The sequence below is a fragment of the Mycobacterium sp. NGS48 genome (assembly GCF_059812585.1).
The window spans coordinates 1-115,343 of record NZ_JCALCY010000005.1 but is presented as its reverse complement, the minus strand read 5'-3'; the positions used below and the strand labels follow the sequence as shown (position 1 = coordinate 115,343).

The following is a 115,343-nucleotide window of genomic DNA, read 5'->3' as shown; positions in this document are numbered from 1 at the left end:
CGGCAGCGCGGTCGGCCCGTCAGTTTGCAACTTGTCGATCAGTTGGTCGGCGACCTCGGCCAGCCGCCGCTCGTCGGCGTAGGCCAGTCGGGCGGGCAACTCGGGGATCGGCACCCACGCCACCTCGGCCACCTCGAGGTCCTCGTCGCACAGCTCTCCGCCCGAGCACCGCATCAGATAGTGGTGCACGGTCTTATGTACGCGTCGCCCGTCGGTGACAAACCAGTAGTCGATGCTGCCCAGCGCGGCCAGCACGCTGCCGCGAATTCCGGTCTCCTCGGCGACCTCCCGGATCGCGGTCTGCTCGGCGGTCTCGCCAAGTTCGATGTGGCCCTTGGGGAGCGACCACAGCATCCGGCCGCGGCGGTCCACTCGACCGATCAGCGCGGCCAGTTGCTCTTCGCGCGGCCCGTCGATCCCCTCGATGACCAGTCCACCGGCGGAGGTCTCGTGGACGGTGCGCAACCGCTCGGGTCCGCGCCCGGCGGAGCGTGAACGTCCCGAATTTGCCGGCCCGGCAGCCGGGGGTGCGCCGGCACCACCGATCTGACCGGTGTCGGTGCGCTTTTCGGCCGGACCGGCAGCGCGTCGCCCGCGGCGCCTACCCCGGCGCCGACGTGGTTGGGCATGTTCGCCGTCCGACACCCAAGCGATAGTAGCTGGCATGCCTGGGCCGCCCGGCCGCACTCGCCGGTAGTGCGGTGATGTGCTGCCGATCAGACTCTTTGCGGCCGTGCCACGATGCGGGCCGGGACGGCCTGAAACCAACCCGGACTACGCTCTCCACGTGCCAGAAACCGCCCAGGACGCCGATCTGCTGACCGCAGCCGCCGTCGCGTTGAACAGGTACGCCGAGCTGTTTCGAGAACTCGGCGCGATGTTCGCTGCGGCCGGCCACGAGTTGTATCTGGTCGGCGGGTCGGTGCGTGATGCACTGCTGCAACGGTTGAGCGCCGATCTGGATTTCACCACCGATGCACACCCGGAGCAGGTGCAAAAGATCGTGCGGCCCTGGGCCGATGCGCTGTGGGACACCGGAATTGAATTCGGCACCGTGGGCGTCAGCAAGGCCGACCAGCGGTTGGAGATCACGACCTTCCGTACCGACCGCTACGACCAGGTGTCGCGCAATCCGCAAGTCCGTTTCGGCGACCGCATCGAGGACGATCTGGTACGCCGCGATTTCACCGTGAACGCGATGGCGGTGCGCATCACAGCGCACGGAGCGGACGAATTCGTTGATCCGTTGGGCGGTTTGACGGCGCTCCGCGCCGCGGTACTGGACACGCCGGCAGCGCCGTCGGCGTCGTTCGGCGACGACCCGTTGCGGATGCTGCGCGCTGCGCGGTTCGTCTCGCAGCTGGGTTTCACCGTTGCTCCGCGGGTACGCGCGGCGATCGAGGAGATGGCAGCCGAACTGGGCCGGATCACTGCTGAGCGGGTCGCCGCCGAATTGGACAAGCTGCTGTTGGGCGACGATCCGGCCGCCGGGATCGACGTGATGGTGCAGACCGGGATGGGGGAGGTGGTGCTGCCCGAAATCGGCGGCATGCAGATGGCCATCGACGAGCACCACCAGCACAAGGACGTCTACCAGCATTCGCTGACCGTGCTGCGCCAAGCCATCGAACTCGAGGACGACGGACCCGATCTGGTGTTGCGGTGGGCGGCGCTGCTGCACGACATCGGCAAACCCGCCACCCGCCGACACGAGCCCGACGGCGGCGTGAGCTTTCACCATCACGAGGTGGTCGGCGCCAAGATGGCCCGCAAGCGGTTGCGGTCGCTGAAGTACTCCAAGCAGATGGTCGACGACATCTCACAGCTGGTGTATCTGCACTTGCGGTTCCACGGCTATGGCGGGGGGCGGTGGACCGATTCGGCAGTGCGCCGCTACGTCACCGACGCCGGCCCACTGTTGCCGCGGTTGCACAAGCTGGTGCGTGCCGACTGCACCACCCGAAACAAGCGGCGCGCGGCGAGGCTGCAAGCCAATTACGACAATTTGGAGGCGCGCATCGCCGAGTTGGCCGCCGCCGAAGACTTGCAGCGGGTGCGCCCGGACCTCGACGGCAACGAGATCATGGAGTTGTTGGCCATTCCGCCCGGGCCGCAGGTCGGTGAGGCGTGGCGGTACCTGAAGGAGCTGCGGCTGGATCGCGGACCGCTGTCTGGCGACGAGGCGAAGGCCGAGCTGCTGGCGTGGTGGCAGGCGCGGGGGAACCGGTAGCACTGGCGGCGCGTCGTACTTGGTATGGAGTACTGCTTGGGCGCAGCCGATGGCACGGCGACGATTTGGGACGGCCAACCCGACCTCGACGTCGACGGTGACGGTCGGCTGGATGCGGTCGGCTTAGATTTCGACGGCGACGGGTTGCGCGATGACGCGCTGGCGGATCTCGACGGTGACGGAATTGCCGACCATGCCGTGCTGGATCTCGACAACGACGGCACCGCGGAAAGCTACTTCACCGACGACGGGACCGGGACCTGGGCGGTTGCAGTCGACCGGGGCGGCGCACTGCGTTGGTTCGGGCTCGACGGTGTCGAACACACCGGCGGGCCGCTGGTCGACTTCGACGGTGACGGCCAAGCGAACGATCGACTGCTCGACAGCGACGGGGATGGGCTGGCCGATCGCGCGATGTGCGCCGGCGACCATGGCATGACCGGATACCTCGACACCGACGGTGACGGCCGGTGGGACCTTCGACTTACCGACGGCGACGGAGACGGCGCCGCCGACGGCGCAACGACGCTGTAGCTAGTGCGCCGAACTTCGAGAAGTTGTGCGCAAAACGCGGAAAAGCGCGCAACAACCCCACGTTCGACGAAATCTATCGCCCAGGGTGCAGTCGAAGGGCCCTGTCTCTCTTCGCGCGCGGTGCGCGCTCATCGCCCAGGGCCCGGCGGGCCGGCAAAGGCTTGTGCGATGCCCAGCCAGCGCTGCGCATCGTCGCCGTCCGCGGCGATATTCAGCGCGCTAAGCGGGCGTCGTTGCGTGACCAGGAAGCAGAAATCCTCGGCAGATCCGCTGACCCGCTGGGCAGCGTCGGCTGGGCCCCACGACCAGATGTCGCCGTCGGGTGCGCGCAACTCGACGAGAAACGGCTCGGTCGGCGGTGTCAAACCGTTGACCACGAAGGCGTAGTCGCGGGTCCGCACGCCGATATGCGCGATGGATCGCAGCCGCGCGGTGGGCCGTCGCTGGACGCCGAGCGCATCAGCGACGTCAAGGCCGTGGGCCCAGGTCTCCATCAACCGGGCAGTGGCCATCGACGCTGCGCTCATCGGTGGGCCGAACCACGGGAGTTTTCGGCCGTCGGGAACGGTCGACAGCTTGTCGTGCAACCGCATCCGGGTGCCGCGCCAGTCGGCAAGCAGTTCGGCGGGCGGCGTGGTCGCCAGGTCGTCGGCTCCCGCGTCGACGAAGCCGGTCGGGTCGGCGGCCCCAGCTTCGAGCACTGCGCCGAAGGCGGGCTCGTCGGTGACCGACGTCAGCGCGACCCGGTCGGTCCAGAGCAGGTGCGCGATCTGGTGTGCGATCGTCCAGCCCGGCGCGGGCGTGGATTCGGCCCAGCGGTCACCGGAGAGCGGCGCTACCAGCGCATCGAGTTCGTCGCTTTCGGCGCGCAAATCCGCCACGATCGAATCAAGGCCGGTCATCTGAATACCTTAACGAAGACTCATCGTCCGCCGATGGGGTTGGTGGGCAGGGGCTCTCTTCGCGCGGGCCGCGCATTGCCCGCCGACCGACGATGGCGTGAACGGCAAGCCCGGCAACGTAGATCGCGGTTCCGGCCAGCACCAACGCGGGAGCGCGCCCGTCGTCGGGGACGACAAAAGCCACCGCGGTGATCGCGGCGATGAACGAGACCCAGAACAGCGAATCCTGCACGGCGAACACATGGCCACGCAGGGCATCGTCGACGTCGACCTGCATCGCGGTATCTGCGCACAGCTTGACGACTTGGCCGGCCGTGCCGAGGAAGAACCCGCAGGTCACCATCACCGGCAGGTGCAGGGTGGCCGCGACGACCTGGATGGTGGCCGCGACCGCCAATGCGCCATTGGCGGTGGCGTAGCGGCCCCACCGGCGCACCGCCGGCGGGGTCAACGCGTTGGCCAGAAATGACCCGGTCCCCGTCGCTGCGACGAACAACACCGCGGTACCCAGACCAACGACGGAGGTGTCGCCGACGTGGCGCACCAACAACAACACCAGCAAGGTGTTGATGCCGAACGCCATTCGATGTGCGGCCAACCCGGCGAGGGTGGCCGCCACCGTTGGGCGGGCCAGTACCGTCCGGGCGCCGTGCACCCAACCGGTCACCACCAAGTAGGCCACTGGTCCATGGAGCGCACGCTTCGTGTCGTCCGGGCCCAGCGCGTGCGGCCTGAACCGCAACGACAGCAGCAGAGCGATCAACACCGGGACCACGACGAGGAAGATGATCGAGGCAGAGCCGTTGTCGCCGGCTCCGAATAGCCAGCGGGGCGCCAACATGAAGTTGGCGCCGAGGAAGGCCGCGACCGCACCTGTCGCGGCGGCCACCGAATTCATCGTGACTACCTGGTCGCGCGGCACGACATGAGGCAGCGCGGCCGATAGACCCGAGGAGACGAACCGGCCGAACCCGTTGACGATCAAGGCGCCGCATAACACCGCCTGGTCGCCGGCCCCGGCGGCCAGCAGGGTGCCCACCGCGATCACCGACAGCAGTCGCCCCAAGTTGGCGCCGACCAGCACGAGCCGCCGGTCCCAGTGATCCATCAGCGCACCCGCAAATGGCCCCAGGATCGAATACGGCAAAAACAGCACACTGAAGGCGGCGGCGATCGCCAGCGGATGGGCGGCCCGCTCAGGGTTGAACAGCAGCGCACCGGCGAGTCCCGCCTGAAACAGGCCGTCGCCGAATTGGCTGACAGCGCGCAATTCCAGCAGCCGCCAAAAGTCGGGCAGGCTGCGCACGGAGCGCCAGACAGCGGCGGGTGCGCGCATGTGGATCACAGAACCTACTTCCGCGGGCGGCCCGGCAATTAGGCCGCGACTCGAGGCCCAAACCAGCCTACAAATATTGGGCAGCGCGCCGCTTGTTCACCGCAGGGATCCGCGCGTGGATGCCATGATGGTGAGGTGGCTCAGCCCGAAGATCCCGAGGAGTTCGTCGCTCCCACCGCGCATCGAGTGCGGGCGGGAACTCTGCTCCTTGCCAACACCGACCTGTTGGAGCCGACGTTTCGTCGCAGCGTGATCTACATCGTCGAACACAACGACGGCGGCACGCTGGGGGTGGTCCTCAACCGGCCCAGCGAGACCGCCGTTTACAACGTGTTGCCGCAGTGGGCGAAGTTGGCCGCCAAACCCAAGACGATGTTCATCGGCGGCCCGGTGAAACGCGACGCGGCGCTGTGCCTGTCGGTGTTGCGGGTGGGCGCCGATCCGGAAGGTGTGCCGGGGCTGCGCCATGTGTCGGGCCGGTTGGTAATGGTCGATCTCGACGCCGACCCTGACTCCATCGCGCCGCTGGTGGAGGGGGTGCGGATCTTCGCGGGCTACTCCGGCTGGACGATTGGACAGCTGGAAGGTGAGATCGAACGCGACGACTGGATTGTGTTGTCGGCGTTGCCATCTGACGTTTTGGTACAGCCTCGAGTAGATCTGTGGAGCAGAGTGCTGCGACGGCAGCCGCTGCCACTTGCGCTGTTGGCCAGCCATCCCATCGACATCAGCCGCAACTAAGCCGGCTGGCGGTCACCGGCAGATGGCCGCCGAATCAGTGGCAAGGCCGCGCGGCAGTACTTAGGGTGCAGGTTGCGCAAACACCGCTGCAACCGTCCGGGACGGCTTCGCGGCGCAGCGCATAGCGCGCGCTCTGCCAGGACCCGGCAGCCACGGTGGCGAGCGCGCCGAGGATACAAATACCGACCACCGTCAGCACTGCGGCGTGCCGCGGGACGACCAAGGCCGCCAACCCGCCGACGGCCAGCATGACGGCGGCGGCCAGTTGTGGCGGCGCCACTGAACGCGCCAATTGCCGGGAGGCGCCGGACGCCGCCGGCCGCGACAACGCCCACAGTCCGAGTGCGGAGCAGACGGTCGCCGCGCACACGCAGAGCACCCCGGCGATGAGCATGGGGCCACAATACGAGGCCGCCGACGGGACTCAGCGGGTCGGGGCGGGCGACAATCCGGGCAGCGTCGGGAGGGTGGGCAGAGCCGGCAATGCGGCCTGCGCCGGTGGCGCGGGAGGAGCGGCGGGCGCAGTACCGGCGGGCGCGCTCACCCGGAATCCGTTGACGACGGCATCAGTAGCCGGTGCCTCGGTGACAGCCTGGGCGGCATCCGTGGTCACCGCCAGGGACACCAAGTAGCGGTCCGCTCCGGAGGTCGCGATGACGTGACGGCGCGAGGTGTTCAGCGTCATATCGTTCTGGCGATAGGTGCCCTCGATGATCGCCGACGGGAAAGCGCCGAAATTCCCCAGTGAGGCGTTGGTGGTCTGCCAGGTGGGCAGTTGCTGACTGTCGACGTAGCCGTGAGTGATGGCCTCTTGAGGATCGAAGTCGCCGACCAGCTTGTAGACCACCACCTGGGCGTTAGAGGTGTACAGGCTGTTGCTGGAGCGGTTGGCGATCACCGCGAAGGGATCGGGCACGTTGGGATCGGGCACCTGGGTCCAGCCCGGCGGCATCGGCAAGGTGATGTCGAGAGCCTTGAAGCCGCGGGGCTGCTGCGGTTCGAGCTGAACCCCCTTGCCGTGGAAATAATCACGCAGCGTCCCGGAACTGGCCGGCAGCAGCGACGGCTGCGCCGGTGCCGCGGCAGCCAGCGGCGGGGAGACCTGAGCCGGCGCGACGGGAAGCTGCGCCGGTTGCGCCGGCACTGCGGCGGGCAGCGGCGACGAGACCGGAGGCGGCGCCAGCGCCGGGGCGGTGCCTGGCATGCTGTTGCCGACCGAGCCGAGCGTGCCGAGGGTGTTCTGGGTGGCTACCGGCGGAGCGGGGACCGGCGCGGGATTGGGCCGCGGTGGATAGAGCGGGTCTGCCGACGCGGTCGCGCCCGCCAAGCCCATCACACCCACGGATCCGACGGCCAGACCCGCTATCAATAGCCGCCAGCCACGGGCGATCTGCATCATGAGCGTCGGTCCTTCCCGGTCACGCAGGGTTAGAGGCCGAATGTAACCAGTGCCACGCGGCTATCGCCAGGCTCGCAATACACCTGGGATGAAGCCCTGATCGCTCCGCAACGTAACCGAGACCGACCCGTGGCCGACGTGCCGGTCAGTGGGGGCCTTATACCCTGTTGGCGTGACCGAACCCCCGATCGTGGCCAGCGCCGGTGCGGGCGACGCGGACTCCGACGTGCCGCGGTATCGCTACACCGCGCAGCTGGCCGATCGCATCGAACGGACCTGGCAGGACAATTGGGCCCGGTGGGGAACCTTCAACGTGGCCAATCCGGTCGGCTCACTGGCGCCCACGGATGGTGGCCCGATGCCCGAGGACAAACTGTTCGTGCAGGACATGTTTCCGTACCCATCGGGGCAGGGACTGCATGTCGGCCACCCACTGGGCTTCATCGCCACCGACGTCTACGCGCGCTACTTCCGGATGAACGGCCGCAATGTCTTGCACGCCTTAGGGTTCGATTCCTTTGGCCTGCCTGCTGAGCAGTATGCGGTGGAGACAGGCACACATCCGCGTACGCGCACCGAGGCCAATATCGTCAACTTTCGGCGTCAATTGGGCCGACTGGGCTTTGGACACGACACTCGTCGCAGCTTCTCCACCACCGACGTCGACTACTACAAGTGGACACAGTGGATCTTCTTGCAGATCTACAACGCTTGGTTCGACGCCGCCGCAAACAAGGCGCGGCCCGTCACGGAACTGATCGCCGAACTCGATTCGGGCAAACGCACTTTGGACGACGGCAGAGACTGGCCGACCCTGTCCGCCGGTGAGCGATCCGACGTCGTCGACGGCTACCGGCTGGTCTACCGGTCGGATTCGATGGTGAACTGGTGTCCCGGGCTGGGCACCGTGCTGGCCAATGAAGAGGTGACCGCCGACGGACGCAGCGAACGGGGAAACTTTCCGGTGTTCCGGAAGCGGCTGCGGCAGTGGATGATGCGCATCACGGCGTACTCCGACCGGTTGATCGGGGATCTCGATCTGCTGGACTGGCCGGAGAAGGTCAAGACGATGCAGCGCAACTGGATCGGCCGCTCGGCCGGCGCGGCGGCGATGTTCGGCACCGACGACGGTGATATCGAGGTTTTCACCACCCGCCCCGACACGCTGTTCGGCGCTACCTATCTGGTGTTGGCGCCCGAGCACGACCGCGTCGACCGCTTGGTCGCTGCCGAGTGGCCAGACGGCGTGGACCCGCGTTGGACCTTCGGTGCCGCGACGCCGGCAGCGGCTGTCGCGTCCTACCGGAAGGAGATTGCCGCAAAGTCGGACCTGGAACGCCAAGAGAACAAAGCTAAAACCGGGGTGTTCCTGGGTAGTTACGCGACTAATCCGGCCAGCGGCCAGCGCGTGCCGATCTTCATCGCCGACTACGTGCTGGCCGGCTACGGCACCGGTGCGATCATGGCCGTCCCCGGCCACGACCAGCGCGACTGGGAATTCGCCCGCGAGCTCGGCCTGCCGATCGTCGAAGTTATTACCGGCGGCGACATTTCACATGCCGCCTACAACGGTGACGGGACGTTGGTGAACTCCGGCTATCTCGACGGCATGGACGTGTCGACAGCCAAGCAGGTCATCACCGATCGGTTGGAATCCGACGGCCGTGGCCGCGCCCGTATCGAATACAAACTGCGGGACTGGCTTTTCGCGCGACAACGTTATTGGGGCGAACCGTTTCCGATCGTCTACGACAACGATGGCCGCCCGCATGCGCTCGATGAGACCGCGCTGCCCGTCGAGTTGCCCGATGTGCCGGACTACTCGCCAGTGCTGTTCGACCCCGACGACGCCGACAGCGTGCCCTCTCCACCGCTGGCCAAGGCCCGCGAGTGGGTGCACGTCGAACTAGACTTCGGCGATGGGCTGAAGTCCTACACCCGCGACACCAATGTGATGCCGCAATGGGCCGCCAGTTCGTGGTACGAGCTGCGCTATACCGATCCGCACAACTCGGAGCGGTTCTGCGCCAAAGAGAATGAGGCCTATTGGATGGGGCCACGGCCGGCCGAGCACGGCCCCCGTGACCCCGGTGGCGTCGACCTGTATGTCGGCGGTGTCGAACACGCGGTGCTGCATCTGCTGTATTGCCGGTTCTGGCACAAGGTGCTTTACGACCTGGGCCAGGTGAGCTCCCGCGAGCCGTATCGTCGGCTGGTCAACCAGGGCTATATCCAGGCGTTCGCCTACACCGACGTCCGCGGGTCCTACGTACCGGCCGCCGACGTGATCGAACGCGACGGCAGATTTTACTACCCGGGCCCGGACGGCGAGATCGAGGTCTTTCAGGAGTTCGGCAAAATCGGTAAGAGCCTGAAGAATTCGGTGTCGCCCGACGAGATCTGCGAGGAATACGGCGCCGACACGCTGCGGCTCTACGAAATGTCGATGGGTCCGCTGGAGGCCTCACGCCCGTGGGCCACCAAGGACGTCGTCGGTGCCCACCGGTTTTTGCAGCGGGTGTGGCGGCTGGTGGTCGACGAGCAGACCGGCGAAACGCAGGTGGCCAACCATGCGGCTATCGCGGAGGACACCCTGCGGCTGCTGCACCGCACCATTGCCGGCGTATCGGAAGACTATGCGGCGCTGCGCAATAACACCGCGGCCGCCAAGCTGATCGAGTACACCAACCACCTCACCAAAACCCACCAGGAAGAGGTGCCGCGCGCGGCGGTCGAGCCGCTGATTCTGATGCTGGCGCCGCTGGCGCCACATGTTGGTGAGGAACTGTGGCAGAGGTTGGGGAACGCCACCTCGTTGGCGCACGGACCGTTTCCCGTCGCCGATCCCGCGTACCTGGTTGAAGACACCGTCGAATATCCAGTGCAGGTCAACGGCAAGGTGCGCGGCAAGGTGGTGGTGGCCGCCGACGCCGATGCCGCCACCCTGGAAGCGGCCGCGCTGGCCGACGAGAAGGTTCAGGCGTTTCTGAACGGCGCCGCCCCGAAGAAGGTGATCGTGGTGCCCGGCCGACTGGTCAACCTCGTCGTCTGATGTTTCAGCGTTGGCGGATCACTACTTCGTGCACATGACCGTCGGGCGGGGTGGCCACCACATTGGCGACCACCTCGGCGACGGTTTGTGGCCGCAAAAAGCGGCCGGCGTCATACTGGCCGCCCTCGAACGCGACCAAATCTCGTTGCATATCGGTGTCGACGCGGCCGGGGTAGACGGTGGTGACGCGCAAGGTGGGCTCATCGGCGCGCAGTGAATCGGCGAATGCGCGGAGCGCGAACTTGCTGGCCGAGTAGGAGGCCATCCCCGGTGACACGGTGCGGCCCGACCCGGAGTTGACGAACACCACCTGGCCGTGGGCGCGCCGCAGGGCGGGCAGCAGCGCCAACGTAACAGCCACCGCCCCAACGACATTGACTGTGAAAGTGGTGCGCCACTGGTCGACGGTGGTATCGCCGACATGACCGGGCATGGACACCCCAGCGTTGTGTACCAGCACGTCGAGTTCGGTGATTGACGCGGCGTCGGCGGCGATCGCGTCGGTGTCGGTCAGATCCAGCGGGAAAGGCGTGCCCCCGAGGCGATCGGCGACGGCGTCGAGTCGCGCCGACGGGCGCGCGGCCAGCAGCAGGTTGTGCGTCGGAGCCAGGGCTTCCGCAATTGCAGCACCGATACCGCGGCTGGCGCCGGTGATGAGTGCGGTCGGCATATCAGCGAAAGTGTTGTGGCTCTGCGGCTTTCAGGCCTGCTCGTGGGCGGGCGAGGTGTCGGCGGGACCGTCAGCCACGTCGCCAACGGCCAGGCGCTCCAGCGGCTGCAGCGCCTTGGTCAGCGTGTCCAGGTCGGATTCGCTGAGTTGACTGAGCATTCCGGCAAGCGCGGCAATGCGGTTGGACAGCGACTCGCGGTGGACCGCCAGGCCGCGAGGCGTGATGTCGACTAGCACCGCGCGCAGGTCAGAGGGGTCGCGGGACCGCTTCACCAGGCCGACCTTCTCCAATCGGCGGATCGCCACCGTAGTGGTCGGGGTGCGGACCCGTTCGTGTGCGGCCAGGTCGGTCATCCTGATCGGGCCCTGGTCGAGCAGCGTCACCAGGATCGACAACTGCGCCAGGGTGAGCTCGCCGGCCGTCGCGGCGCCCGCGGAGGGGTCACCGCGGCGCAGGATGGTGAAAAGTTTGGACAGTGTGCGGTGTAGACCCTCAGCCAGCTGTGTCACTTCGGGCACGGTGGCTTCACGTTCCGCCATAATTCGCCAGTCTAACCTGATGGGCCTCAGGCAGGCCGAAAATCAGTTGTACTGTCAAAGTACTTGGGAGAGGAACCGTTGCAACCGCTCGGTTGTGGCCGCCTCGAAGATTTGCTCGGGCGCCCCGGTTTCCACCACTGTGCCGTTATCCATGAACACCACGGAATCCGAGGTTGACCTGGCGAAACCCATTTCATGGGTCACGACCACCATGGTCATGCCCTCGTCGCCGAGGTCAGCGATCAGTGCCAGAATGCCTTTGACCAGCTCGGGGTCCAGCGCCGAGGTGGCTTCGTCGAACAACATAACCTGCGGGGCCATCGCCAACGCCCGGGCGATCGCGACCCGTTGCTGCTGCCCGCCCGACAGTGCGCCGGGACGGCGGTCGGCTTTGTGTTTCATGCCGACTCGGTCCAGTTGGGCCAGTGCCAGCTCGCGGGCGGCGTCGGCCGGCAGCCGTTTCAGCTTGCGCGGCGCCAACATGACGTTGTCCAGCACGCTGCGATGCGGGAACAGGTTGAAGTGCTGAAACACCATGCCGATGCGCTGACGCAGCCGGTTGGGGTCCTCGGCCAGCACCGAGCGACCATCGAGCAGGACGTCGCCACGGTCGGGCTCGTGTAACCGATTCAGGGTTCGCAGCAACGTCGACTTGCCGGAGCCCGACGGGCCGATCACCGCTACCGTGCTGCCCGCGGGCACCTCGATGTCCACGCCGCGCAGCACCGTGTTCGGACCGAAAGCCAAATGAATGTCTCTGCCCGCCAACGATACCGGCTGCGGGCGCTCGATAATTTCTGTCATGTCATCTCCTGCCCGGTTGTCGAGGCAATCCGGTCGAGGGGATCTTCTGGCTCTGCTGAGGCGCGGCCCTGGCGAAGCCGATTGTCGACGAAGTTCACCAGGTGGGTCAGCGGAACGGTCAGGATCAAGTAAAAGATCCCGGCCGCCACCAAGGGGGAGAGGCTGCCGGTCTGCGCGTTGAAATCCCGGCCGACCTGGAACAGCTCCCGTTGCCCGGCGATCAGCCCGAGGAAGTAGACCAACGCCGAGCCCTTCAGCAGCGCGATGAACTGGTTGACCAGCGCCGGCAGCACCCGCCGTATCCCCTGCGGAACCACCACCAGCCGCATCGACGACCGATAGCTGAGACCCAATGCGCGAGAGGCTTCCAGCTGCCCGGACTCCACGCTTTGGATTCCCGAGCGGAAGATCTCACCGACATACGCCGCGGCGGTCAACCCCAGCGCGGCAATACCCAGCGGGTAGGGGTTGTTGTTGGTCAGCCCGCCGACGATCGGCCCCACGCCCAGGCCGATCAGCAAGATGATCACCACTTCGGGCAGGCCGCGGAAGATATCGGTGTACATCCGTGCGGGCCACCGCAGCCAGCGGGTGCGGGAGATCCCGGCGACGGCCAGCACAATCCCGACGCCCAACCCGATGACGCTGGCGCTGATGGTCAATATCAGGGTGTTGGGCAGCCCAGTTTTGAGCAGCACCGGGATCGTCTGTTTGTAAAGGTTCCAGTCGAGGAAGGATTCCCGCAACTGGGCCAGCGTGGACGTCGGTGCGGGCGGTCCGGCCTTGGGTCGGTGATGACGCTCGGCGATCTTGGCGAAGTCCGGCAGGTGCGGTGTCAGCGCTTCCTTCGATCCGGGTTTCCAGTCCGGCGGTAGCGGGCGCGGCGCCCATTCCGAGTACAGACCCGACCAGGTGGCGTCGGCGATGACAGCGTCCAGTCCCGAGTTCAGCGCATCGAGCAGCGGCCGGTTGTCTTTCGCGACGGCGTAGGCCACGAAGTCGCCCTCGTTGAACGAGTTGGCGACGATCGCGGCGGGATCGCCGGGCCGCACCGCGTTCATCGCCTCCAGTCCACCCGCAACCCAGGCGTCGATCTGATGAGTCTTGAGGCTGCTGTAGGCAGTGATGATGTCGGGGAACTTGACCGGCTGCAGACCCAACGTCTCGGTGACGTAGGCGTCCTGCACGGTGCCCTGCACGACACCGATCCGCTGCCCGGCGGCGAGGTCGTCGAATCCGGTGATCGGCGAGCCCGGCTGGACGACCAGCGAGGCATAGCCGAAGTCATAGCCGTTGGTGAAGCTGACGATACGTCGCCGCGCTTCGCTGGCCATGATGGACGCCGAGCCGACGTCGAAACGCCGCGACGCCACCTGGGCGAGCAGTCCGGCGAAGTCGGTACCGGCGAAGCGGACCTGCAAGCCCAATTTTGCGGCGATGGCCCGCAGCACCTCATTGTCGAAACCGGTGAATTGCCCAGCGGCGTTGATGCAGGCATTCGGCGGTGACTCGGACATGGTGCCGACCGTCAACGTGCCCGGCGTGATGAGACCCAGCGCCGAGACGTCCACCGAAGACAGTGGCTCGACGCTGGCGGTCGTGTACTTGTCCTCGTGAGTGCGCTTCGCGGTGGCCAGTTTCGGGGGCAACTCGGTCGCGCTCTCCAGCCCGGGCGGGGTGCACCTGTCGGGATTCGCCGCAGCAGGTGCGGCCATTCCGAGGCTGCAGACCAGCAGTGTCGTGGCGATCAGCGCGAACAACTTTGCTGCGCAGCCGGCGTTGAAATCCATAACCGCAAGGTATCGGCCGACGATCGGTTCGGCCACGTTCAGCCGACTGGCTCAGAACGCGGCAGCGGGCTTCTGCGGCGGAGCGAGCACTCCACGACGCACGAGTTCGGTCACCATGATCTTGGCCATCAACGCGGCGCAGCCGCTGCACGCGGCCCGCGCGGCGTCGGGATCGCGGCCGTGGATCGCGGCGGTCTCCGCCTCGTAGAACGGCAACATCTCGGCGACGACGTTGGGGTAGCTGAGCAAGAACGCCCGCGGAATCAGGCTCGCCGACGCGCGGATCGCGGCGTGGAGTCGCGGACCGGCGTATTCGTCGTTGACGGCGCGCCGGTATTCACGCGCGGTCTGCTGGAAAGCGCGTGGTTCCTTCGCGCTGCGCAGTGAGCGGATCAGGGCGTCGAGCTGATCGAGGATCCGTGGAGTGGGGTTGGCGGCGGCCCGCGCCGACGCGATGCCGATCAGCACGCCGTGCAACTCGTGATGCTCGAAGATGGTGTCCTCGTCGAACCGCTCGACGAACGCGCCGCGGTGATACTGGGTGGACAGCACCCCGTCGTGTTCCAGCTGCACGACGGCTTCCTGGATCGGGACGCGGCTCATCCCCAGTTCCCGGGCGACTTCGTTGCGGTCGACGCGGTCGCCGGTGCGCAGCTTGCCGGTCAGGATTTGGTTGAGGATGTAGCCGACAACCTGGTCCTTTTCCTTCGCCCCGTATTTCTTGGGCATCGCTCAATTCCCGTCGACGAATCCGCGGGCCAGTTTCTCATGCGAGGCTGTGAGTGTCCTACCCGCGATCCCGCCACCGGCACAACGTTTCTGCGGCGGTCAGGTCGTAGTCCGGCCCGTTACAGCCGACGGTCAGCAGCGTGACACCGAGGCCGATCAGCGCCTCCGCCTCGGCGATCAGCTCATCCGGCCCGCCGCGGCCCGTCTCGCCGCCAACTGCCGTCGAGCGTTCGACCTCGTCTGCTGCCCGACCGACAGTGCTGCAGTGGTCGACCAGCACCGCCGACTTGGCCGGATAGCTCTCAGTATTGGCGAAGCTGTGCCAGATGTCGGCGTGCTCGGCGACCAGGCGCAGCGTCTTCTTCTCACCCTCACCGCCGATCAGTATCGGGATCTGGCGGGTGGGGGCCGGATTGAGCTTGGCCAGCCGCGCTTTGATGCGGGGCAACGCGAGGGCCAGGTCGTCGAGTCGGCTGCCGGCAGTGCCGAATTCGTAGCCGTACTCGTCGTAGTCTCTGCGCTTCCAGCCCGAGCCGATGCCCAGAATCAGCCGGCCGTCGGAAATGTGGTCGACGGTGCGAGCCATGTCCGCGAGCAGTTCCGGATTGCGGTAGGAATTGCAGCTGACCAGCGCACCCAGCTGGATACGCGACGTCTGCTCGGCCCAGGCGGCCAGCATCGTCCAGCACTCGAAGTGGGCGCCTTCGCGATCGCCGTAGAGCGGAAAGAAATGGTCCCAGTTGAAGGCGATGTCGACACCGATGTCTTCGCAGCGGCGGACCGCGTCACGGAGGTAGCTGTATTGCGGGGCGTGTTGCGGTTGCAGTTGCACGGCGATACGGACGGGGCGAGTCATGCCACCACCGTAGGACTCGAGCTCATCCGGTCGGCAGGCCGCTCGCAATTCGGCGGACCGTACAGTGTGTTCCGCTGTAAACGGTGGGCATGCATTTCATGCAGTGGATGCACAGCCCTTCGCGGGTGCTGCCCTCGCGGAAGCGATTGACCAGGTTCGGGTCTCGGAGCAGCGCGCGGGCCATGGCCACCAACTCGAACCCGTCGTCAAGCGCCTCTTCGACCGTATCGAACCGGTTGATCCCGCCGAGCAACATCAGCGGCATCGACAGCGCCGCCCGAAATTGGCGTGCGAGCGGTAAGAAGAACGCTTCCTCAAAAGGGTAGGCGCGGAACAGCCGTCGACCGATAACCCGTAGGCCCAATCCCACCAGCCGAGGCTGAGAGGCGATGAACTCGTCGAGGGGGACATCGCCGCGGAAGTAGTACATCGGATTGAGTAGCGAACTGCCGCCGGTCAGTTGCAGCGCATCGAGGTGTCCGTCGGATTCCAGGAGGCGCGCCGTGGGCAGGCTGTCGCTCAACCAGAAGCCGCCGCGTACCCCGTCGTCCATGTTGAACTTCGCGGTGACGGCGACAGATTGCCCGACGGTGAGCCGAACGCGCTCGGCTACGCGACGGGCCAGCTCGGCACGCCGCGCGGTGTCGCCGCCGTAGCGGTCGGAGCGTTTGTTCACATTCGGGCTGAAGAACGAGCTGAGCAGATAACCGTGGCCCATGTGGATTTCGATCGCGTCGAAGCCGGCTTCGACGGCGTTGGCGGCGGCTGCGGCGAAGTCGTGGACGACGTCGTCGAGTTGTTCGATGGTAGCGGCCCGCACCAGCCCCATGCCCGGTGCGCTGAGCCGGGTCGACGGCGCCAGCGTCGACGTCCGATTCGACAGTGTGTTGGCGACCAGTCCCGCATGGCCGATCTGCGCGCAGACCAGGGCGCCCTCGGCATGCACTGCGTCGGTGAGCCGGCGCAACTGCGATATGTGATCGCGGTCCAGCACGACGGTGTCGCGATGAACCCGGCCACCGGGTGAAATTGCACAGTAGGCGACGGTCGTCATGGCCGCGCCGCCGCGGGCGACTTCGGCGTGGAAATCGATCAGCGCGTCGCTGACCTGGCCGCGCGGCATCACGCCCTCAAACGTTGCCGCTTTGACGAACCTGTTCTTCAGGGTCAGCGGGCCCAGCCGCGTTGACGTGAAGGCTAGTTTCGATACCATTGGCATCGAAATATAGTACGGCGGAGAGTTCCGTCATGGCGAGGAGGCTGATCGGTGCGCATCGCGGTCACTGGTGGAACCGGCTATCTGGGGGCGCACACCGTGCGGGCGTTGCTGCAGGCCGGCCACGAGGTAAGTCTGTTGGTGGCACCGGATGACCCGGCGGCCGTCGTCGATCGGTTTCGCACGCTCGGCTCGGTGGCGGTCGTCGTCGGTGACGTTCGGGCGGCGTCGACGATCGAAGAACTGCTGGGCGGCGCTGATGCCGTGTTGCATGCGGCCGGCATTGTCGGCACCGATGAACGCCGAGCCCAGGCGATGTGGGACATCAACGCCTATGCAACCGAAATGATTCTCACCCGCGCCGTCGAACTTGGCCTTGATCCGGTGGTGTCGGTGAGCAGCTACAGCGCCCTGTTTCCGCCGCCGAACGGAATCATCTCGCCGGACTCGCCGACGGCAGCCGGCCGCAGCGCATACGCCAAGACCAAGGGCTACGCCGACCGGGTTGCCCGGCGACTCCAGGACACCGGCGCACCGGTCGTGGTCACCTATCCCTCGAGTGTGGTGGGCCCCGCGTTCGGCACACCCCCCGGGGTGACCGAACGAGGCTGGGCGCCGATCGTGCGCTGGGCGGTCGCGCCGAGCGTGCGGGGCGGCATGCAGATGGTCGACGTGCGTGACGTCGCCGACGTGCATTCGCGGATTATGGAAGCCGGCCGGGGGCCCCGCCGCTACGTCTGCGGTGGGCAGCTGCTCAGATTTGACGAGATGGTTGACGCGCTCGAAGAGGGTTTGGGGCGGCGCGTGCGACGTGTCCCGGTGTCGCCGAGCGTGTTTCGTGGCGTAGGCCGACTCGCCGACGTGGCCGGCCGCTACCTGACACTCGCCGACGGGCTGAGCTACGAGGCGGCGATGCTCTTGACCGCCGCCACCCCCACCGACGACAGCAAGACGCTGCGCGAGCTCGGGATCACCTGGCGCTGCCCGAAAGCCGCGATCATCGAGTCATTGCGTGCGGGACGCGGTGATAGCCGTAGTCAGCAATTGCGCGATCCGGTTTCGTAGCGCCGGGGAGTCGTCTTCGACCGCAATCGTCGTCACGAATAGCGCGGCGCCCGCCGCCATGGCCAGCGACGCCCGGGCGTCGAGGTCGGCGCGTCGTCGTTCGGGACGCGTCGTCGCGTTCACGTCGTCGGCGAACAGCCGAACCGCGGGGCCGCTGAACTCCGCCCACAAGGTCTTGCGGAGTTCGTCGTTTTCACTGAGCGCCAGCAGCAAGCCCGGCACCGCCGCCCGCACGTCGGCTCTGCTGAAAAGCTCGTGACTGCCGCGCACCACCCACTGCATCCAGCCGGTCACGTCAGTACCGGAAAACGGTGACAGATCGGGAGTTTCGCCCAATATCGCGTGCAGCACCAGCTCCGCTTTAGAGGCCCAGCGACGGTTCACGCTGGATCGGCCAACCCCGGCCCGCGCCGCAACCAAGCGCATGCTCAGGTCGTCCCAGCCGACTTCCGCCAGCAACTCCCGCGTTACCGATAGCACCCGCTCGTCGATCGACGTGTCGCGCGGCCGACCGACAGAGGTGCCGCGGTGATCGTCGTTGGTCATCTGGCTCAGCGCGCGTCGAGCACTGCCCGCAGAATCTCGACCAGTGCGCGAGGCTGGTCGCTTTGCACCGAGTGGCCCGAATTCTCGACGATGTGCGCGCCGCGAAAATGCTGTGCGCGACGGCTTAATTCAGCGACGTCATCGTCGCTGACGAATCCGGAGGCGCCGCCGCGAATTAAGGTGACGGGCGCGGGCAGGGCGTCGACGTCGGTCCACAGACTTGCGAAGTCGGGAAAGGTGCGGATGGTGTCGTAGCGCCACGTCCAGCGGCCGTCGTCGAGCCGCCGAGAGTTGTGGAACACGCCGCGGCGCAACGCCTTCGGGTCCCGGTGTGGCGCGGCGGCGGTAGTCAACTCCAGCATGGCTTCGAAGCTGGGGAACTCGCGCTCGCCGTGCATCAAGGCCACGGTGCCCTGCTGCTCCTTGGTCATTTCGGCGTGCCGCTGCAACGCCGACGGAGTGACGTCGATGAGCACGAGTTCATTGACGAGCTCTGGTGCCATCGCCGCCAACCGGATCGCGGTGAGCCCGCCGAGCGACATGCCGACAACAAGCTCGGCGGTCGGCGCCAGCGTGCGCAACACCGGCGCCAGGGCGTCGGCGTTGAGCTGCGGTGAGTAGTCGCCGTCGTCGCGCCACATCGAGTGGCCGTGGCCGGGCAGGTCCACCGCCAACGCCGGCTCGCCCACCCCGGCGATCACGGTGTCCCAGGTGTGCGCGTTCTGCCCGCCGCCGTGCAGGAAGACCACCCGCGGCGGGCGCTCATCCCAGCGCATCGCGCTGATGCCACCGGTATCGATCCGGTGCACGTCCGGCAGCCGGCGTGTCACTCCGGCCTGCTCGGCGTTTTCATGCAGCAGCGCGAACTCGGAGAGTCCGGCCAGTTCGTCGTCGGTCATATTTCGCACTGACTCTGCGTCTACCAGACAAAAGTGCGAGTAGCTTGTCTGGTCAGCGCAGAGTCAACATCGCGCTAACCGATGATGAACTGTTCGAGTTGGGCGCGCGCGACGTCGTCGGGCAGCTGTTTCGGCGGGCTCTTCATCAGGTAGGCCGACGCCGGCACGATCGGGCCGCCGACTCCACGGTCCTTGGCGATCTTGGCCGCCCGCACCGCGTCGATGATCACGCCCGCCGAGTTGGGCGAGTCCCACACCTCGAGCTTGTACTCCAGGTTCAACGGCACATCGCCGAAGGCGCGGCCTTCCAGCCGCACATAGGCCCACTTGCGGTCGTCGAGCCAGCCGACGTGGTCGGACGGGCCGATGTGCACGTCCTTGGTCTTGAACTCGCGCTGCAGGTTCGACGTCACGGCCCGCGTCTTCGAGATCTTCTTCGACTCCAGCCGCTCGCGTTCGAGCATGTTGAGGAAGTCCATGTTGCCACCCACGTTGAGCTGCATCGTGCGGTCAAGCTGCACGCCGCGGTCCTCGAACAGCTTGGCCATCACCCGGTGGGTGATCGTCGCGCCGACCTGGCTCTTGATGTCGTCGCCGACGATCGGCACTCCCGCGTCGACGAACTTCTTGGCCCACACCGGGTCGGAGGCAATGAACACCGGCAGCGCGTTGACGAACGCGACGCCTGCGTCGATCGCGCACTGGGCGTAGAACTTGTCGGCCTCTTCCGAGCCCACCGGCAGGTAGGAGACCAGCACGTCGACCTTGGCGTCGCGCAGCGCCTTCACCACGTCGACGGCGTCGACGTCGGACACCTCGATGGTGTCGGCGTAGTACTTGCCGATGCCATCCAGCGTCGGGCCCCGCTGCACCACCACGTCGGTGGGCGGCACGTCGGCGATCTTGATGGTGTTGTTCTCCGACGCGAAGATCGCCTCGGACAAATCGAAGCCGACCTTCTTGGCGTCCACATCAAACGCGGCGACGAACTTGACGTCGCGCACGTGGTACGGCCCGAAGCGCACGTGCATCAGGCCCGGCACCGAGGCCGCCTCGTCAGCGTTCTGGTAGTACTGGACGCCCTGTACCAGCGAGGACGCGCAGTTGCCGACGCCGACGATGGCGACCCGGATGTCTGTCGACGCCTCTGCCGCGGTTTGCTCAGTCATTAGGGCGTTCTCCTTACTTCTCCCTGTGTCGTGGGTATTTCGGTGTTGCTGGATTGTTCTAGGACTGCTCCGCGCGGTGTTGCGCCACGCGTTCAGCTGCGATCAGCTCGTTGAGCCAGTTGACTTCCCGTTCGCTCGACTCCAGCCCGAGCTGGTGCAGCTGGCGGGTGTAGCGGTCGAACGAGTTGCTGGCCCGCGTCACTGCTTCACGCAGGCCCTCACGGCGTTCCTCGACCTGGCGGCGCCGACCCTCCAGGATGCGCATCCGCGCTTCGGCCGGGGTGCGGTTGAAGAACGCCAAGTGCACCCCGAAGCCGTCGTCCGTGTAGTTGTGCGGCCCGGTGTCGGCCACCAGCTCAGAAAACCGTTGGCGGCCGGCGTCGGTCAGCTGATACACCCGACGGGCCCGTCGCACCGGTGTCCCGGCGGGGGCGGCGTCCTCGGCAATCAGCCCGTCGGCCTGCATGCGGCGCAGCGCCGGGTAGAGCGACCCGTAGGAAAACGCCCGAAACGCGCCGAGCAGACCGGTCAGCCGTTTGCGCAGCTCGTAGCCGTGCATGGGCGACTCGAGCAGAAGGCCGAGGATGGCAAGCTCCAGCATCGAGTCACCTCCTTTGCTCGGCCGTTACGACGGTTGGATATGTCGGGGTATAGCTTCGCGCAATAGTATCGCCCCGATATATTTGCCACCACACCAGCTGCCGTTCGCACTGCGTTCAGCTTTACGACGGCCTTACGACGGGTAGTTCACCCGTTTGACGGAGCCGTCACCGGCGAACTCGATGTATCCGCTGCCGTAGTCGCTGGAGACATACACCGACAATGACACTGCCTCCGGCGTGGTCGGGTCGCGCGAGGGCTGCACGATCAGATACGTGGACTTGACGTCGGCCGGCTTGATGCCCAGCGTTTCCGGGGCCCCCCGCAGGATGCCGACCGTCGCCTTCGGGTCGAACTGCCCCAAGTCGACAAGCGCAGCGTCACCGCTCTTGGCTGAGCTGGTCGGATCGCCCCACCCGCCGCGGTAGGTGTAGCTCAATTGCCGTCGCTGCTCGTTGGGGTCCGCGCGCTCCATCGACGCGTAGTCGGGGTAGATCACCAGGCGGTAGCCCATGGTGTCGCCGAACTTCTTGCGCGCCTGTTCCATCAGTCCGGTCAAGCCGCCCAGCGACTGCAGCTGCCGCGGCGGAGTCAGTACCACCGGCGCGATACCGTCGGGTTTTTCGCCGGGATCCGACGTGAAGCTCAGCGGTGAGCTGGTGTTGCCGTAGAGACCCCAGCCAATTCCGATACCGAGCAACACCGCGACGACCAGCGCCGCCGCGGCGATACCGCGGCTGCCGAGCGTCGGGGATTTGGCGAGTGTCGGCAGTTGCACCAGGGCGCTGGCGGTCTGCAGATCACCCACCAGCGTGTGCAGATCACCGAGTGTCACCGCACTGGTCGCGGCGCTGATCCGTTCCCGGTGCTCCGCCATGGACAGCTGTCCCTCGTTGAGCGCGCCGTCGAGAATCTTGCACGTGTCGTCCCGGTCGCTGTCTTTGGCCCGGGTCGCCGTCGTTTGCCGCGTCGCCACGGCGATGATCGTAGAGCCCACAGTGCGCCGCAACGCAGAAACGCGCAGCTCGAATTCGTTCGCCGGGTCGGTCACACATCGGTACTCGGTCACTCGTCGTACTCTGGTGGGCGTGCGATTGCAGCGACAGGTAGTGGACTATGCGCTTCGGCGTCGCTCACTGTTGGCAGAGGTCTATTCGGGGCGAACCGGTGTGTCCGAAGTGTGTGACGCCAACCCGTATCTGCTGCGCGCCGCGAAGTTCCACGGCAAGGCCAGTCCGGTGATGTGCCCGATCTGCCGCAAGGAGCAGCTCACGCTGGTGTCGTGGGTGTTCGGAGACCATCTGGGCGCGGTTTCCGGTTCGGCGCGCACTGCCGAGGAGCTGGTGGTGCTGGCGACCCGCTACGAGGAGTTCTCGGTACACGTCGTGGAGGTATGCCGGACCTGTAGCTGGAATCACCTGGTCAAGTCGTATGTGCTCGGCACCGCACGTCCCGCCAGCCCGCCCGGGGGATCGCGCAGCACGCGGACGGCGCGCAACGGCGCCCGCACGGCCAGTGAATAACGAAGGGCGCCAAGACCGGTCAGCCACTGACGGCCCCAGCGGGTCAGCGGCTGACGGTGAGTCCGAGCGCCGATCGGAGGGCGACAAGGGCCGCAGTGGTCATCGAACGCCCGGTCCGCGGCAGCGTCGGCCCGTCCCGCCGGACGACCGATTGACGACGGTTCTTCCCGCGGTCACTGATGACCGATCACAGCGACTGCGTGACCCGATCGAGGCGGTCAAGGCCGCATTGGACGCCGACTCGCCGTCGAGGAGTGCACGGGACGATCTCGGTCGCGAACGAGCGCCATCATTCGGGGAACGGCGTGGCGGCGGACAACCGCCCGGTGGCGGCCCGCCCGGTCCGCCGCCCCGCAGCCCGGCGCAACCGAACTGGGAGTGGTTCCGCCAGCTGGACTGGACCTGGCTGCGGCGGATCAACTGGATGTGGGTCCGGCGTGGGCTCTACGTGACGGCGGCGGTGGTGTTGCTGTTGCCGATCGTCACGTTCGCGATGGCCTACCTGATCGTCGATGTGCCCAATCCCGGCGACATTCGGACCAACCAGGTGTCGACGATCCTGGCCAGTGACGGCTCAGAACTCGCCAAAATCGTTCCGCCCGAAGGCAACCGGGTTGACGTCAACATCAACCAGGTGCCGGTGCACGTGCGCCAGGCGGTACTGGCCGCCGAAGACCGCAATTTCTATTCCAATCCGGGGTTCTCGCTCTCGGGTTTCGCGCGGGCGGTGAAGAACAACGTCTTCGGCGGTGATACTCAGGGCGGCTCGACGATCACCCAGCAATACGTCAAGAACGCACTGGTGGGCTCGCAGCGCGCCGGGGTCAGCGGATTGATCCGCAAGGCCAAAGAACTCGTCATCGCCACCAAGATGTCGGGGGAGTGGTCAAAAGACGATGTGCTGCAGGCCTACCTCAACATCATCTACTTCGGCCGCGGCGCATACGGGATTTCAGCAGCAGCCAAGGCCTACTTCGACAAACCCGTCGAGCAACTCGACGTCGCCGAAGGCGCCCTGCTGGCCGCGCTGATCCAACGCCCGTCGACGCTGGATCCCGCCGTCGATCCCGGCGGCGCCAGAATCCGGTGGAACTGGGTGCTCGACGGCATGGTCGAAACCGAGGCGTTGACGCCGAAGGATCGTGCTATCCAAGAGTTTCCGGCGACGGTGCCGCCGGACCAGGCCAGTGCGCAGAACCAAACCACCGGGCCTAACGGTCTGATCGAGCGGCAGGTGACCAAGGAGCTGCTCGACCTGTTCAACATCGACGAGCAGACCCTCAACACGCAGGGACTGCAGATCACCACCAGCATCGATCCGCAGGCCCAGAAGGCGGCGGAGAAGGCGGTGGCGAAGTACCTCGAGGGACAGGGTCCCGACATGCGGGCCGCGGTGGTTTCGATCGATCCGCATGACGGCGCGGTGAAGGCCTACTACGGCGGGACTGATGCCTACGGCTTCGACTTCGCCCAGGCCGGTCTGCAGACCGGGTCGTCGTTCAAGGTGTTCGCCCTGATCGCCGCGTTGGAACAAGGCATCGGTCTGGGATATCAGGTTGACAGCTCCCCGCTCACGGTCGACGGCATCAAGATCAGCAATGTCGAGGGCGAAAGCTGTGGAACCTGCAACATCGGCGAGGCGCTCAAGCGGTCGTTGAACACCTCGTATTACCGGCTGATGCTCAAACTCAAAAACGGCCCCGAGGACGTCGCTGAGGCCGCGCACCAAGCGGGCATAGCCACCAGCTTCCCAGGGGTGTCGCACACGCTGTCCGAAGACGGTGAGGGCGGGCCGCCGAACAACGGGATCGTGCTGGGCCAGTACCAAACCCGGGTGATGGACATGGCCTCCGCATACGCCACGCTGGCCGACTCCGGCGTCTACCACGCGCCGCATTTCGTGCAGAAGGTGGTCAACTCTGACGGCAAGGTGCTTTTCGACGCCAGCGCGTCGGACAACTCCGGCGAACAGCGCATCGACAAGGCCGTCGCCGACAACGTCACGTCGGCCATGCAACCGATCGCCGGGTATTCACGCGGGCACAACCTGGCCGGGGGCCGGCCGTCGGCGGCCAAGACCGGGACCACCCAATTGGGCGACACCGATGCCAACAAGGACGCCTGGATGGTCGGTTACACCCCGTCGTTGTCGACGGCGGTGTGGGTGGGCACCACTCAGGACAACGAGCCACTGGTCAACAAGTGGGGCTCGCCGGTCTACGGTTCGGGGCTGCCGTCCGACATCTGGAAGGCGACGATGGATGGTGCTCTGAAGGGCACCAACAACGAATCCTTCCCGAAGCCAACCGAAATCGGTGGGTACGCGGGTGTCCCGGCTGCGCCCCCACCGCCGCCACCGAAGCCGGAGGAACCGCCGCCCGGCACGGTTATCCAGCCCAGCATCGAAGTGGCTCCGGGCATCACCATCCCGATCGGACCACCCACGACCATCCCCGCCGCTCCCGTCGTCCCCGTCGGGCCGGCGCCCGGAGCACCCGAGGCGCCTGTTCCGCCGCCGCCGTGACGGACGCCTCACCAGGCCGTTCCGCCACGGTTTCGCCGGGGCCGTTGGCTGCTGATTTACGTACTGTCGACGACCGCGATTGTCCAAGCCGCACTGACTTTTTGGGCTCGGCACTGGCGGGCGTCATCGGTGGCCCGGTGGGCCGGCATGCGGTGATCGGCCGGACCAGATTGTGGACGCCGTTGCGGGTGATGTTCGTGTTTGCGCTGGTGTTCTTGGCGCTGGGATGGTCGACCAAGGCGCCGTGTTTGGTGACCACCGGGTCCGGACCGGGGGACCAGCGGGTGGCTAATTGGCAAAATCAGCGGGCCTATTACGAGCTGTGCTACTCCGACACGGTGCCGCTTTACGGCGCAGAGTTGTTGAGCCAGGGCAAGTTTCCCTACAAGTCGAGCTGGGTCGAAACCGACGCCGGCGGCAAACCGCAGGTGCGGTACGACGGTCAGCCCGCGGTGCGCTACATGGAGTATCCGGTGTTGACCGGGGTCTACCAGTACGTGTCGATGGCGCTGGCGAAGACCTATACCGCGTTGAGCAAGCTGATCCCGCTGCCGGTGATCGCCGAAGTGGTGGTGTTCTTCGACGTCGCTGCGCTGGGCTTGGCGTTGGCGTGGCTGGCTACCGTGTGGGCCACCTCGCGATTATCGGGCCGGCGGGTGTGGGATGCGGCACTGGTCGCCGCGTCACCGTTGATCATCTTTCAGATGTTCACCAATTTCGATGCGCTGGCAACAGCTTTCGCCATGGGCGGACTGCTGGCGTGGTCGCGCCGACGGCCGGTGTGGGCCGGTGTGCTCATCGGCCTCGGTGTTGCCGCCAAGCTCTACCCCTTGCTACTGCTGGGCCCGTTGCTGGTGCTGGGTATCAGGACCGGTCGCCTCGGTGAGTTGGCCCGCACCGCGGCCACGACGGTGGCGACGTGGTTGTTGGTGAATTTGCCTGTGATGGTGCTGTTTCCGCGCGGCTGGTCGGAGTTTTTCCGGCTCAACACCCGTCGCGGCGACGACATGGATTCGATGTACAACGTCGTCAAATCGTTTACCGGTTGGCGGGGTTTCGACCCCTCCCTGGGTTTCTGGCAGCCGCCGACGGTGCTGAACACCGTCGTGGCGGTGTCGTTCGCGTTGTGTTGCCTGGCAATCGGTTACGTCGCATTGACCGCCCCGCAGCGACCCCGGGTTGCGCAGTTGGCGTTTTTGGTGGTCGCGGCGTTCCTGTTGACCAACAAGGTATGGAGCCCGCAGTTTTCGCTGTGGCTGGTGCCGCTTGCGGTGTTGGCATTGCCGCACCGCCGGGTGCTGCTGGTGTGGATGACGCTGGATGCTTTGGTGTGGGTGCCGCGGATGTACTACCTGTACGGCGTGCCTAACCGTGGCCTGCCCGAGCAGTGGTTCACCGCGGCGGTGCTGGTGCGCGATGTCGCGGTGGTGGTGCTGTGCGCGATCGTAGTCCGTCAGATTTATCGCCCCGACGAAGACCTGGTCCGTTGGCGCGGGCGTATCGACGATCCAGCGGGCGGGGTGTTCGACCGGGCCGACGATGCACCGCCGCGCTGGCTGCCGGGTTGGCTGCGCCCGCGTCCCGGCGTCGCCGAGCCTGCGTCCAGAGCGCGAAAATCGCCGCCTGAGTCGCGACCTGACTGCAGTCTCGACACCGCCACCGCAGTCTCGACGCGGTAACCGCCGCGATTTCGCAGGCACGTGCACCGTCCGGTAGCCTGAGTCGGTTGCCGACGCAGGCGACCCTCCTGCCACGGAAAAGACCGTGGCCGCAGACGACCATAGGAGGTGATGAGGTTCCCATGCGTCCATACGAAATCATGGTCATCCTTGACCCCACTCTCGACGAGCGCACCGTAGCTCCGTCGTTGGAGACCTTTCTCAATGTCATCCGCAAGGACGGCGGCACGGTAGACAAGGTCGACATCTGGGGCAAGCGCCGGCTGGCGTACGAGATCGCGAAGCACCCTGAGGGCATTTACGCCGTGATCGACGTCAAAGCCGAGCCGGCGACGGTGTCCGAGCTTGACCGTCAGCTCAGCCTGAACGAGTCGGTGCTGCGCACCAAGGTCATGCGCACCGACAAGCACTAGGCCTGTGGGCGAATGGCCGCGGGGCGTCGTAGCCCTTGCGTAGGCTCAGCGAAATGACAATCCACCCGCCGATGCCAGGAGGTCGTTGTGGCTGGTGACACCACCATCACCGTTGTCGGAAACCTGACCGCTGACCCCGAACTGCGGTTCACCCCGTCCGGTGCTGCGGTGGCGAACTTCACCGTGGCTTCCACCCCGCGGATCTACGACCGCCAAGCCGGCGAATGGAAGGACGGCGAGGCGCTGTTCCTGCGGTGCAACATCTGGCGGGAAGCCGCGGAGAACGTCGCCGAAAGCTTGACCCGGGGTTCCCGCGTGATCGTGCAGGGCCGGCTCAAGCAGCGTTCATTCGAAACCCGCGAGGGCGAGAAGCGCACGGTGTTCGAGGTTGAGGTCGACGAGATCGGCCCATCACTTCGCTACGCCACAGCCAAGGTCAACAAGGTCAGCCGCAGCGGCGGCGGTGGCGGCGGCTTCGGCGGCGGTGGTGGTGGCGGTGGATCCCGTCCGGCACCGGCGCAAGCTCCCGCAGCCGGCGGCGGCGACGACCCATGGGGCAGCGCCCCAGCCTCCGGCTCGTTCGGCGGCGGTGACGACGAGCCTCCCTTCTGATACCTGAACGACAGAACGAAAGAGACAAACAATGGCGAAGTCCAATAAGCGGCGCCCGGCTCCGGAAAAGCCGGTCAAGACGCGCAAGTGCGTGTTCTGCGCCAAAAAGGGCCAAGTGATCGACTATAAGGACACCACGTTGTTGCGCACCTACATCAGCGAGCGCGGCAAGATCCGCGCTCGCCGGGTGACCGGCAACTGCGTCCAGCATCAGCGCGACATCGCGCTTGCGGTCAAGAACGCCCGCGAGGTAGCGCTGCTGCCCTTCACCTCCTCGGCGCGGTAAATCCGCACCGCAGAACGAAAGCACGAAACGATGAAGCTGATTTTGACTGCCGAGGTCGACCACCTGGGTTCCGTCGGTGACACCGTCGAGGTTAAAGACGGGTATGGACGCAACTTTCTGCTGCCGCGGGGGCTGGCGATCGTCGCGTCTCGGGGCGCCCAGAAGCAGGTCGACGATATCCGTCGCGCCCGCGAAACCAAGCAGGTGCGCGACCTGGACCACGCCAACGAACTCAAGGCGGCAATCGAGGCGCTGGATGGGGTGTCGCTGCCGGTCAAGACGTCCGGGGACAGCGGCAAGCTGTTCGGATCGGTGACCGCCGGGGACGTCGTGGCCGCGATCAAGAAGGCCGGCGGGCCCAACCTGGACAAGCGCATCGTCCGGCTGCCCAAGGCGCACATCAAGGCTCTCGGCGCCCACCCGATCACGGTGCATCTGCATCCCGACGTCAACGTCGAGATCGCGCTGGACGTCGTCGCCGCGAGCTGACCCGTTCCACCACTTACCCCGGCGGGAGCCCTAACCGGCTCCCCCGGGGTTGTCGGCGTTGGGCTGGCGAACTTTTCCAACCTAATGCCCATTAGCGAACGTAACCGTCTGTTAACGGGCGGCATAGGCGGCCGCAACGCAACACGCCCGAGTCGGCAACCTGACACGACACGCCGAAGAGATTCCCATCCACACAATTTGCGTGCCGTTGTGGTGCGCTTATCTGCAGTAATGTGGTCCGGCTCGACAGTGCTCCACAGGTTCTCCACACCCCCCTAACACAGCCGCTGACAGATATGCACAGTCGATCCACAGCTTCATAAACAGCACCACTTGGAGTCCTTGCCAGCAACCTTTACCGTCAACCCGGCGCTCGGCAGTGTCGGTGCATTGACCTAGCGTGCACAGCATCGGGATCGAATGGACGTTCGACCGGTGTGCCGGAGGAGGTGGGGAGCTCATGGCGGTCGTTGACGATCTCGGAAACCCCGGCACGGACGCGCCCAGCGAGGACTTCGGCCGCCAGCCGCCGCAGGATCTCGCGGCCGAGCAATCGGTGCTCGGTGGGATGCTGCTGAGCAAGGACGCCATCGCCGACGTGCTGGAGCGGTTGCGGCCAGGCGACTTTTACCGGCCGGCGAACCAGAACGTCTACGATGCCATCCTCGACCTGTACGGGCGCGGGGAACCGGCCGACGCGGTGACCGTAGCCGCCGAACTTGACCGCCGCGGTCTGCTGCGACGGATCGGTGGCGCGCCGTATCTACACGACCTGATCTCGACGGTTCCGACGGCGGCCAACGCCGGGTACTACGCGAGCATCGTGGCCGAGAAGGCGCTGCTGCGGCGACTGGTCGAAGCCGGCACCCGGGTGGTGCAGTACGGGTATGCCGGCGCGGAGGGCGCCGACGTCGCCGAGGTGGTCGACCGGGCCCAGGCCGAGATCTACGACGTGGCCGACCGGCGGCTCTCCGAGGACTTCGTCCCGCTGGAAGATCTTCTGCAGCCGACGATGGACGAAATCGATGCCATCGCCTCCAACGGCGGGCTGGCGCGCGGTGTGCCGACGGGGTTCGCCGAACTCGACGAGGTGACCAACGGTCTGCATCCCGGGCAGATGATCATCGTCGCGGCGCGACCCGGTGTCGGCAAGGCACTGGCGCTGGATACCCCGCTGCCGACGCCGACTGGCTGGACAACGATGGGCGATGTCGCCGTCGGCGACCTGTTGCTCAGCGCTGACGGCCAGCCGACACGAGTAGTAGCCGCGACCGAGGTGATGCTGGGCCGACCCTGCTATGAGGTCGAGTTCTCCGACGGGACAGTGATTGTCGCCGATGCCGATCACCAGTGGCCAACGGGCTATGGCGTCCGAACCACGGCCCAGTTGCGGTGCGGGCTGGACACCATCGCCGGCGCCGGCTCGATCGGGCGATACACCCAAGGCGGCACAACTCTGATGGCGCCGGTGCTGCAGCTAGATGCGGTGCGACGGGTGAACAGTGTTCCGGTGCGCTGTGTGCAGGTCGACAACGGCGCCAGCCTGTATCTGGCCGGCCGGGGCATGGTGCCGACGCACAACTCCACCCTCGGGCTGGATTTCATGCGGTCCTGCTCGATCAAGAACCGGATGGCCAGCGTCATCTTCTCGCTGGAGATGAGCAAGTCCGAGATCGTCATGCGGCTGTTGTCAGCCGAGGCGAAAATCAAACTGGCCGATATGCGTTCCGGCCGCATGAGTGACGACGACTGGACCCGGCTGGCTCGGCGGATGAGCGAAATCAGTGAAGCACCACTGTTTATCGACGACTCACCGAACTTGACGATGATGGAGATCCGCGCCAAAGCGCGACGGCTGCGGCAGAAATCAGATCTGCGGTTGATCGTGATCGACTACTTGCAGCTGATGTCCTCGGGCAAGAAGTTCGAATCGCGTCAGGTCGAGGTTTCTGAGTTCTCAAGGCACTTAAAGCTTTTGGCCAAGGAGCTTGAGGTCCCGGTCATCGCCATCAGCCAGCTCAACCGTGGACCCGAGCAGCGCACCGACAAGAAGCCGATGTTATCGGACCTTCGCGAATCGGGCTGCTTGACTGCTTCGACGCGAATCCTGCGCGCCGACACGGGTGCGGAGGTGACGTTTGGTGAGCTGATGCGCACCGGCGAGCGGCCGCTGGTGTGGTCGCTCGACGAGCAACTGCGGATGGTGGCGCGTCCGATGACCAACGTCTTCCCGAGTGGCCGCAAGGAGGTGTTCCGGCTGCGGCTGGCCTCCGGACGTGAAGTAGAGGCTACCGGTAACCATCCGTTCATGACGCTCGACGGCTGGACTCCATTGGAGCAACTAGAGATTGGCGACCGGCTCGCTGTACCGCGACGGGTTCCCGAGCCCGTTGACACGCAGCGAATGGCTGACTCCGAGGTGGTACTGCTCGCACACATGATCGGCGACGGCTCCTGTGTCAAGAACCAGCCGATCCGGTATGCGTCGATAGACGAAGCCAACTTGGCGATTGTGACGATTGCTGCGGCGCACTTCGGCGTGGCGACGATCCGCGACGAGTATCCGGCGGCGCGGGTAACCACATTGCGGCTCCCGGCGCCATACCACTTGACACACGGGCGACGTAACCCGATCGCCGCATGGCTGGACGAGCTCGGGCTGTTCGGGCTGCGCAGCTACGAGAAATTCGTGCCGCAGAAAGTTTTCGCGTTGCCGACCGATCAAGTGGCACTCTTCCTGCGCCACCTGTGGGCGACCGATGGTTCAGTGAGCTGGGACGACAAGCATGGCGTGGCGCGGATCTACTATGCATCGACGAGCCGGCGCCTGGTCGATGACGTGGCAGCCCTCCTGCTTCGCGTCGGCGTTTTCGCTCGGATCAAGCGGGTATTGAAGGCCGGATACCGCGACTGCTGGCATCTGTACATCTACGGTGCGGAAAACCAGACGAGGTTCGTCCGCCAAGTGGGCGCACACGGCATGAAAGCTGTTGCCGCTCAGCAAGTGCTTACTCAACTCGAGCGTGTCGTCCGTAACACCAACCTCGACACCGTGCCAAAAGAAGTGTGGACGCAGGTCAAGACATCATTAGTAAGCCGGGAGATGACACATAGGCAGTTCGCTGCCGCCATGGGAACGCAGTTCTGCGGATCCACGATGTGGAAGCACGCACCCAGCCGAGGACGCCTGCACCGTGCCGCGGCGTTGCTTGAAGACCGCGAGATTCATGCACTGGCTACCAGCGATGTGTTCTGGGATCAGATCGTGGAGATCACCAGCCTTGGCGAGATGGACGTATACGACGGAACCGTAAGTGACACACATAATTTCGTCGCAAATGGGATCAGCGTCCATAACAGCCTCGAACAAGATGCGGACATGGTGGTCCTGCTGCACCGACCGGATGCGTTCGAGCGCGATGACCCACGCGGCGGCGAGGCAGACTTGATTCTTGCCAAACACCGCAACGGACCAACTAAGACCGTGACGGTGGCGCATCAGCTGCACCTGTCGCGGTTCGCCAACATGGCGCGGTAACCAATGCGGCGGCGGATGCGGTTTGTTCGTCGCCAGTCGATACCAAGCCAAAGCACTTCATTTCGAACGCAGCGGAACCTTCCGCATGTGCTTGTGTCGCAAGCGGCGGAATTGTCGGATCCAGTGAGACACCCGCTCCGGTTCGACGACCTCACGGATATGTCGGGCCGGCGGTCGTAGATGAGGTGCGGTTTGTCTCCGGAGCGCCATCCTCATCAAGAACCATGAAAGCCCACTGGCCCATGAGGAGGTCGCCTTAATCATTGCGATGATCACATCGGCCAGGCGACCAGCAGCGTCAGCCCACCCACCCGGCACCGGGAGTGACGTGCTACGTACCGACAACGTGAGTGATCCTGCCAGGGTTGATCGTGGTGACCAGCACCGCCAACCGGGTTTGATCAGCCAACGCCATCACCGGCACCAACCCGGCGCGCGACACGAGAATCTCATCGTCGAACGCCGCAGAATCGGCGGCACCCTGACCGTTTCTTTACTAGTCGCCCATTCAGATTAGAGTAGCTAAGGTTACCCCTAGGCTAATTAACTGAGCGGCCTTCGCCAGTGGTTAAGGAATTGAAGTGCCCCATGACGACGACTGAGCCGAGGACCGAGCCGTTGAAGACGCAGGACTCCGCCGGCAGTGAGGGCAAGAAGGTCGCCCCGCAGCGCGCGAAGAAGAAGGGGCTTCTGGGGCGCTTCTGGCTGGTGCTCACGATCGTGGCTGTCGTCGCGCTGTCCGGATTTGTCGTGCACCGGCTGCACGGTGTCTTCGGCGTCCACCCTGGTTCGTTCGGTGGCGGCACCTCGGGCGAGGTTCTCGATGAGTTCAACGCCAAGACGATCACGCTCGAAGTCTGGGGCCCACCGGGCAGCACGGCAACCATCAACTACCTCGACGAAAACTCCCATCCGCAGCAGGCCCTCAACGTGCCCTTGCCCTGGAGCAAAGTATTGAGTTCAACGAAGCCCGGCATTCCGGCAAACCTGGTGGCGCAGGGAGACGGCAGTTGGATCGCGTGCCAGTTCGTGGTGAACAAGCACGACGGGAGCGGTGACGTCATCAAGACTCCGAATCGCTCAGATCCCAACCAAACCGTGAACGCCTTCGTCTATTGCCTGGACAAGTCCGCATGAGCCAGACCACCGAGGCTGCGCCCCGCGTCGACCAGCCGCTGATCCCGCCATTCCTGCCGAGGATGATCCACCGGCTGGCGCTGCCGATCGTCTTGGTGTGGTTGGGCATTGTCTTCATCACCAACACCATCGCGCCACAGCTGGAAGTCGTGTCCAAGACCCACTCGGTGTCGCAGAGTCCCACAGACGCGGTGTCCTTCCAGTCGACGATGCGCGTCGGATCGACGTTCAATGAATTCAATTCCGACAACTCGGCCATGGTCCTGCTGGAGGGCGACAAGCCGCTGGGGGCGGAGGCGCACCGCTACTACGACGAGATCGTCAAGCGACTCGAGCAAGACAAGAAACACGTCCAGCACATCCAGGACTTCTGGAGTGATCCGCTGACCGCCGCCGGCTCCCAAAGCCACGACCAAAAAGCCGCGTACGTGCAGGTGTACCTCGCCGGCAACATGGGTGGCGGCCTGGCCACCGAGTCCACCGAGGCCGTCCGCAAAATCGTGGACTCGGTGCCCGCGCCGCCGGGAATCAAGGCCTACGTCACCGGTGCGGGTCCGCTGATCGCCGACCAGTCCCACGCGGGTGAGAAAGGCGTCGCGAAGGTCACCGTCGTCACCATCCTGGTGATCATGTTGATGCTGCTGTTCGTCTACCGTTCGGTGAGCACCGTCTTGATCATGCTGACCATGGTCTTCATCGAGTTGGCAGCGGCCCGCGGTGTCGTCGCGACGCTGGGTAACTACGGCATCATGGGGCTTTCGACCTTCGCCAACAACATGCTGGTGCTGTTGGCGATCGCCGCCGGAACGGACTACGCGATTTTCGTGGTCGGCCGCTACCACGAGGCCCGTGGTCTGGGCGAATCGCGTGAAGAAGCGTTCTACACAATGTTCCACAGCACCGCGCATGTCGTGCTGGGGTCGGGGCTGACCATCGCCGGCGCGATGTATTGCCTGAGCTTCTGCCGGTTGCCATATTTCGAGTCGCTCGGTGTGCCCTGTGCGGTCGGCATGCTGGTCGCGGTCCTCGCGGCCTTGACCTTGGCCCCGGCGGTGCTGACGGTGGCGTCGTTCTTCAAGCTGCTGGACCCGAAACGGAAGCTGCAGACCCGGAGCTGGCGCCGGATCGGCACCGCGATTGTCCGTTGGCCCGTACCGGTTCTCGCGGTGACGATCGCGGTCGCGCTGATCGGTCTGCTCGCTCTTCCCGGCTACAAGACGGATTACGACAACCGTCACTTCCTGCCGGCAGACACCCCGGCCAACGTCGGTTACGCGGCGGCCGACCGACATTTCGACCAGGCCCGGCTCAATCCCGAGCTGCTGATGATCGAAACGGATCACGACCTGCGTAACCCGGCCGACTTCCTCGTCTTGGACAAGGTGGCCAAGGCGGTCTTCCACATCCCCGGTATCGGCCGGGTGCAGACGATCACCCGGCCGCTCGGCACGCCGCTCGACCACAGCACGCTCGGTTTCCAGATGGGCGCGCAGGCCGCGGGCCGGATCCAGACCCAGCACTACCAAGAAGAGCAGGCGAACAACCTGCTGAAGCAGGCGGACGAGCTGCGCAAGACGATGGCAACGCTGCATGAGCAGATGCAGGTCACCCAGGATCTCAGCGATACCACGCACGAAACCACCAAGCTCACCAAGGAAACCGTGGAGATCACCCAGTCGTTGCGCGACAGCATCGCCAACTTCGACGACTTCTTCCGGCCGATCCGCAGCTACTTCTACTGGGAGAAACACTGCTACGACATCCCGGTCTGCTGGACACTTCGGTCTCTCTTCGACGCGCTCGATGGCATCGACGAGGTGGCCGAGAACATCGAGAAGCTCAGCGCGAACCTGGACAAGCTGGATCAGATCCAGCCGAAGCTGGTGGCACTGATACCGCCGCAGATCGAGAGCCAGCAGCGCAACCTCGACACCATCATGTCGAACTATGCGATCACAAAGGGTCTCAACGACCAGGCGAAAGCCCAGTCCGACAACGCCACCGCCCAGGGCGACGCGTTCGACAAAGCGAAGAACGACGACACGTTCTACCTTCCGCCGGAGGCGTTCAGGAGCCCGGATTTCGCACGCGGCCTCAAACAGTTCATCTCACCCGACGGCCACGCCGTCCGGCTGATCATCTCGCATGAAGGCGACCCGGCGACTCCGGAGGGCATCAGCCACATCCAGCCGATCAAGCAGGCCGTGCACGAGGCGATCAAGGGCACCCCATGGGAGGGCGCGAAGGTCTATCTGGGCGGTACCGCTGCGACGTACAAGGACATGCACGACGGCTCCAACATCGACCTGATGATCGCTGGAATTGCAGCGGCCACACTGATTTTCGTCATCATGCTGGTCATTACCCGAAGCGTTGTGGCGGCGTTCGTGATCGTCGGCACCGTGCTGCTGTCACTGGGCGCCTCGTTCGGACTCTCGGTGCTGGTGTGGCAGTACATCCTGGGCATCAAGTTGCACTGGATGGTGCTGGCGATGGCGATCATCCTGCTGCTGGCGGTCGGCTCGGACTACAACCTGCTGCTGATATCGCGGTTCAAGGAGGAAATCCACGCCGGGCTCAAGACGGGGACGATCCGCGCGATGGCCGGTTCGGGCTCGGTGGTGACCTCGGCCGGTCTGGTGTTCGCCGCCACCATGGCGTCGTTCGTGTTCAGCCCGCTGTTGGTGATGGCCCAGGTGGGTACGACGATCGCCCTGGGTCTGTTGTTCGACACCTTGATCGTGCGGTCGTTCATGACACCTTCGGTGGCGACGTTGCTGGGACGTTGGTTCTGGTGGCCACAACACGTGCGCCCGCGCCCGGCCAGCAGCATGCTGCGACCGTACGGACCGCGTCGCGCCGTGCGCGAACTGATCCTTGACGACGTTGACGAACACCCACCGGGCGGACTGGTCAAACGGCGCTGATCTGCCGTGGCGCGCGAGTGTCGAGATCCGCGCTGGCGTGAAGAACTGCGACTCGGCCTCAGGGTGTGGTTGGAACACTTCGCGGTTACAAGTGTCGATTCGTCTTTGATGTCGGTGCCGCGCCGGGTCCAGTTTTCGGGTGCCTCATCGACGATCCGCACCCTCCTACCCGCAACGTCGCCGAGCCCAACTTCAGAGCTGGGCGGCCAATGTCGCCTGAGCGAACCGACTGGCGGGGTCGCAGGCAGCGCGCACTGGGGCAACATCATCGACAACGTCCACGTCATTCAAAAGCTGAACGGAGGTCACATGACAACCGTTGTCCTGCAACGCTGCTCGCGTCAGCGCACCGGTGTCGGATGTAGACATCGGTACGCTACGCAGACAGGCGGCCATCGACGGCTTTTGGAGGCCTAATATCCACCAACCGCCGTCTCGGGTCGGTCCGAGCACCGCCTGGTGCTGAAGGAGCGTGCGCGCGCAGCGGGCCAGAAGTTCACCGGTTACCTGAGGAGTGTCCATCCCGATCTGCAGGACGGGTTGTCCGGGGAACGCGGCGCTTGCGTCAGTGTGTGCGTTGGCAAGCCGGTCAGCGAAGTCGTTGCCGCGCTGGGGGATCACCGTGAAGGAGGCCAGCCGCTGTCGGATCGTGGTGGCGGCTGCGGCGGCGTCCAGGTCGCCCGTGAGTGCTACGACCCGGTCGGCCACCGGCGCGTCGACGACTGCATCCAGCGTGTCGAGTAGCGCCGCGGCGGCGATTTCGGCGGCCACTTGGTTACCGACGGTGGCGGCGAGCCGCGTTTTGGCCTGGCCGGGTACCGGCGCCTTGGCGACCACCAATAGCGTCACCGGCAGGGCATTCACGAAATCACCTTCCAGAAATCCAGAATGGCGGTGATGCTGCCGCGCAGTGAACCGCTGACCTTGGATCGGCCACCGATCCGCGGGCCGTAGCTGACGTCGAGTTCGGTGACTCGCCATCCGGCAGCTGCGGCGCGGACCAGCAGCTCCAGCGGATAGCCCGATCGCCGATCGGCGACACCGAGTTCTAGCAGTGCGGCACGCCGGGCCACCCGCATCGGCGCGATGTCATGCACGGGCAGACCGTGGCGGGTCCGCAACCGCCAGCTCATCACCACGGACCCGACCCGGGCGACCCACGGCCAGTGCAGCCCGGCTACTGGCCGTCGCCGGCCGGTCACCAGGTCAGCACCGTCCTCGAGTGCGGCAACTAGCCGGGGCAGTTCACCGGCATCCATCGAACCGTCGGCGTCGATCACCGCCACGATCGGGGTGGTGGCGGCGAGGATCCCGGCGTGCACCGCCGAGCCGTAACCGGGCCGTGTTTCGGCGATGACCGCAGCGCCGTGACGTCGGGCCACCCCGGCAGTGTCGTCGGTGCTGTTGTTGTCGACTACCAGCGCCCGGTAACCGGCGGGGATGGCCGCCAGCACCGCTGGCAGGCAGTCCTCCTCGTTCAGGCACGGCAGCACCACGGTGACCACAGCGGTGTCGTCGGGCATGTGGTCCGACCCTAGGGCATCGTCGGAGAAGCGCATCACATCCGCACGGTTCCGGGGCCGGTTACCGCAGCGGGGCAAAGGCGAATTGGCGCAGGCCCGCGCGGGGGTCGATGGCCGCGCGGAACCCCAGCACGTTGGCGGCGCGGGCGGGGTCGGCGACGATGTGCCGGACATCGCCGCTGCGGTAGCGTCCGGTAACGACCGGCGAAAGCGCGTCGCCACGCACCGCACACAGCGCGGCGGCCACTTCTATAATCGAAATCGGTTGTCCTGAACAGATATTGAATGCCGCGAAGCCGTCACGGGCCGAGGCGGCCTGCACAGCCGCTAGATTCGCGGCGGCGACATCGTCGAGGTGAACAAAGTCGCGCATCTGGCCGCCATCTTCGAAAACCTCAGGAGCGAAACCCTTTTCGATCGATGAACGAAAGATGGCCGCAACCCCCGAGTACGGCGTGTCACGCGGCATCCCGGGACCGTAGACATTGTGGTAGCGCAACGCCACCACTGAACCGCCCGTCGCCTCCGACCACGCCAGCGCGTAATGCTCCTGCGCGGTCTTGCTGGCCGCGTACAAGCTGCGCGGGCGCAGCGCAGCGTCCTCGTCGACCAACCGCCACTGCAGTTCTTCCTCAGCCAACGGGCAGCGGTGCTCGAAGATCCCGGCGTCGAGGTCAGCGCGCCGCCGTGGTAACGGGTCGACGGCCCCGTGGTCGGGGCAGACGTAGCGGCCCTGTCCGTACACCACCATCGACGATGCAAGCACCAGCCGCCGGACACCAGCAGCGTACATTTGCGCCAACAACACCGTGGTGGCGAAATCGTTGTGGGAGCCGTAGGCCGGGGCGTCACCGGCGTCCACACCGGCGCCCACCATCGCGGCCTGATGACACACCAAATCGACGCCGGCCAGCAGCGGCGCCAACGCCCGCCCGTCTCGCACGTCGACCTGCTGGCAGTCCGGCGGCAACTGCGGGTCAGTTCCGTGCGCGGCGGGCAGCAGCAGGTCGGCACCGATCACCTCATGGCCGTCGGCTCGCAGCGCCGCGCCCACCCTGGAGCCGATGAAGCCCGCCGCACCAGTCAGCAATATCCTCACGACAACTCGACGTCCTTTCGAAAATGATGCGTGCTTAACCGGCCGGCAGCAGATCGAAAGTCATGATCTGCAATTGGCTACTACCGCCAGGATCACTGCCGGTCACCAAGACATTGCCCGAACGCGGATCAACGGCAACCGAATTGGGCTGCTGCACGGTAGGCACATCGCCGTAAATCCGCGGTTTCGTCTCATCTGAGATGTCGATCACCCGCAACGAGTTGGTCGCGGTCAACGTCGCATAAAGACGGCGTCGCATCGGATCGTAGGCCAACCCATAGGGCTTGCCGGGCGCGTCGATCGTTGCGACGTGGGCGAGCTGCGGGCCGATGCGCTCAAGGAGTATCACGCCGCCGTCGGTGTCGGCAAACGCGGCGACGTTGCCGGATAGCGCAACCGCGTGCGTCAGCTTCACGCCGACGGGTCCGTGCGCCACCTGATGCCTGGTTGACCCGTCATACACCCACACCCCGTTGCCCCGCACGTCTGCTACCGCGGCGTAAGAACCCACCGCGGCGACGCCGCCGGGCTGCACCGGACCGGCGGGCAGTGCGGCGACCACCTCGCCGTCGCGCACAAACACCACCCCGCCGCCGAGCTCATCGGTGACGACGACCATGCCCCCGTCGGTTTGGGCCGCGTCGTGTGGTTGGTGCCCCACACCCACCGCGGTCCAAAGGACCTTGCCGTCGGTCAGCGACAACTCACACACCTCATCGGAGCCTTCCAGCGGGACTAAGACCGGCCCGTCCGGTCCAGCCAGACTCAGGTGCCGGGCGGCTCCCGTCATCGGAACGGTCTGACGCACTGCCCCAGTACCAGCATCGATCAGCTTGATGGCGGCTGGGTTACGCACGGCGACCGCTCCCCGGCCCGAGGTTCCGATCACGATCCCTTCGGGTGCGTTGCCAAAGGGGACCACCCTGCCGGCTGGCAGCACGCCCGGCGGCCCGGCCACCGCGGGCTCGGCCGGCGCTACCGCCGGACCACGACCCGGCGGCATCGTCGCTGCGGGCGAACCGGGCTGGCTACTGCAGCCGCAAACCAGCAATCCGATCGCCAGCGAATACATCAGCGCACGGACCTGGTCCATCTCTCCACTGTGCCCGACGGCGATGCCTCGACTGAAGCGGCCAGAGCATAAGGGCTTGTCAATCGGTGCGCCAGCGACTTCACCAGGCTCACGTTGGTCGTTGATGCGCTAGGCAGGTTGAAGCGGAAAGCAGCTGTGGATTTAATTGGCGGTATACGCCGCAAGTTTGGAAATGGCTCTGGCGGCAATCCTGAGCTCAGTCAGCAACGAATAACAATTGAACACACCAACGATCCGAATGGGGTGGGATGGGTCTGCGCGTCCTAAGGCTGGGGATCGGCCATGGCTGCTGACACCTGCCTAACGATTGCGGCGCGGTCCGCGGACCTGATCTACCGATCGGCTGCGGCGGGCGGTGCCTGCTGGGCTCGCAACCACCGCGGCCATCGCCGCGAATTGCCGATGGCCCGGTGGATAGGCGGGCCGCAGAGCACACCAGAAGACCGGCTCGCGGATGAGCACGTCCTGCGGCACTGCTCATTGCGCCCCACCCTGGACCTCGGGTGCGGCCCAGGCCGATTCACCGCCGCGCTGCAGCAGCGCGGCCTGCCCGCACTGGGGGTCGACAACTCGGCCGTCGCTGTGGAGATGACTCGAACACGCGGCGCGACCGCTATTCGACGCGACCTGTTCGCACCGTTGCCCGCTGAGGGCAACTGGGACCAGGTCTTGCTGACCGACGGAAACATCGGCATCGGCGGCAACCCCGTCCGCATCCTGAGGCGGGCGGCCGACCTCCTTGCACACGGCGGCCGGGTCATCGTCGAGATCGAATCCCGGGGCACCGCGTCATGTCACGAATTGCTGCGCTGGGAGACCGAACAGCATGTGGGACACTGGTTTCCGTGGTCACGTGTTGGCGCCGGCTCCCTCGGTGGCATCGCACAGGCGGCCGGTTTAACACTCAGTTATAGCGTCGACATCCACGATCGGGTAATCGCGGTGCTCACAGCGTGAAAAGCCTTGACCCGCACCGGCGCACCGAGTCGCAGGTTAGCAGCGGCGCGGAGCCGGTCTACGGATTTCCCGCCGGGCTGTGGCGAGCGCTGGACCACCGCCGCCCGCCGGGAGTCAGTCTATTGCAGCGCTGGAGAAGTCCGTTGCGCGGGCCGTGGCTGACGTCGGTGCTGGGCTCGGTGCTGCTCGCCGGGCTGCCGGTCGTGATTGTGACCGGCCTGCTGTCCTACATCGCCTACGGTCCGCAGTTCGGTCAGGCCATTCCCGCCCACGTCGGTTGGCTGAAGCTGCCGACGTTCGATTGGCCGAGCAAGCCGTCATGGTTGTACCGCCTGACTCAGGGTATGCATGTCGGATTGGCCATGATCCTCGTTCCGGTGGTGCTGGCCAAGCTCTGGTCAGTGATTCCCCGGCTCTTCACCTGGCCACCTGTGCGCTCGATGGCCAACCTGGTCGAGCGCCTCTCACTGTTGATGTTGGTGGGCGGGATTCTCTTCGAAATCGCCACCGGGTTGCTCAACATCCAATACGACTACGTCTTCGGCTTCAGCTTCTACTCCGCGCACTATTTCGGTGCGTGGGTGTTCATCGCGGGTTTCGCCGTCCACGTGTTGATCAAACTCCCGAAGATGCTCGTCAGCCTGCGCTCGCAGCCGTTTCGCGCCGTGCTGCGCACCTCGCGCGCCGACACCCGTCCCGAATCACCCGATATCGACGGGCTGGTGGCCGCCGATCCCGCCGCACCGACGATGAGTCGCCGCGGCGCATTGGCCCTCGTCGGCAGCGGCGCGCTGTTCGTCGGGCTGCTCACCGCCGGCCAGTCGCTCGGCGGTGTCACTCGTGGTGCCGCACTGTTGCTGCCGCGCGGACGCAGCCGCGGCAGTGGGGCCGAGGCCCCCGACGACTTCCAGGTGAACAGGACCGCGCTGGCAGCCGGCATTGCGTCCAAGGACACCGGCGCAAACTGGCGACTCACCGTGCGGGGTCCTTCGCGGGAATTGCGATTCGACCGGGCCGCGCTGGAAGCGATGCCGCAGTACAGTGCCGAACTCCCCATCGCCTGTGTCGAGGGGTGGTCGACCACCCAGGTATGGAGTGGAGTTCGCCTTCGCGACTTGGCTGTCCTGGCTGGCATCCCGCAACCCACCCGGGTGTCGGTGCGCTCGATGGAGCGGGCCGGCGCCTTCAACCGCGCCGTCTTGCAGGCTAATCAAGTCGGTGACCCGGATTCGCTGCTGGCTCTTCGGGTCAACGGAGTCGACCTGTCGCTAGACCACGGATATCCAGCCCGGATCATCGTGCCCGCGCTGCCGGGTGTCCATAACACCAAGTGGGTGCAGTCCATCGAATTCGCCCAGCATTGACATGCGCGGACTGCTGACCCGATTCGCCGCGTTCTACGGCAGCGATCCACTGCACCTGCTGAGCAGTATCACCGCATGGGCACTCGCTGGATACGCGGTGATCCTGCTCGGGCCTCACGCGCTGTGGAACACCAACGTGTGGTGGCAATCCATCGGCGTGTGGTTCATGGCCGCGATCATCGCCCACGACCTGGTCCTGTTTCCGCTCTACGCCCTCGCTGACCGCTCCCTCACCGCAGCCCTTGCCGCTTTACGGGGTCGCCGGAAGCGACCTGCAACAAGCGCACCGCAGGTGTCGCCGTTGAACTATCTACGCGTCCCGACACTGGCCGCCGGCCTCTCGCTGATCATGTTCTTTCCCGGGATCATTCAGCAAGGGGCAGCCAGTTATGCCGCGGCCACCGGTCAGAATCAGCAACCGTTCCTCGGACGTTGGCTGCTGCTCGTGGCAGCCGTCTACGGTCTCAGCGCGCTGTCCTACGCTGCCCGACTCGCCGTCAGCGGGCACTCCCGGGCCGGCGACGGATCCTAGGGTGATTGGGTGAGAATCGGGCGTCGCGAGGTCGCCGCGGTGTCCCTGGGCGCCGCACTGGTCGTAACGGCATTCGTGGTGCCACATCTGGGCTTGGGCATCGTCACTCCGCTGATCCACAGCACACCGCGGGCAGTCCACGATTTCGCCGACACCGCACCAATTTTCGGTTGGTGGAAGGCCCACGTCGGCTGGGGCAGCATCGCGGCTCTTGTCATCGGCGCGGGCGCTGTCATCTCAGGCCCCGATCTAGCACAACGACTGTCGTGGCGGACCCTGACCTTCGCGACCTGGGCCACATCCGGCGCATGGGCGTTCTCGCTGGCGATGATCGACGGGTGGCAGCGCGGCTTCGCCGGCCGGCTGACCGCCCGCCACGAATACCTGCGACAGGTGCCGACGATCACCGACATCCCCGAGATGTTGCGGACCTTCTCGGCACGCATCCTCGACTACCACCCCCATTCCTGGATCACTCACGTGTCCGGACACCCGCCCGGAGCGCTGCTTTCCTTCGTGTGGCTCGACCGCATCGGACTGGGCGGCGGCGCGTGGGCCGGCGCGTTTTGCCTGCTGATCGGGTCGAGCGCGGCAAGCGCGGTGATCGTCGCCGTGCGCGCCGTCTCCGACGAGACAACGGCGCGATCGGCCGCGCCGTTCGTTGCGGTAGCGCCGACCGCGATCTGGATTGCGGTGTCCGCGGACGCTTACTTCGCCGGCGTCGCAGCCTGGGGCGTTGCCCTGCTGGCGCTGGCAGCCAGTCGGACCGTGCGATGGCCAACTCTTACCGCGGTCGGCGCGGGACTGCTACTGGGCTGGGCGATCTTCCTCAATTACGGGTTGCTGCTCATCGGGCTGCCCGCACTGGCAGTGCTCATCGCAGTCAATGACCGTCGGGCGGCACTGAGAGCGTTCACCGCCGCGGTGCCCGCCGCGGCCGTAGTCGCCGCAGCCTTCGCGATGGCGGGTTTCTGGTGGTTCGATGGTTACACCCTTGTGCAGCAACGGTATTGGCAGGGCATCGCCAAGGACCGCCCGTTTCAGTATTGGGGGTGGGCGAATCTGGCGTCGGTCGCGTGTGCGATCGGCCTCGGCAGCGTGGCCGGGATAGGCCGGGTCTTCGACATGCCGGCGATCGCCCGCCGCAGCGGGCTGCATCTCGTAGCGCTGGCCGTCATCGTCGCCATTGTGTGCGCCGACCTGAGCATGCTGAGCAAGGCCGAAACCGAGCGCATCTGGTTGCCATTCACCGTGTGGCTGACTGCGACGCCAGCCCTGCTACCCCGTTCAACGCACCGCTGGTGGCTGGCTGCGAACGTCGTAGGCGCGCTGGCGATCAACCACTTCATCCTGACGAACTGGTAGCCGGGGACTTCGCGCGGCGGCAGCGTTCCTCAACTGGTGACGGCCTTGCCGATGCTCAGCACCAGGATGAGCCCCGCCGGCGTGCCGCCGCCCGCGCGCTCGGTGAGTGACTCGAAGGCCTGCTGTCACTGCGCGGTCCGCGCCTCCGACGGGAGAGCAAGCCTAGAATCCCCGGCGTGGAGACGGAGACGACGAAATTGCGCTCGCCAGCGACGGGTATGTCGGTGCTCGTGAACACCGCCGAGCAGTCGTGGTGGCGGCGGCGACAGGGGGCGGCGCTCGGATTCCTCCTCAGCGTGGCCGCCATCCTCGTGGGCAGTGTCGTGGTGGCGTGTTCGCCGGACTCCGCGTCCAGTTCCCGAACGGTGGACGTGCCATTGCAGGCGGGCAAGCAGACCACGCTTCCGTTCGAGGCGATGGGTTTTACGGTGATGGGAGTCGACGCGAAGAACGTCCTCTACTTAGGCGGTGGCGTCGGGATCTCGACGCTGGCGCCAGGGGCCATCCGACCGACCCCGTTGAAGCTCAACGGTTATCCCACCGTGTCGACTTTGGCGGTTGCGCCGGACGGCAAGCTGTACTTCGTCACTTTCGATGGTGTTGTCGAGACCATCCCGCCCGGCTCCACCACTTCGGAACCGCTGCCCTTCGACAAGCTCCAATACTTCAGCGAGATCGCAGTGGCGCACGATGGCACGGTCTACCTTGGCGACGTCCAACACAACAAGCTGTTGAAGCTCGCCCCGGGTGCGACCGCCCCAGCCGAGCTTTCCGTCGCGGGTGTCAACGGGCCGGGACACATGGTGATCGACGCCGACGACAACCTTTTCGTATCCATGATGGGCAAGATCGTGAAGATCGCGAAGAACGCAACAACTGCCGAGCCGGTCGTTGGTGTAACCACCCACGTGGGCGGCTTAGCGGTCGACGCCGCTGGCAACCTCTATGCCACCGACGTGAAGGCGAACACCGTGTCCCGGCTTCCTGCTGACGGAGGCGACTGGGTCCAGTTGCCGTTCAGCGGACTCCTGAGCCCGACCGACATCACCGTCGACGGCGACGGCAACGTCTATGTCATCAACCACGGACGCCAGATTGTCAGGCTCGCTGCCAAGTAGCAGTGCCAGCCGAGGCACCTTGCACCACAGCACTACTCGAGACCCGCATCGGCGGGATGATAGGTGGTGCACTCACCGGCAGCGGTTTCGTAGCCGCCCAACCCTAGAAGACACAACTGGCTAATGAGTCGTGAAGTGTTGCGCATCAAGCAAAGACGAGTGAGCTCTTAATGGCCAGCGTTGTGGGCGAGATCGATCGCATACTGGCTGACAAAGGTGCCGGCCTGAGGTTCCCCGCGGCCGCACGACCCGTCGGATTCACCCGGACGCTTGACCCATAGATACGCGTCGGCATGCGCGCCCGCTGTGGCCGTGGTCGGTGCGGCACCCAGGGCGCGGCCAGTGGGATTACACCACGAGAGTTCGCCGTCGGCTGGTCCGGCGCCGTTGCGCGACGTATCGATCACGTAGTTCGATCCGTTCGTCATCCCCGAAATCGCCTCGCCGTAACCGATCTCCTCGTCGGTGGTGAAAAAGTTCGCGGTGTTGAGGCTGAAGCCCCGCGCCTTATTCACCCCGACCTGGTTGAGCCTGGCGGCCATCTCGTCGGCGCTCACCCAGCGTGAGTGGCCGGCGTCGACGTAGACGGCCGAGGCTGGGTTGCGGGTCAGGGTGTCGACGGCGTAGCGGATCAGATCGAAGCGTTCCTGGCGCTGGTCGGCCGACAAGCAGTCGGCCATGGCCAGCGCATCGGGTTCGAGGATGATCGCGGCCGGCCCAGTGCCGACGGCGGATGCGACGCCGTCGATCCACCCTCGGTAGGCTGCGGCCGACCCGAATCCACCCGCAGCGAAGCTTCCGCAGTCGCGATGTGGGATTCCATACAGGGCCAGGATCGGCATCGCGCCGGCAGCCTGCGCCGAGGCGATGTACCTCGCGTCCACAGCGGGAGTAGAGGCCTGGTCCATCCAGTAGGCGTGCGGCGTGTTCGCGATGGCGGTCAGCTCTGCATTGGGCGGATTGGCGCCGTTGGCGGCGCGCATCGACTTCGACGCGGGATCGACATAGAAGGGCTTGCCGTCCAGCGGGTTCGCGCCATTGACCATGCGCATCGGCGGGGCCTGCACCGGGTCGGCAGAGAGACCTAGGCCGGCAACGGCCGCAACCATCAGGAAAGGGGTGATCCACCGCGCGACCGCGCTAGCAGCTGAAGACATCACCCCAGGAAATTAGCGCTCTCAAGAATTGGGCGCCAAACCGGCCCGACGAATGATCGCGTTTGACAAGGCGACATCGCAAGCGTCGAACACCGCGGCAGGCCGTTAGTGTGCTCGCTAATCGCAGTTGCCGCATACCCCGGTCAGCGACAACTGCATACCGCAGTCACAGAAGCCCGCTTCGCGCCGAGTATCGCGGGACCGCCCGCCGCCTGGGTGCACCCGGTTTGTCGGGTGGGCGACGTACCAAGTGCCTTTCTGTGAACTGGCCCCCCGCCCGGCCCCGCTGCCCGCGACGCGGATGACTTCGTCTTCGGAGGTGAAACCGGTCGTGTACCCGTAGTAGATGTGCAAATCGGCAAGTCCGTCGCGTCGTCTCGCTAGGACATACGGTTGGTCGGGCCTCACTACCGCGCGGTACTCGCTGATGCCGACGGCGGTGGTGACCCGTCGGATGAACTCATGATTCTCGGCCGGAATCCGCGCCTTTGTCATCGCAGCAAGCAGAGAGTCGGACGGCGGGTCTGCTGTGGTCATCGCATTAAGGATAAGTGGCAGGTCCGCTTCCGTCCGTCGCTCGAATAACCCGAACACGACTATCGGCGAACCAACTCCGCAACGCGCGGATACGCTTCCACTTGTGACGAGACCCGCATCCCGGCGCGACGTCCTCAGGTATGCGGCGCTGCTCGCGCCGACGCTGGCCGTCCCCGGCGCCCTCGGCGCGACGATTGGAACACCGAAAGCTGCCGCCGAGGGTCTGCAGCTCGTCGATTTCACAGAGCGGTTGGTCCAGCCCGAGCAGATCAGGTCGGCGGGTCTCGACGGGGCGTTGGTCTACGTGTCCGAGTCGCGGCCGGGCGCCGACTTTGATTTCAAGCCGGTCACCCGCGACTATGCAGACCGGCTCCGGGCGGCCGGGCTGCAGATCGTCAGCTGCTATCAGTTCGGCAAGCCGGGCTGGCCGACGCCGTCGGACTTCACCCGTGGCTACGGCGGGGGTGTGGCCGACGCCCAGACCGCGTTGAAACTGCACACCGCCGCCGGGGGCCCACAGTCGGCGCCGATCTTTTTCAGCGTCGATGAGGATGTCGATGCCAAGACATGGAAAAGCCTGGCAGTCGAATGGTTTCGTGGAATCAACTCGGTGTTGGGGGTAGATCGAACCGGAATCTATGGCGGTGTTCGCCAGTGCACGTGGGCGATCACCGACGGGGTCATCGGAGCTTCGACCACTCGCGGGTATCGGTGGGCGTGGCAGACGAAGGGGTGGTCGGGGGGCGAACGCGAGCCTGCGGCCGTGTTGTTCCAGCGCGAAGTCGTCACCGCGTCCGACCCGGGTCTTACGATCGACGGCGTGCACGTCGACGTGAACGATGTCCTCGCAACCGATTTCGGCCAGTGGGATCTCGCCCGATGATCCACAACGAGCACACGATACCTAGAAGGAGCCAAGGCCATGAGCGACACCGACATGTTGGATGCTGCCGCGACCACGGGAGCGGCGATGGAGCAGGCCGTCGCGGTGTTCATGCTGCATCCCGAGACCTTGGGTGAGAGCGTCGCCGCCGGCTACCAGAACCCATTGGCGGGCTACGTCGCCGGCCGCGGGGGAGTGCTGGGTGAGGTCACCGGTGACACCGTCAGTGCGGTGTTCGCGGTGTTCGAACCGAACGCGCTGGGTGCGATGTGGGACGAAGGCGTCGCGGTGCGCGGCGCTGCCGCTGCGGCGCAACTGTATTCGGACCAAACAGCTGGGTTCGGTCGGAAATACCTGTCCGGTGCCCAAGGGTTGGATCGCATCGCCGCGTTGGGGGAGAAGATCATCGCAACGACGCCGATTGCGGGGCTGCCGTTGTTCGCGGGCTGGCGCGCGATGCCGTTGGCCGACGATGACGCCGCCCGGGCGTTGCAGGTGATGTTCGTGCTGCGGGAACTGCGCGCAGGGGTGCACTTCAACGCGCTCACCCTCTCCGGAATCACCCCGGTCGAGGCGCACATGCTCAACAAGGGGCCTCAGTACACCATGATGTTCGGCTGGGCCGAACCGTTTGCGGACGGCGCAGAGAAGAAGGACCGCTACGGAGAGATCGAGCAGGCGACCAACCGGCGGATGGCGGAGATCTTCGCGGCCGCTCTCGACCCGGCCGAAACCGAGGAGTTAGCCCGGCTGAGCACCGATGCGCTGACGTCGTTGCAGGCTAGCGTCCCGGGCTGACCTGGTCAGCGAAAGCGGACATTCAACGTCGCCAGGCCGAAGATCTTCCGGCCATCGGACTTCGCGCGGACAATGACGACACCGCTGCGCGTCGCTGAATCCAGCGACTTGATCCGGCCGCTGAATTCGATATCGCAGCCCTCTTTGGCCGACACGATCGCGGGCGCCGACAGCCGCACCGCGTAGCGGGTGACCGCGCCGGGATCACCCGACCATGCGGAGGCGAATCCGGCGCCCAGACCCATGGTGAGCATTCCGTGGGCGATCACGTCGGGCAGGCTGGCCAGCTTGGCGATGTCCTCGTCCCAGTGAATCGGGTTGGCGTCGCCGGCCACACCCGCATAGTTCACCAAGTCGCCACGGGACAGTCGCATATGGTGCGCCGGTAGCTCGGCGCCAACCGCCATGTCGTCGAAAGACGGCGTTCCCGGCGTGCGGGCCTCGCCTCCGTCGGCGATGCGAACCTCCCCTTCAGGACGCACCGTCTTCTGGTAAGCATCATCGGATTCACCGACGGCGAGAATGTCCACGTCGTGCATCATCGCGTTGTGTACGGCCGTCTTGATCGCCGGATCGACATCTTCGGCGGTGACACCGACGACGGTGGTGTGCAGGGTGTGCACCCGCTCGCCGGCGGTATCGGTGAAGGTGTTGGTTACGGTGATCAGCTCTCTGCCGGCGATTCTGCGTACCGAGGTCAGTTCAACGTCGACGTGCAGTTCGTCGCCGGCCACGATCGGGCGGTGCTGCTCGAAGACTTCTTCGGTCTGCATGTAGGTGTCGTAACCGACGACGACTGATTCGAACATGCGGCGATTGCAGGTCATACCGGGGGCCGAGGTGAATGTCAGTGGCGCTACCAGGTCCGAATATCCCAGTTCCGCGGCGGCGGCGGTATCCCAGTGTGCGGGGTGGTAGTCCTGCACTGCGCGGGCGTATTCACGTAGTTTTTCGCGGCCGACCAGGTAGGTGCCATCCATCTGGTAGTAATGGCCGACCCGGGATTCGATTACCGACGCCTCTGCTGCTGCGGTCATGAATTCGTCCAACTTTTCTATCGGCTGGTTCGCTGAGGCCGACCACAGCACACTAACGCCCGGACACCGTAGCGGTGCACGCCGCCGCGCTTCGCCGGTGCCGGGTCACACCGCACACCGCTCGGCGTGACGTTTAGCGAACAGCCGTTCACGGGTAGCCCGCGACAACTACTCGGATGGCCAGCACGCCGTCCGCCCGAGGGGGAGAACGGTTGGCGATGAGTGACAACTTCACTGCAGCTCAGGCAGCACCCGATGTGCCCGAGGAGAAGCTTCGCCGCGACGCCCCGCTGCGGGTGCCCGACGAAGATCCGTTCTATCAACCGCCGCCGGGCTATCAGGATGCACACCCCGGAGATCTGCTGCGGTCCCGCGACGTAGAGCTGGGATTTCTCGGCGTTATCCCTCAGCGGGTACGTGCCACGCAGCTGCTTTATCGCAGCACCAACCTGCACGGCGAGCCTGAAGTCGCGGTGACTACCGTTCTGCTGCCCGAAGCACGCGATCCGGAGCGCGTCTGTCCGGTGTTGTCGTATCAATGCGCAATCGATGCGGTGAACTCACGATGCTTTCCGTCATACGCCCTGCGCCGCGGCGCGAAGCCCATCGGAGCTTTCGTCCAGTCCGAATACCTACTGGTCGCGGCCGCGCTGGCGGAGGGATGGGCGGTGTCGGTGCCCGACCACGAAGGATGCCACGGGATGTGGGGCGCACCCCATGAGCCGGGCTTCCGGATCCTCGACGGCCTCCGCGCGGCAGTGCACTGCGACCGGCTGGGCTTGGAGCCGTCCGCCCCAATCGCACTGTGGGGTTACTCCGGTGGCGGACTCGCCTCCGCCTGGGCCGCCGAGCACAACTCGGACTACGCTCCGGAGCTCAACGTGGTCGGCGCGGTACTCGGCTCACCGGTCGGTGACTGCGGCAGTGTTGCACGCCACCTCAACGGCACCTTCTTCGCCGGCTTGGCCGCGCTGATGATTGCGGCGTTGACGCACGTCTTTCCCGGCGCGCAACGTGTCGTCGACGAACACGCCAGCGACGAGGGCAAGAAGTTGCTCGACGATCTTCACTCGATGACAACGGCGGAGGCCGTCTGGCGTCTGCGCGGCACTGACATCGGGTCATACGTCGATATGTCTGCCGAGGAGCTTTGGGATTTGCCCGACGTGCGAGACGTCTTTGATGCGACCAAGCTGGGCCAGTCCGTTCCTCGGCCTCCGGTGCTGGTCGTGCAGGCGGTGCATGACCACATCATCAGCGTCGACGCCATCGACAAGCTCGTCGCGTTCTACCAGGAAGCCGGAGCCGCGATCACCTATCACCGGGACCAATTCTGCGGACACCTGCTGCTGCATCCGCTGTCTGCTCCCATGGCGCTGCGATGGCTGCGTGACCGATTCGACGAGCAGGAGGTGACCAGAGATCGCGCGCGCACCGGGTGGCCGACGCTGCTCAACCCCTCAACCTGGTTCGGCATGCTCAAGCTGGGCGTCATCACCGCGAAGGTAGTCACCGGCCGCTGACCACGCAGCCGGCTTCATCGCTGCGGCAGCGGGCGGGAACGCACCAGCGTCGGCCACCAGAACCACGGCCCGAGGATTCTGACGATGCACGGCACGACAAACGAGCGCACGATCAACGTGTCGAGCAGCAGACCGATGCACACGGTCGAACCCACCTGACCGATCGTTCTGAGATCGCTTGTGAGCATTGCCAGCATCGTGAACGCAAACACCAACCCAGCAGATGTCACCACACCACCGGTGCTTCCGAGCGCACGAATCAAACCGGTGTTCAATCCGGCGTGAAGCTCCTCTTTGATACGGACGATCAACAGCAGGTTGTAGTCCGAACCCACCGCCACCAGGATGATGAATGTAAGCGGCAGTATTAACCAGTGCAGGGGCAGACCGATGAGGTGCTGCCAGACGAGGATGGAGAGCCCAAACGCGCCGGCGTAGGAGAAGGCCACGGTGCCGGGAATGACCAAGGCGGCCATCAGACTTCGCGTGAGGAACAACATGATCAAGAAGATCAGCACGAAGGCCGCGATCGCCACAATCAGCAAATCCGACGCGGCGTACTCCTTGATGTCCTTATCGTTGGATCCGGAGCCGCCGATATAAACTCTCGCGCCGGCCAACGAAGTCTCTTTCAGCGCCGTGGTTATCGCGGTGGGGAACTGTTCGACATGCTGCACGCCTTCAGGACCCATGGCATTGCCCTCGTGGGTGACGATGAAGCGGGCGGCCTGGCCGTCCGGCGACATCAGCAGCGCCATACCGGTTTTGACGTCTTCATTGTCGAAACCTTCTCGGGGGATGTAGAAGAAGTCATCGCTTCGGGAACGATCGAAATCGAGCCCCACATTGACCAAGTCGTCGAATGTCTGGTCGGTCTGCGTGGACTGTAGAGACGACTGGCCGTAGCTGCTGACTAAAAGAGCGGCTAACGCCTCCGAGTCGTCGGCAGTGAGTTTCAGCTGAGTGATGACTTGCGGCAAGAGCCTGTCCAGGGCCTCGAGGGAGGTTCTGGCGTCCTTGATATCAGCAGCCAGGTGGTCGATGTTGTCAAGCCCCTCGAAGAGCGATCTGAACGCCCAGCAGATGGGAATGTCGAAACAGTGCTTCTCCCAGAACAAATAGCTTTTGATCGGCCGGAAGAAATCGTCGAGATTTGAGATTTCCGAATTCATCTCATCGGTGATCTGTTGCAGATCCTCGACGGTGAGCACCGTCTTGTGCAGCTCATCCGACATCCTCTGAAAGAAGACGATCTCTTTCCGCAAGACTTCGACGGAGTGGGTCGTGATCGCTGCCTGCTGATTGGTATTGGCGTTCTGCTGCTTGCTGAACGGAAGCTGTTGACCGTTCCCGCTGCCCTGCGTGGTGAACAAGTAAGGCAGCGTCGCATGTTCCAATGGCCGGCCCAGCGGCCTGGTGATGCTTTGCACCATCGCGACGCCGGGAAGGCGGATGAGACTCTTGGCCGCCCGGTCTAACGAGATGAAGTCAGCTGAGTTTCGCATGTCATGATCTGTCTCGATCATCAGCATCTCGGAGAACAGCTTGCTCTTCGGGAAGTGCCGATCGGCCGCCGCGAAACCCTGATTGGCGGGGGCATTGTGCGGTTGGTACTGCCGGTCGTCGTAGTTCTGCCGGTACGTCGGCACAAAGATCGCCCCGAGCACGACGGCAGCGGAACTGGCCGCGAGGACCGGCACCGGCCACCGCACCACGCTCGTGCCGATCCGCCGATACAGCTGCGCCTTAGCTTTGCCTTTTGGGTCGAAGAGCCCGAAGAGACTGCCCACGGTCAATAGGGCCGGGCCGAGCGTCAGCGCCGCCGCGATGTTGAACAGCATGGCGATGGCGACAGCCGGCCCCATGGTGTGGAAGTAGTTGAGGCGCGCGAAAATCAAGCAAAAGCAGGCCCCCGCGATCGTCAGCCCCGAGCCAAGGATGATGGGCGTGACACTCTTATAGGCGGTGTAGAACGCGTCTTCCCTGCCTTCGCCGGCCTGTCGCGCCTCGTGATAGCGACCCATCAAGAAGATGCCGTAGTCCGTGCCTGCTCCCAGGGTCAGCGCGACGACGATATTCACGGCGAATGACGAGAGTTCGATGTACCCCAAATGCCCGAGGGTTGCCACAACCCCCTTCGCAACCAGCATCTCGATCAGAACTCCGAGCAGCGGCACCAGCAGATTGCTGATGGAGCGGTACACCAGCAGCAACATCCCGAGAATGAGAAAGATCGTCACAATCGTGATGTTGTTCAAGCTCGAATTGGCGATAGCCACGGTGTCCGAGGCGAGTGGAGCGGCGCCGCTGACGTAGACCTTGAGCCCGGGCGGTGGCGTTTCGTTCGCGACGATCTGCCGAACGGCGTTAACGGACTCGTTCGCTTGCATTTGGCCGATATCGCCGGCGAGACGCAACAGCACGTACGCGGACTTGCCGTCGACGCTTTGCGCCCCCGCCGCGGTGATCGGCTTGCCCCACAGATCCATGACGTATTGCACGTGCGTGGGGTCAAGCTTGAGGCGACGCACCAAATCGTCGTAGTACCGGTGGTCCGCGTCGCCCAATGGCCGGTCGGCTTCCAACACGACCATGGTCAAGTTGGTCGAATCGGACTCGTGGAACTTTTCGCCGATGCTCAGCAGCGCTCGCTGCGAGGGCGCGTAATGCGGGACCATCGGCCCCGCGAGTTCCTCCGCGACCCGTTCTACCTGCGGCATGAAGGTGTTCGTCGACACGGCGAGCAGAGCCCAGAACGCGATGATCGGTATTGCGAAGACGCGAACCATCCTGGGGATGAAGGGCCGTTTGATGCGGTGCTCGCTCATGCGGATTTCACCCTGCACATGACGTGCGCATCCGCGTGGGAGTCGGACTGTTCATCGCGGACAACGCCATTCACCAGCATTCGGCAGCCGAGTTGACCGCCATGAACCTGCGCCGAGATGCTGCCCGACACCACGGTGAGCGTCGTCGTCTCCGTGTGAGACCACGGCAATGTCGTGAGATCAATCTGATGCGGATGCCCGTCGATGTCTAAATAGACGAGCATCCCGCCCTCCCCGGCCGAGCCAAACAACTCGTACGTGAGCTGTTTGGGAGTGGTCTGCTCGGGTGCTGCCGGGCCATTCACGGTGATGACAGGCGGGGGCGCGGAGAATTGATGCACCTTCCACATGCACACCGCACCCACCGCGACCGCAACAACGGCAACCAAAGGCATCCAGAATCGCGCCAAGACAGTCCTGCCGACTGAACGAGGGCTCACTCCATCACCTTTCGCAAACCGGCCCCGGACATTGCCTGCTCGCTCCCAACTGCCGGGCTCGCGCGCCAACGCAAATAGTAGACGGTCATGTGCCCAATGGACAGGTCCGCCTGCTGGTGGCCGCGCCAGATGCCTTGGCGTGCGTCAACGGGTATTCTGCAGACGCCGTTTCAACCTTGCGCTGCGGAGAATCTGAGCCGTGAAGTTCATGGACGCCAACATGGGAAACACCCCGAGAAATGTCCGCTCAGACGGCGCGGCTCCATGCAAGTGGTACAGACTGCCGAACACATAAAAGCATCCGACCATGAACAAAGCGCCCGGGATGCACAACGCCATCAGGGAGCCGCGAGCAGCGGCCACTTGCTTCGCGTAGGCCAATTCATCGGTCGACATTGCTTCGCGTTTGCGCACCTTACGCAGAACGGCTTTGGCGCTGCCAATTTCGTCGCCGATCGCAGTAGGCGCTCGGTCCGCCAGCCGTCTCACGTACACAGCAGCAAAGGCGGCGAACACCAGCGACAGTGCAAGGGTGACTACGGTCAGAAAGCCAAATAAAACCGACTCCATGTTCCGCTCCCTCGCTTCGCCGTCGAACTTAGCATCACGCACCTAGAACGATCGGGCCCACTAGCGGCCGGTTACGTGAGTGAGGCCGTGTAAATCTCCTCGATATTCGATCCGAGCTTCTCGTCGAATTCCGCGTCGCTCTGGTCAACAGTCAGGCCCTCGGTCAGCGCTCGGGAGAAGCTCGCGATGAGGTGGTGACATTCGGCCAGGATCGTGCAACTTTCGGCGAGGCTGTAGCCGCCGGACAACGCGACCACCCGCAGAACTCGGGGATGCTCGATCAACGGCGTATAGAGGTTGTTTTCGTCCGGCAACGTCAGCTTGAGCATCACCCGCACATCTCCTGCCAACTCGTCGAGCTTTGCGTGCAGCGCTTCCACCAGCAGGCTGTCCGCTTGGGCCTTATCGGGGCATTTGATGCTCACCTCGGGCTCCAGGATCGGCATCAGCCCACGCTCGATGATCTTGTGCCCATACTCGAACTGCTGCTCGACGATGGCCTTGATGCCCTGCTCGTTCGGCTCTTGGACGAACGAACGCATTTTGGTGCCGAAGATGCCCTTGGCAACGGCCCGATCCAGCAGCGAGTCGAGCTTGGTCATCGGCTTCATCAGCTGCACACCGTTTTCGACATCGCTGAGCCCTTGGTCGACCTTCACGAACGGGACGACGTGCTTCTGCTTCCACAGGAACGCCGCGGTGTCTTCGCCGTTGATGCTGCGGTCCATGGTCTGCTCGAACAGGATGGTCGCCAGAACTTTGTCGCCGGAGAAGCTCGGACTTGCCATCAGCCGCTCACGCATCTCGTGGATGAGATTGAACATCTGCTCTTCGTTGTCGTACGCGTCGTCCGCAACGCCGTACAGCTTCAAAGCTTTAGGGGTGCTGCCACCGCTCTGGTCCAGCGCAGCGATGAAGCCCTGCCCTGACTCCATCTTGTTGCGTTGCTCTTCGTTCACAGCAGTCCTTCCTTCGTTCCTGCATCGGGCCATCTGACGCGACCCCCGCGGGTGCCGGCCGAATGCGTGCGGCCCCACCTTCTAGCATGGCCTGCCGCCGCATTTGCGGCTACCACTTGCGAGAGCCGCGCAAACCGCCTTCCCTCTGCGCGGGCCGCGGCACCTATACCGTTGCAGTAGCCGAAAGGGAACTGATGGCACAGTCCGACGACGACTCCACCGCAGGCCTGCTGCAAGAACTGCTGTTGGCCTACGGGCCGTGCGGGCACGAAGAGGCGGTGCGCGCCGTGTGCGCCCGCGAGCTGCAACCCCTCGTCGACGACATGTGGACCGACGACGCCGGAAACCTGGTCGGCTACATCGGCGCCGCCCAAGGTTCGGACGACGAGGCTGCGGCGCACCAGCACCGTCACCGGTTGGCTTCGACCGCTGGACCCACCGCCGCGACGCGAGTCATGGCCCATATGGACGAACTGGCCATGCTCGTCAAGCGGGTCGAATCCGACGGTTCGCTGCACCTGACGCAGTTGGGGACGATGTATCCGGGCAACTTCGGGCTCGGGCCGGTGGCTGTGCTCGGCGCCCACGAGACCCTTACCGCGGTGCTCACGCTCGGCTCCGAACACACCCCAAGGAGAGCCCGCGGATCTGGGAAACCAAACCCGATCAGGGCGACACGGCGCTGGATTGGCAGCATGTCTGTGTCTTCACCGGCCGCAGCACCGATGAGCTGGCCGCCGCCGGGGTCCGCGCCGGCACCCGGGTGTGCGTCGACCGGAGCAAGAGAACACTGGTCGAGTTCGGCGACTATGTCGGCGCCTACTTCCTCGACGACCGCGCCGCGGTGACCGCCCTGCTGCGCGCCGCTCGCCTGCTGCGCAAGGCCGGCCAGCGACCCGTCGACGACGTCTATCTCGTGTTCACCACCAACGAGGAGATCGGCGGGGTGGGTGGCACCTACGCCAGCGCCGCGCTGCCGGGCAATCTCACCCTCGCTCTGAGGTCGGGCCTACCGAGCAGGAGTACGCGACCAGCGTCACCGGCGGGCCCATCGTCGGCTATAGCGACGCCTTATGTGTCTACGACAAGGACATCGCCGACCGGCTGATGACGATTGCCACCGACCGTGGGCTGCAGCCGCAGGCCGCGGTGTTAGGCGCGTTCGAAACCGATGCCTCCCACGCCAAGGCTGCCGGGCTGACACCACGCGCGGGATTGTTGTGTCTGCCTACGCTGAGCACCCACGGTTATGAAGTCATCGCCCGCAGCGCAATTGACGCCATGGCGGACATCATCGTGGACTTTGTGCTGAAGTCTGCGGATGAGAACCGCTAGAGCACCGTCACTGCGACGGGGCAGGACTCATCGATCCGATCGAATAGGTTTCGTGCCCGGTCGGATATCCGCCGCCGTTCGTGGCGATATGAACGTGGTCGTAATGGTTGAGGGTTTCCGAGCCGTAGTCTGCCGTCCAGCTCGGCGCGCCGATGCCCGGGTAGAACTTCTGCCTCCAGATCACGTGGAGCACACCCCACCGTCTGGCATTCGCCAACGCATACCCGGCGATCTGGTTGCCGAGCTCGATACCTTCGGGTGTGTGATGGTTCGGGATCATCACGTCGATCGCCAACCCGTTGGGATGCCATTGCAAGGGATCCTGCCGGTAGCCACCGATGGTGGTGATCTGTGGAAACAGCACGCTGATGGCACGGGCCGCCCAGATGGTCTTGACCTGCAGGCCCTGTTCCGGCGCAATGCCGGCGGGTAAGTCGAACTCGAATTGCTGGGCAGCGGCGGGCGCGCTGGCCGCCAGCGAGCTGACCTCAGCGGCAGTGGCGATGTGCGGCTCTGAGTGGCTGGCGGCGGGCGGGGCGCCATGTGCAGGTTCGGCGTCTGTGTGTGCGATCGCCGATGACTGAGCGCAGCACGGAGCCTCTGTCCCTTGGGCATACAGCATTGCGCCGAAGACGACGAGTGAGCCCGCCAGGGCCAGCCATCGGCCCCGCTGGTTAGCTAACAGACGTCCGCCCACGCAAAGCACTGTAGTGCGCCACATGACGCGCCGTGGCAATCTTCGCGATCACAAGTCGCCAGATAAGACAGCGGGACGATTGCGACCGACGAACAGTACTGTCAGACCATGACACGAGTTATTAAGACCACGGTATGCGTGGCCGGCGGCGGCCCGGCCGGCCTGGTGCACGCCCTCCTGCTTGCCCGAGCTGGAATTCCGGTTGTCGTGTTGGAGAAGCACAATGACTTTCTGCGCGACTTCCGTGGCGACACCGTGCATCCGACGACGTTGCGAATCGTGGACGAGTTGGGTTTTGCCGACGAGTTTCTGCGTCTGCCGCACACCAAGATCGACCGGGTCGCTTTCGACACCGACGGCTCGATTCGCACTTTCGGCAACTTCCGCGCCCTGAAATGGCTCGGCTTCAAGCAGCCCTACATCGCCTTGATGCCGCAGTGGGACTTCCTCGACTTCCTTGCCGAAAAGGCCGCTGCCTACCCGGAATTCACCCTGATCCGCAACGCTGAGGTCGAAGACCTGATCTTCGATCGAGATCGAATAGTCGGGGTGCGCACGCCGGACTTGGAGGTGCACGCCGAGCTGGTGGTCGGCGCGGACGGGCGCACGTCCACGGTGCGCGCCGCAGCGGGATTGGAGATCGCCAGCACGCATTCCCCGATGGACGTCTTATGGTTCCGGCTGAAATGGCGTCCCGGCGATCCCGAGGAGCTCTACGGCATCCTTCGAAAGGGCTTACTGATGGCCATGATCTACCGGGGTGACTACTGGCAGGTCGCCCACTTGATGCCCAAGGGGTCAAAACCGCGGGACGGCTCGCTGGAGGCTTTCAAAGAACGCTTGGTGTCGGCACAACCGCACCTGCGTGAGCATGTCGACGACCTCCGTTCCTGGGCGGACACCAGCCACCTCGACGTCCGGGTGGACCGGCTCAGGACTTGGTGGCGTACCGGCTTGCTGTGCATCGGCGATGCCGCGCACGCGATGTCACCGGCCGGCGGGGTCGGCATCAACCTCGCTGTTGCCGATGCGGTGGCCGCCGCCAACATCCTCTGCGGCCCGCTGCGCGAAAACCGGGTGACCGATGCCGACCTCGCCAAAGTGCAGCGGCGACGGGAACTGCCGGCCCGGATCATTCAGGCCGGTCAAGTGGTCATCCAGGATCGAGTGGTCCAGCCTTATCTGACCGGGGACCTGTCCCCGATCCGTGTCCCGAAGATCGTTGGCCGAGGCCCGCTGCAGTTCATTCCGCCGATCGTCGTCGGACGGGGCTTCCGCCCTGAGCATGTGCGCACCCCGGACGTCCACGCGGCCTGAGCTAAACTCACGCCGACATCACACGGATACGACGTCGCGGCCGGGAAACTCATGGATCTGCAGTGGTCAACGGAGGAGCGGGCATTTCGCGATGAGGTCCGGCAGTTTCTCGACGAGAAGCTCACTCCGGAGTTGCGGCGGGCCGGCCGGTTGATGACCAGCGTCTACGCCGAGCACGACGCGAGCATGGCGTGGCAGGCGATTCTGCACGAACGGGGCTGGGCCGCGCCGGCATGGCCGGTCGAATACGGCGGCTGCGACTGGAGTCTCACCCAGCACTACATTTTCAGCCGCGAATCGACGCTGGCGGGTGCACCGTCGTTGTCCCCGATGGGGATTCGGATGGTCGCGCACGCCATCATCGCGTACGGAACCGAGGCGCAGAAGAGCTACTTCCTGCCGCGGATCCTGACCGGTGAGGTGTTCTTCTGCCAGGGATACTCCGAGCCCGAGGCGGGGTCGGATCTGGCCGCGCTGTCGATGGCGGCCATCGCCGACGGCGACGATTTGGTGTGTACCGGCAGCAAGATCTGGACCACCCATGCCGCCGAGGCCAATTGGATGTTCGCGCTGGTGCGCACCTCCCGCATGGAGAAGAAGCAGCAGGGCATCACGTTCGTACTGATCGACATGACCTCAGCCGGCATCGAGATTCGCCCCCTGGTGATGACCTCGGGCGAACAGATCCAAAACCAAGTGTTCTTCGACGAGGTGCGGGTGCCCAAAGCCAACGTCATCGGTGAGATCGACAGCGGCTGGACGGTTGCAAAGTATCTTCTCGAATTCGAGCGCGGCGGCGGCGCGGTAGCACCCGCGCTGCAAGTGGCGGCCGAGGAAATCGGTAAAGCGGCCCAGCACCTGCCCGGTGCGGGCGCCGGACGCCTGGCCGACGATCACGCCTTTGCGCGCAAACTGGCTGACGCGCGGATTCGTGCCGAGGTGTTGGAGATTCTCGAATACCGGGTGCTCGCCGCGGCGGCCGGGGGCCGGAACCCCGGTGCAGCGTCGTCGATGCTCAAGATTCTGGGCACCGAACTCAGTCAGGCACTCACCGAACTCGCGCTGGAGGCGGCCGGACCGCGCGGCCGGGCCTACCAGCCGCACGTGACTGCGCCGGGCGGTCCGATCGCCGAGTTCGAACCACCCGCCGACGGATACCAGACCGGTGAGCCGTGGCAGGCCGTGGCAGCGCTGCGATACTTCAACGACCGGGCTGGCTCGATCTACGCCGGCAGCAACGAAATTCAGCGGAACATCCTCGCCAAGGCGGCACTGGGACTGTAGATGGACTTCAATCTGACCAACGAGCAGGAACTGCTGCGCGACGGGCTCGCGAAGTTTCTTACCGCTCGGTACAACCTGGACAAGAGCCGCGAAGCCGCTAAGACCGTCGCCGGTTGGCAGCCCGGCATCTGGCGCGGCTTTGCGACCGAGTTGGGCATTCTGGGGGCCACTCTGCCCGAAGACGTCGGCGGAATCGGCGGCGGCCCAGTGGAACTCATGATCATCAGCGAGGCACTGGGCCATGCCCTGGTGGTCGAACCGTATGTGGACACGGTCGTCGTTGCCGGCGGACTGTTGCGCCGTGCCGGCGGCCAGGCGGCGATCGAGGTGCTAAGGAAGGTCATTGCCGGCACCGCTGTTGTGGCGTTAGCCGCCGTCGAACCGGACTCAGGTGATCGCTGGCAAGAGGTGTCGACGCAGGCCGAACCCGACGGTGAGGGCTGGGTTCTGACCGGCTCCAAGATCATGGTCGTGGCTGCCCCGCTGGCAACGCACTTGCTGGTCACCGCCCGCACACCGGGCGCCGACGGAATCTCGTTGTTCCTCACCGATATCGGCTCAGCCGGTATCGAGGTTCATTCGTATCGAACCATCGACGACCGCCGCGCGGCCGACATCACATTCAGCGAGCTGCGGCTGCCGGCGGAGTCGCTACTCGGCGAACCGGACCAGGCAGGGCCATCCTTGGCCAGGGCGCGCGACGAGGGCGCCGCGGCGATCTGCTCCGAAGCGGTGGGCTGCATGCGAAAAGTCTTGGCGGACACCGTCGAATACTGCAAACAGCGCCAGCAGTTCGGGCAGCCGATCGGGAGCTTTCAGGTACTGCAGCACCGAATGGTCGACATGTACATGGAGCTCGAGCAGTCCGTCGCCGCGGTCTATCTCGCGATCCTCAAACTCGAGGCCGACGAGGCGACCCGCGCCCGCGCAGTGTCGGCCGCCAAAGCCACCGTCGGCCGGGCGGCACGGTTCATCGGCCAGCAAGCCGTGCAGCTGCACGGTGGAATGGGGATGACCGAGGAGCTGGCGATCGGGCACTACTTCAAGCGGCTCACCGCGATTCAGTACGAGTTCGGAACCACCGATCAGCACATCACCAGATACGCCGAGCTAACCAAGGCGCACCTATGAATCAAGTAGCGGTAATCACCGGCGGTGGGGGCGGCATGGGTGTGGCCACGGCCAAGATCGTCGGCCGAGAACGCACCCTCGTGCTTTGCGACGTCAGACAGGACCGGCTGGAGGCCGCGGCCGGCGGGTTGAAAGACCTCGGAATCACGGCCAGGATCGCCAACTGTGACGTCACGGACCGACAGGCGGTCACCGAGCTACTCGACATCGCATCCGGCCTCGGGGTGGTCGCCTCGGTGATCCACACTGCCGGGGTTAGCCCCAGCATGGGTGATGCCGACTACGTCATGCGGACCAACGCGATCGGCACGCTGAACGTCAACGAGGCCTTTTACCAAATGTCCGGTGAAGGCTCCGCAATCGTCAACGTGGCATCGATGGCCGCCCACTTGTTGCCCGAGAACCTCGTCCCGACACAGCATTTCCCGCTGGCACTGAAAGACCAAGCCCGTTTCATGGCGGAAATGACGTCGGTGTGCAGCATCGTCCCCGAGGAAGCCCGCTCGGGTCTGGCGTACGCGATCAGCAAGAACTTCGTCCGGTGGTACTCCACCTTCCAGGCCGAAAGATTCAACGGCCGCGGCATCCGCATCGTTTCGGTTTCCCCCGGTTCCATCGACACCGAGATGGGCCGGCTCGAGGAGCAAGCCGGAGCCGGCGCGCTGGTGGCCGACGCCGCAGTGCCGCGGTGGGGCAAGCCCGAAGAGATGGCCGAGCTGCTCGCCTTCTGTGCGAGTGACAAAGCCGGCTACCTCACCGGCACCGATATCCTCAGCGACGGCGGCGTGGTCGCCTCGATGCAGGCGCGAGCCAGGGTAGCCGCCGAAAACGGTTGAACCGCAAGATAATGATTTCAGTCGTGTCGGTGCAGGAAGCCATGCAGAGTCGCTTGGACGAGTTCGTCGACGATGGCTTCGCGCGACGGCGGAGTGGTGCCGAAGTAGGTCGAACGTAATGCCGCCATGCCGGCGATCATCGCCACCGTCGAGTGGGCCGGTAGGTCCGGCTGGCTGGAGCGCATCCCACGGAGGTGCATGCCCTCCGCGCTGATCTGACCGAGCACCCTTAGCGCCCGTCCGATGTCGGCAATACCGGAGTCGGCGATTTCCTCGTCGCCGAGCGTTTCGGAGGCAAGCAGCGTCAGCAGCAGTCCGCGGTGTTCCACCAGCACGTCGTAAAGGTGCCCGACGAAATGCCGCGCCAGTTCCTCCTCGTCGGTCTCTTCGGGCACCACCGATTGCCACGTCCTGCCGAATTCATCGACGAAGTCGGTGAAAGGTAGCACCAGGGCCTCCCGGAACAGACCCGCTTTCGAACCGAAGTGACGGAAGAGCAGATGCTCTGTGACACCCGCGGCTTCGGCGATCTCGCGCGTCGTCGTGCTGCGGTAGTCCCGGCGGGCGAAGAGATCACGAGCTGCATCGAGCAGCAGCGTCCGCGGTGCGCCGCGGGGCCGGCGCGCAGCGCGGGCCGGCGGCTCGGCGGCAGTCGGCTTCTTGGCGGCAGGGCGCTGGGGCACGGGTGTTCACTCCTCGGGCCGGCGGCTCGGCGGTTGACGGCTCTGAAGATAGTCGCCATCGCCGGATTTTTAAGATAGTGTCCACTATCTGTACGGCGCAGCGTTGGTACCGGAAAGGGCGTGGCGGTGGGTGCAGTCATCATGCTCGGCACACTGTTCGGACTGATCGTGCTGGTGTTCGGCTTGGTGAGCTTCTTCGATCCGGAAGCACGCCGCGCTGCGAGCCAACAGGGCGACAGGTGAGTCTCGAGCTGACCCCGCTGTTGAAGGCGGGCCTTGCCTTCGCCTACATCGGGGGCATTGGCTTCCTCGCAATCGGTGTGTACCTGAGCGTGCGTCGCCGCCGCGTGCACCCGCTCCTGTTGCTCAGCATCTCGGCGATCGCATTCTCGTGGATCGAAGCGCCCTATGACTGGGCGATGTACGCGCAGTTCCCGCCCGCGCTGCCGCGCATGCCCTCGTGGTGGCCGTTGAATATGACGTGGGGTGGGTTGCCCTCGTCCGTTCCCATCGGCTACATCTCCTACTTCGTGCTGCCGGCCGTCATCGGTGCCGCAGCCGGACGGTGGCTGAGCGCAAAGTTCCACTGGCGCAGGCCATTCACGCTGCTCACCGTTGGTCTCATCGTCGGCTTCTGCTGGGCGTTCCTGTTCAACGCGATCCTGGGGGCGCGGCTGGGCATCTTCCACTATGGCTATGTGATCCCGGGGCTTGCGATGTCGGAGGGGACCAAGCACCAATACCCGATTTACGACTCCCTAGCGATGGGCGTGCAGATGATGGTCTTCACCTACCTGCTCGGACGCACGGATTCCGAGGGACGAAATGTCATCGAGATGTGGGCCGACAAGCGGGCGAAGGGCCGCCTGCAATCGTCGGTGCTGTCCATCGTTGCTGTCGTCGTCGTCGGGAACCTGCTCTACGGAGCGGTTTTCGCGCCCCACCTCGCCACGAAGCTGGGCGGCTGGGTAACCGCAGGACCGACAGCGCCGCTGTTCCCAGGGGTAGAAAACCAACCGCGGTAGGGACGCCCAGGTGTGGTTCAAAGCAAGGAGAAGGGATCAGTGATCACCAACCCGACCGCCGAGCTGTACTACGACCCGTTCGACTTCGACATCGACGACGATCCCTACCCGATTTGGCAGCGGTTGCGTGCCGAGGCGCCGCTGTACTTCAACGACAAGTACAACTTCTATGCGCTGAGTCGCTATGACGACGTCGTCCGGGCGCTGCCCGATTGGCAGACCTATCGGTCCGGCCGCGGCACGACCGCCGACATCCTGTTCAGTGGCATCGAAGTGCCGCCGGGGATTTTGCTGTTCGAGGATCCACCGCTGCACGACTTGCACCGACGCTTGTTGTCGGGAGTTTTCACCCCGCGCCGAATGCTGGCCGTCGAAGGGTTGGTGCGTGACTTCTGTTCGCGTGCATTGGATCCGCTTCGTGATCGGGACGGATTTGACTTCGTCGCCGATCTCGGTGCGATCATGCCGATGCACACGATCGGCTACCTGCTGGGCATTCCTGAGGACGGGCAACAGCTGATTCGCGATCGCAACAACGAGCGCATAGCTGTCGACCGCCAGCAGGGAGACATCAGCCCGACCATCTTCGAAGATGCGATCACGATGTTCGCTGAATACATCGACTGGCGGGCGACGCATCCCTCCGATGATCTGATGACAGATCTACTCAACGCACAGATTGAAGACCAAGACGGATCGCTGCGCCCGCTCGACCGCACCGAAGTCCTGGCGTACACCGCGATGATCGCCGGCGCCGGCAACGAAACCACCGCTCGGCTGATCGGTTTCATGGGACAGCTGCTCGGCGAGCACCCCGATCAACGACGCGAACTCGTTGCCGAACCGTCGCTGATTGCCTCCGCGGTGGAAGAGACATTGCGCTACCAGGCGCCGTCACCGGTGCAGGCGCGTTACGTCGCGTGCGACACCGAACTGTACGGCCACGTCGTGTCCGAGGGGTCCTACATGTTGTTGCTCAACGGGTCAGCTAATCGCGACGAAACACGCTTCACCGATCCCGATCGCTATGACATCCACCGAGAGGGCGGGCATCTGAGTTTTGGGCGGGGACTGCATTTTTGTCTCGGCTCGGCGTTGGCCCGGCTCGAAGCCCGGGTCGCCTTCGAAGAGGTCCTCAAACGATGGACCGACTGGGAAGTCGACTACGACAACGCGGCCATGGCCCACACGTCCAGTGTGCGAGGTTGGGCGCACCTGCCCGTCAAGACCGGGTAGCCCCGCGTTATCTGCCGTTGCGTTCGCGGTGTTTGCAGCCCGGCCAGCAGCAGGGCCGGCGCTTGCCCTCTTCCAGTTCCTCCTGGGTCCGGCGGATCCGGCGTTCACGCGTCTTCGCCTGCTTGGCGTCCTCGACCCAGCAGATGAACTCGTTGCGCGCCAACGGCGTGATGTCGTTCCAAGCAGCAAGTGCCGTGGAGTTGACGGTCAGCGCCTCGCGCAGGTCTGCCGGTAGCTTGTGCACCACTCCGCCGGCCACTTGCTTGCTGCTCACGGGGACAGCGTAACCGCTACGCTCATGTGCCCTTCAGGCTGCCGATCTGAAGCGAAAAGTCGGTGCGCTTCGATGATTTGGGCTGCGCGGTGCGCTCGACGTCCTCGACGTAGCTTTCCGGGTCGCGATCAACGATTGGCACGCCCTTCGTGGTTGCATGCGAGGACATGAACTCGCTGTATTGCCGGCCGAGTGCCTCACGAAGACCGATCGGGGCGTGACGACGAAAGTCGGAGAGCCCTTCCCGCTCTTCTTCGCCCATGTGATCATCGTTGGCTACTCGGGTGCGTCCGACCGCTGCCCACCACTCCTCAGAGCCGATGCGGCACCCGTTGGCAGCCCGCACACCGTCGCGAATGTCGTTGTGATCACCGATGGCATCCAACGTCTCCCCTTCGGGATCATCGGCGCCGCGCGTCAGCAGTTGCGGGTAAAAGAGCTTTTCTTCGATGTAGGCGTGGAGATCGAGCTTGTCGGCCAGCGGACGCCAAACCTGCTCGAGTGCCGCCCGGTCGACTGGTGTCTGTGCTTGCAGATAATCCAGCTTGGCGAACCGTTCGCGGAACCAGTCATGGTCGGCGAGGATCAGCATGGTGATGTCAGCCATCGCGACCCCTTAACCGTTACGTCTCGCGGTCAGCGTGTCCCACGCCGGCAAGCTAGTCAACCCGCTTCCACTCCACCGCTGAATCCGGCACCAAATACGAGAATGGGCCCAGCGGTAATCCAGCTGGGCCCATTCTGCCGAGGTGTTAGTCGTTGTTGTCCTGGTTGGCCTTCTGTCGCTGTTCGGCGGCCTTCGCGCTACCGCGGGCCGCGTCGGCTTCGGCTTCCTTGCGCGCCGCGTTTCGTTGGGCTTCGGCCTTGTCCTGCTGAGCCTTCGCCTCATCGACCAGTTCGTCATTGCCGGTCACCGCGCCGACGGCTTCTTTGGCCAATCCCTTGGCGCCTTCGACGACGCCCCTGATGGCTTCCCCAGGTCCGCTCTTGTCCGCCACATTTCCTCCAATGTCGTAGCTCGACGGCATTCGACCGTCTCAGGCGATTCAGTTCCCGCAGGGCGAGCAACGCAAACCTCGGCAAACCGGACAGGTTGGTCGGCAGCGGCACGCCAACCGAGTTGAGCTGTCGAAATTAGACCCGCCGGTGACTGATGTCACAGCCATTGGCGAATACTCCTTTTCGCAGAAATCGCCCTGGCTCGGCGTGGCGCCGCACGCAACGTGGGCCGCCGTGGTCTGGTGGAAACCGATGTTGTCCGCCGGGATTTCCAACCTCCGCTCAGCCGTCGCCGCCGCGGCGGGGGCAGCGTTGCTGACAATCCCGGTGCCGTCGGCCAGTGCGGCGCCCGCCACCGACGCCCAGGGCTACCTCGACTCCACCGCGCGGTGCACCGCGCCGGACTCGACGGTGGTGTTCGGCAGCACTGAGACCTCGCGGGTCGCGATCTGCAAAACACCGGGCGGCCAATACGAGTACCGCGGCGTGCGGGTGCGCGACGGGGCAACCCTGATCCGCCCGGCCTCCCAGTCCGGCGACGGAAAATTCGTCGCGGAAAACGACGGTATCGACTACACGGTCACAGCGAGCTCTTTGGTCGTCAGCGCCGCCGACCACGTGATCCGCGACGAACCGATGGTGGACTTCCACGGCGCGCAAACGCCCCCGGCGCCCGCGACGTCAGCACCCGCACCCGCAACGCCGTCCACGCCGTTGCCGCCACCATTGCCCGCTGAGGTCGGCGGCTAGCCGGCACCGGCCCGCCCAAACCTCAGGTGCCGCAAAAGGTCTGATAGGCGCCGAAGTCGTCCGGCGCCGGCTCGGCGTAGCGTTCGAGACCGGGCCGCTCGTCATAGGGGGCGGTCACTGCGGTGAGGACTTGTTCGACCGGCTGCACATCGCCGTCGGTTGCCGCGGCGAGGGCCTCCTCGACGAGGTGGTTGCGGGGAATGTAGACCGGGTTGACCCGGTTCATCGTTGCCGCGTCCGGACCCAGCGACAGCCAACGCGTCAACCACGCGTCGAACCCGGCGAGATCGAGGAACAGTCCGCGTGTGGGCTCCACGTCGCCGCCGGGCGCTCGGCCCAGCCGGCGGAAAAACAAGGTGTAGTCGACGTGGCTGGACTGCAGCAGCCCCAGCAGCTCATTGACCAGTTGCGCCGCCACGTCCTCGGCAATGTCGTCGGTCAGCCCCAGCTTGGCCCGCATGCCCGCCGACCAGGCAGCGTCGTAGCGCTGCCGGAAACTTCCGAGAAAATCCATTGCGAGCGCGACGGCTTGCTCCCGATCGTCGGCGAATAGTGGAAGAAGTGCTTCCGCGAACGCGCCGAGATTCCACTCGGCCATGGCGGGCTGATTGCCGTAGGCGTAGCGGCCCCAGAAGTCGATCGAGCTGAACACCGTGGCCGGGTCGTAAGCCTCCATGAAGGCGCAGGGCCCATAGTCGATGGTTTCGCCTGAAATCGTCATGTTGTCGGTATTCATCACCCCGTGCACGAACCCGACCAGCATCCAGCGCGCGACCAGCGACGCCTGAGCGGCGACCACCGCATCCAACAATGCGAGGTAGGGCTGATGGGCCTGCGCGGCGTCCGGGTAATGCCGGCTGATCGCGTGATCGGCGAGGCGGCGCAGTAAGTCGGCGTCTCCGGCGATCGCGGCGTACTGGAAACTGCCCACCCGCAGGTGGCTGCTCGCCACGCGGCAGAGCACCGCTCCGGGCAGCAGTGTCTCCCGTTGCACTGGGTGCCCCGTCGCCACGACAGCCAGGGATCGGGTGGTGGGGACACCCAGAGCGTGCATCGCCTCGCTGACGACGTACTCGCGCAGCATCGGACCGACCGCGGCCAGGCCGTCACCGCCGCGGGCGAAGGGCGTGGCTCCGGATCCCTTGAGGTGCAGGTCGCGGTGGCTGCCGTTGATGTCGACGCGCTCGCCGAGCAGCAACGCGCGACCATCGCCCAGACGCGGGACAAATCCGCCGAATTGGTGTCCGGCGTAGGCCTGCGCGACGGGCTCGGCGCCGGCGGGCACTAGGTTGCCGACCAGAAACTTCAGCCCGTCTGGGCCGCGCAGCCAGGAATTGTCGAAACCCAGTTCAGTGGCCAAGGGCTGGTTGAGCACGAGCAGCCGCGGCTGCCGAACCTCCTGAGCCGTCCAGCGGACTGCCATCTCCGGTAGGTCGCGGGAGAAGCGGTCCGCCAGGACGATGCTGGTTTCGGGTGCAACGCTCACCCCACCGAGGGTACGGAGAAGCCGCGCGGGTAACCGCTCGCAACAGCGCGGGCGGCTTCGGCACGCTCCCCACCCGGGCGCCCAGACCTTTAGGCTGAAATCTGCGTCGGGGAGGCTGAAGCAATCGGGAGGTGACGATGACCGGACTGCTGGAGCGCGACGAAGTAAGCGATGTCAGCAACTCCGCCGAGGCAACGCAAGCGATGATGCCCATTCGGCCCGCCCCGCGGGGGTTCACGCCGCGGGGATGGCGCGAAATCGGTTGGTTGACCTGCGGTTTCGCTGGAAGTTTGGCTATCGGCTGGTTCATCTTTCTCAGTCCCGGCGAGCTGGGAACCAGGGCGGAGTGGTTTTTCGGCGCCGCGGTTTGTGGCGTCGCCCTGGTGTCGTTGTGGCAGACCAGCAGCGTTCAGCGTCAGGCCAGGCAGAACGCGGACGAAGCCGTCGAGCGAGTGCGGATGGAACTCGCCACCGCCGAGGAACGATGGGCTCGTGAACTGGACCTGACGCGCACTCTGCACCGGACCGAGATCGATGCACAGCGGGAGTTGCACCGCGCCGACATGGAAGCTCAGCGGGAGCTGGCTCGCGTCGAGCGAGCCCAGCTGCGCAATCAACTCCAGAAGCAAGCCATGATCGAGGTCTCCCGCGCGGTGGGCACACACACCCAAAAGCTGGCAACGCTGTGGGAACAGGGCTCGGATGTCCTGGATATCGAGGACCGCGACGAGAGGCAGCGCTTGATGAGCCCGATCTTCGATCAGATCGCCCAAGTCGTCAACGATTTTTCGGTGGAGCTGCGTAGTGCTCGCCTGCTGATCGAAGACGACAGTTTGCATCACGCGCTCAAGCGTGTCAGCGACGCGGCTCTGATGGCGGTCGAGGTAGCCGAAGACCTGCACAACGCGGTCATCGAAGGTCATGCACCGCAACCGGATTCCATCACCTCAGTGCAGGGCCTGCTGCATACCCGAGCCACCGAAGCTCGCGGGCTCGCCTGGGATCTGCTGCGAACCGGTCTGGAGCAGAACAGCTCTTAGTAGTCGGGAATCGGCAGCGGGGAGTTGTTCGAGTCGATACCGCCGTCGACGTGAAACGTGGCGTTGGTGGCATAGCAGTCGCGCGTGCACAGATACACCGTGAGCCGCCCCAGGTCTTCGACGTCGCCGAGGCGATGCAGCGGGGTGAGCTCTTGCATCTTCTCCAGTGATCCGGGCATCAGGTCCAGGCTTCCTTGCAGTCCGTCGGTGGCGAACGAGCCAAGGGCGATGGCGTTGACCCGAACCTTGGGCGCAAGTTCTTGCGCCATCGCCCGGGTGAGTGCCTCCAGGCCGCCTTTGGCGACGCAGTAGGCGGTCAGCGCGCGAATGCCGAACCGGGCAGAGCCCGACGAAATGTTGACGATGGAGCCGTGCCCGGCGCTCAGCATGTGCGGCGCCACCAGCTGACTCATCATGAACGCCGATGTCACACACCAATCGAAGGTGTGCCTGAAGTCGTCATCGGTGATGTCCAGAAACCGTGCGTAGGTGGACCCACCGACATTGTTGACCAGGATGTCGATGCGGCCGAAGCGCTCCATGGTGGTTTCCACGACGCGCTTGCTATCCGCGCGGTTCATCGCGTCTGCCACGAGTGCCAGCCCGTTGCCGCCGGCGTGCTCGATGTCGCCGATTGTCTGGTTGATCTGCGACTCGGTGCGCGCAGTGCCGACGACCGCGGCACCCGCCTCCGCCAACACCCTGGCGATGCCCGCCCCCACGCCGCGCCCGGCCCCCGTGACGATCGCGACCTGTCCGTCCAGCCGGAACTGCTCCAATGCCATCGCTTCATCTAAGCCACGTTGACTGACTCTAGTCAATGATGTGCGGACGAACCCGATGTCGGATCGACCCGACCGGCCCAGATCGCGCGGACGGCCGGCAACCCAATAGGCGTGCTCGAGAAGCTAATCTCTCCATAGGACCACATAGAGGGATAAGGATGGCAGTGACGGACGGGCTGTCTGCGCGTGACGCGAAACGCTTGCAGACCAGGGAGCGACTGATGGGCGCCGCCGTCGCGGAGTTCAAGCGCTCAGGGATGGCCGAGGCCGATGTCAGCACCATTGTGACAGCTGCCGGGGTGGCTCACGGCACGTTCTTTTTCCACTTTCCCACCAAGGAGCATGTGCTGCTGGAGTTGGAGCGGCGTGAAGAAGACCGCATCGTCAAACAGTTGGCGCAATTCCTGAAAGCGCAGTCCGATCTTGCTGCCGTTTTGAACGAGGCCGTGCGCCTGGTGATGGGATTGGAGCGCCGGCTCGGTGACATGCTGTTCAAAGACTTTTTAGCACTGCACTTTTCGCAGACCCGTCCACCTACCGAGGACGGCCGGGATCATCCCGTGATCGTTTTGGTGGCGCAGGAAATCGAGGATGCTCGCCAGCGCGGCGAGACCGATCCGGACGTCGACGCGATGAACAGCGCGGTGTTCTTCTTGTTGGGTCTTTACGCGCTTTTGATCACCACGCACGACTGGCCGACACGGCGCGCGCTACTCGATGACTACGTGGCCAGGACGTTACGCAGCATGGCGCCGTCGCGGTCGGGCTGACCGAGCGGCTGCCTTCGCTCTTGGTGACTGCAGTCAGTTTTGTTATGTTGGACCCGCCTGTCCGGGCGGCTCCGACGAGGAGGGTTGGTGAACCTGTTCAAGCTGATCCAGCGCGATACCGGCAACCAGCCCACGGCCTCGGTTTCGACGGCACCTTCTTCCCGCGGACTGTCGTTCGACGAACACATGGCGGAATCGCAACTCGCGCAGCGCCGGGCCGACAAGTGGCTGATCTCCGGCAGCCTGCTGATCGGCACTGCGGCGCTGGGCATCTTCGGGCTGCCCCTGTTTTTACGCGGGGTGTGGTTGCTGCGCCGCGCACAGCGCGACGGGCTGTCGGTGCGGCCGCTGCTGGTCACCCTGCTCGGCTATCTCGTCATCATCGACGCCGCGATCAACACCGTGGGATGGGCCCTCGACCTGGTCGCCAACCACACCTTATTGGCCCGTGTGCTGCTGAACGGTTGGGGCAACATGTTCGACGCAGGCTACTTCTGGCACTACAACGAGCTGTGGCTCGGCGGCGCCGCGGGTCCGGGCGAAAAGGCGTGGGAGGTTGGATTGATTCTAACCGTCTTCACGATGCGGATCGCCGCCGGCATCGGGTTCTTGCAGATGAAGCGCTGGGGCCACCAGTGGATGATCATCACCTGCTGGATGGGCGTGGTGATCTGGTGCGGCTACGTGTTCAACATGACGATGTTCGCCGACGTGCGCTTCGCGGGGGTAGTGCTGCCGGTCATTGGATGGTGGCTCTACGACATTTTCTACATCACCCCCTTCCTGGCGATCCCGTATCTGCACACGGTCAACCGCGAGATCTTTTCGGACTGAGGTCGACGTCCTCGTCGAGTGTGAATCGTTGGCTTCGAGCGTGAATCGTGGGCGAAATTTTCGTCGAATTTCCGCCCTGGATACGCACTGAAAGCCGCTAGCGCGCCGTCGCCGGCCGTCCGCTTCGTTGACTCATATCATTGACTTAAGTCAGTGATGCGACTACAAAGACAAGGCATGGCTCCGCGGGTCAAGACGTGCGCACGCGAACTGCGCCGACTGCAGACCCGGCAGCGCATCCTGGATGCGGCAATCACCGAGTTCAAGCGCTCAGGCATGGCCGACGCGGACGTCGGCGCAATCGTGGCCACTGCGGGCGTCGCGCACGGCACCTTCTATTTTCACTTCCCGTCGAAAGAGCACGTCCTGCTCGAGTTGGAGTGTCGGGAGGAGAGCCGAATTGCCACCCAGTTGGCTGGGTTCCTGGACACCGCCGTCGATCTCACCGCACCGCTGACCGAGGTAATACGCCTGGTCAAAGGAATTGAACGGCAATTAGGTGCCATACTCTTCAAAGAGCTGCTGGCCCTGCACTTTTCGCCGTCACGACCTCAGACAGATGAATGGACCGATCACCCGGTGATCGTGTTGCTGGTCCGCCACATCGAGCGGGTGCGCAGCGATGGTGAGGTCCATCCGGAGGTCGATGCGTTCTACAGCGCGATCTTTTTCCTGCTCGGCGTCTACGGCGTGCTGACCACAACGCACGATCCACAGGCCCGCGACACGATGCTCGACGACCTGGTCGCTTCTGCGGTGCGCGGACTGGAGATCCGATGACACTACGCGCACCGCTGACACATCCGCTTGTTCACCGCCCATCAACAAGGAGGTCTGGAAATGGCGATGCTCTGGGAGATCCTTCGCTACGTCGCCGCTTGGGGAGGGACCGGACTGATCATTTGGTTCTGGTACTGGATGTTCTCCAACATCGGCACCTTCTGAGCCGGGAAGCACTCAATGCCTGAGCTACCTGACGCCGCCGCGATGGCGATCGAACGCAGTTGCGCCGTGACCGCGGTGGCGTTGAGTGAACGCCGTCGCGAAGGCGTGCGACTGGTGACCGGGGAGAAGCGAAGTTTCGGCTTGAACGCGACCCTGACTTTCGTCCACGTTCCATATCCGTCGATCACCGACGACTGGACACGCCGAACCATGACCTGCGGCATCGCCTTTCAATGCGCGCCGTCGAAAGATCGCCTGACCGAGTACCGGCTGAACGAGTTGTCGGCACGCGAACTTCGGGCGCTCACGCTCGTCGAGGCCGGCGTCGCCGTCGGATGGATCGCGTCGCGCTGGCCGGGCCTGTTGACCGAAATACGGCGACTGCTACCCGATGTGGAGGCGGTGGCCGGCGACATGGACGCCCAGCAGATGCTCAGCCGCGCTATCGCGATGGCGTGTCAGGAGCAGAGCCTGACGGTGCACCCCTTGCTGGGCACGTTGCCACTGGCTTACACCACGCCGCAGCGACTGTCCGACAAGTTGCGGCGCAGCTTCGGCAGAATGCCGTGGACCACGACGCAAAAGCGGCTGCCGCGACCGTATTCCGTGCCCGTGGGCGGCGACGGCGGTGTTCGCAACCCCAATCTTCCGCCGCCGAGCCGGCCGCAGGACAACGATTTCGACACCACTCCACAGCACCGGCCGGGCATCCCCTACCCCGAGTGGAACGCGTGGACGAAAAGCTTTATGCGCGAACATGTCGCGGTGCTGGAACGCGTCGATACCCGGCGCACGGCCGATCAGGTACCCATCGGTGCAGACCTGCGCAGGTGGTTCCAGGAGCACACTCATCGCGCGATGACCAGCCACCTGGAAGACGGGTCCGACATCGATGTCGACCAATACGTTCGCCACTATCTCGACTTGTCCACCGGCGAGGTGTCCGAACCCCGCATCTTCCGCGAATTGCTGCCCTCTAGCCGCGATGTCACCACGGCGCTGTTGCTCGACGGCAGCTCCTCACTAGGAGTGCACGGCGGTCGGGTATTTCGACTCGAACTAGCCTGTGCCGACGCGCTTTCGCGCGCGATGACGGTTGCCCGCGAGCGGCACGGCGTCTTCGTGTTCACCGGTAACACCCGTCACCGGGTCGAAGTGCGCTGCCTGAAGGATTTCGCCGATCGCCGGTTCGTGCCACCCAGCCGGCTGGGCCTGACCACCAGCGGCTACACCAGGCTGGGAGCCCCGTTGCGCCATTTGACGAGCCGGCTTTTGGCGCAGCCCTCCGAGCGGCGCCTACTGATCGTCATCGGCGACGGCTTGATCTCCGATGAGGGTTATGAAGGCCGCTACGCCTGGGCCGATGCCGCGCACGCCGTCGAGGAAGCCAACGACGCCGGCGTCTCGGTGTACTACGTCGGAGTCGGACCTACCCGGGTCGATCCCCTCCCCGAAGTGTTCGGACCACGCCGGTCGCAACGCATCAAACGAGTCGAAGAGCTGCCCCGCGTATTAGCCCACGTCCATCGCGAACTCGTCGCCGCATAACCGCTCACCACGTGAAGGAACCCATGACCACCGACACCTATCTCGCCAGCGGCAACGAAGTCCAGTTGTTCGAGCAGGCATTCCATCGCCGTATTCCGGTAATGCTTACCGGGCCCACCGGGTGCGGCAAGACGAGGTTCGTCGAGCACATGGGTGTGCTGCTGCGGCGACCGGTCGTCACCATCAGCTGCCACGACGACCTGACCAGTTCCGACCTCGTCGGCCGATTCATGGTGACCGGCGGCGACGTCGTGTGGACCGACGGGCCATTGACCAGAGCGGTCAAGGCGGGCGCGATCTGCTATCTGGATGAGGTCGTCGAGGCGCGCCATGACTCGCTGGCCATCCTGCATTCGCTGACCGATCACCGCCGATCCCTGTACCTGGACCGGGCCGGGGAGGTGGTAACAGCACCCGAAGAATTCATGCTCGTGTGTTCGTACAATCCCGCCTACCGCAGCTCGCTCAAGGAGCTCAAACCCTCGTTCCGGCAACGGTTTGTCACCCTCGGCATGCAGTATTTGCCGCCTGAGCGCGAGGCCGAGGTGATCGTCGCCGAAACCGGTGTCGCATGGCCCACCGCTCGGCGGCTGGTGGGCTGCGCGGTCGCGATCCGCTCCGCAGACGATGCGTTCCACTTCGAGCCGCCCTCCACCAGGGTGCTGGTCAATGCCGCACAGCTAATCGCCGCCGGCGCAACTGAATTGGAGGCGGCGGATGCGTGCATTCTCGCGCCGCTGAGCACCGATGGAGCCATCACCGACGGATTAGGTGAAGTCGCAGCAGCCAGCCTGGCCGCCCCAGACGCCTCAAGCGCACCGAGCTAGGAAGGGATTGTCCGGCATGGACCAACAAGAGCGGAAACGCAAGCGAGCGCTGATCATTCTTCAGGTCGTCATCTACGGCTACTTGCTGACGATGTTCCTCATTCAGCTCTACATGTCGTTCGCCCGGGGCTGGTGGCAATTGTGAACTCACCATTGACCACCGCCAACGCGTCGACCAGTCTCGAGGACCACCACGACGAGTCGCGGCGGGCTCAGCGCCGGGCCGACAAATGGATGATCATCGGCGCTGCCTTGATGGGCATGTGGGTGCCAGGCCTTATCGGCTTTCCCATCTTCATGCGCGGCGTATGGCTGCAGCGCCAGGCCCTGCGCGCCGGCCTGTCGGTTCGGCCCATGATCGTCACGCTGATCGGCTATTTGGTGTTGATCGACGGATGTCTGAACAGTCTGGGGTGGGCCCTTGACCTGATCGCCAACCACACCCTGATCAACCGGGTGCTGATGGTCGGCTGGGGCAACATGTTCGATGCGGGCTACTTCTGGCACTACAACGAGCTGTGGGTCGGTGGGTCGGCCGGGCCGGGGGAGAAGGCCTGGGTCGCCGGGCTGATCCTCACCGTGTTCTCGATGCGGGTCGCGGCCGCGATCGGGTTCTTGCAGATGAAGCGCTGGGGCCACCAGTGGATGATCATCACCTGCTGGATGGGCGTGGTGATCTGGTGCGGCTACGTGTTCAACATGACGATGTTCGCCGACGTGCGCTACGCCGGCGTGGTGTTCCCGGTCATCGGCTGGTGGCTCTACGACATCTTCTACATCACCCCCTTCCTGGCGATCCCGTATCTACACACGGTCAACCGCGAAATCTTCTCCGACTGAACAGATTCGAGGAGCACGACTGTGAACGCACCGACCGAGGAAAAAGACCCGGCCAATGACCTGCCGCCGGGGACCACACCCTATTACGCGCGGATGCACACCTGGATCAAACGGGCCGTGCTGGTCTGCCTGGTCGCACTGGTCATCGAGGGTGCGTTCACGCTGCCCTTCATGGCCGTGTATTACGGCTACCCGACGCTGAGCCTCACCGAGATCTGCAGCGAACTGCTGAAGGTCCGGTACTCCGACGACACGCTGGAGTGCAAGTTCCCCTACCCGCCCTTCGGGCCGCCCGAAGGCGCCGAAGGCAAGGACACCGCACAGGACCAGTGGGGCATCCAGCCAATTCCGAAGTACCACCGGCTCGGGTTCCGCGAACTCGTCCGCATCCACCAGGATCGGTTGGCGCGACAGGCCGCCGAGCAGCACAACTCGCCGAGCCCATGACCAAGCGACTCAGAGTCGTTCAATGGGCCACCGGCAACGTCGGCAGCCATGCCGTCGCGGCCGTCCATGACCACCCCGATCTTGAACTAGTCGGGGCGCTGGTCTACACCGACGCCAAGGCCGGCCGCGACGTCGGCGAGATCTGCGGCCTCGGCGAGATAGGCGTCACCGCCACCAAAGACCCCGAGCAGATCTTTGCGCTCGACGCCGACTGCGTGCTCTACATGGCGCAGGGCGAGTGGAATCCGTCGACCGCCCTCGACGACGTGTGCCGGCTGCTGGCCTCCGGCAAGAACGTCGTGTCGACGGCGGTAACCGCATGGATCTACCCGGAAAGCAGCAGCGACGAAGTGGTCGAACGGCTCGAAGCAGCCTGCGATAAGGGACAGACCTCATTCCACGGCACCGGCATCGAACCGGGATGGGCCGCCGAAGTCCTGCCGCTGACCATGTCGGGCCTGTTCCGCCGGGTCGACTCGCTGCGGGTGCAGGAGCTGATGGACTACACCACCTACAACGTTCCGTTCGTGTTGTTCGACGTGATGGGGTTCGGCAAGGATCCCAACGAGCGGGTCCCGATGGACGAGTCGGCGATCGGGGGCTTGTCGTTCAAGGCTCCGCTGATGCTGTTGGCCGACGGGCTCGGCGCGACCATCGACGATTACCTCTGGGAGCGAGAGGTCGCCGTCACTGACACACCGATCGACATCACCGCCGGCCGTATCGAAGCCGGCACCGTCTCTGCGCAGCGCTTCGCCTACAGCGCGATCATCGAGGGTCGTGCGGCGCTGACCGTCGAGCACATCACCCGCCTGGGCGCCGACCAGGCGCGCCATTGGCCGAATGGGCGGGGCTGGAAAGTCACCGTTGAGGGGCTTCCGTCGATGGTGTTGGAGTCGCGCATCGCGATCCACGACGAGGACGACACCGACCAGGGCTGCCTGGGCACGGCCATGCATGCGGTGCACGCGATCGCACCAGTCTGCGCGGCGGACCCTGGGATACGCACGTTCCTCGATCTACCCACGATCGTGGGCCGCGGCGTGCTGTCACGAGGGTCGGGACGTTGACTGCTCCCCAAGTGTCCTATGCAGACCTGCCGATGTCGTTCGACCGCGGGACGGGATGGGCCAAGCTGCGCGACAGCGGGCCCGTTCTCTACGGCGACGGCTGGTACATCCTCACTCGTCGGGAGGATGTGCTTGCGGCTCTGCGCGATCCGGCCCTGTTCTCGTCGAAGCGATCCTTCGACGCGATGATCAGCCCGGTGCCGTTGGTTCCGCTGGCCTTCGACCCGCCGGAACACACCCGGTTCCGCCGGATTCTGCATCCGTTCTTCAGCCCCCAGACGCTCGGTGCGCTGCTGCCCGCGCTACAGGCGCAGGCGGCCGACATCATTGCGCAGATCGCTGATCGACGGGAGTGCGAGGTGATGGCTGATCTGGCCACGCCATACCCGTCGCAAGTCTTCCTCACCTTGTTCGGACTGCCGCTCGAGGATCGTGAACAGCTCATCGAATGGAAAGACGCCATCATCGGGCTCGGACTGGAAACCGATCCGGAGAGTGTCGATTTGGCGCCGGCGGTCAATTTGTACACCTACCTCACCGACGCGGTCGAGGTTCAACGCCAACACCCCGGCAGCGGCATTCTCTCGCAGATCCTGCGGGGCGACGAGCCGCTCACCGACGCCGAGGCGATCGGACTCTCGTTCGTGTTCATTCTTGCCGGCCTGGACACCGTGACCTCGGCGATCGGCGCTGCGATGCTGGAATTGGCGCGGCGCCCCGGCTTACGCGAGAAGCTGTGTGAAAAGCCGGATCAGGTACCGATGTTCGTCGAGGAGATGATCCGACTCGAGCCGCCCGCGCCGGTGGTGGGACGAGTGACTACCCAGCCGGTGACCGTCGCCGGCGTCAGGTTGCCGGCGGGCGCAGAGGTGCGGCTGTGCCTGGGCGCGATCAACCGCGAGGGCAGCGATGCGCTATCCGGCGACGACGTGGTGCTGGACGGCAAGGTGCACAAGCATTGGGGATTCGGTGGCGGCCCGCACCGCTGCCTCGGATCACATCTGGCACGGATGGAACTCAACCTCGTAGTCACCGAATGGCTCAGGCGCATCCCCGAATTCGAGCTTGCATCGGGATACCGACCTGAGATCAGATGGCCGTCCGCCACCTGCACGTTGCCGAGGTTACCGCTGCGCATCCTCTCGCGGGAAAATCCGACAGGTTAACGGTCGGCTCAGGCGTCGGGGAAGTTCACGTCGCGGGTGATGTGCTCCCACTCGTCAATCGACGCCGAGAACGCGGCGAGCTTCTCCCGCAACGCCTTCAGCACGTCGCGTCCCAGCAGTAACCGCAGCGGTGGGTCGTCGAGCGCGGTCACCATCAGCACCGCGTCGGCCACTTTGCGCGGGTCACCGGGCAAATGGTTGGCGAATTCCTTGATGAGCGTCTTACGAGCGCCGACGTTCTCGTCGTAGTCGCCGATCGGGGTCGACGACTCCTTCATCGACCGCGTCGCCCAGTCAGTCCGGAACGCGCCGGGTTCGATCGCAGTCACCTTGATGCCCAACGGTTTGACCTCGGCGGCCAGCGCTTCGGTCAACGCCTCGAGCGCAAACTTCGTCGACGAATAGTAGGCATTGGGTGGGTTGGCCACCAGACCCGTCATCGAGGAGATGTTCACGATATGGCCCGAGCCGCGGGCACGCATGGCCGGCAGGACCGACTTGATCGTGTCGACCACGCCAAAGTAGTTGGTGTCAAAGAGCCGCCGGACTTCGCTGTCCTCGCCCTCTTCCACCGCCGACAGGTAACCGTGTCCGGCGTTGTTGACTAAAACGTCGACGCCCCCGAAACTGTCGTCTGCCGCCGTGACCGCGGCGGCAATTTGGCGCTTGTCGGTGACATCGAGTGCAACGGCCACCGCGCGGTCGCCGTACTCGTCGACTAGGTCGCCCACCGTTTCGGCGCGCCGTGCCGTCACCACGACCTGGTGGCCGTTACGCAGGGCGGCCCTGGCGATTTCACGACCGATGCCGGTAGAGCATCCGGTAACCAACCAGCGGGCCATCTCAGTTGGTTCCCTCGGGCAGGCGACGAAGATAGGCAATTCGGCGGGCGGCCAGCTGAGCCGCCCGTTCTTCGGGACTCACCGAGCGTAAGTGCGGCACTTCGCTTTCCAGTGCGTCGAGCTTGACCACCCGCCCGCGCGCGCCGAGGTCTTTCTTCGGCCCGTCGGCACCAAACTCGGCCATCCGCAGCGTCAGTATCCCTTCGGTCAGGCCGTCGGAGTCGATCCAGTTCGCCAGTCCCGGATCGGTCGCAGAGATCACATAGGTGTACGTACCGTCGTCGTTGGCCACGGACTGGGCCTTGTTCAGGCTGCCAGTGCGGTCGACGATGTCCAACGTGGTGCCCCAGATATTGCTGAGCGGCACCGTGAAGTACTCGGCGCCGCCGTCGCTGACGTCGACAATGAATGCCTCATCCGGGCCGAGCTCGAACCGGCCCATCACATACACCTGATTGCGCATGGCACCGACTTTGTCTGCGGTCCATGCGAGATTGAAGTCGTTAGGCGGCATCTTGTAGATGCCGTGGCTGAGCTTCCCGCTGAAGTCCGCGAAATAAGCCATCATCGCCGCGGTGGCGTCGGCCTGCTCGTCGAAAGTACGCGGCGGCACTGATGGGGCAGCGCCGATCCGCTCCACCGCAAGATGATTGGGATCGTCACGATCCCAATTCAGCAGCACATCACGGATATAGAACTCGTGCGCTGCCGCGGTGGACTGCACGTGGTTGGGCCGGCCGTTGGCCGGCTCCGAGTCGACGGTGATCATAAAGGACCCGTCGGAATCCACCTGCATCGTCCGGCCATTCAGCACGTCGACGGTTCCCATGTTCGCGTCCCACAAGGTGAAGTAGTTCTCGACCATCCGGTGCTCGCCGACGCGGCCGCGGATCTCGTAGCGTTCATCGCCTGATATCGGGATCACCCGGTAAACACTGTCGGGATTGTCGATACCCCAACGGGTTCCGGGGATGGCGCGACCGGCGAGCGGATGCGCCAGCCGGGTGATGCAGGTGACTTTGGGGCGCAACGTGTCCTGGTTGGACGACCATATGGCAGCTGAGAACATCACCTCGGCGAAGGCGGCCTCAAAGCGTGCCCGCATCGCGTCCGACGGCTTGGCACGGCCAAGCCAGTTCTCGGCGACGCTGCGGTAGGCGGCCTTGACGGTCGGGTGTTCGGTCAACTCCAACGCGGCCAACTCGTGTTCGTGTTGGGTCGTCGTGGCAACCGGGTGGTCAGTCACTCATTCCTCCTTGTACTGCGGCACGTGGCCGGAACCGCGCGTTGTAGGCGGCGAAGCGCTCGTCGATCTGGGTCTCGCGAAGACCGTAGGTTTCGAGGGTATAGGTGGGCCGGTTCGGCTCGCGGGGTCGGACGGCGAGCCATCGGCGCATCGCGTTTTCGGCATCGACGGTCAGGTCTACGCCGACGGCCTCATAGACCCGGGCGACTTGGCGGACCGGGTCGGCCAGCAGGTTGTCGAACTCGATGTCGGTGACACGGTCGGCCTCGTCTGCCCAACCAGCCCGGGTGGCCATGGCCCGGTCATTGGTCCCACCCATTCGCTGTAGCCACTCGGCACCGACGCGATGCAGATCCACGGTGTCTGCGTGCATTGCGTGCAGCGTGGCGTTCAGACTCGCGCCGGAAGCTATGGTGTCGCGCGGTTCGCGATGCATGTGCACGATGTGCACGTCGGGAAACTGTGCGCGCAGCGTTGCCAGATAGCCGAGGTGCGCGGGCGATTTGAGCACCCAGCGCCGGGCAGCCGTGCCGCGTTGGCGTTTCTGCCACTGCAAGAACTGGAGCATGCGGTGCAAATAGCCGTAGGCGGGGCTGAAGTCCTGGGTGTCGATCCAGGATCGGTACACCGGCAGATGCGCCCCAGATTCCGGCACGTGCGACAGGAAGGCGTCGGATAAGAAAACGATTTCCTCTTCGGGCTCGCGCGCGTACATCGGGTGGATCGCGAACAGGTCCGGAGCCAGCTCACGTGTCTTCGCCTCGCGGGCTTCGCTGATCGCAATGCGCGGGTCTTCGCCCCGGAAGTGATAGCCCAGCTTCGGTGCGACTTCCACGACCTCCCATCCGTAGGCACACTCAAATCGCGGATCGGCGGCCAGTAGTCGCTGTACCAGTGTGGTACCGCTGCGCATCATGCCGGTGATCACGATCGGCGCGACGATCTCCTCGTCGGTGATCTCCGGATACCGTCGGATCCATTCCTGTGCACGTAGCCGCATCCGCAGACTGTGCACGAGTCCCGACCGAAGAATGTATGCTCCGACCTCGTTCAGCGGCGCGGCCGTGTAGCTGTCCAGCAGCACACCCATCGGTTCCTCGAACGGTGCCGGGCCCCAGTCGGACAGGTTTTCTTTCTGCTCGGCGGCCGACATCACCTGCGCTGCATCAAAGCCAGAGTTGGCCATCGGTCAGAACTTCAGGTGCCGGCTGGTGTCGCCGACCTGGTCGACGAACATGATGCGGGTGTCGAACCACCACGCCCCGTCGATCCGGTGAAACGTGTCGCGATAGCGGCCGGTGACGATCACCTGTAGTGGCAAGTCGGGGGTTGCCTGCGTGACGGTGTAGTAGGAGCGGCTCTCCGCGGTCCCGGCAGTCTCATCGACGATGATCTGCACGTTGCTGGTGTTGTGTTTGGTCTTGGGGGTGCCGTCGTCGTAGAGCCGGGTCGCCATCTCGTACATCTTCCGGACCCCGGCCGTACCGCTGAAAATGGTCTCCGGCGGCCCGTTCTCGATACCGCAGATCCTTCCGTGGGCGAACAATCCCGCCACTCCGTCCAGATCACCCGCGTCAAGCCGTTCCGCGTAGGTATAAATCAGGTTCTCGATCAGGCGGGCGCTGTCGGTCATGTCCCGACGTAACTAACCAGCGACAGAACGCTCTGTCAATCCCGCGTCAACGGCTCGGAGCGACGCGGCTACTCTCGACAGGTGGCTGCACAGTGGTCGCCAACGCGACTTGGAGATCTCACCGGCAAGCGGGTCATCGTGACGGGGGCAACCAGCGGCGTTGGCCTGGGTACCGCCCGAGCCCTCGCCAACGCGGGCGCGCACGTGATCATGGCGGTGCGCAACACCGAGTTGGGCGCACAACGTGCCGCGGAGATCGGCGGGTCTACGACCGTGCTCAAGCTCGATCTGGCCGACCTGTCTTCGGTACGGGCGTTCCCCACCCTGCTCGACGGCGACGTCGACGTGCTCATCAACAACGCCGGAGCGCTGACCGACCACCGCGCCGAAACCGTCGACGGGTTCGAAATGACCATCGGCACAAACTTTCTGGGCCCCTTCGCGTTGACCAATGTGCTGTTCGATCGGCTGCGGTCACAGATCATCAACGTGGGTTCGGATGCCCATCGGGGGGCCCAACTGCGGCTGGAAGACATGCATTTACGACACCACAAGTGGACGGTGATGGGCGCCTATGCCCGATCCAAACTCGCGGTCATGCTGTGGGGACTGGAACTGGATCGCAAACTGCGCGCGGCCGATTCCCCGATCGTCACCCAACTGACCCATCCCGGCTGGGTGTCGTCAAACCTGTCGCAGGTCTCCGACAAACCGCTGCTGGCACTGGCGGATCGTGCCGTCAAGGTCGTCGCCGGCGTGTTCGGCAACGATATCGACGCCGGCGCGGCGCCCACGCTGTATTGCATCAGCGAACCCATCCCACCCGGCAGCTACGTCGGTGTCGACGGCAGATTCGGATTGCGTGGTGGCCCGGTGCTGATCGGTCGCTCGGCCGTGGCGTGTGATTACGAGGCGGCCGCCCGGGTCTTCGAATTCGCCGAGCAGGAGACCGGCACCAAGCTGCCGGTCTGACCAAGCTAGCCAAGCTTTGCGCGCACCCACTGGATGGTGCCGAGGTTCTTGGTCCGCACACTGACGAAGCCGCGGTCTTCCAGAAGGTCGCCGAGTTCGTCCTCATCGAAGCCGTGGGCGCCCGCACTGGGCAGCATCCGCAAGAATCGCCCGGCCCGCCCGGCGGTCGGGACCATCACCGCGAGTCGTCCGCCGGGCCGCAGCACGCGGCCCATCTCCGCCAATGCCGCCGCCGGGTCCGGTATCAACTGCAGGACGGCCATCGAAACCACCGCGTCCACCGTGTCGTCGCGCAATGGCAGTCGTTGTGCGTCGGCTCGCAGAAACCCGACTTGTGGGCCGGATTCGGCGCGCACCGCCCGTGTCAGCATCGGCTCGGATACGTCGATCCCCAGCGCCAGTCCACCGGGGCCGGCGGCTCGGGCCAGCGAGGCGGTGACATTGCCCGGGCCGCTGCCGACGTCCAGAGCAGTCCCGCCGGGCGGAATGTTCAACCACTCGACGGGATGCTGCCAGGCTGTGAGCAGTCGACGTGCCACCGCCTGAGCGTTGTCGTAGAGCATCGACCCGATCCGTGACGCCCACACCGCCTGGATCACGCCGGTGTTCTTCGGGGCGGCAGCCGCCTCCGGCTGAGCGCCGAGCAGATCGAGATAGCCGTTGTGAACGTCGGGTTCGACCGGCGGATCGATCAGCAACTGCAGCGCCCGGCGCAATGCCGGCGACAAGGTGGTAGTGGAATCGGCCATCGGCAATCCTTAAAGAGGAGAAACTCGTTCGCAGCCTACGCGCGGCGCCGGCCTCTGCCAGACTCACAGCATGACTGCGGTGTCTCGGCTGCTCGACGAGTACCGGGCCTCCGGACGCGTCTTCGCCGCGAGTGGAATCTCGTCGTTCGTGCTCGACGACGGTCCCGGGGATGCGCCGCCAGTGGTGTGCGTGCACGGGGTGCCGGCGTCGGCGTTTCTGTATCGCAAGGTGGTACCGGCGCTGGCGCGGCACGGGATGCGCGGCATCGCCGTCGACCTGCCCGGGCTCGGCTTGGCCGACCGGCCGGACGATTTCGACTACAGCTGGAGCGGTCTTGGCCGGTGGCTGCTGTCGGCGATCAATGCGCTCGAGTTGGACCGCTTCCATGTGGTGCTCCATGACATCGGCGGACCGGTCGGCTTTGAGGTGGCGCACGCGGCGCCGGACCGGGTGCTGTCGATGACCTTGCTCAACACCATCATCGCCGTGGAGACCTTCCACCGACCGTGGCCGATGGAGCCGTTTGCACACCGCGGTCTCGGCGAAGCCTGGCTGCAATCGATGCGCATTCCGGGCGCCTTCGAGTCGATCATGCGGCTGGTCGGGGTCGGTCGACAGGTGCCGATCAGCGAAATCACCTGCTGGAAGCCGTTGTTGTTCGGCGACGACGGCGGTCGGGCGTTTCTGAAGATCATGCGGGGCTTCGAGCTCACGCCGGAAAGCCAGCGCCGCTATCTGAGCGCCGTGCGCAATGTCGGGTATCCAGTCCAGATCATCTGGGGCGCGCAGGACCGCATGCTCAGCTGGCACCGATACGGCGTACAAGCCCAGTTGGCAACCGGCACCCAGAGCGTGACTTTGTTGCCCGCCAAGCACTTTCTGCAGGAAGACTACCCGGACGAGATCGCGGTCGGGGTGCATCGGTTCATCGAAGCAGGGGACCGATGAACGTGGCGGCTAAGGCCATCGATCGGCTGGCCAACCCCACGCGCATTACGGATCTCGACAGGTTGCGGAGCGCCGTATCGGGTAAGACCGTCCTGGTGACCGGGGCGTCCTACGGCGTGGGCGAGGCCACCGCCCGCCGACTGGCCGCCGCCCAAGCGACCGTGCTGGTGGTTGCCCGCTCGGCGGAACGGCTGACCGACCTCGTCGCGTCGATCACCGCCGGCGGCGGACGAGCATGCGCCTATCCGGCCGATCTGACGGACGAGGCGGCCATCAGCAGGCTCGCGGGACAGATCGCCGACGAACATGGCGCACTAGACATCGTGGTGAGCAATGCCGGCAAATCGCTGCGCCGCTCGCTGCATCACCAGTACGACCGACCGCATGATTTCCAGCGCACCATCGCCATCAACTATCTCGGCCCGATACGGCTTCTGCTGGCCGTACTTCCGGCGATGCGCGAAGCCGGCGGCGGACACATCGTCAACGTGTCCAGCGTCGGCGTCCGCGTACCTCCCGGGCCGCAGTGGGGCGCCTACCAGGCGTCCAAAGGAGCATTCGACCTGTGGTTGCGCAGCGTCGCACCGGAATTGCACGCCGACGGTGTGGAGGTCACGTCGGTCTACTTCGCGTTGGTCCGTACCAGGATGATCGAGCCGACACCGGTTTTGCGCAGGCTTCCGGGGCTGCATCCGGACCAGGCCGCCGACGTGATCGCGAAGGCCGTGATCCAACGGCCCCGCACCATCGCGCCGGCCTGGACGTGGCCCGCCGAGGTGGCATCGGTGGCGTTGGCCGGGCCGATCGATCGGGCCGCGCGGCTGTGGTCTCGCTATGTGGTCGACTCGGGGCAAGGCCGGCTATGACGGCCCTAGGCGTGGTCGCGGGCGCCGGTCGCGCGCTGCTCCGCTCTCGGCTGCTGATCCCGCCCGGACCGCTCGCAACGGCGCGGCTGCTCAACGAGGCGCGGCGAGGTGGCACGAATCCCTTCACGCTGCTGGCGGTCACGGCAGCTCGATGGCCGAACCGGACCGTGGTGATCGACGACGACGGCGCGGTCAGCTACCGCGAAATGCGGTCCAGCGCCGAGGCATTGGCGGGTGAGCTCTACCGCCGCGGCGTGCAGCCGGGTCAGGCGGTCGGAGTTGTGTGTCGCAATGGCCGCCGATTCGTCGAGGCGGTGTTCGCGGTCGCGCTGGTCGGCGCTGACGTGGTGCTCGTCAACACCGAGTTCCGCAGTACGGCACTGGCCGCCGCGTTGAGTGCGCACGACATCCAAACTGTGGTCTGTGACGCCGAATTCACCGAACAGGTGCGCACCGCCGGTGAGTCGATCACGGCAGTCGACCCGACGACGGTTCAAGCTCACGGGTCTGGATCACGGCCCTCAGTGGCGCGGGCCGGCCGGATCGTATTGCTCACATCCGGCACGACAGGCAAACCCAAAGGTGTGCCCCGGGCCCCGCGGATCAACCCGGGGGTGCTGGGCGTGGGCGTGACGATCCTCGATCGCACCGGGCTGCGCACCGGCTCGCGAATGGCGGTGGCCGTGCCCATGTTTCACGGGCTGGGTTTCGGCATGGTGATACTGACCGTGGCCCTCGGCGGCACGATCCTCACCCATCGGCGCTTCGATGCCGAGGCAATGCTGGCGCAGGCGTCGTTGTATCGCGCGGACGCGTTCACCGTCGTGCCGATCATGCTGGCACGCATTCTGGAGCTGCCGGGAGCCGTGCGGGCACGAAACCCGCTGCCGTCGCTGCGGGTAGTGGTGTCCAGCGGAGCACGGCTCGACCCGGGGCTGGTACGCAGATTCAGCAAGGAGTATGGCGACGTGCTCTACAACGGTTACGGGTCCACCGAGGTCGGCATCGGTGCGCTGGCAACACCCGCCGATCTACGGGACAACCCCGAGACGGTGGGCAAGCCGTCCATCGGCTGCCCGGTCCGCATCTTCGGCGACGACGACAAGCCCGTCGGCCCGCAGGTCATCGGACGGGTCTACGTCGGCGGCGAGTTGACGTTCGAGGGCTATACCGGCGGGGCCACCAAAGCCGTGCTGGACGGCATGACCAGCACCGGCGACATGGGTTACTTCGACGAGTCGGAGCGACTGTTCATCGTCGGCCGCCAAGACGACATGATCGTGTCCGGAGGAGAGAACGTCTATCCCCGCGCGGTCGAAAACGCGCTTGCCGAACACCCCGGCATCGCCGACGTCACGGTCGTCGGCGTGCCGGACGAACAGTTCGGTCAGCGGCTGGCCGCATACGTGGTGCCGCGGGAGGACAGGGGCATCGACGAGCCGGGGGTGCGGGAGTATCTGAAAGACAAGGTCTCTCGCTTCGAGCAGCCCAGGGACATCCGCATCCTCGGCGTCATTCCGCGCAATCCGGCCGGCAAGGTGCTGCGAAACGAACTGCCGAGCTGACTGCCGCAGGTCTAGTCGACGACGCGCAGCGGCGGCGGGGGCGCCTCGTCGTCTTCAACCGCCAGTTCGTCATCGGTGGTTTTGATCAGCCAATTGGGGGCCACCACCGAGACAGCGGTGGCCGCCGCGGTGGCACCGACAACACCCGTCCAGGCCACCGGCCCCAATGGTGTGCAGCCGAAGAAGTGGCTGACGCCTGGGGTTTGGACCACCGCGACCAGCACGGCCGCGCTACCCAGTGCCGTCGCCACCACCAGCGGGCTGTGCCGACGTGCCAGCAACGTCTGCGCCAACTGTGTGCTCACTAGCGCAGTCAAACCCATTGTCGCCGTCCGCCTTTGAGTGCCGGGCGTCCAGCGTCCGATCGCCCACGCGGCGGTGGCACCGGCGGCGGTCACACCGCCACGGGTCAGGATCTGCCGCATCAGCGGCACGTCGAGCGATGGTGTCGGCTCGGTGAGTATCGCGCGCTGGTAGGCGCGCCGCGCCGCGTCCAGGTCCTGGTCGCGTTGATCGTCGGTTTCCTCGGGCTGCGGGTATTGCGGGGTGACGGCCACCGCAAGGGCGGGGAACATATCGGTCAGCAGATTCACCAGTAACAGCTGACGGGTCCCGACCGGTGCCCGCCCGGTGCCCAACGCGGTCCCGATGATCGTGAAGACCACTTCCCCCACGTTGCCGCCAACCAGGATGGTGAGCGCATCTCGCACCGCGCCCCACATACCGCGGCCCTCGACCAACGCGTCGAGCAGCACGCCCAGGTCGTCTTCGGTCAAGACGATGTCGGCGGCGCCGCGAGCGGCCGAGGATCCGCGTCCGCTGACTCCGATGCCGACGTCGGCGACCCTGATCGCCGCGGCGTCGTTGGCGCCGTCGCCGACCATCGCGGTCACCTGCCCGCCGCGCTGTAGTGCGGTGACCACTTGCACCTTCTGTTCGGGGCTGACGCGAGCGAAAACCTGGACGTCCGCGGCGAATTCAGCGCGGGCATCCTCGTCGAGGGCGGCCAGTTCGGCGCCGGTAACCACCCGCACATCTTCCGGCAGACCAAGCTGGCGGGCAATCGCCCGTGCGGTGACCGGATGATCGCCGGTGATCAGCACGACGTTGCGCCCGACCTCCTGCAGGGCTTCGATCAATGGTTGGGCCGACGGCCGCGCGGTATCGGCCAGGCCGACGTAGCCGATCAACTCCAAGTCCCATGCGGCAGCATCGACGTCGTCGGCGTCGGTATCGGCGTCGTCGGTCGCGTCGGCGTCCCAGTGCCGTCGCGCTACCGCCAGCACCCGCAATCCTTGCTCGGCAAGGTTGTGCACCAGCGACTCGGCATGGCGGCGATCGTCGTCAGGTTCGTCTAACCGGCAACGCGGCAGGATCTGCTCGGGTGCTCCCTTGAGCACGAGTGTCGGCGCATCCCCGTTCATGGTGCCGATCGCGGCAGCGTAGCCGCGGCTGGATTCGAACGGCACCTCCGCGATCGTGATCCACTCGGAATTCGCTTGCTCTGGAAGCGAGTTCGCCGCTGATAGGACCGCTTCGTCGGTGGCGTGGGCGTGCCCTTGCCCGTTCTGGGGCGTCGGGCAGGCCCGTGCGGCAGCCCGGATCACACCGGCGGCCAGCGGGTCGGCCGCGCCCGGGAATGGGCCCTGCGGGTCGGTGGCGGCCGGTACGGCGCGGACCACGTGCAGACGGTTCTCGGTGAGCGTGCCGGTCTTGTCGAAGCAGACCGTCTCGACGCGGCCCAGCGCTTCGATGGTGCGTGGAGCTCGAACCAGCACTCCGCGGGCCGACAGCCGCCGCGCCGCCGCGAGCTGGGCGAGCGTGGCCACCAACGGCAGACCTTCCGGGACGGCGGCCACGGCGATCGCGATGCCGTCGGCGACGGATTGGCGCAACGATGCGCGGCGCAACAACGCCAACCCGGTCACCGCGGCTCCACCGGCCAGCGTCAGCGGCAACACTTTGTTGGTCAGCTCCCGCAGCCGCGCCTGCACCCCGGCCGCGGACTCGACGTCGGCGACTGCTGCGAGCGCGCGATGCGCGGCCGTGGCGACACCGGTGGCCACGACGATTGCGCGGGCATGTCCGGCCACAATCGTGCTGCCCTCGAACAGCATGCTTGCCCGGTCCTGATCGGCCGCGGCGACGGGTTCCACCTGCTTGTCGACCGGCAGCGATTCACCGGTGAGCAACGACTCGTCGACCTCGAGGTCCTCGGCCACCAGCAGACGCGCATCCGCCGGCACGACGTCCGGAGCGGTCAGGTCGATGATGTCGCCGGGTCGTAGCGCGCTTGCGGGCACGGTGACGGTTCGGTCGGCGTGGCGGGCCGCCTCCAACCGGCGCCGCGACGTCGCCACCACGGGGACGACAACGCGACGCGCGAACTGGTCCTGCTCGGCGAACAGCTCGGCGGCCGCGTCCTCGGCGCGCAACCGTTGCACACCGCCGACGAGCGCGTTGACCGTCATCACCCCCGCGACCAGGAGGGCGTCGACGTTGCTGCCCACAATCGCGGACGCCGCGGCTCCCACCGCCAAGATCGGTGTCAGCGGATCGGACAGCTCGCTGCGCGTCGCGGCCAGCAACCGTCCGACCCCGCGGGCCGGCTGGCGCAGCGGCGCGAGAAGCGGGTTATAGGACAGGTCGTCGAGAACGCGCCGCCACGGCGGCGCGCCCGGTTCGGCGGTCAACGGCCGCGACCGGCTGGCCAGCCGCGAATAAACGATCTCGGGGTCCAGTGCGTGCCAGGCGGTCAGCGGCTGCGGGGTGGGATCGGGTAGTCGCAGCACGTTGCCGGCCGACAGGGCTCCGGAAATCAGCGCGGTGGTGGCGGCGGCGTTGACCGGATTGAGCCACCGCCGTACCGCAAGCGGACTGCCACCGCGCGGGTCGCCGGTGACCACCAGCAGCCCGGCCAGTGTGCTGCCGCCCTTGGCGAGCCGCACGGCTGATTCGCTGGCCCGCCGCGCCGCGGGAACGGCCGACAGGATCCGGACCACCGCGGCTAGATCGGTACCGGTGATGATGTCGGCGGTCCACGGCGTGGCAGCGGCGGGATCGTCGAGAGCCACCCCGACATCGGCGATGGCCAGCGCCGCCAACGTGTCGGTCGACGCGAAGTCCCGGTGCAGCGCGGTGACCAGCAATACCGGTCCGCGATCGGCGCGCAGCTCACGTACCAGTGGCAGCAGCGGAGTCCCGCAGGGGTAGGCGGTACCGACGCTGGCGGCCAGGTCCTCGGTGCCGGCTACATGTCGCAGCACTAACCGGGTGCCCGTCCGCTGCGCGGTTTGTAGCAGCGGAATCGCGTAGGGATCGACCTCCCATGCCACGTCGACGCTGCCCACCTGCTCGCCGTCGACCACAAGATCGGCACGTTCGAGGCCCTCCGCCGGTGCCGCCGACGGCCCCCTGGCCGGAAGCCATCGCAGCCGCGCCCCGGTGGCCGGCAATTCGTCGGGGTCGGGATCGGGAGCCCGCTCGCCGTGCAGCAGCGCGTCGGCCACCTCATAGACCCGGTCGTCATCCCAGCCGGCGGCATGGCCCTCCGCCCGTAATACGGCGCGGGCGTCACCGCGCAGCGCCGCGCCGTCGATGAGGATCACCTTGACCCGGTCCAGCCGCCGCAGGGCACCTGGGTCGGGAACCAACTGGCCGGCATTGGCCAGCCCGCGGCCCAGGATCGCGGCAAAAGTCTGCCGGCCGAAATGCGCCGCTTTGGGCAAGGCGGCCAGGATCGCGTCGGCGACCTCTTCGGCGCGTCCGCCGGCCAACAAGGCGCCGGAGGCGGCGACCAGTGAGGCGTTCGCCGCCTGATCGGCGTATTCCTCGACCGGCCCGCCCATGGCCCCCTTCGCGGTGTCGATCGCGGCGTCGATGGCGGCATCGACGACGACGTGCGAGGCCTCGCCGGCGGCCGCGGCCGCCCAGTTGTGCCGCGGGACGTGTGAGCCGGACCCGGCCGACGAGATGACCGGAACCACCGGAGCCTGGGGCCGATCGGGTGAGGCGAGCTCGGGCTCGCGCTCGCGCCACGTGCGGCGATGCGCCGCCGCCTCGGAGATCTGCAACCCGCGTTGCGCCAAATCGAGCAGCGGGGTGCCCACCGACTGGCTCAGCCCGTGCGCGACTGCGGTCGAGGCGCTGAGCGCGATATCGGTGCCCACCCGTCCCAGCCGCGACTCCAGCAGGGAAACCAACCGGGGTTGGTGGTTGATGACGGCCGCGGCGGCCTGGGCCGTTCGCGGCGCGGCGGGCAGGCGGCCCAACCACCCGGCCACCGCCGCCCCGAGTGCCACCACATCCATCGCCGCGGCGGTCAACGGGAGCAGCAATGCCAGCGGGTCACCTGGATCGGCGAACGGCGCGGTGCGCGGTGACCGCGGACCGGCCGCGGAGCCGTCCACGGACGTTGCGAGGGCCTCGCGCACCGCTTCCCAGATGCGGTCACTGTCTGCGTATGTCTTGTGCTCGACGACCAATCGCCCCAGGGCGCCCTCGACATGGGCAGCAGCGACACCCGGGATCGTGCGCACCGCGTTCTCCACCGCCGCGGCGTGTTCATGCCAGCGCGTGAACGGCAGTAAGGGATCCAGGTCAAGGTGTAGCCGCCGCCCGGTGTGCCAGGCCACCGAGGGCTGGGCATCGTTGTGCTGTGCGCTGTTGCCCGAGTCGGCCGTTCCGAGCACCCGACTCGTCGACTGACTCACCGATCGCATGACGGGGCTGGTCAGCATCGAAACCGCGCCCGCCGTCATCGCCGCACCCTGCATTCCAACCCGCAGCATCCGGCCTGCTCCGTCGGTCATGCCACCAACCACAGTGGCCACACCCGGAACCCTCATCCCGCTACCCCTAGATCACGTCTGCCGCGCCCGTGAGAACCCACGACGCTTACCCCGCACTCTCCATAAATAGTCCTCGAGCAGCACATGTGCCGTTACAGCACGACACCGGCGTCAGTTCTTGACCCCTACGGTGATCAGATCCGAGAGGATCTTTGTCCAACTCGGCCGCCGTACCCGGTGCTGCTCACTGACGGTGAACCCGGCGTTCTCGAACAGCCCGCGCATCTCCGGCGGCGACGGGTTGTGGGAGGGATTCCACCGGTTTGCCGACAGGCTGTGCAGCAGCAGCGGCTGTCGCGGGCTCAGCGTTGCGACCGCCGCCAGCCCGCCGGGCGCCAGCACCCGGTGAAACTCGCGCAATGCCGCCGGCTGGTCGAAGAAGTGAAACGCCGAGGTGGTCACGACCGCCTCGAGCGCACCATCGTCAAACGGAAGATGCTCGGCCGGGCCTTTCAGCCAGTGCACCCGGTTCGACCGCGTCCGCGCCTGGGCGAGCATCCCGTCGGACATGTCGACGCCGTAGACCTCGTCGAGTCGCAATTCACGCTCGATCCGATCAGCCAGAACGCCGGTACCGCAGGCGATGTCAGCCACCCGACGAGAACCGTGGGCAACCAGCTGCTCGATCACCTCGTCTTGCGCCGGCCGGTAGACCCACTGCTGCAGCACTGGCAGGTTGTAGGCGGGTGCTGCGAAACTCCAGAACCGGGTGACGGTCTCGTTGAAACCGCGTCGTCGAGCCGTGGCCATGATTCACCCTACCCAGCTGCCGAACTCGCCACCTCGCTGATCCAGGCCAGCAGCCGTTGCCACAACAGCCGGCGGGTCGTTGCCATGTTGTGGCAGTGCGCGCTGCCAGGAACGATGAACGTGGTGATATCGGGGCTGCGACTGTAGAACTGCGCCTCGACCCGCGGATCCGGTGAGACGTCGACCTCGCCGTAGCCGAGGAAAACCGGCACCGCTACCGACGCGGCTTCCTCGGCGGTCACACCCGGGATCGCCGCAGCCGAAAAGCAGCGCGGTGCAACCGATAACGTCGTCGACGTATCTGCGGTCAGCACGGCTGCCGGGACGTCGGCGAGGTGGAACCAGCTCTGCAGCCAATCGCGTGAGGTTTCCATGTACCGCTCGGGAATCATTCCGGCGAATTGCTCGATGAGCATCGCGCGCCCTTGGGCGGTGCCGGCCGCCGCGATGAATTCCGGGTCGAGGTTCAGCGGCGCGACGTGCTGGTTGGTGCAGCCGAGGATGGCCAGCGCCGCGTAACTGGCGGCGGCGGCCTGCTGCAAGATCGCGAGATAGCCGCCCAACGAATGGGCCACTGCAACGGGAGGCGCTGTGCTGCCGGTGATTTCGGGTAGACCGGAGATCGCGTAGTTTAACGCCGCCGCGATATCGGCCAGGGCGATCTCACGGGCCGGCCGGGTACTGTCGCCGGTGCCGAGCGGGTCGATCGCTATCACCGAGCAGCCGTGCTGGACGGCGTAGTCGGCGAAGTTGTAGCCGGGATGGCCTGGCACGTCCAAGTGCCAATAGCCCCGGTTGTATGTTCCGCCGGGCAGGCATACCAGCACCGTTGGGTTTGGTGTGGCGGTGGAGTAATAGGTTGCGGCCAACGAGGCCGGTTCGCCGACGGCTGCGCTGACGTCGAGCCGCAGTTGAAATTTCCTGTCCACTGTCAGCTAACGGTATCGATGTCGACCGATCTGGGAGACATCTGTGCCCACGGCGGTGGATGCTATCGGGTATGGCGACCAACACCGATCGCTACCGCACCGCGCGTGAACAGGTCCTGGCCGGCAATCTATCCGACGGCGCGTTTGTCTGGCCGCAGCTCGCCGGTCGTTTCAACTGGGCCACCGACTGGTTCGACGTCATCGCCCGAGGCAACGACCGCACCGCGCTGCGGATCGTCGAAGAACACGGTGCCGACCAGCTGGTCAGCTTCGCCGAGTTGGCCGAACGCTCTGACCGGGTCGCGACATGGCTGGACGGGCTCGGCGTCGGCAAGGGGCACCGCGTCATCCTGATGCTCGGCAACCAGATCGAATTGTGGGAATCGATGTTGGCCATCGCCAAGCTCGGGGCGATCATCATGCCGACGACCAACGCGCTTCAACCGGCGGATGTTGCCGACAGACTGAGCCGCGGCGCGGCGCGGGCGGTGATCGCCAACGCCCCCGACACCGTCAAGTTCGACGACGCCATCGGCGACTACACCCGAATCGCGGTGGGCGCTCGGGTCGACGGGTGGCAGTGCTATGCCGAGGCCTCGGAGCTGGGCGGTGTGCACCCTTTTACGGCGCGCACCGACGTCAACGACCCGCTGTTGATCTACTTCACCTCCGGCACCACGAGCACACCCAAGCTGGTGCAGCATTCGCAGGTCAGCTATCCGGTTGGACATCTGTCGACGATGGCGTGGATCGGGCTGCGGCCTGGCGATGTGCACATGGCCATCGGTTCACCGGGTTGGGCCAAGCACGCCTGGAGCTGTTTTTTCGCGCCGTGGATCGCCGAGGCGTCGATCTTCGTCTACAACTATCACCGATTCGACGCCGCTGCGCTGCTGACTCAAATGCGGCGCGGGAACGTGACGACGTTCTGCGCGCCACCGACGGTGTGGCGCATGCTTGTTCAGGCCGATCTGGGTGCCAGGCCCGACCGACTGCGAGAGATTGTGGCCGCGGGCGAGCCGCTGAACGCCGACGTGATCTCGCACGTGCAACGCGCTTGGGGACTAACCATCCGCGACGGTTACGGGCAGACGGAGACCACGTTGTTGATCGGCAACCTGCCGGGCCGACAGGTCAAGGCCGGTTCGATGGGACGCCCACTGCCCGGCGTGCCGGTGAAGTTGGTCGATCCCATCAGCGGCCAGCCCGCCGACGAGGGCGAGATCTGCCTCGAACTGAGCGCTCACCCGGTTAATCTGATGACCGGCTATCTCGGTGATGCGCAACGCAATACCGCGGCGATGGCCGGCGGCTACTATCACACCGGTGACGTCGCGCGCCGCGACGTCGACGGCGCTATCACCTACATCGGTCGTACCGATGACGTCTTCAAATCGTCGGACTACAAGGTGTCGCCGTTCGAATTGGAAAGCGTGCTCGTCGAGCATCCGGCGGTCGTCGAAGCCGCCGTCGTACCCCAGCCCGACGACACCAGGTTGTGCGTGCCGAAAGCCTATGTCTCGCTGGCCGTCGAATGGGAGGCCAGCGCCGACACGGCTCGCGTGATCATGGAGTATGTGCGGGACCGTGTCGCCCCCTACCTGAAGGTGCGGCGTATCGAGTTCTTCGAACTGCCGAAGACCATCTCCGGCAAAATCCGGCGAGTGAAGCTACGCCGTCGCGAAGAGGCCCTGGCAGGCGGGCCGATCACAACCGAATACCGCTACGAGGATCTGATCCGATGAAGGCCTATGACGCCGGGCCGACCGATGTCCCGATCCTGGAGGAGACAATCGGGGCCAACTTCGAGCGCACCGTTGCGGCCAAGCCCGACGCCGAGGCGCTGGTGGACGTCATGGGTAGCCGGCGATGGACCTACGCCGAACTCAACGCCGAGATCGACCTGATGGCACGAGGATTGATGTCGCTGGGCGTGGAGAAGGGTGAACGCGTCGGCATCTGGGCACCCAACTGCGCCGAGTGGGTCATCGTGCAGTACGCCACAGCGAAGATCGGCGCCGTCCTGGTCAACGTCAATCCCGCCTACCGCACCCACGAACTCCGCTACGCGTTGAATCAGTCCGGTGTGCGCACCCTGATCGCGGCGACGGCGTTCAAGAGTTCCGACTATCGCGGCATGGTCGAGGAGGTCCGCCCGCAATGCCGCGATCTGAAAGACGTTCTGTTTCTCGACACCGACGACTGGAAGAGGTTGCGGGACCGGGCCGAGCGGTGCGCCGAACACGAACTGCGGACGCGCCTGCGCGGGTTGCGCAACACCGATCCGATCAACATCCAATACACCTCGGGAACCACCGGCTTCCCGAAGGGTGCGACGTTGTCGCACCGCAACATCCTCAACAACGGGTTCTTCGTCACCGAATTGCTCAACCTCGGTCCGGGCGACCGGCTGTGCGTTCCGGTGCCCTTCTACCACTGCTTCGGCATGGTGATGGGCAACCTGGGCTGCACCACCCACGGCGCCACAATCGTCATTCCGGCACCCGGTTTCGACGCCGAAGCGACGCTGACCGCCGTCGAACGCGAACGCTGCACCGGTGTTTACGGCGTCCCGACGATGTTCCTCGCGATGCTGGCTCACCCGGCCTTCGCCGGCACCGATCTGTCGTCGCTGCGCACCGGAATCATGGCGGGGTCGGTGTGCCCGGTCGAGGTGATGAAGCGCTGCATGGCTGAAATGAACATGGCCCAGGTCGCCATCGCCTACGGCATGACCGAGACATCGCCGGTATCGTGCCAGACCCTCATCGACGACGATCTAGACCGGCGCACCGCGACGATCGGACGTGCGCACCCGCACGTCGAAATCAAAATCGTCGATCCCGACACCGGCGACATCGTCCAACGGGGTCAGCCCGGCGAGTTCTGCACGCGCGGCTACTCGGTCATGCTGGGCTACTGGCGCGAGCAGGACAAGACAGCCGACGTGATCGACGCCGAGGGGTGGATGCACACCGGAGATCTTGCGGTCATGCGTGACGACGGCTACTGCCGCATCGTCGGGCGCTTGAAGGACATGATCATCCGCGGCGGTGAGAACGTCTATCCGCGTGAAATCGAGGAATTTCTTTACACCCATCCCGACATCGAGGACGCACAAGTCATCGGCGTGCCCGACGACAAATACGGTGAGCAGATCTGCGCCTGGATCCGGATGAAACCGGGACGCGCTCCGTTGGACGCCGCAGCCATCCACGCCTTCGCCACCGGCAAGCTGGCGCACTACAAAATTCCTCGGTACGTCCACGTCGTCGACGAATTCCCGATGACCGTCACCGGCAAGGTCCGCAAAGTCGACATGCGCGAGCAGAGCCTGCGGTTATTCGGGTTGGAGTGAGCCTCCTTCCGCGAAGCAGAAGCCAGGGCTGCGATCTATGCCCGATCACGACCCTGGCTTCTGTCTGGCGGTGCTCGCTTGGTTGAATTCTGACATGCCGCTGCTGTCGCTGCCCTTTATTGCCGACCCCATGGCACGACTGTTCGCCGCGGTGGCCGGTGGCACCACGCCGCCCGCGGAGTTGCGGTTCGACGACATCCCGGGTCGCAGCACGGACGCGACGATTCCCACCCGTCATGGACCGCTCGCGGCAACGATCTACCTACCGCCGGCCGATGTCGATGCCGATGCCGATGCCAGGCCGCCGGTATATGTCAATGTGCACGGCGGAGGATTCGCCGTCGGGCATCCCGAGCAGGACGACCCGTGGTGTCGCTACCTGGCTGCCCACGCCAAAGCCGTTGTGATCAACCCGGATTACGCCTTGGCGCCTCGGCACCGCTTCCCTGTTGCAGTCGAACAGATCTACGACGTGGTGGCCTGGGCGGCGTCGCCCGACCGGGATTGGGACGGCACCCGGCTCTGCGTTGGTGGCCAGAGCGCCGGCGGCAATCTGGCCGCCGCAGCCGCCCGCCTTGCACTGGAAAACGGTGGGCCGCAGATCAAACTTCAAGTGCTGCACTACGCGCCGGTGGATCTGGTGACGCGGGCCAAACACAAGCACACACCTGCCGGCCGCAAAGCGGTCTTCCAGCCGTGGATGGGTGACATCCTCGACGCTGCGTACATCCCCGACCCGCTGCAACGCCGTGATCGGCTGGCGTCACCAGGATGGGGAACCAACGCCGACAACATCGCCGGTATCGCGCCCGCAGTTGTGATCACCGCGGAATTGGACCGCCTCCGGGACGAGGCTGTCCACTATGCGCGCAAACTCGAGTCCGCCGGTTCGCTGATCGAGCACTACGATGTCGGCGGAGTCGACCACGGCTACAACATCCTTGGGGACTCACCGGACATCACCGCCAAGATGTACGACTTCATCGCAGGCCATGTCGTCGCGGCGGTAGGTTAGCCCACTGTGAGCTGGTGGATCACCCAGGTCGAGCGGACGCTGACCGAAGAGGTAGCGGCGACGCCGGAGCAAGTGCGCGACTTCTATGTCGATCTGAACAACATCAGAACAGTGCACCCGCTGGTCGTTGCGGTACGCACGACACTGCATCGCGAAACCGACGACGGCTACGAACAGGTTTACCGAGTGACGGATCGAATCCCGCTGGGGCGGTTGAATCTACGTGTCAGTTACTGGGCACACCTCCAGGTTCCCCGCCGGGGCGATGTGATCACCGAAGCGCGACAGTTTCCGCGGGTTCGCCTGGGCGGCCGGGTGTCCTTTGAGTCGATGGCTGCCGGCACCCGCATCATCGAACGCATCCAGATCGCGGCGCCCCGCCCGCTAACCGCGATCACCACGCGTGAAGCAGTCAATGCGCACATCGCGATGCTGGCGGGCATCCGCGACCACTTTCAGTCAATAGCCTGAAACGCCATCCGCAGCTCGCGCTTCAGCACCTTGCCGTAGCTGTTCTTCGGCAACTGTTCCACAACCACATAGCGCTTCGGGCGTTTGAAGCGCGCGATGCGCTGCAACAGATGTGCATCGAGTTCGTCGGTGCCCGCCGAGCCGACGACGAATGCGACCACGATCTCACCCCACTCCGGGTCCGGTGCGCCGACGACGCAGGCCTCCGACACGGCGGGGTGCTCCAAGAGCGCCTCCTCCACCTCGCGCGGATAGATGTTGCTGCCGCCACTGATCACGACATCCTTCGAGCGGTCACGCAGCGTGAGGCAGCCTCGCTCATCGAACGAACCCAGGTCGCCGGTATGCAGCCAGCCGTTCCGCAATGTGTCGCGAGTGGCTGCCGCGTCGTTCCAGTAACCGGACATGACGACATCGCCGCGACAGACGATCTCACCGATTTCGCCGGTATCCGCGGGTGTGCGGTCGTCGCGCAGCACCGCGACTTCCACACCCGACCGCGGATATCCGACCGAACCCAATACCGCGTCGTCAGCCTTTTCGTAGTCAGCGCGGCGCAGGCCGGTGATGGTCATCGGGGATTCGCCCTGGCCGTAGATCTGCGTGAAGATCGGCCCGAACACCGCCATCGCCTTCTTGATGCCGTCCACGTACATCGGACCACCGCCGTAGATGATCGTTCGCAGCTGACTCGGACGCGCGCGGCCGGTGTCCGTCAGGCGCTGCACCATGGTCGGGGCGAGAAACGCGCTGCAACCCGGGTGGTGGTCACCTAGATCCAGGAACTCGTCGGGGTCGAAGCCGCCGCTTGCCGGCACTACTTGGCGGGCCCCGCGCAGGACGTAGGCCGGGATGTAAAGCCCGGAGCCGTGTGACATCGGCGCTGCATGCACCAAGCTGCAATCCTCGTCGGGGCTGTCGATGTCGGCGAGGTGGGCCAGAGTCATCGCGGTCAGGCTGCGATGGGTGAGCATGGCGCCCTTTGCCCGGCCGGTGGTGCCGCTGGTATAGAACAGCCAGGCCAATGCCGATGAATCTGTGCACGGCGGGGTCGCGGGTGACGCAGCAAGCCGATCCGAATAGCCTTGGCTACCAATCGTTTCGATGGGAGCATCGCTGCTCGGGGCGAGCTGGGCTGCGACGGTCGCCGAGGCGAAGACCTGGCAGATGCCGCCGTCGTCGAGAATCTGAACCATCTCCCGCGGGTGCAGCTTGTAGTTGATCGGGACGGCGACGCACTCGGCTGCCCAAATCGCGAATAGCAGTTCCACGAGCTCCGGGCGGTTTTCACTGGCAATCGCAATTCTGGTGCCGGGCGGGCAGTGTTCCCGCAGCGAACTTGCCAGCCGCAACGCGCGTTGCCGCAGTTCTGCCCAGGTGCAGAAGCACTGCTCCCCGTGATAGACCGCCCCGCGATCCGAAAAGCGCAGCGCGGCTTGGTCCAGCAGCGCGAACAGGTTCACCGAGCCGTCCACTGCGAGGTCAGTGCGACGTCCGAGAGGTATTTGGTGGAGGACCAGCCACCGTCGACCACGATCGTCTGGCCGTTGATGAAACTGCCGCCGGGCGAGCACAAGAACGCGACAGCACTGGCAACGTCGTCAACCGTGCCCAACCGCTGATGCGGCGTCATCTCGAGGTTCATTCGGCGGAATCGCTCGTCGGCCAGCCGCTGTTCGGTCATCGGCGTCTGGATCACCCCGGGCGCCACCGCGTTGCAACGAATTCCCTGCGACCCGTACTGGCAGGCGATGTGAGTGGTCAGCGCGGTCAGACCGCCTTTCGCCGCCGAGTAGGGCCCGCCGCGAAGCCCGCCTACGACCGCGAACGTCGAGGTGATGTTGATGATGGCCGAGCCGGGCTGCATATGCGGCAGGACATCCCGGGCCAATCGGAACGGCGCACGCAGCATCACGTCCAGGAAGTAGTCCAATGTCGCGTCGTCGGTTTCGTGCAGCGGCGTGGGGCTGCCCACCCCGGCATTGTTGACCAGATAGTCAATGTGACCCCAGCGGTCGACAGCGGTATCCACGATGCGGCGCGGCGCGGCGTCCTCGGTCAGGTCGACGGCAACGGTGGCGATCTGGTTCGGGTTCCCGACGGCGGTAGCCAATTCGGCGAGCTTGTCGGCGTTGCGCCCCGTCGCCAGCACGGCCATGCCCATCTCGGCGAGTTTGGTCGCGCAGCCAAATCCGATACCGCCGGTGGCTCCGGTTACGATCGCAACCCGCATGTCACTGCTCCGTACTCATCAGCGCCGCCTTGATCTGATGCTTCAACACCTTGCCCGCGTCGTTTCGGGGTAACTGCGCCCAGCTGACCAACTGCTCAGGCGCTTTGAACTTCGCCAGCCCCCGCTCCTGCAGATAGTCGCGGAGTGCGGCGACGTCGGGCGCGGGTGGATCGGAGGGCACGATGACGGCGCAGGCGCACTCGCCGGTGCGATCGTCGGGTAGGCCCACGACGGCGACCTCGGCGATGCCGGGATGGGTGATCAGGATGTCCTCGATCTCCTTGGGCGCGATGTTTTCGCCGTTGCGAATGATGATGTCCTTGGCGCGGCCCGTCACCACCAGGTAGTCGTCATCGACCCAGTGTGCGAGGTCGCCGGTGCGGAAGTAGCCGTCGGCGTCAAACGCATCGGCCTCGTCTTCGGCATGCAGATATCCGATCAGCATTTGCGGCCCGCGTGCGCGGATTTCGCCGTCGCGGAGCGTGATCTCGGCGAAGCCGGCGCGGCCGTCGGTAACCGCGGCCTGGTGGGCGTCGTGTGGCGAGCCGACCGTGGTCACGGGGACCTCGGTTGAGCCGTATACCCGGGTGACGACGGCCTGCTCGAAATAGGCTGCGGCGCTCTCGATCAGTGGCGGTGGCACCGATGCGCCACCGCAAACGAACAGCCGCAAATCCGGCAGCCGGGTATCGGCACGCTGCGCGGCCGCAAGTATCTGCTCCAAAAACGGTGTCGCGCCGGCAATGTGGGTACAGCGCTCGTCCTGCATCAGCTGCACGGCGGCGTCGGCGTCCCAGCGGTCCATCAGCACCGCTGTGGCACCCAGTATCAGCGGGCATTCGAAGGCGTAGATCGAGCCGCCGATGTGCGCGATCGGTGACGGTACCAAAAACGTGTCACCAGGACGTACTTGCCAGTAGTCACGGATCTGGCAAATCAACGCGTGCATCGAGTTATGACTGTGCAGAACGCCTTTCGGGCGACCTGCCGTTCCGGAGGTGTACAGGACCATGCGTACGGCATCCGGGTTCAGCGCCGGCAGCGCGGCAGGTGGCGTCTGATGTTGCAGCAACGACTCGAACGAGGTGTGCGCACCGTCGCCACGCTCACGTACCGCGACCACCTGCGGGGGAGAATCCAACTGGGCCGTCACCCGATCCAGCATCGACAGATAGTCGTGGCGCTCGGACCCACTGGGCACGAAGACCATTCGACTGCCGCAGTCTTTGAGGATGAAGGTCAGCTCACGATCCCGCAGGGACGGCAGGATGGGGTTCACCACCATTCCGGCAATCGTCGCGGCCAGGTAGATGACCGTGGCCTCGTACCAGTTGGGCAGCATGAACGACACCACGCTGCCGACCGGCATCCGCTCCACCATGGCCTGCGCCAGCGCCGTCGACTGGGCGTAGAGCGTCCGGCAGTCCAGCCGAGTTTGCCCGTCGACCACCACGATTCGTTGCGGTGTGCGCTGCGCGGCCTCGGCCAGCGAATCGGCCAGTGTGCCCGCGACCCACCACCCGCAGGCATACACGTCCGCCGCGCGCGCGTCGCCCCGGCGCATTGTTCGACCAGCGATCAGTTCTGCGTTCACCAGACGAATCACCTTAGCCCCGGACACGTCGCATCGTCATCGAGTGGCGAAAGCGCGCTGCCGGGTGGGTATTGATGGTGACCTGCGCGACGTCGCCGTCCGACGTGGTGTAGGTGCGGTGCACTTCGAGTCCCGGTGTTCCGGCGGCGACGCTGAGTTCGCCGGCCAATGCCGGTGAGATGAGCACGGCGGCAATCTCTTGGCGTACCTCGACGATGCTCAGCCCGAAGAGATCTTCGATCAGCGGGAAGATCGGACCGGTATGGCGTTGCAAGAGTCTGCCCACGGCGGCGAACACCCGGTTGATGTAGTACTCGGTCCGGCAGACCGGGAACGCGGCGCCCTCCACCTGACGGAAGCCGTACACGGCCAGCCATTCTTCGCCGCTGATCAGGCCGGTCCGGGTTGCCAACTCGGCGTCGATCACCACCATTTTGGTGGAATCGATAGCGAATTGCGCGCCGGTCGCAAACGCCAGCAGGTCGTTGATCGACACCACGTCTTGCATGTAGGAGTCGGAGGACGGCCGGGGAACGACGAGAGTGCCGGCCCGCGGCCGCGATGCGACGAGGTTGTCGTCTCTCAGTCGTCTCAACGCTTCGCGGATGGTGTACCTGCTGACCGAGAACCGTTCGCACAGTTGATGTTCGGTGGGAAGCTGCGATCCGACGGGATAGACCCCGTCGACGATTTCTTTGCGCAGGGTCCGTGCGACCTGCAGATAACGATGGTCGGTTGGTTGCGCATCAGGCATGGTGGCCCACTCGGCGCAAGGCCAGCACACTGCCGTCGCCATCGGCTGACAGATAGAGCGTGCCGTCGGGGCCGGCGGCGATACCGGCGAACGGACCCTGGGGGCCGGAGAACGGCGGCATGCCCCGCAGCGGTTTGGGCACCACACCCGCGGGCGCGCCGACCGGTAACTCAGTGGCGATCGTGCGACGGCCGCGGCCCTGGAGATCGAACGCGATCAGCGCCTTGGCGCCGGCGTCGACGACATACAGCTGCCGGTCGTGCACCAGGATGCCCTGGGGCCGCTGCAGACCGTCCAGCACGGTATCGGCGCGGGATCCGTCGAGCTTGACCACTCGTCCGGCACCCGCTTCCGAGACGAGGTAACCGCCGTCGGGTGCGATCGCCACACCGACCGGCTCGCACAAATCGGAGCCGATCACCGCAACCTGGCCGCCGCGGATCGACAACACCCGTCCCGTCCCGAGTTCGGCGACCACGACGTCGTCGCCGGGGCCGACCGCCACACCGTAGAGCTGATCGAATCCGTCAGCCAGCACTGCGGTTTCGCTGTCGGCCGGCCGATACCGCGCAACCTGTCCACCCGAGGTGGTGACGACGAACTCGCCCGGTCCCGTTGCCGTCACACCGCGCAGGAACCCCGGGTAGCCGGGGGTGAACAACATGCCCACGGTCCGCAAATCGCCGTCGCGACCCAGCACATAGAAATACGTGCCGTCGGCGATGTAGAGCTCACCGTCAGCACCGACGGTCAGATCCAACGGCCAATTCAATCCGCCGGGCAACACGGTCTGCGTCTGGCCGCCGTCGAGGACCTCGGTGATCTCGCCGGTGAAATTCGACACGAACAGCCGGTCGCCCACGAACGCCAGGTTGTCCAGGCCGGGGTTGAGCGTGGCCAGCACCGTGGAATCGCCGGTGCGCGGATCGATCCGCAGCACCTGGCCGCTGTGCACCTGAGTCGAGACGAGCAGGCCCTGGCTGTCGAACTTCACCGCATCCGGGACGCCGAGACCCGCGGCGACTCGCTGCGGCTCGCCGCCCTCGGGGTCGATCCGCCAGATCTCATTGGCGCCCATCACCGGGAAATACAGCAAGCCGTCCGGGCCGACCTCCATGGCATTGGGCGACGGCACATTCTCCAGCAGCACTCGCGGTGCACCGCCGTTGAGGTCGAGTTCGAGCAACCGTCCCCCCTCGCGGCATTCGCCGATGAACAACCGGCCCTGATGGAACGTGATGCCGTTGGCCGAAGGGACGTCGTCCCGCAACACCCGGGTGCGCCCATCGGTGCTGCGGGCACTGACTCGCCCGTCCATGACCTCGGTGGCGTAGAGATTGCCGCTCGGGTCGAAGGCCACATCGTCGGGAGCAATGATGTCCCCGCCCCTGGCGCTGATGGTGTTCAGTTGCCCGGTCCCAATGTCGAGGGCGCTGATTTGGCTGCCGGTCACCTGCGCGATGTAGACCCGACGGTCGGGGCCGGTGCGCAGGCCATTGGCGCCGAACAGTCGACTCGGCGCCGTGAGCCGGTCCAACGCCCAGCCTTCGGCGAGGCTGGGCACAGTACCGACCGGATAGCGGCCGTCTTGCAACGTCATCGACGATGTTCTCCCGGTAGTCGGTGGCTGGAAGGCTAGCAACCACAATTAGTCCATACAAGAGGTCCGTTTGGCGCGCATTGCGGCCGCTGGTGTTCGGCCGAGGCCGGATTCGATCGTCATCTACCGGGCGTAAAACCGCATCCTTGACCGTGCAGCATGACTGATGAATCATGTTCTGCGTAACTTAGAATCAGATTCTCAAATGGTACCGGGAGAGCACATCTTGTCCAGACAATTGACGGTCAAAATCCGGCGAACCGGAGCGAGCTGACCATGACCGTGAAGGTGTACGAGCGGATCCTCGACCTCTTCGAAGCAGAGGGCATCAAAACGCTATTCGGCATCCCGGACCCGAATTTCGTTCACCTGTTTCATGCCGCGGAAGAGCGCAGCTGGGATGTCGTGGCGCCACATCACGAGGAATGTGCCGGGTTCATGGCCGACGCGGTGTCGCGGATGACCGGAAAGCCCGGCCTGTGTATCGGGACTCTGGGGCCGGGCCTGGCCAACCTGGCCGGATCAATGATGTGCGCGAAAGTCGAGAATTCGCCGGTCATCTTCCTGGGCGGTCAGCGGGCCCGCATCACCGAGCAGCGGGTGCGACGCGGCCGCATCCAGTTCGTCTCGCAGATCCCGCTGCTGGCGCCATCGGTGAAGTACGCGGCCAGCATCGAATACGCCGACCAGACGGATGAGATTGTCCGCGAAGCGCTGCGCAGCGCGCAGACGGGCACACCCGGCCCGGCCTACATCGAATATCCGGCGCACGTCATCCTCGAAGAACTCGACGTGCCGGCACCGTTGCCGCCGGACTCCTACCGTCTGGTCAACCAGGGCGCGAGCGCGCAGATGGTCGAGAAGGCGGTGGAGCTGATCAGAAAAGCCGATCAGCCGATTCTGTTGGTCGGCCACGCCGTGCAATGTGCCCGGGCCGGAGAATCGGTGGAGGCGCTCGCCAAACTCGTGAATTGCCCGGTGATCCAGACGTCCGGCGGAACCGCATTCATCAAGGGCATCGAGGATCGCACGTTCCCGTACGGGTTCTCGCCGTCGGCTGTCGAGGCGGTGGTGCAATCCGATCTGTGCATCGCTATCGGCACCGAGCTCGGCGAGCCGGTGCACTACGGCAAGGGCCGGCATTGGGCTGCCAACGACGCCAGCAGGAAGTGGATCGGCGTCGAACTCGATCCCAAAGCCATCGGCGTGAACCGGCGCATCGACGTCCCGCTGGTCGGAGACCTGCGGGCAATCGTTCCGCAGCTTGTCGAGGCCCTCAAGGATTCACCACGCAGCGCTTCAGCCGAACTCGACGACTGGGTGGCGCGGGATGCGGCACGCGTCGCAGAGCTCGCTGAAACCGCCCCGTCCGGAACACCGTTGCACACCGCACGTTTCGTGGTCGAAGCGACGAAGGTCTTCCCTCAAGACGGGATCTTGGTCCGTGACGGCGGCGCGACGGTCATCTTCCAGTGGACCTATTCGCAGGCCAAGCCGCACGACGTCATCTGGAACCAGAACTTCGGCCACATCGGGACCGGCCTGCCGTACGCCGTCGGGGCGTCGGTTGCCGACGGCAAAAAGCGGCCGGTCATGCTGCTCACCAGCGACTCGTCCTTCATGTTCCATATCTCGGAACTGGAAACCGCTGCGCGCCTGGGTCTGCCACTGGTCTGCGTGGTGGGCGTGGACCACCAGTGGGGACTCGAGGTGGGCGTGTACAAGCGCACCTTCGGCCAGGGATCGCTCGAGACCGGCGTGCACTGGAGCAAGGATGTGCGATTCGACAAGATCGCCGAGGGCTTCGGCTGCCACGGTGAATACGTCGAACACGCCGAGGATATCGGCGCGGCGATCGAACGGGCCTACGCCAGCGGCAAAGTCGGCGTCATCCACGTGCCGATCGACCCCAAGGTCAATTCCGAGGAGATGCCCAGCTACGACGAATTCCGGACCTGGTACGCCGAAGGAACCCAGTGATGCGTGAATACCTCAAGTTCTACATCGACGGCCAATGGGTCGAGCCGGCCGAGCCAAGGACCGTCGACGTCGAAAACCCCGCGACTGAACAGATTTGCGGGCGGGTTGCGCTTGGCTCAAGCGCTGATGTCGACCGGGCGGTCGCGGCGGCGCGGCGGGCTTTCACCAGTTGGTCGGTGACCAGTAAAGAGGAACGGCTCGACGTTCTGGTTCGGATTCTCACCGAATACCAGCAGCGCGCTGGTGATCTCGCCTCGGCGATCACCGAAGAGATGGGCGCGCCGGCGGCGCTCGCCGCCGGTCCTCAGGTCGGGTTAGGACTCGGGCACCTGAACACTGCCATCGACGTGCTGACGTCGTACACCTTCGAGGAGCAGCGCGGCGCGACGCTGATCGTCAAAGAGCCGATCGGTGTTTGCGGCCTGATCACGCCGTGGAACTGGCCGATGAACCAGGTTGCCGTCAAAGTCTTCCCAGCGCTGGCGACCGGCTGCACGACAGTGCTCAAGCCTTCGGAGATGGCACCGTTCTCGGCCCAGATCTTCGCCGAGATCCTGCATGCCGCAGGTGTTCCCGCCGGCGTGTTCAACCTGGTGCAAGGTGACGGCCCAGGCGTGGGCGTGGCACTCGCCGGCCATCCCGATGTGGACATGGTGTCGTTTACCGGCTCGACGCGGGCCGGCATCGAAATCGCCCGCAACGCCGCACCCACCGTCAAGCGCGTCACCCAGGAGCTTGGTGGGAAAGGACCCAACATCGTTCTCGATGATGCGGCCTTCGCCGAGCACGTCAGCGCCGGCGTCACCAGCATGATGGGTAACTCCGGGCAAACCTGCAGCGCGCCCTCGCGCATGCTGGTGCCCAACACCCGGATGGCCGAAGCCATCGATATCGCCAGACAGGCCACGTCGAAGCTCACCGTCGGCGACCCCGCCGGGGATGCCGCGTTAGGACCGGTGGTTTCCGGCGCCCAGTACGAGAAGATCCAGGCGCTGATCCAGAAGGGCATCGACGAGGGCGCCACCCTGGTCACCGGCGGGACCGGACGTCCCGACGGGCTGGACACGGGCTATTACGTCAAGCCAACGGTTTTCGCCGAGGTCGTCAACGACATGACGATCGCCCGGGAGGAGATTTTCGGACCGGTGCTGTCGATCCTGGGCTACGACGGCGTGGACCAGGCCATCGAGATCGCCAACGACACCGATTACGGTCTCGCCGGCTACGTCGCCGCCGACGACGTCGAGAAGGCTCGGGCAATCGCGCGCCGGCTCAAGTCGGGATGGGTGGTGATCAACGACGGATTCGATTTCCATGCGGGCTTCGGCGGCTACAAGCGCAGCGGCAACGGACGCGAATGGGGCGAGTTCGGCTTCGACGAATATCTGGAAACCAAGGCGATTCTCGGCTACTCACCGGAATCCGCCGGCTGAAAGCAAGCCATGGGTAACCTCCTGAATCTCGAGGGTCGCATCGTCGTGGTGTCCGGCGCCGGCGGTGGTGGCATCGGCACCACCGTGACAGCCATGGCAGCCGAGGCGGGAGCCACCGTGGTCGCGGTGAGCCGATCGAAGGAAAACCTCGATCAGCACATCGCACCGCTGGCACAACAAGGGTTTTCGGTCGTGCCGGTGGCCGCCGACGCGTCGACCGATGACGGCATTGCCACGGTGATCGACCAGGTGGGTTCCATCCCGGGCGAGCTGTATGGACTTGTCAATGTCGCGGGTGGCGCGGCGCCGTCGACGTGGATGCCGTCGACTCGGGTGAGCCGAACCGATTGGCGAGAGCTGTTTGCCGCCAACCTCGAAACCACGTTCTTCATGAGCCAAGCGGTGGCCGCGGAGTTGAAGAAACACAGCAGTCCCGGGTCTATCGTCTCGATCGCCTCGATCAGCGGCATGAACACCGCGCCGTTTCACATCGCCTATGGAACGGCCAAGGCCGCGGTGGCGGCGATGACCCGCACCATGGCGGTCGAACTGGCGGCGGACGGCATCCGAGTCAACGCGGTTGCGCCGGGCGTCACCGAGACGGCGGCCTCACGCACCTACGTCGACGACGATCCAGACCGCGATCGTCGGGCGATTGCGATGGGGCGGCGCGGTCGGCCCGAGGAACAGGCCGGCGCCATCCTGTTTCTGCTGTCCGATCTGTCGAGCTACATCACCGGACAGACACTCCTCGTCGACGGCGGCCTGAGCCTCAAATGGAGCCATCTCGACGCGGACAACACCTCCCTGTTCCTCAAGGACGAATCGTTCCGCGCAGCGATAAAGCGTTGGGAAGATGCATGATACGAGTTCGAGAAGCGAGGACGCAGTGACGACCAACGGCGAAGAGCTGTCCGCGCCCGTGACGATCGGCGTGGACGCCTATATCTCGGAACACTACGCGCGGGCCGAGCGTGACAAGCTGTGGCGGAAAGTGTGGCTGCAGGTCGGCCGGGTCGAGGAGTTGGCCGAGGTGGGCAGTTATCTCACCTATGACATCCTCGACGATTCCATCATCGTCGTGCGCACCGGGGCAGGCGAGTTCAAAGCCCACCACAACGTCTGCATGCACCGCGGCCGCCGCCTGATCGACACTCCACCGGGCGCGAAGAACGGCTGTGGGCGCGCGCGGAAGTCGTTCGTTTGCGGGTTTCACGGCTGGACTTACGGCTTGGACGGCGCGTGCACCTACATCCGCGAGCAACCCGACTGGCAGAACACGCTGACCGCCGAGAACACCCATCTGGCAAGCGTGCGGGTCGACACCTGGGGCGGTTGGTTGTGGATCAACATGGATCCCGAGTGCGAGTCGCTGATGGACTACTTGCATCCGGCCGCGAAAATCCTCGACCCGTTCGGCTTGGAGAACATGCGCTACAAGTGGCGCAAATGGCTGCAGTTCGACTGCAACTGGAAGGTCGCGATGGAGGCCTTCAACGAGACGTATCACGTCGCGACAACACATCCGGAGTTCAACAAGTTCGGCGAATTCAAAGGCTGGGCCAAGGCGCAGGGCAGGCACAGCAACATCGGCTACGAGGCTCCCGAAGAACTCGAGGCGACCAAGTCCAAAGTCCGGCTCGGCACCGGTGCGGACCCTCGCGTGTCGACCGCCGAAATGCAGCTCTACACACTGCAGGAAACCAATGCCACCACCACTCAGACGCTGGTGGATGCTGCCATGCGGCTGGTCGACGAGTTGCCTGAAGACACCCCGGCCGATCAGGTCCTCGAACACTGGTTGTCATCGGCGCGCCGTGACGACGCCGCGCGCGGTGTGGTTTGGCCGACGATCCCGCCCGACATCCTGGGACAGAGTGGAACCGCATGGCAGATTTTCCCGAACTTCCAGATCGGTCAGGGCCTGACCAGCGCACTGTGCTACAGCGCCCGCCCCGACCCGAGCTATGACCCGAACAAGTGCATCTTCGAAGTCGCGGTGTTCGAACTCTTCCCGAAGGGCCAAGAGCCGCAGACCGAATGGGTCTACACCCCGGTTGGTGACCCGAACTGGCTCAGTGTGCTACCGCAGGACTTCTCCAACATGGCCGCGGTGCAGCAGGGCATGAAGTCTCTTGGCTTCCCCGGCACCAAACCCAACCCGTACCGCGAACGCAGCACGGTCAATCTGCACTATCAGCTGTCGAAGTACATGGGCACCGGCGAACCAAAGGAGCTCGCGTGACCCGCGCCGGCGACGATGCAGAGCGAAGCGATGAGGAGGAGCGGCGCTTATGACCTGCGAGTCGACAGATACCCCGGATGACATCGACATCCCGGCGCTGCGCGAAAAGTATCAACAGGAACGCGAAAAGCGGCTGCGCGCCGAGGGTTCCAAGCAGTACATCGAGCTCGAAGACGACTTCGCCGGCTACTACGAAACCGATCCGTATACGCCGATCACACCGCGCGATCCGATCAGTGAGGACATCGACGTCGCGGTACTGGGTGGCGGCTTCGGCGGGTTGCTCGCGGCTGCCCATCTGAAGAAGGCCGGCGTCGACGATGTCCGCATCATCGAGCTGGGCGGCGACTTCGGCGGCGTCTGGTACTGGAACCGCTATCCGGGCATCCAGTGCGACAACGAATCCTACTGCTACATCCCAATGCTCGAAGAGCTCGACTTCATGCCCTCGAAGAAGTTCGCCGACGGCGCCGAGATCTACGAGCATTGCCGGCGGATCGGCAAGCACTTCGGTCTCTACGATTCCGCGATCTTCTCCACCCAGGTGCGCGCGCTGCACTGGGACGAGGAGCTCAAGCGCTGGCGGATCAGCACGAACCGCGCCGACGACATCCGCGCGCGGTTTGTCGTGATGGCTTCGGGCCCCTTTCACCGGCCCAAGCTGCCCGGTATCCCCGGGATCAAGGACTTCAACGGCCACAGCTTCCACTCGTCGCGCTGGGACTACGGCTATACGGGCGGGGACGCCACCGGTGGACTGGACAAGCTGGCCGACAAGCGTGTCGCCGTCATCGGCACCGGCGCCACGGCGATTCAGATCGTGCCGTTTCTGGGCCGCCATGCCCAGCAGCTGTACGTGTTTCAGCGCACCCCGTCGTCGGTCGACGTGCGCAACAATGCGCCAACCGACCCCGAGTGGGTGAAGTCCCTACAGCCGGGCTGGCAGAAGGAGCGGCAGCGCAACTTCCACTCCTGGACATTCGAGGGGATGGCACTGGGACAGCCCGATCTGGTCTGCGACTTTTGGACCGAACTCGGTCGCAATACGGCGACACGGGTGCTGGCACTGGAGGACCCGGCGTCGATGACTCCGGAGCAGTTCATGGCGATTCGGGAGGAAGAAGACTACAAGGTCATGGAGCGGCTGCGGCGCCGCATCGACAGCATCGTCGAAGACCCGCGGACCGCCGAGGCGCTCAAGCCCTACTACCGGTTCCTCTGCAAGCGGCCGCTTTCCAACGACGAGTACCTCTCGACGTTCAACCGGCCCAATGTGACCCTGGTCGACGTGTCGTCGTCCAAAGGGGTGGAACGGATCACCCAGAACGGGCTGGCGGTCAATGACGTTGAGTACGAAGTCGATTGCATCATCTACGCCAGCGGCTTCGAGATCACGACCGAGCTCAGCCGGCGCTATTCGATCGATGCGATCGAAGGCCGCGACGGGCTGTCGCTGTTCGACTACTGGGATGACGGCTACAAGACACTGCACGGGATGACCAGCGCGGGTTTCCCCAATCAGTTCTTCACCGGCTTCACCCAAGTGGGCATCTCCGCCAACATCGCCGCCAACTACGAGCTACAGGGCGAGCATATCGCCTACATCATCGCCGAAACCCTGGCCCGCGGCGCCACGACGGTGGAGCCGAGCCATGAGGCTCAGAACATTTGGGGTACGACGATCCGCGAGACCGCGATTGACAACTCGGCGTTCGACGCCCAATGCACGCCCGGCTACTACAACAACGAAGGCGGCGGCGGGGGAGAAGGCATTCGGTCACACCTCGGCGAGCCTTATGGACCCGGCTTCTACGCCTTCGGCGACTTGTTGGCGCAATGGCGCGACACGGGTGATCTCGACGGCCTCGTGTTGGGAACGTGAATGGCTGAACTGAGATTCGACGATCGGGTGGCCGTCGTCACCGGCGCCGGCCGAGGGTTGGGCCGCGCCTACGCCCTGCTGCTCGCGAGCAGGGGCGCCAAGATCGTCGTCAACGACACCGGCGGCAGCCTGACCGGCGACGGCGCCGATCCTGGCCCCGCCGATGCGGTGGTCGACGAAATCCGGGCGGCCGGCGGCGAGGCCGTGGCCTGCACCGAATCGGTGGCAACCGCCGCCGGCGGCCAAGCCGTCGTTGCGGCGGCACGGGATCGCTACGGTGGCATCGACATTCTGATCCACAACGCGGGCACTGTTCGCCGGGCATCGCTCGCGGAGATGACCTACCAAGACTTCGACGCCGTGCTGGATGTCCACTTGCGTGGCGCCTTTCATGTGGTACGGCCCGCCTTCCCGCTGATGCGCGACGCACACTTCGGACGCATCGTGTTGACGTCGTCGATCGGCGGGCTGTACGGCAACCACGGCGTGGCGAATTACGCCGTCGCCAAGGCCGGCATCATCGGCCTCTCCAACGTCGTCGCGCTCGAAGGAGCCGCGGACAACGTGTTCTGCAACGTCATCGTCCCGTCCGCGGTTACCAGAATGGCTGAAGGCCTGGATACTTCGGCCTACCCGCCGATGGATCCCGAGCTGGTGGCGCCGGTGGTGGGCTGGCTGGCTCACGAAGCCTGCTCGATCACCGGGGAAATGCTGATCGCCATCGCGGGCCGGGTAGCCAAGGCCGTCATCAGCGAGACCCCCGGCGTATACCAGCCGTCGTGGTCGATCGAGGAAGTCGGCGACCAGATGGCCGCCATCGGCGAGGCGGCCGCGCCGGTGATGTTTCCGGTCGTTCCGGACGGCCACGTCGATCACATTCGCTACAGCTTCGCGATGGCTCAAGGAGCGCATCATGGCTAGCGCCAACAACCCGACCGGTCCGCTGGACGGTGTGCGGGTCGTCGATCTGACCGCGATGGTGATGGGGCCGTATTGCACTCAGATCATGGCCGACATGGGCGCCGACGTGATCAAAGTCGAGCCGCCGCAAGGGGATAACACCCGCTACATCTCGGTCGGGCCCGAACCGTCGATGAGCGGTGTGTTCGTCAACGTGAACCGCGGCAAGCGCAGCATCGTGCTCGACCTGCAGTCGCAGCCCGGGAAGTCAGCGCTGCAAGCGCTGGTCGCGACCGCCGACGTGTTCGTCCACTCGATGCGGTCCAAGGCGATTGCCCGGCTCGGGTTCGGTTACGACGACGTGGCTGCGATCAACCCCGGCATCGTCTACACCAACTGTTACGGGTATGGCCGGCGCGGGCCGGACCGGGATCTACCCGCCTATGACGACACCATCCAGGCGGCCTGCGGACTGCCGGCCGTTCAGGAACAACTCACCGGTGAGGCCAGCTATGTGGGAACCATCATGGCGGACAAGGTTGCCGGGCTGACGGCGCTCTACGCCACGATGATGGCCCTCTATCACCGTGAACGCACCGGTGAAGGACAAGAAGTCGAGATCGCCATGTTCGAGACGATGGCGTCCTTCATGCTGGTCGAGCATGCCAATGGCGCGATGTTCGATCCTCCGCTCGGCCCGGCAGTCTATCCCCGCACGGTGGCGCCCAATCGGCGGCCGTACCGCACCAGTGACGGGTATGTCGCGGCGCTGATCTACAACGACAAGCACTGGGCGGCCTTCATCAACGCGGTGCGACCACCGTGGGCCGACTCCCAATACGCCACGCTCGAGCGGCGCGCACGTCAGATCGACACCGTCTACGCGTTGGTGGCGGAAACACTCAAGGAGCGGACAACCGCCGAGTGGTTGGAGCTGTTCCGTGAACTGGAGATACCTGCGGCGCCGCTGAGTGCTCCCGCCGACCTGTTCGACAACCCACACCTGACTGCCGCCGGGTTTTTCCAGACGGTGGAAACGCCGCATGGGCCGGTGCGTTTTCCCGGTGTGCCCACCTGGTTTTCGCGTACCCCGGGCCGGGTCACCGGCCCCGCCCCGCAACTGGGTGCCGACACCGCCGACGTGCTCGATGAACTCGGCCTGGCTGCCGACGCGAAGTAGTCTCCCCCACAGCGCCGAGTGTGCGGTGTCATA

Annotated in this window: 105 protein-coding genes and 1 pseudogene (1 of these 106 running past the window's edge); 58 read left to right on the top strand and 48 right to left on the bottom strand. The window is 65.2% G+C overall.

The window, feature by feature from the left end:
• Positions 1-645, bottom strand: partial view of an NUDIX hydrolase gene (locus AC5Y42_RS11735; protein ID WP_499898280.1) — the 5' portion only. The gene continues 105 nt to the left of window position 1, outside the view; 645 of the gene's 750 nt are visible here — the first part of the coding sequence; the start codon lies at positions 643-645; its stop codon lies off the left edge, out of view.
• A 142-nt stretch (positions 646-787) separates the two neighbouring features.
• On the opposite strand from AC5Y42_RS11735, the gene AC5Y42_RS11730 reads away from it, so the two are divergent.
• Together AC5Y42_RS11730 and AC5Y42_RS11725 are read left to right on the top strand one after the other, a co-directional pair.
• Positions 788-2,230 carry a CCA tRNA nucleotidyltransferase gene (locus AC5Y42_RS11730; protein WP_499898279.1) on the top strand — a complete coding sequence of 481 codons (1,443 nt, stop codon included), beginning with the start codon at positions 788-790 and terminating at the stop codon, positions 2,228-2,230.
• 24 nt (positions 2,231-2,254) lie between these two features.
• On the top strand, positions 2,255-2,764 hold the full coding sequence (locus AC5Y42_RS11725; protein WP_499898278.1) for a pullulanase: 510 nt from the start codon (positions 2,255-2,257) through the stop codon (positions 2,762-2,764).
• Between the two features lie 128 nt (positions 2,765-2,892).
• On the opposite strand, the gene AC5Y42_RS11720 is transcribed toward AC5Y42_RS11725, so the two are convergent.
• Together AC5Y42_RS11720 and AC5Y42_RS11715 are read right to left on the bottom strand one after the other, a co-directional pair.
• Entirely contained in the window at positions 2,893-3,666 is a 774-nt protein-coding gene (locus tag AC5Y42_RS11720; protein ID WP_499898277.1) for a TIGR03084 family metal-binding protein, read from the bottom strand.
• Positions 3,653-5,002 carry an MFS transporter gene (locus AC5Y42_RS11715; RefSeq protein ID WP_499898276.1) on the bottom strand — a complete coding sequence of 450 codons (1,350 nt, stop codon included), beginning with the start codon at positions 5,000-5,002 and terminating at the stop codon, positions 3,653-3,655. The genes AC5Y42_RS11720 and AC5Y42_RS11715 overlap by 14 nt, the downstream gene beginning before the upstream one ends.
• Positions 5,003-5,137: 135 nt before the next feature.
• Between AC5Y42_RS11715 and AC5Y42_RS11710 the strand changes: the two genes are divergently transcribed.
• The gene (locus AC5Y42_RS11710) at positions 5,138-5,743 is read left to right on the top strand and encodes a YqgE/AlgH family protein (protein ID WP_499898275.1); all 606 of its coding nucleotides are present in this window, start codon (positions 5,138-5,140) and stop codon (positions 5,741-5,743) included.
• Positions 5,744-5,777: 34 nt separating this feature from the next.
• On the opposite strand, the gene AC5Y42_RS11705 is transcribed toward AC5Y42_RS11710, so the two are convergent.
• The gene (locus AC5Y42_RS11705; RefSeq protein WP_499898273.1) at positions 5,778-6,137 is read right to left on the bottom strand and encodes a hypothetical protein; all 360 of its coding nucleotides are present in this window, start codon (positions 6,135-6,137) and stop codon (positions 5,778-5,780) included.
• Between the two features lie 30 nt (positions 6,138-6,167).
• Positions 6,168-7,142: an LpqN/LpqT family lipoprotein gene (locus tag AC5Y42_RS11700; RefSeq protein ID WP_499898272.1), complete on the bottom strand. Its 975-nt coding sequence runs from the start codon at positions 7,140-7,142 to the stop codon at positions 6,168-6,170.
• A 172-nt stretch (positions 7,143-7,314) separates the two neighbouring features.
• Here AC5Y42_RS11700 and leuS point away from each other — a divergent pair, with 172 nt between their 5' ends.
• Positions 7,315-10,194: a leucine--tRNA ligase gene (leuS, locus tag AC5Y42_RS11695; RefSeq protein WP_499898271.1), complete on the top strand. Its 2,880-nt coding sequence runs from the start codon at positions 7,315-7,317 to the stop codon at positions 10,192-10,194.
• A 4-nt stretch (positions 10,195-10,198) separates the two neighbouring features.
• On the opposite strand, the gene AC5Y42_RS11690 is transcribed toward leuS, so the two are convergent.
• Genes AC5Y42_RS11690 through AC5Y42_RS11660 form a run of 7 tightly spaced genes read right to left on the bottom strand, consistent with a single transcriptional unit; the run spans position 10,199 to position 16,796 of the window.
• The gene (locus tag AC5Y42_RS11690) at positions 10,199-10,864 is read right to left on the bottom strand and encodes an SDR family oxidoreductase (protein WP_499898269.1); all 666 of its coding nucleotides are present in this window, start codon (positions 10,862-10,864) and stop codon (positions 10,199-10,201) included.
• 30 nt (positions 10,865-10,894) lie between these two features.
• Positions 10,895-11,404: a MarR family winged helix-turn-helix transcriptional regulator gene (locus tag AC5Y42_RS11685; RefSeq protein WP_499898268.1), complete on the bottom strand. Its 510-nt coding sequence runs from the start codon at positions 11,402-11,404 to the stop codon at positions 10,895-10,897.
• Between the two features lie 54 nt (positions 11,405-11,458).
• The gene (locus tag AC5Y42_RS11680) at positions 11,459-12,208 is read right to left on the bottom strand and encodes an amino acid ABC transporter ATP-binding protein (protein ID WP_499898267.1); all 750 of its coding nucleotides are present in this window, start codon (positions 12,206-12,208) and stop codon (positions 11,459-11,461) included.
• Positions 12,205-13,998 carry an ABC transporter substrate-binding protein/permease gene (locus AC5Y42_RS11675; protein ID WP_499898266.1) on the bottom strand — a complete coding sequence of 598 codons (1,794 nt, stop codon included), beginning with the start codon at positions 13,996-13,998 and terminating at the stop codon, positions 12,205-12,207. Before AC5Y42_RS11675 ends, AC5Y42_RS11680 begins: the two co-directional genes overlap by 4 nt.
• Positions 13,999-14,049: 51 nt before the next feature.
• Positions 14,050-14,727 (bottom strand): GntR family transcriptional regulator, encoded by a 678-nt coding sequence (locus tag AC5Y42_RS11670; protein ID WP_499898264.1) that lies wholly within the window; start codon positions 14,725-14,727, stop codon positions 14,050-14,052.
• Between the two features lie 58 nt (positions 14,728-14,785).
• On the bottom strand, positions 14,786-15,583 hold the full coding sequence (locus tag AC5Y42_RS11665) for an LLM class F420-dependent oxidoreductase (protein WP_499898263.1): 798 nt from the start codon (positions 15,581-15,583) through the stop codon (positions 14,786-14,788).
• 22 nt (positions 15,584-15,605) lie between these two features.
• Positions 15,606-16,796, bottom strand: coding sequence for an NADH:flavin oxidoreductase (locus tag AC5Y42_RS11660; protein ID WP_499898649.1), 1,191 nt, complete (start codon positions 16,794-16,796; stop codon positions 15,606-15,608).
• Positions 16,797-16,850: 54 nt separating this feature from the next.
• Here AC5Y42_RS11660 and AC5Y42_RS11655 point away from each other — a divergent pair, with 54 nt between their 5' ends.
• Positions 16,851-17,864, top strand: coding sequence for an NAD-dependent epimerase/dehydratase family protein (locus AC5Y42_RS11655; protein WP_499898262.1), 1,014 nt, complete (start codon positions 16,851-16,853; stop codon positions 17,862-17,864).
• Here the strand turns inward: AC5Y42_RS11655 and AC5Y42_RS11650 are convergent.
• The 5 genes from AC5Y42_RS11650 to AC5Y42_RS11630 all read right to left on the bottom strand — a co-directional run bounded on the left by AC5Y42_RS11650 (position 17,805) and on the right by AC5Y42_RS11630 (position 22,075).
• Complete coding sequence (locus AC5Y42_RS11650; RefSeq protein WP_499898261.1) at positions 17,805-18,410, bottom strand: TetR/AcrR family transcriptional regulator; 606 nt, start codon at positions 18,408-18,410, stop codon at positions 17,805-17,807. The genes AC5Y42_RS11655 and AC5Y42_RS11650 overlap by 60 nt on opposite strands.
• A gap of 5 nt (positions 18,411-18,415) precedes the next feature.
• Positions 18,416-19,309: an Rv0045c family esterase gene (locus AC5Y42_RS11645; RefSeq protein ID WP_499898260.1), complete on the bottom strand. Its 894-nt coding sequence runs from the start codon at positions 19,307-19,309 to the stop codon at positions 18,416-18,418.
• A gap of 74 nt (positions 19,310-19,383) precedes the next feature.
• Complete coding sequence (locus AC5Y42_RS11640; protein WP_499898259.1) at positions 19,384-20,478, bottom strand: inositol-3-phosphate synthase; 1,095 nt, start codon at positions 20,476-20,478, stop codon at positions 19,384-19,386.
• A 58-nt stretch (positions 20,479-20,536) separates the two neighbouring features.
• The gene (locus AC5Y42_RS11635; protein ID WP_499898258.1) at positions 20,537-21,079 is read right to left on the bottom strand and encodes a PadR family transcriptional regulator; all 543 of its coding nucleotides are present in this window, start codon (positions 21,077-21,079) and stop codon (positions 20,537-20,539) included.
• A gap of 132 nt (positions 21,080-21,211) precedes the next feature.
• Entirely contained in the window at positions 21,212-22,075 is an 864-nt protein-coding gene (locus AC5Y42_RS11630) for a DUF1707 SHOCT-like domain-containing protein (protein ID WP_499898647.1), read from the bottom strand.
• A 91-nt stretch (positions 22,076-22,166) separates the two neighbouring features.
• On the opposite strand from AC5Y42_RS11630, the gene AC5Y42_RS11625 reads away from it, so the two are divergent.
• The 10 genes from AC5Y42_RS11625 (at position 22,167) to AC5Y42_RS11580 (ending at position 36,206) form a co-directional block, all read left to right on the top strand.
• Positions 22,167-22,601, top strand: a complete 435-nt coding sequence (locus AC5Y42_RS11625; RefSeq protein WP_499898257.1) for a DUF5318 family protein — start codon at positions 22,167-22,169, stop codon at positions 22,599-22,601.
• Positions 22,594-25,125, top strand: coding sequence for a transglycosylase domain-containing protein (locus AC5Y42_RS11620; protein WP_499898256.1), 2,532 nt, complete (start codon positions 22,594-22,596; stop codon positions 25,123-25,125). Before AC5Y42_RS11625 ends, AC5Y42_RS11620 begins: the two co-directional genes overlap by 8 nt.
• On the top strand, positions 25,122-26,804 hold the full coding sequence (locus tag AC5Y42_RS11615; protein ID WP_499898255.1) for a glycosyltransferase family 87 protein: 1,683 nt from the start codon (positions 25,122-25,124) through the stop codon (positions 26,802-26,804). Before AC5Y42_RS11620 ends, AC5Y42_RS11615 begins: the two co-directional genes overlap by 4 nt.
• Positions 26,805-26,926: 122 nt before the next feature.
• Positions 26,927-27,217 carry a 30S ribosomal protein S6 gene (gene rpsF, locus AC5Y42_RS11610; protein WP_065015615.1) on the top strand — a complete coding sequence of 97 codons (291 nt, stop codon included), beginning with the start codon at positions 26,927-26,929 and terminating at the stop codon, positions 27,215-27,217.
• 87 nt (positions 27,218-27,304) lie between these two features.
• Positions 27,305-27,829, top strand: a complete 525-nt coding sequence (locus tag AC5Y42_RS11605) for a single-stranded DNA-binding protein (RefSeq protein ID WP_499898254.1) — start codon at positions 27,305-27,307, stop codon at positions 27,827-27,829.
• Positions 27,830-27,860: 31 nt separating this feature from the next.
• Positions 27,861-28,115 carry a 30S ribosomal protein S18 gene (gene rpsR / locus AC5Y42_RS11600; protein WP_499898252.1) on the top strand — a complete coding sequence of 85 codons (255 nt, stop codon included), beginning with the start codon at positions 27,861-27,863 and terminating at the stop codon, positions 28,113-28,115.
• Positions 28,116-28,145: 30 nt separating this feature from the next.
• Positions 28,146-28,604, top strand: a complete 459-nt coding sequence (gene rplI / locus AC5Y42_RS11595; RefSeq protein WP_499898251.1) for a 50S ribosomal protein L9 — start codon at positions 28,146-28,148, stop codon at positions 28,602-28,604.
• Between the two features lie 460 nt (positions 28,605-29,064).
• A complete protein-coding gene (locus AC5Y42_RS11590) occupies positions 29,065-32,142 on the top strand; it encodes a replicative DNA helicase (protein ID WP_499898249.1) in 3,078 nt (1,025 codons plus the stop codon).
• A 588-nt stretch (positions 32,143-32,730) separates the two neighbouring features.
• Complete coding sequence (locus AC5Y42_RS11585; protein ID WP_499898248.1) at positions 32,731-33,279, top strand: MmpS family transport accessory protein; 549 nt, start codon at positions 32,731-32,733, stop codon at positions 33,277-33,279.
• A complete protein-coding gene (locus AC5Y42_RS11580; protein ID WP_499898247.1) occupies positions 33,276-36,206 on the top strand; it encodes an MMPL/RND family transporter in 2,931 nt (976 codons plus the stop codon). Before AC5Y42_RS11585 ends, AC5Y42_RS11580 begins: the two co-directional genes overlap by 4 nt.
• Positions 36,207-36,398: 192 nt before the next feature.
• Here the strand turns inward: AC5Y42_RS11580 and AC5Y42_RS11575 are convergent, their stop codons facing one another.
• From AC5Y42_RS11575 to AC5Y42_RS11560, 4 genes are all read right to left on the bottom strand, one after another.
• Positions 36,399-37,070: a TIGR04282 family arsenosugar biosynthesis glycosyltransferase gene (locus AC5Y42_RS11575; RefSeq protein WP_499898245.1), complete on the bottom strand. Its 672-nt coding sequence runs from the start codon at positions 37,068-37,070 to the stop codon at positions 36,399-36,401.
• A complete protein-coding gene (locus tag AC5Y42_RS11570) occupies positions 37,067-37,729 on the bottom strand; it encodes a glycosyltransferase family 2 protein (RefSeq protein WP_499898244.1) in 663 nt (220 codons plus the stop codon). The genes AC5Y42_RS11575 and AC5Y42_RS11570 overlap by 4 nt, the downstream gene beginning before the upstream one ends.
• A 61-nt stretch (positions 37,730-37,790) precedes the next feature.
• Positions 37,791-38,828, bottom strand: a complete 1,038-nt coding sequence (locus AC5Y42_RS11565) for an NAD-dependent epimerase/dehydratase family protein (protein ID WP_499898243.1) — start codon at positions 38,826-38,828, stop codon at positions 37,791-37,793.
• Positions 38,829-38,862: 34 nt separating this feature from the next.
• Entirely contained in the window at positions 38,863-39,921 is a 1,059-nt protein-coding gene (locus tag AC5Y42_RS11560) for an NHL repeat-containing protein (protein WP_499898241.1), read from the bottom strand.
• Between the two features lie 282 nt (positions 39,922-40,203).
• Here AC5Y42_RS11560 and AC5Y42_RS11555 point away from each other — a divergent pair, with 282 nt between their 5' ends.
• The 5 genes from AC5Y42_RS11555 (at position 40,204) to AC5Y42_RS11535 (ending at position 45,257) form a co-directional block, all read left to right on the top strand.
• A complete protein-coding gene (locus AC5Y42_RS11555) occupies positions 40,204-40,878 on the top strand; it encodes a class I SAM-dependent DNA methyltransferase (protein WP_499898239.1) in 675 nt (224 codons plus the stop codon).
• An 89-nt stretch (positions 40,879-40,967) separates the two neighbouring features.
• Positions 40,968-42,242: a molybdopterin-dependent oxidoreductase gene (locus tag AC5Y42_RS11550; protein WP_499898646.1), complete on the top strand. Its 1,275-nt coding sequence runs from the start codon at positions 40,968-40,970 to the stop codon at positions 42,240-42,242.
• Position 42,243: 1 nt separating this feature from the next.
• On the top strand, positions 42,244-42,774 hold the full coding sequence (locus AC5Y42_RS11545; protein WP_499898238.1) for a hypothetical protein: 531 nt from the start codon (positions 42,244-42,246) through the stop codon (positions 42,772-42,774).
• A gap of 9 nt (positions 42,775-42,783) precedes the next feature.
• Entirely contained in the window at positions 42,784-44,139 is a 1,356-nt protein-coding gene (locus tag AC5Y42_RS11540; RefSeq protein ID WP_499898236.1) for a hypothetical protein, read from the top strand.
• 176 nt (positions 44,140-44,315) lie between these two features.
• A complete protein-coding gene (locus AC5Y42_RS11535; protein ID WP_499898234.1) occupies positions 44,316-45,257 on the top strand; it encodes an NHL repeat-containing protein in 942 nt (313 codons plus the stop codon).
• A 167-nt stretch (positions 45,258-45,424) separates the two neighbouring features.
• Here the strand turns inward: AC5Y42_RS11535 and AC5Y42_RS11530 are convergent, their stop codons facing one another.
• Complete coding sequence (locus AC5Y42_RS11530; protein ID WP_499898232.1) at positions 45,425-46,414, bottom strand: glycoside hydrolase family 6 protein; 990 nt, start codon at positions 46,412-46,414, stop codon at positions 45,425-45,427.
• 117 nt (positions 46,415-46,531) lie between these two features.
• Positions 46,532-46,951, bottom strand: coding sequence for a hypothetical protein (locus tag AC5Y42_RS11525; protein WP_499898230.1), 420 nt, complete (start codon positions 46,949-46,951; stop codon positions 46,532-46,534).
• 103 nt (positions 46,952-47,054) lie between these two features.
• Between AC5Y42_RS11525 and AC5Y42_RS11520 the strand changes: the two genes are divergently transcribed.
• Both AC5Y42_RS11520 and AC5Y42_RS11515 read left to right on the top strand, forming a co-directional pair.
• Positions 47,055-47,834, top strand: a complete 780-nt coding sequence (locus AC5Y42_RS11520) for a DUF1906 domain-containing protein (RefSeq protein ID WP_499898228.1) — start codon at positions 47,055-47,057, stop codon at positions 47,832-47,834.
• Between the two features lie 39 nt (positions 47,835-47,873).
• Positions 47,874-48,632 (top strand): SCO6745 family protein, encoded by a 759-nt coding sequence (locus tag AC5Y42_RS11515; protein WP_499898226.1) that lies wholly within the window; start codon positions 47,874-47,876, stop codon positions 48,630-48,632.
• Positions 48,633-48,637: 5 nt separating this feature from the next.
• Here the strand turns inward: AC5Y42_RS11515 and AC5Y42_RS11510 are convergent, their stop codons facing one another.
• Positions 48,638-49,669, bottom strand: coding sequence for a fused (3R)-hydroxyacyl-ACP dehydratase subunits HadA/HadB (locus tag AC5Y42_RS11510; protein WP_499898224.1), 1,032 nt, complete (start codon positions 49,667-49,669; stop codon positions 48,638-48,640).
• A 218-nt stretch (positions 49,670-49,887) separates the two neighbouring features.
• Between AC5Y42_RS11510 and AC5Y42_RS11505 the strand changes: the two genes are divergently transcribed.
• Positions 49,888-51,192 (top strand): lipase family protein, encoded by a 1,305-nt coding sequence (locus AC5Y42_RS11505; protein WP_499898222.1) that lies wholly within the window; start codon positions 49,888-49,890, stop codon positions 51,190-51,192.
• A 14-nt stretch (positions 51,193-51,206) separates the two neighbouring features.
• Here the strand turns inward: AC5Y42_RS11505 and AC5Y42_RS11500 are convergent, their stop codons facing one another.
• The 4 genes from AC5Y42_RS11500 to AC5Y42_RS11485 form a co-directional block, all read right to left on the bottom strand.
• On the bottom strand, positions 51,207-53,981 hold the full coding sequence (locus AC5Y42_RS11500) for an MMPL/RND family transporter (RefSeq protein ID WP_499898644.1): 2,775 nt from the start codon (positions 53,979-53,981) through the stop codon (positions 51,207-51,209).
• 35 nt (positions 53,982-54,016) lie between these two features.
• Entirely contained in the window at positions 54,017-54,415 is a 399-nt protein-coding gene (locus tag AC5Y42_RS11495) for an MmpS family transport accessory protein (RefSeq protein ID WP_499898221.1), read from the bottom strand.
• A 189-nt stretch (positions 54,416-54,604) separates the two neighbouring features.
• Positions 54,605-55,030, bottom strand: a complete 426-nt coding sequence (locus AC5Y42_RS11490) for a hypothetical protein (RefSeq protein ID WP_499898220.1) — start codon at positions 55,028-55,030, stop codon at positions 54,605-54,607.
• Positions 55,031-55,101: 71 nt separating this feature from the next.
• Positions 55,102-56,022 (bottom strand): fructose bisphosphate aldolase, encoded by a 921-nt coding sequence (locus AC5Y42_RS11485; RefSeq protein ID WP_499898218.1) that lies wholly within the window; start codon positions 56,020-56,022, stop codon positions 55,102-55,104.
• 161 nt (positions 56,023-56,183) lie between these two features.
• Here AC5Y42_RS11485 and AC5Y42_RS11480 point away from each other — a divergent pair.
• Positions 56,184-57,324, top strand: a pseudogene (locus AC5Y42_RS11480) (M20/M25/M40 family metallo-hydrolase).
• 7 nt (positions 57,325-57,331) lie between these two features.
• Here the strand turns inward: AC5Y42_RS11480 and AC5Y42_RS11475 are convergent.
• On the bottom strand, positions 57,332-58,045 hold the full coding sequence (locus AC5Y42_RS11475; protein ID WP_499898217.1) for a VldE C-terminal domain-containing protein: 714 nt from the start codon (positions 58,043-58,045) through the stop codon (positions 57,332-57,334).
• Between the two features lie 84 nt (positions 58,046-58,129).
• On the opposite strand from AC5Y42_RS11475, the gene AC5Y42_RS11470 reads away from it, so the two are divergent.
• Genes AC5Y42_RS11470 through AC5Y42_RS11455 form a run of 4 tightly spaced genes read left to right on the top strand, consistent with a single transcriptional unit; the run spans position 58,130 to position 62,589 of the window.
• Positions 58,130-59,338, top strand: a complete 1,209-nt coding sequence (locus AC5Y42_RS11470; RefSeq protein WP_499898216.1) for an FAD-dependent oxidoreductase — start codon at positions 58,130-58,132, stop codon at positions 59,336-59,338.
• 51 nt (positions 59,339-59,389) lie between these two features.
• Complete coding sequence (locus AC5Y42_RS11465) at positions 59,390-60,622, top strand: acyl-CoA dehydrogenase family protein (protein ID WP_499898215.1); 1,233 nt, start codon at positions 59,390-59,392, stop codon at positions 60,620-60,622.
• Positions 60,623-61,753 (top strand): acyl-CoA dehydrogenase family protein, encoded by a 1,131-nt coding sequence (locus AC5Y42_RS11460; RefSeq protein ID WP_499898213.1) that lies wholly within the window; start codon positions 60,623-60,625, stop codon positions 61,751-61,753. It abuts the gene before it with no gap.
• A complete protein-coding gene (locus tag AC5Y42_RS11455; RefSeq protein ID WP_499898212.1) occupies positions 61,750-62,589 on the top strand; it encodes an SDR family oxidoreductase in 840 nt (279 codons plus the stop codon). The genes AC5Y42_RS11460 and AC5Y42_RS11455 overlap by 4 nt, the downstream gene beginning before the upstream one ends.
• Before the next feature lie 17 nt (positions 62,590-62,606).
• Here the strand turns inward: AC5Y42_RS11455 and AC5Y42_RS11450 are convergent, their stop codons facing one another.
• Entirely contained in the window at positions 62,607-63,272 is a 666-nt protein-coding gene (locus AC5Y42_RS11450; RefSeq protein WP_499898210.1) for a TetR/AcrR family transcriptional regulator, read from the bottom strand.
• A gap of 120 nt (positions 63,273-63,392) precedes the next feature.
• Between AC5Y42_RS11450 and AC5Y42_RS11445 the strand changes: the two genes are divergently transcribed.
• From AC5Y42_RS11445 to AC5Y42_RS11435, 3 genes are read left to right on the top strand one after another with little or no spacing between them, the layout of a single operon-like run.
• Entirely contained in the window at positions 63,393-63,515 is a 123-nt protein-coding gene (locus tag AC5Y42_RS11445; RefSeq protein WP_499898678.1) for a hypothetical protein, read from the top strand.
• On the top strand, positions 63,512-64,297 hold the full coding sequence (locus tag AC5Y42_RS11440; RefSeq protein WP_499898209.1) for a spirocyclase AveC family protein: 786 nt from the start codon (positions 63,512-63,514) through the stop codon (positions 64,295-64,297). The genes AC5Y42_RS11445 and AC5Y42_RS11440 overlap by 4 nt, the downstream gene beginning before the upstream one ends.
• Positions 64,298-64,336: 39 nt before the next feature.
• The gene (locus AC5Y42_RS11435) at positions 64,337-65,533 is read left to right on the top strand and encodes a cytochrome P450 (RefSeq protein WP_499898208.1); all 1,197 of its coding nucleotides are present in this window, start codon (positions 64,337-64,339) and stop codon (positions 65,531-65,533) included.
• A gap of 7 nt (positions 65,534-65,540) precedes the next feature.
• Here AC5Y42_RS11435 and AC5Y42_RS11430 read toward each other — a convergent pair whose 3' ends face one another.
• The 3 genes from AC5Y42_RS11430 to mbp1 form a co-directional block, all read right to left on the bottom strand.
• Positions 65,541-65,807: a YdeI/OmpD-associated family protein gene (locus tag AC5Y42_RS11430; protein WP_499898206.1), complete on the bottom strand. Its 267-nt coding sequence runs from the start codon at positions 65,805-65,807 to the stop codon at positions 65,541-65,543.
• A gap of 22 nt (positions 65,808-65,829) precedes the next feature.
• A complete protein-coding gene (locus AC5Y42_RS11425) occupies positions 65,830-66,414 on the bottom strand; it encodes a hemerythrin domain-containing protein (RefSeq protein WP_499898204.1) in 585 nt (194 codons plus the stop codon).
• Between the two features lie 145 nt (positions 66,415-66,559).
• Positions 66,560-66,805, bottom strand: coding sequence for a microaggregate-binding protein 1 (mbp1, locus tag AC5Y42_RS11420; RefSeq protein ID WP_499898202.1), 246 nt, complete (start codon positions 66,803-66,805; stop codon positions 66,560-66,562).
• Between the two features lie 253 nt (positions 66,806-67,058).
• Between mbp1 and AC5Y42_RS11415 the strand changes: the two genes are divergently transcribed.
• Positions 67,059-67,556, top strand: coding sequence for a hypothetical protein (locus AC5Y42_RS11415; RefSeq protein ID WP_499898643.1), 498 nt, complete (start codon positions 67,059-67,061; stop codon positions 67,554-67,556).
• 22 nt (positions 67,557-67,578) lie between these two features.
• Here the strand turns inward: AC5Y42_RS11415 and AC5Y42_RS11410 are convergent, their stop codons facing one another.
• The gene (locus AC5Y42_RS11410) at positions 67,579-69,042 is read right to left on the bottom strand and encodes a protein adenylyltransferase SelO (RefSeq protein ID WP_499898201.1); all 1,464 of its coding nucleotides are present in this window, start codon (positions 69,040-69,042) and stop codon (positions 67,579-67,581) included.
• A 137-nt stretch (positions 69,043-69,179) separates the two neighbouring features.
• Here AC5Y42_RS11410 and AC5Y42_RS11405 point away from each other — a divergent pair, with 137 nt between their 5' ends.
• Complete coding sequence (locus AC5Y42_RS11405) at positions 69,180-70,082, top strand: hypothetical protein (RefSeq protein ID WP_499898200.1); 903 nt, start codon at positions 69,180-69,182, stop codon at positions 70,080-70,082.
• Here the strand turns inward: AC5Y42_RS11405 and AC5Y42_RS11400 are convergent.
• Positions 70,079-70,867: an SDR family NAD(P)-dependent oxidoreductase gene (locus AC5Y42_RS11400; protein ID WP_499898198.1), complete on the bottom strand. Its 789-nt coding sequence runs from the start codon at positions 70,865-70,867 to the stop codon at positions 70,079-70,081. The genes AC5Y42_RS11405 and AC5Y42_RS11400 overlap by 4 nt on opposite strands.
• Positions 70,868-71,025: 158 nt before the next feature.
• On the opposite strand from AC5Y42_RS11400, the gene AC5Y42_RS11395 reads away from it, so the two are divergent.
• From AC5Y42_RS11395 to AC5Y42_RS11350, 10 genes are all read left to right on the top strand, one after another.
• The gene (locus AC5Y42_RS11395; RefSeq protein ID WP_499898197.1) at positions 71,026-71,637 is read left to right on the top strand and encodes a TetR/AcrR family transcriptional regulator; all 612 of its coding nucleotides are present in this window, start codon (positions 71,026-71,028) and stop codon (positions 71,635-71,637) included.
• A 186-nt stretch (positions 71,638-71,823) separates the two neighbouring features.
• Positions 71,824-72,471 carry a hypothetical protein gene (locus AC5Y42_RS11390; protein WP_499898642.1) on the top strand — a complete coding sequence of 216 codons (648 nt, stop codon included), beginning with the start codon at positions 71,824-71,826 and terminating at the stop codon, positions 72,469-72,471.
• A 177-nt stretch (positions 72,472-72,648) separates the two neighbouring features.
• The gene (locus AC5Y42_RS11385) at positions 72,649-73,251 is read left to right on the top strand and encodes a TetR family transcriptional regulator (RefSeq protein WP_499898195.1); all 603 of its coding nucleotides are present in this window, start codon (positions 72,649-72,651) and stop codon (positions 73,249-73,251) included.
• Positions 73,252-73,431: 180 nt separating this feature from the next.
• Entirely contained in the window at positions 73,432-74,964 is a 1,533-nt protein-coding gene (locus AC5Y42_RS11380; RefSeq protein ID WP_499898194.1) for a nitric oxide reductase activation protein NorD, read from the top strand.
• Between the two features lie 23 nt (positions 74,965-74,987).
• Positions 74,988-75,791 carry a CbbQ/NirQ/NorQ/GpvN family protein gene (locus AC5Y42_RS11375; RefSeq protein ID WP_499898193.1) on the top strand — a complete coding sequence of 268 codons (804 nt, stop codon included), beginning with the start codon at positions 74,988-74,990 and terminating at the stop codon, positions 75,789-75,791.
• A gap of 16 nt (positions 75,792-75,807) precedes the next feature.
• Positions 75,808-75,936, top strand: a complete 129-nt coding sequence (locus AC5Y42_RS11370) for a hypothetical protein (protein ID WP_269455137.1) — start codon at positions 75,808-75,810, stop codon at positions 75,934-75,936.
• An 89-nt stretch (positions 75,937-76,025) separates the two neighbouring features.
• Positions 76,026-76,631, top strand: coding sequence for a hypothetical protein (locus AC5Y42_RS11365; RefSeq protein ID WP_499898640.1), 606 nt, complete (start codon positions 76,026-76,028; stop codon positions 76,629-76,631).
• Between the two features lie 21 nt (positions 76,632-76,652).
• On the top strand, positions 76,653-77,078 hold the full coding sequence (locus AC5Y42_RS11360; RefSeq protein WP_499898191.1) for a hypothetical protein: 426 nt from the start codon (positions 76,653-76,655) through the stop codon (positions 77,076-77,078).
• On the top strand, positions 77,075-78,148 hold the full coding sequence (locus tag AC5Y42_RS11355; protein ID WP_499898190.1) for an NAD(P)H-dependent amine dehydrogenase family protein: 1,074 nt from the start codon (positions 77,075-77,077) through the stop codon (positions 78,146-78,148). The genes AC5Y42_RS11360 and AC5Y42_RS11355 overlap by 4 nt, the downstream gene beginning before the upstream one ends.
• A gap of 32 nt (positions 78,149-78,180) precedes the next feature.
• The gene (locus AC5Y42_RS11350) at positions 78,181-79,314 is read left to right on the top strand and encodes a cytochrome P450 (protein WP_499898639.1); all 1,134 of its coding nucleotides are present in this window, start codon (positions 78,181-78,183) and stop codon (positions 79,312-79,314) included.
• Positions 79,315-79,322: 8 nt separating this feature from the next.
• Here AC5Y42_RS11350 and AC5Y42_RS11345 read toward each other — a convergent pair whose 3' ends face one another.
• Genes AC5Y42_RS11345 through AC5Y42_RS11330 form a run of 4 tightly spaced genes read right to left on the bottom strand, consistent with a single transcriptional unit; the run spans position 79,323 to position 83,035 of the window.
• Positions 79,323-80,156: an oxidoreductase gene (locus AC5Y42_RS11345; protein WP_499898188.1), complete on the bottom strand. Its 834-nt coding sequence runs from the start codon at positions 80,154-80,156 to the stop codon at positions 79,323-79,325.
• 1 nt (position 80,157) lies between these two features.
• Complete coding sequence (locus AC5Y42_RS11340; RefSeq protein ID WP_499898186.1) at positions 80,158-81,402, bottom strand: hypothetical protein; 1,245 nt, start codon at positions 81,400-81,402, stop codon at positions 80,158-80,160.
• A complete protein-coding gene (locus AC5Y42_RS11335) occupies positions 81,395-82,588 on the bottom strand; it encodes a sulfotransferase family protein (protein WP_499898184.1) in 1,194 nt (397 codons plus the stop codon). The genes AC5Y42_RS11340 and AC5Y42_RS11335 overlap by 8 nt, the downstream gene beginning before the upstream one ends.
• A 3-nt stretch (positions 82,589-82,591) precedes the next feature.
• On the bottom strand, positions 82,592-83,035 hold the full coding sequence (locus AC5Y42_RS11330) for a nuclear transport factor 2 family protein (RefSeq protein ID WP_499898183.1): 444 nt from the start codon (positions 83,033-83,035) through the stop codon (positions 82,592-82,594).
• Between the two features lie 81 nt (positions 83,036-83,116).
• Between AC5Y42_RS11330 and AC5Y42_RS11325 the strand changes: the two genes are divergently transcribed.
• Positions 83,117-84,007, top strand: coding sequence for an SDR family NAD(P)-dependent oxidoreductase (locus AC5Y42_RS11325; protein ID WP_499898181.1), 891 nt, complete (start codon positions 83,117-83,119; stop codon positions 84,005-84,007).
• A 5-nt stretch (positions 84,008-84,012) separates the two neighbouring features.
• On the opposite strand, the gene AC5Y42_RS11320 is transcribed toward AC5Y42_RS11325, so the two are convergent.
• The gene (locus AC5Y42_RS11320) at positions 84,013-84,756 is read right to left on the bottom strand and encodes a methyltransferase domain-containing protein (protein WP_499898179.1); all 744 of its coding nucleotides are present in this window, start codon (positions 84,754-84,756) and stop codon (positions 84,013-84,015) included.
• A 70-nt stretch (positions 84,757-84,826) separates the two neighbouring features.
• Between AC5Y42_RS11320 and AC5Y42_RS11315 the strand changes: the two genes are divergently transcribed.
• The 3 genes from AC5Y42_RS11315 to AC5Y42_RS11305 are packed head-to-tail and all read left to right on the top strand — an operon-like array spanning position 84,827 to position 88,136.
• A complete protein-coding gene (locus AC5Y42_RS11315; protein ID WP_499898177.1) occupies positions 84,827-85,705 on the top strand; it encodes an alpha/beta fold hydrolase in 879 nt (292 codons plus the stop codon).
• Positions 85,702-86,571 carry an SDR family NAD(P)-dependent oxidoreductase gene (locus AC5Y42_RS11310; protein WP_499898176.1) on the top strand — a complete coding sequence of 290 codons (870 nt, stop codon included), beginning with the start codon at positions 85,702-85,704 and terminating at the stop codon, positions 86,569-86,571. Before AC5Y42_RS11315 ends, AC5Y42_RS11310 begins: the two co-directional genes overlap by 4 nt.
• A complete protein-coding gene (locus tag AC5Y42_RS11305; protein ID WP_499898174.1) occupies positions 86,568-88,136 on the top strand; it encodes an AMP-binding protein in 1,569 nt (522 codons plus the stop codon). The genes AC5Y42_RS11310 and AC5Y42_RS11305 overlap by 4 nt, the downstream gene beginning before the upstream one ends.
• Before the next feature lie 11 nt (positions 88,137-88,147).
• Here AC5Y42_RS11305 and AC5Y42_RS11300 read toward each other — a convergent pair whose 3' ends face one another.
• From AC5Y42_RS11300 to AC5Y42_RS11290, 3 genes are all read right to left on the bottom strand, one after another.
• Positions 88,148-92,911 (bottom strand): HAD-IC family P-type ATPase, encoded by a 4,764-nt coding sequence (locus AC5Y42_RS11300; protein ID WP_499898638.1) that lies wholly within the window; start codon positions 92,909-92,911, stop codon positions 88,148-88,150.
• A gap of 186 nt (positions 92,912-93,097) precedes the next feature.
• The gene (locus AC5Y42_RS11295; RefSeq protein ID WP_499898172.1) at positions 93,098-93,736 is read right to left on the bottom strand and encodes a class I SAM-dependent methyltransferase; all 639 of its coding nucleotides are present in this window, start codon (positions 93,734-93,736) and stop codon (positions 93,098-93,100) included.
• An 8-nt stretch (positions 93,737-93,744) separates the two neighbouring features.
• Positions 93,745-94,665 (bottom strand): alpha/beta hydrolase, encoded by a 921-nt coding sequence (locus AC5Y42_RS11290; RefSeq protein WP_499898170.1) that lies wholly within the window; start codon positions 94,663-94,665, stop codon positions 93,745-93,747.
• 71 nt (positions 94,666-94,736) lie between these two features.
• Between AC5Y42_RS11290 and AC5Y42_RS11285 the strand changes: the two genes are divergently transcribed.
• From AC5Y42_RS11285 to AC5Y42_RS11270, 4 genes are all read left to right on the top strand, one after another.
• The gene (locus tag AC5Y42_RS11285) at positions 94,737-96,410 is read left to right on the top strand and encodes an AMP-binding protein (protein WP_499898168.1); all 1,674 of its coding nucleotides are present in this window, start codon (positions 94,737-94,739) and stop codon (positions 96,408-96,410) included.
• On the top strand, positions 96,407-98,023 hold the full coding sequence (locus AC5Y42_RS11280; RefSeq protein WP_499898166.1) for an AMP-binding protein: 1,617 nt from the start codon (positions 96,407-96,409) through the stop codon (positions 98,021-98,023). The genes AC5Y42_RS11285 and AC5Y42_RS11280 overlap by 4 nt, the downstream gene beginning before the upstream one ends.
• Positions 98,024-98,204: 181 nt before the next feature.
• Complete coding sequence (locus tag AC5Y42_RS11275) at positions 98,205-99,038, top strand: alpha/beta hydrolase (protein WP_499898636.1); 834 nt, start codon at positions 98,205-98,207, stop codon at positions 99,036-99,038.
• 6 nt (positions 99,039-99,044) lie between these two features.
• Positions 99,045-99,509, top strand: coding sequence for an SRPBCC family protein (locus tag AC5Y42_RS11270; RefSeq protein ID WP_499898164.1), 465 nt, complete (start codon positions 99,045-99,047; stop codon positions 99,507-99,509).
• Here AC5Y42_RS11270 and AC5Y42_RS11265 read toward each other — a convergent pair.
• Genes AC5Y42_RS11265 through AC5Y42_RS11245 form a run of 5 tightly spaced genes read right to left on the bottom strand, consistent with a single transcriptional unit; the run spans position 99,494 to position 105,690 of the window.
• Positions 99,494-100,984 carry an AMP-binding protein gene (locus AC5Y42_RS11265; RefSeq protein ID WP_499898163.1) on the bottom strand — a complete coding sequence of 497 codons (1,491 nt, stop codon included), beginning with the start codon at positions 100,982-100,984 and terminating at the stop codon, positions 99,494-99,496. The genes AC5Y42_RS11270 and AC5Y42_RS11265 overlap by 16 nt on opposite strands.
• Positions 100,969-101,742 carry an SDR family NAD(P)-dependent oxidoreductase gene (locus AC5Y42_RS11260; RefSeq protein ID WP_499898161.1) on the bottom strand — a complete coding sequence of 258 codons (774 nt, stop codon included), beginning with the start codon at positions 101,740-101,742 and terminating at the stop codon, positions 100,969-100,971. Before AC5Y42_RS11260 ends, AC5Y42_RS11265 begins: the two co-directional genes overlap by 16 nt.
• Before the next feature lies 1 nt (position 101,743).
• Complete coding sequence (locus AC5Y42_RS11255) at positions 101,744-103,306, bottom strand: AMP-binding protein (protein WP_499898635.1); 1,563 nt, start codon at positions 103,304-103,306, stop codon at positions 101,744-101,746.
• A 43-nt stretch (positions 103,307-103,349) separates the two neighbouring features.
• Positions 103,350-104,090: a GntR family transcriptional regulator gene (locus tag AC5Y42_RS11250; RefSeq protein WP_499898160.1), complete on the bottom strand. Its 741-nt coding sequence runs from the start codon at positions 104,088-104,090 to the stop codon at positions 103,350-103,352.
• Positions 104,083-105,690, bottom strand: a complete 1,608-nt coding sequence (locus AC5Y42_RS11245) for a Vgb family protein (RefSeq protein ID WP_499898159.1) — start codon at positions 105,688-105,690, stop codon at positions 104,083-104,085. Before AC5Y42_RS11245 ends, AC5Y42_RS11250 begins: the two co-directional genes overlap by 8 nt.
• Positions 105,691-105,966: 276 nt before the next feature.
• Between AC5Y42_RS11245 and AC5Y42_RS11240 the strand changes: the two genes are divergently transcribed.
• Genes AC5Y42_RS11240 through AC5Y42_RS11210 form a run of 7 tightly spaced genes read left to right on the top strand, consistent with a single transcriptional unit; the run spans position 105,967 to position 115,310 of the window.
• Entirely contained in the window at positions 105,967-107,670 is a 1,704-nt protein-coding gene (locus AC5Y42_RS11240; protein WP_499898157.1) for a thiamine pyrophosphate-binding protein, read from the top strand.
• Positions 107,670-109,103 carry an aldehyde dehydrogenase family protein gene (locus AC5Y42_RS11235; RefSeq protein ID WP_499898155.1) on the top strand — a complete coding sequence of 478 codons (1,434 nt, stop codon included), beginning with the start codon at positions 107,670-107,672 and terminating at the stop codon, positions 109,101-109,103. The genes AC5Y42_RS11240 and AC5Y42_RS11235 overlap by 1 nt, the downstream gene beginning before the upstream one ends.
• Before the next feature lie 9 nt (positions 109,104-109,112).
• Positions 109,113-109,967, top strand: a complete 855-nt coding sequence (locus tag AC5Y42_RS11230; RefSeq protein WP_499898154.1) for an SDR family NAD(P)-dependent oxidoreductase — start codon at positions 109,113-109,115, stop codon at positions 109,965-109,967.
• Between the two features lie 25 nt (positions 109,968-109,992).
• A complete protein-coding gene (locus AC5Y42_RS11225) occupies positions 109,993-111,348 on the top strand; it encodes an aromatic ring-hydroxylating oxygenase subunit alpha (protein ID WP_499898152.1) in 1,356 nt (451 codons plus the stop codon).
• Positions 111,349-111,397: 49 nt separating this feature from the next.
• Entirely contained in the window at positions 111,398-113,230 is a 1,833-nt protein-coding gene (locus AC5Y42_RS11220) for a flavin-containing monooxygenase (RefSeq protein WP_499898151.1), read from the top strand.
• Positions 113,231-114,151 (top strand): SDR family NAD(P)-dependent oxidoreductase, encoded by a 921-nt coding sequence (locus AC5Y42_RS11215; RefSeq protein ID WP_499898150.1) that lies wholly within the window; start codon positions 113,231-113,233, stop codon positions 114,149-114,151.
• On the top strand, positions 114,144-115,310 hold the full coding sequence (locus AC5Y42_RS11210) for a CaiB/BaiF CoA transferase family protein (RefSeq protein WP_499898149.1): 1,167 nt from the start codon (positions 114,144-114,146) through the stop codon (positions 115,308-115,310). The genes AC5Y42_RS11215 and AC5Y42_RS11210 overlap by 8 nt, the downstream gene beginning before the upstream one ends.
• The last annotated feature ends 33 nt before the right edge of the window (positions 115,311-115,343 follow it).

Excerpts from the sequence above, each read along its gene's own strand:
- AC5Y42_RS11725 (WP_499898278.1), top strand. The coding sequence starts at position 2,255 with ATGGAGTACTGCTTGGGCGCAGCCGATGGCACGGCGACGATTTGGGAC.
- AC5Y42_RS11720 (WP_499898277.1), bottom strand. The coding sequence starts at position 3,666 with ATGACCGGCCTTGATTCGATCGTGGCGGATTTGCGCGCCGAAAGCGAC.
- AC5Y42_RS11715 (WP_499898276.1), bottom strand. The coding sequence starts at position 5,002 with ATGCGCGCACCCGCCGCTGTCTGGCGCTCCGTGCGCAGCCTGCCCGAC.
- AC5Y42_RS11705 (WP_499898273.1), bottom strand. The coding sequence starts at position 6,137 with ATGCTCATCGCCGGGGTGCTCTGCGTGTGCGCGGCGACCGTCTGCTCC.
- AC5Y42_RS11700 (WP_499898272.1), bottom strand. The coding sequence starts at position 7,142 with ATGATGCAGATCGCCCGTGGCTGGCGGCTATTGATAGCGGGTCTGGCC.
- AC5Y42_RS11690 (WP_499898269.1), bottom strand. The coding sequence starts at position 10,864 with ATGCCGACCGCACTCATCACCGGCGCCAGCCGCGGTATCGGTGCTGCA.
- AC5Y42_RS11685 (WP_499898268.1), bottom strand. The coding sequence starts at position 11,404 with ATGGCGGAACGTGAAGCCACCGTGCCCGAAGTGACACAGCTGGCTGAG.
- AC5Y42_RS11680 (WP_499898267.1), bottom strand. The coding sequence starts at position 12,208 with ATGACAGAAATTATCGAGCGCCCGCAGCCGGTATCGTTGGCGGGCAGA.
- AC5Y42_RS11675 (WP_499898266.1), bottom strand. The coding sequence starts at position 13,998 with ATGGATTTCAACGCCGGCTGCGCAGCAAAGTTGTTCGCGCTGATCGCC.
- AC5Y42_RS11670 (WP_499898264.1), bottom strand. The coding sequence starts at position 14,727 with ATGCCCAAGAAATACGGGGCGAAGGAAAAGGACCAGGTTGTCGGCTAC.
- AC5Y42_RS11665 (WP_499898263.1), bottom strand. The coding sequence starts at position 15,583 with ATGACTCGCCCCGTCCGTATCGCCGTGCAACTGCAACCGCAACACGCC.
- AC5Y42_RS11660 (WP_499898649.1), bottom strand. The coding sequence starts at position 16,796 with ATGGTATCGAAACTAGCCTTCACGTCAACGCGGCTGGGCCCGCTGACC.
- AC5Y42_RS11650 (WP_499898261.1), bottom strand. The coding sequence starts at position 18,410 with ATGACCAACGACGATCACCGCGGCACCTCTGTCGGTCGGCCGCGCGAC.
- AC5Y42_RS11645 (WP_499898260.1), bottom strand. The coding sequence starts at position 19,309 with ATGACCGACGACGAACTGGCCGGACTCTCCGAGTTCGCGCTGCTGCAT.
- AC5Y42_RS11640 (WP_499898259.1), bottom strand. The coding sequence starts at position 20,478 with ATGACTGAGCAAACCGCGGCAGAGGCGTCGACAGACATCCGGGTCGCC.
- AC5Y42_RS11635 (WP_499898258.1), bottom strand. The coding sequence starts at position 21,079 with ATGCTGGAGCTTGCCATCCTCGGCCTTCTGCTCGAGTCGCCCATGCAC.
- rpsF (WP_065015615.1), top strand. The coding sequence starts at position 26,927 with ATGCGTCCATACGAAATCATGGTCATCCTTGACCCCACTCTCGACGAG.
- rpsR (WP_499898252.1), top strand. The coding sequence starts at position 27,861 with ATGGCGAAGTCCAATAAGCGGCGCCCGGCTCCGGAAAAGCCGGTCAAG.
- rplI (WP_499898251.1), top strand. The coding sequence starts at position 28,146 with ATGAAGCTGATTTTGACTGCCGAGGTCGACCACCTGGGTTCCGTCGGT.
- AC5Y42_RS11590 (WP_499898249.1), top strand. The coding sequence starts at position 29,065 with ATGGCGGTCGTTGACGATCTCGGAAACCCCGGCACGGACGCGCCCAGC.
- AC5Y42_RS11585 (WP_499898248.1), top strand. The coding sequence starts at position 32,731 with ATGACGACGACTGAGCCGAGGACCGAGCCGTTGAAGACGCAGGACTCC.
- AC5Y42_RS11580 (WP_499898247.1), top strand. The coding sequence starts at position 33,276 with ATGAGCCAGACCACCGAGGCTGCGCCCCGCGTCGACCAGCCGCTGATC.
- AC5Y42_RS11570 (WP_499898244.1), bottom strand. The coding sequence starts at position 37,729 with ATGCCCGACGACACCGCTGTGGTCACCGTGGTGCTGCCGTGCCTGAAC.
- AC5Y42_RS11560 (WP_499898241.1), bottom strand. The coding sequence starts at position 39,921 with ATGGACCAGGTCCGTGCGCTGATGTATTCGCTGGCGATCGGATTGCTG.
- AC5Y42_RS11555 (WP_499898239.1), top strand. The coding sequence starts at position 40,204 with ATGGCTGCTGACACCTGCCTAACGATTGCGGCGCGGTCCGCGGACCTG.
- AC5Y42_RS11545 (WP_499898238.1), top strand. The coding sequence starts at position 42,244 with ATGCGCGGACTGCTGACCCGATTCGCCGCGTTCTACGGCAGCGATCCA.
- AC5Y42_RS11530 (WP_499898232.1), bottom strand. The coding sequence starts at position 46,414 with ATGTCTTCAGCTGCTAGCGCGGTCGCGCGGTGGATCACCCCTTTCCTG.
- AC5Y42_RS11525 (WP_499898230.1), bottom strand. The coding sequence starts at position 46,951 with ATGACCACAGCAGACCCGCCGTCCGACTCTCTGCTTGCTGCGATGACA.
- AC5Y42_RS11515 (WP_499898226.1), top strand. The coding sequence starts at position 47,874 with ATGAGCGACACCGACATGTTGGATGCTGCCGCGACCACGGGAGCGGCG.
- AC5Y42_RS11510 (WP_499898224.1), bottom strand. The coding sequence starts at position 49,669 with ATGACCGCAGCAGCAGAGGCGTCGGTAATCGAATCCCGGGTCGGCCAT.
- AC5Y42_RS11505 (WP_499898222.1), top strand. The coding sequence starts at position 49,888 with ATGAGTGACAACTTCACTGCAGCTCAGGCAGCACCCGATGTGCCCGAG.
- AC5Y42_RS11500 (WP_499898644.1), bottom strand. The coding sequence starts at position 53,981 with ATGGTTCGCGTCTTCGCAATACCGATCATCGCGTTCTGGGCTCTGCTC.
- AC5Y42_RS11495 (WP_499898221.1), bottom strand. The coding sequence starts at position 54,415 with ATGCCTTTGGTTGCCGTTGTTGCGGTCGCGGTGGGTGCGGTGTGCATG.
- AC5Y42_RS11490 (WP_499898220.1), bottom strand. The coding sequence starts at position 55,030 with ATGGAGTCGGTTTTATTTGGCTTTCTGACCGTAGTCACCCTTGCACTG.
- AC5Y42_RS11485 (WP_499898218.1), bottom strand. The coding sequence starts at position 56,022 with ATGGCCCGATGCAGGAACGAAGGAAGGACTGCTGTGAACGAAGAGCAA.
- AC5Y42_RS11475 (WP_499898217.1), bottom strand. The coding sequence starts at position 58,045 with ATGTGGCGCACTACAGTGCTTTGCGTGGGCGGACGTCTGTTAGCTAAC.
- AC5Y42_RS11470 (WP_499898216.1), top strand. The coding sequence starts at position 58,130 with ATGACACGAGTTATTAAGACCACGGTATGCGTGGCCGGCGGCGGCCCG.
- AC5Y42_RS11465 (WP_499898215.1), top strand. The coding sequence starts at position 59,390 with ATGGATCTGCAGTGGTCAACGGAGGAGCGGGCATTTCGCGATGAGGTC.
- AC5Y42_RS11460 (WP_499898213.1), top strand. The coding sequence starts at position 60,623 with ATGGACTTCAATCTGACCAACGAGCAGGAACTGCTGCGCGACGGGCTC.
- AC5Y42_RS11455 (WP_499898212.1), top strand. The coding sequence starts at position 61,750 with ATGAATCAAGTAGCGGTAATCACCGGCGGTGGGGGCGGCATGGGTGTG.
- AC5Y42_RS11425 (WP_499898204.1), bottom strand. The coding sequence starts at position 66,414 with ATGGCTGACATCACCATGCTGATCCTCGCCGACCATGACTGGTTCCGC.
- AC5Y42_RS11415 (WP_499898643.1), top strand. The coding sequence starts at position 67,059 with ATGTTGTCCGCCGGGATTTCCAACCTCCGCTCAGCCGTCGCCGCCGCG.
- AC5Y42_RS11405 (WP_499898200.1), top strand. The coding sequence starts at position 69,180 with ATGACCGGACTGCTGGAGCGCGACGAAGTAAGCGATGTCAGCAACTCC.
- AC5Y42_RS11400 (WP_499898198.1), bottom strand. The coding sequence starts at position 70,867 with ATGGCATTGGAGCAGTTCCGGCTGGACGGACAGGTCGCGATCGTCACG.
- AC5Y42_RS11395 (WP_499898197.1), top strand. The coding sequence starts at position 71,026 with ATGGCAGTGACGGACGGGCTGTCTGCGCGTGACGCGAAACGCTTGCAG.
- AC5Y42_RS11390 (WP_499898642.1), top strand. The coding sequence starts at position 71,824 with ATGGCGGAATCGCAACTCGCGCAGCGCCGGGCCGACAAGTGGCTGATC.
- AC5Y42_RS11385 (WP_499898195.1), top strand. The coding sequence starts at position 72,649 with ATGGCTCCGCGGGTCAAGACGTGCGCACGCGAACTGCGCCGACTGCAG.
- AC5Y42_RS11380 (WP_499898194.1), top strand. The coding sequence starts at position 73,432 with ATGCCTGAGCTACCTGACGCCGCCGCGATGGCGATCGAACGCAGTTGC.
- AC5Y42_RS11375 (WP_499898193.1), top strand. The coding sequence starts at position 74,988 with ATGACCACCGACACCTATCTCGCCAGCGGCAACGAAGTCCAGTTGTTC.
- AC5Y42_RS11370 (WP_269455137.1), top strand. The coding sequence starts at position 75,808 with ATGGACCAACAAGAGCGGAAACGCAAGCGAGCGCTGATCATTCTTCAG.
- AC5Y42_RS11365 (WP_499898640.1), top strand. The coding sequence starts at position 76,026 with ATGATCATCGGCGCTGCCTTGATGGGCATGTGGGTGCCAGGCCTTATC.
- AC5Y42_RS11355 (WP_499898190.1), top strand. The coding sequence starts at position 77,075 with ATGACCAAGCGACTCAGAGTCGTTCAATGGGCCACCGGCAACGTCGGC.
- AC5Y42_RS11350 (WP_499898639.1), top strand. The coding sequence starts at position 78,181 with ATGTCGTTCGACCGCGGGACGGGATGGGCCAAGCTGCGCGACAGCGGG.
- AC5Y42_RS11345 (WP_499898188.1), bottom strand. The coding sequence starts at position 80,156 with ATGGCCCGCTGGTTGGTTACCGGATGCTCTACCGGCATCGGTCGTGAA.
- AC5Y42_RS11335 (WP_499898184.1), bottom strand. The coding sequence starts at position 82,588 with ATGGCCAACTCTGGCTTTGATGCAGCGCAGGTGATGTCGGCCGCCGAG.
- AC5Y42_RS11330 (WP_499898183.1), bottom strand. The coding sequence starts at position 83,035 with ATGACCGACAGCGCCCGCCTGATCGAGAACCTGATTTATACCTACGCG.
- AC5Y42_RS11320 (WP_499898179.1), bottom strand. The coding sequence starts at position 84,756 with ATGGCCGATTCCACTACCACCTTGTCGCCGGCATTGCGCCGGGCGCTG.
- AC5Y42_RS11315 (WP_499898177.1), top strand. The coding sequence starts at position 84,827 with ATGACTGCGGTGTCTCGGCTGCTCGACGAGTACCGGGCCTCCGGACGC.
- AC5Y42_RS11310 (WP_499898176.1), top strand. The coding sequence starts at position 85,702 with ATGAACGTGGCGGCTAAGGCCATCGATCGGCTGGCCAACCCCACGCGC.
- AC5Y42_RS11305 (WP_499898174.1), top strand. The coding sequence starts at position 86,568 with ATGACGGCCCTAGGCGTGGTCGCGGGCGCCGGTCGCGCGCTGCTCCGC.
- AC5Y42_RS11300 (WP_499898638.1), bottom strand. The coding sequence starts at position 92,911 with ATGCAGGGTGCGGCGATGACGGCGGGCGCGGTTTCGATGCTGACCAGC.
- AC5Y42_RS11295 (WP_499898172.1), bottom strand. The coding sequence starts at position 93,736 with ATGGCCACGGCTCGACGACGCGGTTTCAACGAGACCGTCACCCGGTTC.
- AC5Y42_RS11285 (WP_499898168.1), top strand. The coding sequence starts at position 94,737 with ATGGCGACCAACACCGATCGCTACCGCACCGCGCGTGAACAGGTCCTG.
- AC5Y42_RS11280 (WP_499898166.1), top strand. The coding sequence starts at position 96,407 with ATGAAGGCCTATGACGCCGGGCCGACCGATGTCCCGATCCTGGAGGAG.
- AC5Y42_RS11260 (WP_499898161.1), bottom strand. The coding sequence starts at position 101,742 with ATGCGGGTTGCGATCGTAACCGGAGCCACCGGCGGTATCGGATTTGGC.
- AC5Y42_RS11255 (WP_499898635.1), bottom strand. The coding sequence starts at position 103,306 with ATGCGCCGGGGCGACGCGCGCGCGGCGGACGTGTATGCCTGCGGGTGG.
- AC5Y42_RS11250 (WP_499898160.1), bottom strand. The coding sequence starts at position 104,090 with ATGCCTGATGCGCAACCAACCGACCATCGTTATCTGCAGGTCGCACGG.
- AC5Y42_RS11245 (WP_499898159.1), bottom strand. The coding sequence starts at position 105,690 with ATGACGTTGCAAGACGGCCGCTATCCGGTCGGTACTGTGCCCAGCCTC.
- AC5Y42_RS11240 (WP_499898157.1), top strand. The coding sequence starts at position 105,967 with ATGACCGTGAAGGTGTACGAGCGGATCCTCGACCTCTTCGAAGCAGAG.
- AC5Y42_RS11235 (WP_499898155.1), top strand. The coding sequence starts at position 107,670 with ATGCGTGAATACCTCAAGTTCTACATCGACGGCCAATGGGTCGAGCCG.
- AC5Y42_RS11230 (WP_499898154.1), top strand. The coding sequence starts at position 109,113 with ATGGGTAACCTCCTGAATCTCGAGGGTCGCATCGTCGTGGTGTCCGGC.
- AC5Y42_RS11220 (WP_499898151.1), top strand. The coding sequence starts at position 111,398 with ATGACCTGCGAGTCGACAGATACCCCGGATGACATCGACATCCCGGCG.
- AC5Y42_RS11215 (WP_499898150.1), top strand. The coding sequence starts at position 113,231 with ATGGCTGAACTGAGATTCGACGATCGGGTGGCCGTCGTCACCGGCGCC.
- AC5Y42_RS11210 (WP_499898149.1), top strand. The coding sequence starts at position 114,144 with ATGGCTAGCGCCAACAACCCGACCGGTCCGCTGGACGGTGTGCGGGTC.